Raw genomic sequence first — 115,056 nt, forward strand, 5'->3', positions numbered from 1 at the left:
ACGTGGGCTAGCTGACCCTGCGCTATCGGGAGCAAGCCCCCTCCCACAGTGGCCGTGTGTAGCGCCGCCAAATCGCGGTAGCCGGCGCCCGGGTAAATTGCCGAGCTGTTCGGCGGGCCATTCCAGAACCAGCGGGCGTTTGAGTGGGTGCACGCTCATAGCGGTGATGCTCCTGGTGAGGATGTGGGAAGGGGCTTGCTCCCGATCGCGGTTTTTCAGTTAACGCTGGGCTAGCTGACCCTGCGCTATCGGGAGCAAGCCCCCTCCCACAGTGGCCGTGTGTAGCGCCGCCAAACCGCGGTAGCCGGCGCCCGGGTAAATTGCCGAGCTGTTCGGCGGGCCATTCCAGAACCAGCGGGCGTTTGAGTTCGTGCACGCTCATAGCGGTGATGCTCCTGGTGAGGATGTGGGAGGGGGCTTGCTCCCGATCGCGGTTTTTCAGTTAACGCTGGGCTAGCTGACCCTGCGCTATCGGGAGCAAGCCCCCTCCCACAGTGGCCGTGTGTAGCGCCGCCAAATCGCGGTAGCCGGCGCCCGGGTGATTCGGTGCCAGGCGCGCGCCATCGCCAAACAGCTTCTCGCGCAAGGTGCCCTGGGCGTACTCGGTCTTGTACACACCGCGCTTTTGCAACTCCGGCACCAGCAAATCCACGGCGTCGATAAAGGTCTCGTGAGTCAACGCGTAGGCGAGGTTGAAGCCGTCCACATCGGTCTCTTCGACCCATTCCTGCAACAGGTCGGCGACGGTCTGCGGGCCACCGACGAACAGCGGGCCAAAGCCACCGATGCCGACCCAGTCGGCGAGTTCGTTCGGCGTCCAGACCTTGTTCGGGTCAGCGGTCGAGAAGGCTTCCACCGCCGATTGAATCGCGTTGGTGTGCACGTGTTTGAGCGGTTCATCCGGTTTGAATTGGCTGAAGTCGATGCCGGTCCAGCCGGAGATCAGCGCCATCGCGCCTTCGTAGCTGACATAGGCTTTGTATTCGTCGAACTTGGCCTTGGCTTTCGCGTCGGTCTCGCCAACGATCACCGTCTGCAAATTGAAGATGAGGATCTTTTTCGGATCGCGCCCGGCCTCGGCGGCGCGGCGGCGTATATCCGCAACGGTCTTCTTCAGCAGCACCTTGGACGGCGCCGCCACGAACACGCACTCGGCCTGCTCGGCGGCGAATTGCTTGCCACGGCTGGACGCGCCGGCCTGGTAGAGCACCGGTGTGCGCTGCGGCGAGGGTTCGCACAGGTGAATGCCGGGCACCTGGAAGTGTTTGCCGACGTGGCGAATCTCATGGATTTTGCTCGGGTCGCTGAAAATCCGGCGTTCGCGGTCACGCAGGACGGCGCCCTCCTCCCAACTGCCTTCCCAGAGTTTGTAGCAAACCTGCAGGTATTCCTCGGCATAGTCGTAGCGCGCGTCGTGTTCGGTCTGGGCTTTTTGGCCGAGGTTCTTGGCGCCGCTTTCCAGGTACGACGTGACGATGTTCCAGCCGACGCGGCCCTTGGTCAGGTGGTCGAGGGTCGAAAGCCTGCGCGCAAACGGGTACGGATGCTCAAACGACAGCGATGCGGTCAGGCCAAAACCCAGGTGCTGGGTGACCATCGCCATCGGCGCAATCAGCGACAGTGGGTCGTTGACCGGCACTTGCGTGGCTTGGCGAATCGCCGCGTCACCGTTGCCGTTGTACACGTCGTAAATGCCCAGCACGTCGGCGATAAACAGGCCGTCGAACTTGCCGCGCTCAAGAATTTTCGCCAGGTCGGTCCAGTATTCGAGGTCTTTGTATTGCCACGAACGATCACGCGGGTGCGCCCACAGCCCAGGGGATTGGTGACCGACGCAGTTCATGTCGAAGGCGTTCAAGCGAATTTCACGGGACATTAAACAGTGCTCCCTGGTGGGACGCCGTTGAGGTGGTAGTTACCGACAAGCTGGTATTTCAAGCGCAATGGGTCATCCAGGCTTGGCGGCAGTGCGCTGCGTTGGCCGGTGAGTTCGAACTCGGCGTTGCTGGCGAAAATCAGCGCTTCAGCGGCGGCAATTTGCGCTTCGGTCAGCGCCACAGGGCTGGGGTGGCGTTCGGCGCGTTCAAGCAACGCAGCCGCCACGTCGACGCGGATTTGCCAGTCGCCGAAGCGGCTGATCACGTAAGGGTCATCGCTGGTCTGCACCCAGCGTCGAGTGCTTTCGAGCAGTTGGCGCGCGTGGTTCAGTGCGGTCATGGTCAAGGGTCCTCAGTTCCAGGCGTGGCGCGCAGGCTTCACGCCGTTGAGCACGAAGTTGCCGATCAGGTGGTATTTCCAGCGGGCCGGGTCATGCAGGGTGTGGGTGCGCGCGTTGCGCCAGAAGCGGTCGAGGTTGTGTTTGCCGGTCACCGAGCGGGTGCCGGCCAGTTCGAAGAGTTTGCTGGCAGCGAGCAATGCGGTTTCAGCCGACAGCACTTTGGCTTGGGCGACCACCAGTGAGGCGTTGGCTACGCTGTCTTCACTGGGTTCGGCAAGCGCTTGGTCGACCGCCAAACCGGCTTTGGCGAGGATCGCTTCGGTGCCGTGCACGCGCCATTCGAGGTCGCCGATGGCGGCGATGGTGAACGGGTCTTGCCAGCCATGATCGAGCTGGCTGTCGATCCATGGCCGCGCCTGACGCGCGTAGATTTTTGCCTGCTCCAGCGCGCCCACGGCAATGCCGGTGTCGACCGCGGCCTGAATAATCTGCGAGATCGGGCCATTGGCGGTGGGTTGATCGAAGGCCAGGTGCGCGGGGATCACCGCACTGCGCGGCACCGTGACACCGTCGAGGGTTACGCCGCCGCTGGCCGTGGTGCGCTGGCCGAAGCCGTCCCAACTGTCGATGACGCTGAGGCCTTCGGCATCGCGCTCGACGAAGGCGATAAAGGCCTGTTGGTCCTGGTTATTGCCGACGGTGGGCACGATGTGCGCGAACAGTGCGCCGGTGCAGTAAAACTTTTCACCGTTGATTTGCGCAGTGTCGTCGTGGAAGCGGATCTGGGTGTCAAAGGTGCCGGCGTTTTTGCTGTTGGCTTCCGAGAACGCATTGCCGAAGCGGTAGCCGGCCAAGACCTTGCCGAAGTAGTAACGCTTTTGTTCTTCGGTCGCGGTTTGCAGCAGGATGTCGACCACGCCGAGGTGGTTCTGCGGGATTTGCCCCAGGCTGGGATCGGCGGCCGAGATTAACTTGATCACCTCGGCCACGGTCACATATGACACACCTGCGCCGCCGTAAACCTTGGGAATGGTGATACCCCACAAACCGCTGGCGGAAAACTCGTCCAGTTCGGCAACCGGCAGGCGCCGCTCGCGGTCGCGCACGCTGGCGTCGACGGCAAAGCGCTCGGCCAACCGAGCAGCCACCTCGATGGCTTCGGCGTCCGAACGGATGATATGGGCAGGGTGTTGAGGGTGGGCTGACATGGGCCGACTCCAGGCTCCGATGAGATACCTGGGTGATTGCAGGAGTCGTGCCTGAATTTAATCGTCAAAAAAATCAGCAGGTTGCCGCTAAAACATCGAAAACGGCGCGCCTGCAGGCAGGCAAAGTGTGCATCCACTGTTGCCGGGTAAACAGTTAGATCACGACGTTACGCACAAAGCGCACCGCCACCTCGCCATCATTGCGATAGGCGTGGGGCTGGCGACTGGCAAACATGAAGAACTCACCGGCCGCGAGAGGGTGTTCTTCGGTGTCGAGGATCAGCGTCAGGCGGCCCTCGAATACAAACACCTGCACGCTCCAGCCTTCCGGGTCAGGCTCGGAACTGTAGCGGTCCCCCGGTTCCAGGCGCATCTCCCACAATTCGACTTCACGCCGGGCGACTGCCTTGGCCAACAACACGGCCTTGCTGCCGGAAATATCACCGGCCCAGGCCAGCTCGTTGATGCGGCTGTGATCGCCCGCGTCCGGGGCCTGGATCAAGTCGCTGAAGGCCACGCCGAGTGCTTCGGCCACGCGGTCCAGGGTCGACAGGCTGACGTTTTTCTCGCCCGCCTCGATGGCCACCAACATACGCCGGCTGACCCCGGACTTTTCCGATAGCGCGGTCTGGCTCATGTCGGCAGCATGGCGCAAGCGCCTAACGTTCTGGCTGACGTGCTGTAGCACAGACGCCCGGTGTGGATTTTCTTTGTGCACTATATTGCTCATAGGGTAGGTGTGCGCAGTATACTGCCCAGCATGCGGCGCATTGTGCGGTCCGCGCCCTTCCCTTGCAAGACCGAGCCACCATGACCTCTGCGAACTCCTCCGCGCGTTTCAAGCGTTTCAGCAAAGCCGAATGCATCCTGGTGGTGATCACCATGATTTGGGGCGGCACCTTTTTGCTGGTGCAGCACGCCCTGACCGTCAGCGGGCCAATGTTTTTCGTAGGCCTGCGTTTTGCGGCGGCGGCGATTGTGGTCGGTTGCTTTTCGTTGCGCACGCTGCACCACCTGAGCCTGTTTGAACTGAAAGCCGGCGCCTTCATTGGCGCCTCGATCATGTTCGGCTACGGCATGCAGACCATTGGCCTGCAAACGATACCGAGCAGCCAATCGGCCTTTATCACCGCACTCTACGTGCCATGCGTACCGCTGTTGCAGTGGCTGGTACTCGGCCGTCGCCCAGCGTTAATGCCCAGTATCGGCATCATGCTGGCGTTTACCGGGTTGATGCTGCTCACCGGCCCTGCTGGCGCCTCGCTGAACTTCAGCCCCGGCGAAATCGCCACGCTGATCTGTGCGATAGCAGTGGCCGCCGAAATTATTCTGATCAGCGCGTTTGCCGGGCAGGTCGATGTACGCCGGGTGACCGTGGTGCAACTGGCCACCGCGTCGCTGTTATCGTTTCTGATGGTGGTGCCGATGGACGAAGCGCTGCCGGATTTTTCGTGGTTGCTGCTGTTCAGCGCAGTCGGGCTGGGCTTGACCAGCGCGATCATCCAAGTCGCAATGAACTGGGCACAGCGCAGTGTTTCGCCCACCCGCGCAACCTTGATTTACGCCGGTGAACCGATATGGGCCGGCGTGATTGGGCGGATTGCCGGGGAGCGTTTCGCGCCGCTGGCGATAGTCGGGGCGGCATTGATTGTGGTGGCGGTAATCGTGAGTGAGCTGAAGACACGCAGCTCAAAGGCAGAAGACGATGCTGAAAGCGCCATCGAACGCGAAAGCCGGGGTTGAGCTGCAAGCTATAAGCGGCAAGCTGCAAGCGGTAAGCGGTAAGCGGTAAGCGGCAAGCGGTAAGCTGCAAGCTGCAACGAATACTCGCCCTGCTACTCTCTTGTAGCTTATAACTTGTAGCTTACAGCTGCTCTTAAGCGCTTTTGTAGGATCCTGCCACATCTTGCCGTTTGGTGATCGAGAAAGCGGCACGTATGATGCATCCCAAACTCCCGCAGATTAGAAGCCTATGTCCCTGATAGTTCTACTGCTTCTGCCTTTTATCGGCAGCTGTCTGGCGGCCTTGCTGCCGCACAATGCACGCAACACCGAATCCCTGCTGGCCGGCCTTGTGGCCCTGGTCGGTACCATTCAAGTCGCCCTGCTCTACCCGCAAATCGCCCACGGTGGCGTGATCCGCGAAGAATTCATGTGGTTGCCCAGCCTTGGGCTGAACTTCGTGTTGCGCATGGACGGGTTCGCCTGGCTGTTCTCGATGCTGGTGCTGGGCATCGGCACGCTGGTGGCGCTGTATGCGCGTTACTACATGTCGCCCGACGACCCGGTGCCGCGTTTCTTTGCGTTTTTCCTGGCCTTCATGGGCGCAATGCTCGGCCTGGTGATCTCCGGCAACCTGATTCAGATCGTGTTCTTTTGGGAACTGACCAGCCTGTTCTCGTTCCTGTTGATCGGCTATTGGCACCACCGCGCCGATGCGCGCCGGGGTGCGTACATGGCGCTGATGGTCACCGGCGCGGGCGGTTTGTGCCTGCTGGCCGGGGTGATGTTGCTGGGGCATATCGTCGGCAGCTACGACCTCGACCAGGTGCTGGCGGCAGGCGAGCAGATTCGCGCGCACTCACTGTACCCGGTGATGCTGGCGCTGGTGCTGATCGGCGCGTTGAGCAAAAGCGCGCAATTCCCCTTCCACTTCTGGCTGCCCCACGCGATGGCGGCACCGACCCCGGTTTCAGCCTATTTGCATTCGGCCACGATGGTGAAGGCCGGCGTGTTCCTGCTCGCCCGCCTGTGGCCGTCGCTGTCCGGCAGCGAAGAATGGTTCTGGATCGTCGGCGGTGCCGGCGCCATTACCCTGCTCCTCGGCGCGTACTGCGCGATGTTCCAGAATGATCTCAAGGGCCTGCTGGCCTACTCCACCATCAGCCACCTCGGGCTGATCACCTTGTTGCTGGGCCTCAACAGCCCGTTGGCCGCGGTCGCTGCGGTGTTCCATATTCTCAACCACGCCACCTTCAAGGCCTCGCTGTTCATGGCCGCGGGGATCATCGACCACGAAAGCGGCACGCGGGACATTCGCAAGCTCAGTGGGCTGGTCAAGCTGATCCCGTTTACCGCGACGCTGGCGATGGTCGCCAGTGCGTCGATGGCTGGCGTGCCGTTGCTCAATGGCTTCCTGTCCAAAGAAATGTTCTTCGCCGAAACCGTGTTTATCTCCGCCACCGCCTGGCTCGAAATCGCCCTGCCGGTGATCGCCACGGTGGCCGGTACGTTCAGCGTCGCCTACGCGTTGCGCTTCACAGTGGATGTGTTCTTCGGCCCGCCCGCGACCAACTTGCCGCATACCCCGCACGAGCCGCCGCGCTGGATGCGTGCGCCGGTGGAGTTGCTGGTATTCACCTGCCTGCTGGTGGGGATTTTTCCGGCGCAAGTAGTCGGTTCGATCCTCGCCGCTGCGGCATTGCCGGTGGTCGGCGGCGTGCTGCCCGAATACAGCCTGGCGATCTGGCACGGCTGGAACGCGCCGATGATCATGAGCCTGGTGGCCATGTCCGGTGGCGTGGTGCTCTACCTGATGTTGCGCAAGCAGCTCAAGCGGGGCCGCTTTAAATACCCGCCCATCATCAGCTACTTAAACGGCAAGCGCATGTTCGAGCGCAGCCTGGTGGTAATGATGCGTGGCGTGCGCAAGATCGAGAAGCGCATCAGCACCAAGCGCCTGCAAACGCAGTTGTTCCTGCTGGTGCTGGCGGCGGTGATCGCCGGCTTGATCCCGATGCTCAACAGCGGCATCAGTTGGGGCGATCGGCCGAAAATACCCGGCTCGATTGTGTTCGTGACCCTGTGGCTGCTGGCAATTGCCTGCGCCCTCGGCGCCGCCTGGCAAGCCAAATATCACCGGCTGGCGGCCCTGACCATGGTCAGCGTGTGCGGGCTGATGACCTGCATCACCTTTGTATGGTTCTCGGCGCCGGACCTCGCGCTCACGCAACTGGTGGTCGAAGTGGTCACCACCGTGCTGATCCTGCTGGGCCTGCGCTGGCTGCCACGGCGCATCGAAGAAGTCTCGCCACTGCCCAGCTCGCTGCGCAAGGCGCGCACTCGGCGCCTGCGTGACTTGCTGCTGTCGACCGTGGTGGGTGGCGGCATGGCGCTGCTGTCTTACGCGATGCTGACCCGCCAGACGCCCAACCACATCTCCTCGTTCTACCTCAGCCGCGCCCTGCCCGAAGGCGGCGGCAGCAATGTGGTGAACGTGATGCTGGTGGACTTCCGTGGCTTCGACACCCTCGGCGAAATCACCGTGCTCGGCGCCGTGGCGCTGACGGTGTATGCCCTGCTGCGGCGCTTCCGCCCCTCCAGGGAAAGCATGCAACTGCCGGCACAACAGCGCCAACTGGCGCCGGACGTGTCTACCGACCTGATCAACCCGCGCCAGGCCAGCGACACGGCACTGGGCTTTATGATGGTGCCGGCAGTGCTGGTGCGCCTGCTGCTGCCGATTGCGCTGGTGGTGTCGTTCTACCTGTTCATGCGCGGCCACAACCAACCGGGCGGCGGCTTTGTGGCCGGGCTGGTGATGTCGGTGGCGTTCATTTTGCAATACATGGTGGCCGGCACGCAGTGGGTGGAAGCCCAGATGAGCCTGCGGCCAATGCGCTGGATGGGCTTCGGCCTGTTCTCGGCAACCCTCACCGGGCTCGGCGCGTTGTTTGCCGGTTACCCGTTCCTGACCACGCACACCTGGCATTTCAGCCTGCCGGTGCTCGGCGACATTCATATCGCCAGCGCGCTGTTTTTCGACGTCGGCGTTTACGCCATGGTCGTCGGCTCGACGCTGTTGATGCTCACTGCCCTCGGTCACCAATCCGTGCGGGCCCACAAACCGAGCAATCAGGCCAAAGCCGTTGCCGCATCGCAAGGAGCCGCCTGATGGAAGAAGTCATCGCAATCGCCATTGGGGTGCTGGCGGCGTCCGGCGTCTGGCTGATCCTGCGGCCACGAACGTTCCAGGTAGTAATGGGCCTGTGCCTGCTGTCGTACGGGGTCAACCTGTTCATTTTCAGCATGGGCAGCCTGTTTATCGGCAAGGAACCGATCATCAAGGACGGCGTGCCGCAAGACTTGCTCAACTACACCGATCCACTGCCGCAGGCCCTGGTGCTGACGGCCATCGTGATCAGCTTCGCCATGACCGCGTTGTTTCTGGTGGTGCTGCTCGCATCCCGCGGCTTGACCGGCACTGACCATGTAGACGGCCGGGAGCCCAAGGAATGAATTGGGTTAACCAACTGATCGTTGCACCGATCCTGCTGCCTTTGCTCACGGCTGCATTGATGCTGATGCTGGGCGAAAAACGCCGACCGCTGAAAGCCCAGATCAACCTGTGTTCCAGCATCCTCGGTTTGGGCTTCTCTATCCTGTTGCTGTATTGGACGCAAAAAGGTGGCCCCGGCTCAATCGGCGTGTACCTGCCGGGCAACTGGCAGGTGCCCTTCGGCATCGTGCTGGTGGTGGACCAACTGTCGGCGCTGATGCTGGTGCTCACCGGGGTTATCGGCGTCAGTGCGCTGCTGTTCGCCATGGCCCGCTGGGACCGCGCAGGCACCAGCTTCCACGCGCTGTTCCAGATCCAGATGATGGGCTTGTACGGCGCCTTCCTCACGGCGGACCTGTTCAACCTGTTCGTGTTTTTTGAAGTGCTGCTGGCGGCGTCCTACGGTCTGATGCTGCATGGCTCGGGCCGCGCACGCGTGTCGTCGGGGCTGCATTACATCGCGATCAACCTGCTCGCGTCGTCGCTGTTCCTGATCGGCGCGGCGATGATCTACGGCGTCACCGGCACGCTTAACTTTGCCGACCTGGCGCTGAAAATCCCACTGGTGCCGGAGGCTGATCGCGGCCTGCTGCATGCCGGTGCGGCGATTCTGGCGACGGCGTTCCTGGCCAAAGCCGGTATGTGGCCGTTGAACTTCTGGTTGGCGCCCGCCTACTCCTCGGCCAGCGCGCCGGTGGCGGCGATGTTTGCGATCATGACCAAAGTCGGCGTGTACACCGTGCTGCGCCTGTGGACCCTGCTGTTCTCCGGCCAAGCCGGTGCGTCGGCGTTGTTTGGCGGCGACTGGCTGGTGTACGGCGGCATGGCGACGATTATTTGCGCGGCACTGGCGATGGTCGCGGCGCAACGACTGGAGCGCATGGCCAGCTTGAGCATTCTGGTGTCGGCCGGGATTCTGCTGTCGGCAGTCGGTTTTGCCCAGCCAAGCCTGACCGCCGGGGCGCTGTTCTATCTGGTCAGCTCAACGCTGGCCTTGAGCGCGCTGTTCCTGTTGGCAGAACTGATCGAGCGCTCGCGCTCGGCCAATGACCTGCCGCTGGATGAAGAAATCGATGCGCTGCCCAAAGCCATGGAATCGTTGCACCCACGCCCTGGCGTCAACCTGGACGATGAGCAAAAAGCCGTGGTTGGCCAAGTCATTCCATGGACCATGGCCTTCCTCGGTTTGAGTTTTGTCGCCTGCGCGCTGCTGATTATCGGCATGCCGCCGTTGTCCGGGTTTATCGGCAAGCTCAGCCTGTTGAGCGCGCTGGTCAACCCGACGGGCCTGGGTAACGCGCTGGAAGAACCGATTCGCCCAGCCGCCTGGGGCCTGGTGGCGCTGCTGATTCTGTCTGGCCTGGCCTCGCTGATTGCCTTTGCCCGCCTGGGCATCCAGCGCTTCTGGACGCCCGAGGAGCGCCCCTCGCCGCTGCTGCGCCGCTACGAGTGCGTGCCGATCTTCTTCCTGCTGGGCCTGAGCATCGTCTTGACCTTCAAGGCCGAACCGTTGATGCGCTACACCCAAGCCACCGCCGAAAGCCTGAACAACCCGGAAGGCTATGTGATGGCGGTGATGGCGACGCGCCCAATTCCGAGCCCTGAAGCCCAGGCTGCGGCAATGGAGGTGCAGCCATGAAACGTCTGTTCCCTGCGCCGTGGTTGTCGCTGGCATTGTGGCTGCTGTGGTTGGCACTCAACCTCTCGGTGAGCCCCGGCAACCTGCTGCTGGGCGCGTTGATGGGCTTTCTGGCGCCGCTGCTGATGGCGCCGTTGCGCCCGTTGCCGATTCGCATCCGTCGCCCTGGTGTGATCATCCGCCTGTTCTTGCGGGTGGGCCGCGACGTGATTATCTCCAACCTGCAAGTGGCTTGGGGCGTGCTGACGTGCGGTTCACGCCCGCCGCACTCGCGGTTTATCAAAGTTCCCCTGGACCTGCGCGACGCCAACGGCCTGGCGGTGCTGTCGATGATCACCAGCGTAACGCCTGGCACGGTTTGGTCAGAGCTGGCGCTGGACCGCAGCGTGCTGTTGCTGCATGTGTTCGACCTGGATGACGAAGCGCTCTTTATCCAGCACTTCAAACACGCCTATGAACGGCCCCTGATGGAGATCTTCGAATGAGCGCACTGCTCTCCAATGCGATCTTGCTCAGCCTGTTTCTGTTCTCGCTGGCCATGGTGCTGACCCTGGTGCGCCTGTTCAAAGGCCCATCGGCGCAAGACCGGGTGCTCGCGCTGGACTACCTGTACATGCTGGCGATGCTAATGATGCTGGTGCTCGGCATCCGCTACGCCAGTGACACCTACTTTGAAGCGGCGTTGCTGATTGCGCTGTTTGGCTTCGTCGGGTCGTTTGCCCTGGCGAAATTCCTGCTGCGTGGGGAGGTCATTGAATGATGCCGTTATGGGTTGAAGTGATCGTGGCGGTGCTGCTGGTGCTGAGCAGCCTGTTCGCACTGATCGGCGCGATTGGATTGCTGCGCATGAAAGACTTCTTTCAGCGCATGCACCCACCGGCATTGGCCTCGACGCTGGGCGCATGGTGTGTGGCGCTGGCCTCGATTGTGTACTTTTCGGTGCTCAAATCCGCACCGGTGCTGCACGGCTGGTTGATCCCGATTTTGTTGTCGATCACTGTGCCGGTGACCACCCTGCTGTTGGCCCGCACCGCGCTGTTCCGCAAGCGCATGGCCGGTGACGAGGTGCCCGCCGAAGTCAGCAGCCGCCGCTGATTCATGGTGGCAGGGGGCGCGCACGCCGCCCCCTCCAAAACATCAAATCAAGGCCAATGCGTTAGCGTAAATATTGGTCGGAGGATACCCGCCTTGAGTCCCCCACACCTCTTCCCGCCCATTGATCACTGCAAGGGAATGCCCGACCCTCTGACCGTCGATTAGCATGTTGTGAGTCACCACACCCAACTGCCCACGCGCCAGGTGTGCAACGCTGGTGACTTGAATGTGAGCACTCAGGCCCAGGCGCTGCAAACCATCCCAGCGATTCGCGTCACCATCATTGATGCTGCTCAATGCATGGCCGAAACTCTGACTGGCGTAACCGTCGTTGTTTTCCATCTGCGCGCGTTTGGCACTCGCGGCATACAGAAAATGAGCATCAGCCAGTATCGCCTGATTATTTCCCTTGAAGTCAGATCTGCGGGCAGCCACCTCCAACTCGCCCTTGGACAGGTGGAGCGTGAAGCCATCACGCATCTCTACGTTATAGCCATCGCCCGCCAACTTTACCTGTTTGAAAATATCAGTGGGCTTCTGGCCAAACCTCATCATTGCAACCTTCGTGGCTGCAACCGTGATGCAGTTTCCGTCCTTCCCTTGACTGAAACCACTCCAGATATTGCCGGGTGCGTTGCCCACGCCGGGCTTCCTTCCCGGTGTGCGTGTATCGGTGTAGTAGTCAAATTCAACCCCGCGCTGAGCATCTGCCCTGTTACTCATGAACGCTGGATTGCGCAGTGCAGGCCTGTCGAAAGCAGGGGCACGGCCGCTATCACGCGGCGCTGCGGAGGCAGGCAAATCACCTGCGTCCGGGAACATTTGCTGCACGGACTGACGAATTGCCGCCTCGGACGCGAGGAAGATGTCCAGTGTATTAAGCAGCTTATCAATATCGTGCTTGAAAGCACCGCCGCCTACCTGTTCTCGAAGCACCTTCAAGCTGTCAGACAAACGTTGCGCCGTTTGCGACTTCGCGCTGGGCGCCGCATTAAACAATTCATTGCCCAGCCGTCTCATCGCTGCCATGTCAGGCGCAATGGACACCGACTTCGACTGCCCTACCGTCGGCGCATACCTGGCGCCCACATCTCCCGTCCCTGCTACCCCTGAATTCCACATCTGCAACGCTCCTGGCCAGTTGAAGAGCCCGCAGGGCCCTCACTTGCTCAGTGGTGTGCTGGCCGTTGAGGGTTCCATACGTGTGTCAGCGTGCAGCCTGTGCATCGTGGGTGTGTTCGCGACAAGTCGAGCACACGCCGGCTCGTTCCTACCTTATGTCCAGCGCTAAACATCAAGCGCATGGCCCAGTCCTCTCGCAGAAATTTCCGACAGCGTTTTAAGGTTGTCCCTCGGAAGATGGCAGCCTAGTCTTCAGTGGTCGCTGGAAATTCAGCGACCGGGTTTCGCAGCCCGGTTAAACTCTAGACGCACGGCGTCCACCACAAGATAACGGGCGCTTTTTTATGCCTGATGTAATGGCGGCTGTGCGCGGGATACCTTCGGGTATGCCGGGTGCCTAGAGTCCCGGTCTGCGAACCTGCGTACAGCTGCCACCCAAATATTGCTTCGCAGCGATGGGTGGTGACTCCAATACTCTAGGAGCTTCGCCATGATTAAAGACAGTCCCAATCCGCCGTCGGATTCAACCGCGTTTCACACTGCTGCTCATCGAGCAATTAACCATTACCTGAACCCTTCTCAGAAGCCAGAGCCATCTGCTGAGAGCCTTGGTGTATTTGCCGTGCGTAAAGGAGTAGACATCGAAACGCTGCTAGCAAACGCTGCGGAGGATTTAGCCTCGGTTCAAGCGCTGGCAAGCCATTTGGCTTTTGAGATCGACGGCAATCCTCGCAGCGTGGCGCTAGGAATTTGCCGGATGCTGGCGGGGACTCAGCTATTGGTGGAGCAAACTGCGTGTCAGATTGAGATAGCCGTTCCGAAATAATGCTGTTATGAGGGCGCATCTCTGACAGATCCGCCCTCGATTGCTCATCTAGCATATGCATAAAAACTTTCGGTCTGAGGGAATGGTCGAGCTATTTGCTGGCGATTCCGTGAGCTTTGATGTTACTAAAGACGGAAAAGGGCCCCAGGCAGTTAATATAATCAAAGTCTGAACTAGAAAAAAACGCCTGCAAGCGAACATTACACCCAAATTCCCAGTGCAAAAAAAGCCCCGAACCAGTCGGGGCTTTTTTCATTCAGCGTTTACCCATCAGGCTTGATCAGCCAAGCGCCACGTGGTTCCACCTTTGCCGTCTTCCAACACCACCCCCATCGCGGTCAGTTGGTCACGGATACGGTCGGATTCCGCCCAGTCCTTGTTGGCACGCGCAGCCAGACGCGCTTGAATCAGCGCATCCACCTGGGCCGCATCTACACGCCCTTCGGCGCCGGCCTGCAGGAAGTCGTCGGCTTGCATCTGCAGCACGCCGAGTACGCTGGCCAGCTCTTTCAGGCGCGCAGCAAGCCCGGCCGCTGCATCGATGTCAGTCTCACGCAGGCGGTTGATCTCACGCACCATTTCGAACAGTACGGCGCACGCTTCCGGTGTGCCGAAGTCGTCGTTCATCACTTCGGTAAACCGCGCGACAAACCCCTCGCCACCGGCAGGTGCCACGGCGGGCAAGCCTTTCAACGCATGGTAGAACCGCTCCAGGGCGCCTTTGGCGTCCTTGAGGTTGTCTTCCGAGTAGTTGATCGCGCTGCGGTAGTGGCTCGACACCAACAGGTAACGCACCACTTCCGGGTGGTACTTTTCGAGCACGTCGCGAATGGTGAAGAAGTTGTTCAAGGACTTGGACATCTTCTCGCCATTGATGCGGATCATGCCGCAGTGCATCCAGGCATTGGCGTAGGTCTTGCCGGTGGCGGCTTCGCTTTGCGCGATTTCGTTTTCGTGGTGCGGGAACTCAAGGTCGCTGCCGCCGCCATGAATGTCGAAGGTCTCGCCCAGGCAGCAGGTGGACATCACCGAGCATTCGATGTGCCAGCCCGGACGCCCGGCGCCCCATGGCGACGCCCAGCTCGGCTCGCCGGGCTTGGTGGCTTTCCACAGCACGAAGTCGAGCGGGTCTTGCTTGGCTTCGTCAACTTCGATGCGCGCGCCGATGCGCAGGTCTTCGATTTTCTTGCGCGACAGCTTGCCGTACCCCATGAACTTGGCGACGCGGTAGTACACGTCACCATTGCCCGGCGCGTAGGCGTAACCCTTGTCGATCAGGGTTTGAATCATCGCGTGCATGCCGGGAATGTGGTCCGTGGCGCGCGGTTCCATGTCCGGCTTGAGGATATTAAGGCGCGCCTCGTCCTCATGCATGGCGGCGATCATGCGCTCGGTCAGCACGTCGAACGACTCGCCGTTTTCATTGGCGCGGTTGATGATCTTGTCGTCGATGTCGGTGATGTTGCGCACGTACGTCAAGTCATAGCCGCTGAAACGCAACCAGCGGGTCACCAGATCGAAGGCAACCATGCTGCGGCCGTGGCCGATGTGGCAATAGTCGTACACGGTCATGCCGCACACGTACATGCGCACCTTGTTGCCATCCAGCGGCTTGAAGACTTCTTTGGTCTTGCTGAGTGTGTTGTAGATCGTTAGCACAACGGCTTCCTTAGAGAATCACTGGCCCCACGAATCACGCAAGGTCACGGTACGGTTGAATACCGGAGCACCAGGTTTGGAGTCCTTGATATCTGCGCAGAAGTAACCTTCGCGCTCGAACTGAAAACGGTCTTCCGGCTGTGCGTCGGCCAACGATGGCTCGGCGCGACAACCCGTGAGTACTTGCAGGGAGTCAGGGTTGATGTTGTCGAGGAAACTGGCGCTGTCTTCGGCCTTCTCCGGGTTCGGCGAACGGAACAGGCGATCGTACAAGCGCACTTCGCATTCGATGCTGGCAGCGGCCGGCACCCAGTGGACCACGCCCTTGACCTTGCGGCCTTCCGGGTTCTTGCCCAGGGTGTCCGGGTCGTACGAGCAGCGCAGCTCGACGATGTTGCCGTCGGCGTCCTTGATGGCTTCGTCGGCACGGATCACGTAACTGCCGCGCAGGCGCACTTCGCCGTTCGGCTCCAGGCGCTTGTAGCCCTTTGGCGGTTCTTCCATGAAGTCATCGCGGTCGATGTAGATTTCACGGGCGAACGGCAGCTTGCGCACGCCGAGTTCTTCTTTCTGCGGATGACGCGGCAGTTCGAGGTTCTCGACCTGGTCTTCCGGATAATTGGTGATCACCACCTTCAACGGGCGCAGCACGCACATGGCGCGCGGAGCGTTCGCGTCGAGGTCCTGGCGGATGCTGAATTCGAGCATGCCGAAGTCAACCACGCCGTCGGAACGGTTGGTGCCGACCATGTCGCAGAAGTTGCGGATCGACGCCGGGGTGTAGCCACGACGGCGGAAGCCCGACAGCGTCGACATGCGCGGGTCGTCCCAGCCATGCACGTGTTTTTCATCAACCAGTTGCTTGAGCTTGCGCTTGCTGGTGATGGTGTAGTTCAGGTTGAGGCGGCTGAACTCGTACTGGCGCGGGTGCGCCGGTACCGGCAGGCTGTCGAGGAACCATTCATACAGCGGGCGATGGCTTTCGAACTCCAGGGTGCAGATCGAGTGGGTGATGCCTTCAATGGCGTCCGACTGACCGTGGGTGAAATCGTAGTTCGGGTAAATGCACCACTTGTCACCGGTCTGGTGGTGGTGAGCATGGCGGATGCGGTACATGATCGGGTCGCGCAGGTTCATGTTCGGCGAGGCCATGTCGATCTTGGCACGCAGCACACGGGCGCCATCGGCGAACTCACCGGCGCGCATGCGGGCGAACCAGTCGAGGTTCTCTTCAACCGAACGGTCGCGGAACGGGCTGTTTTTACCTGGCTCGGTCAGCGTGCCACGGTATTCCTTGGCTTGCTCCGGGCTCAGGTCGTCGACGTAGGCCTTGCCGGCCTTGATCAGCTCGACGGCCCAGTCGAACAACTGGTCAAAATATTTGGACGCATAGCGCACTTCACCGGACCATTCAAAACCCAGCCACTTGATGTCGCTTTCGATGGCGTCGATGTATTCCTGGTCTTCCTTGGCCGGGTTGGTGTCGTCGAAACGCAGGTGCGTAACGCCACCGAACTCCTGGGCCAGGCCGAAGTTCACACAGATCGACTTGGCGTGACCGATGTGCAGGTAGCCGTTAGGCTCTGGCGGGAAACGGGTGACGATCTGCGTGTGCTTGCCCGAATCCAGGTCCGCCTGGATGATCGGGCGCAGGAAATTGACCGGGACGGCAGGTCCGGCCTTGGCATTCGAGGTAGGGTCGACAGTGGGCTTGCTCATAGGATCCTTGAACAGACGAAGTACTTGGCCAGACCAGAGGTGGGGGCCGATAAAACAAAGGGCTTATCATAGCCGAAGCGGTCAAGCCGCTGACAGAGCGAGGCCAAAAACTGCTGCATTTAATGCATCGGCGGTAAAAAACCACCTCGAAATTCCTGTCGGGCACGCTAAACTGCGCGACTTGGCCTACGTTTAGCCAAACAGGTGCGGCGCCCTGGCGTCCAAACCCACGAATTCCCTGAAAAGAGTAGTGAACATGACTCAAGTCAAACTGACCACCAACCACGGTGACATCGTCATCGAGCTGAACGCCGAGAAAGCGCCGATCACCGTCGCCAACTTCATCGAATACGTGAATGCCGGCCACTACGAAAACACTGTTTTCCACCGCGTCATTCCTAACTTCATGGTCCAGGGCGGCGGTTTTGAGCCAGGCATGAAAGAAAAGAAAGACAAGCGCCCAAGCATTCAGAACGAAGCGGACAACGGCCTTTCCAACGAGAAATACACCGTCGCCATGGCCCGTACCATGGAGCCGCATTCGGCCTCCGCACAGTTCTTCATCAACGTGGCCGACAACGCTTTCCTCAACCACAGCGGCAAGAACGTGCAGGGTTGGGGTTATGCCGTGTTCGGTAAAGTGACCGAAGGCACAGACGTTGTCGACAAAATCAAAGGCGTGTCCACCACGTCCAAGTCCGGCCACCAGGATGTCCCGGCAGAAGACGTAATCATCGAGAAAGCCGAGATCGTTGGGTGATATTGCTGATTTCAGATTTGCATCTGGAAGAGGAGCGCCCGGACATCACCCGGGCGTTTCTGGATCTACTCCACGGCCGCGCCCGAGGCGCCCAGGCGTTGTACATTCTGGGGGACTTCTTTGAAGCCTGGATCGGCGACGATGGGATGACGCCTTTCCAGCGTTCCATCAGCCAGGCGTTGCGCGAGCTGAGCGACAGCGGCACCCCGATTTTTATCATGCATGGCAACCGGGATTTCCTGATCGGCAAGGCGTTCTGCAAAGCTGCAGGTGCTACCTTGCTCAAGGACCCGAGTGTCGTGCAGTTATACGGCGAGCCTGTGCTGTTGATGCACGGCGACAGCCTCTGCACCCGCGATGTGGGTTATATGAAACTGCGGCGCATCCTGCGTAACCCGCTGCTGCTGTTTATCCTGCGTCACTTGCCGCTGCGTACCCGGCACAGACTGGCGCGCAAGCTCCGCAGTGAAAGCCGCGCGCAGGTGCGCATGAAAGCCAACGACATTGTTGATGTAACGCCCGAGGAAGTACCGCGGGTGATGCAGCAATTTGGCGTGCGCACGCTGGTGCACGGCCATACGCACCGCCCGGCCATTCATAAGTTGCAGATTGGCGAGCAGGCGGCCAAGCGCATTGTGCTGGGTGACTGGGACAAGCAGGGCTGGGCGCTGCAAGTGGATGAGCAAGGGTTTCAGCTGGCGGCGTTTGAGTTTGTGAACCCGCAGTTGGCGCTGCCTGGCGCTGTGTAGTGCCGACCCGATCTGCCAAGCCCGCGCTTATCAAACTACAAATAACCTTTTGTTTTTGCTATTAAAATTTATTTAGGTTTAATGAGGTCAAACTGTGGGAGGGGGCTTGCTCCCGATAGCGGTGTGTCAGTCAACTCATGTATCAACTGTAAAACTGCTATCGGGAGCAAGCCCCATCCCACACAAAGCAAAAAAAGCATGTCTGCTGTGCCTGCAAACCCGCCTTTGATCGGCTTCAACCACCCATCGAGTAAAGCCGTTAGTGCCCGGAAGCCTCCGGCCCTGCCTTGGCCCCAAATGGCGGCTTCGCCAGCCACACCAACAGCATCAAGCCCATAAACATCCACCCCAGCAACGTGAAGTAATCCACGGTAGACATCATGTACGCCTGGCTGCTGAGAATCTGGTCCAGTTGCGCATACGCCGTGTGCCCTGCCCCGCCCAACGCATTCAGCGCGTCGCGGGTCGCCGAGTCATAGGTGGTGATGTTCTCGCTCATGTACGCATGGTGCTGGTTTGCTCGGCGAATCCAGATCCAGGTCGTCAGCGACGCCGCGAAGCTACCGCCCAGCGTACGCAAGAAGGTCGCAAGACCTGCGCCATCGGCAATCTGGCTGGGCGGCAAGTCGGACATCAGGATGGTCAGGGTCGGCATAAAGAACAGCGCCACACCGATGCCCATGAACAGCTGCACCATGGCGATGTGCTGGAAGTCCACTTCATTGGTGAACCCAGCCCGCATAAAGCAGCTCAAGCCAATCGCCAGAAACGCCAGGCCCGCCAGCAGACGCAGGTCGAACTTGTGCGCATATTTGCCCACAAACGGCGACATCAACACCGGCAGAATCCCGATCGGTGCGACCGCCAGGCCCGCCCACGTCGCGGTGTAACCCATCTGCGTTTGCAGCCATTGCGGCAGGATCAGGTTGATACCGAAAAAGCCCGCATACCCCAGCACCAGCACCACGGTGCCGATGCGAAAGTTACGGTAAGCGAATAGCCGCAGGTTAACCACCGGGTGTTTATCGGTCATTTCCCAGATCACAAACACCGCCAGGGCAATCGCCGAGATTGCCGCGCCGATGATGATGAAGTTGGACTCGAACCAGTCCAGGTCGTTGCCCTTGTCGAGGATAATCTGCAAGGCGCCGACGCCGACGATCAGGCTGAGCAGACCGACATAGTCCATCGGCTGGTAACTGGTGACCACGGGGCGTTTCTTCAATTGCGAACGCACCACCATTACCGCGAAGACGCCGATCGGCACGTTGATAAAGAAGATCCACGGCCAGCTATAGCTGTCGGTGATCCAGCCGCCGAGGATGGGGCCGGCAATCGGCGCCACCACCGTGACCATCGCCAATAACGCCAGGGCCATGCCGCGCCTCGCTGGCGGGTACACCGCGATCAGCAAGGTCTGGCTCATCGGGTACAACGGCCCCGCGACCAAGCCTTGCAGCACCCGAAAACCGATCAGCTCCGGCATCGAGGTGGAAATACCACAGAGAAACGAGGCCACCACAAACAGCAGGGTCGCCCACAAAAACAGCTTCACTTCGCCAAAACGCCGGGCTAACCAGCCGGTCAGTGGCAAGGCAATGGCGTTGCTCACCGCAAATGAGGTGATCACCCAAGTGCCTTGCTCCGAACTCACGCCCAGGTTGCCGGAAATAGTCGGCAACGCCACGTTGGCGATGGTGGTGTCGAGCACCTGCATGAAAGTCGCCAGCGACAGGCCAATAGTGGCCATCAGCAGGCTCGGCGGCGTGAAAGAGGCCTTACTGTCCATTAGCGTTGCGCAGCCTTGGGCGCGGCGAGGCTGTTGTCATGGATCAACTGATTGATCATGGCGTCGGCTTCGCCCAATTGGCGCTCATACACATTGGTGGTGAACGTGGCTTTTTGCGGCGGCTGTTGCGCCAGTACCGGGCCGCTCTGGTCGTGCAGGTCGACGCTGACCAAGGTGCTCAAGCCCACACGCAGCGGGTGTTTGGCCAGTTCTTCTGGGTTGATATGGATGCGCACCGGTACGCGTTGCACAATCTTGATCCAGTTACCCGTGGCGTTCTGCGCCGGCAGCAGCGCAAAGGCACTGCCGGTACCGGCGCCAAGGCTGTCGACGGTGCCGCTGAACTTAACGTCGCTGCCGTAGATATCCGACTCGATGTCCACGGGCTGGCCGATCCGCATGTCGCGCAGCTGGGTTTCCTTGAAGTTGGCGTCGATCCACAGCTGGTTCAGCGGGATCACCGCCATCAGCGCCGTGCCCGGCTGCACACGCTGGCCCAGTTGCACGGTACGCTTGGCCACGTAGCCGGTGACCGGCGCGATCAAGGTGCTACGCGCATTGGCGAGGTACGCCTGGCGCAATTGCGCGGCGGCGGTTTGCACATCCGGGTGGGACGAAATCACCGTGTCGTCGACCAACGCATTGCTGGTTTTCAGCTGTTGCTCAAGGTTGGTCAATGCGTTCTTGGCCGCCGTCAGGCTGTCGCGTGCATGCGACAATTCTTCTTGGGAAATTGCGCCGCCCTGAGCCAGGGTTTTACGCCGATTGAAGTTGTCCTGGGCGGTTTGCACGTCGGCTTTCTGGGCGTTGACCTGGGCTTTCATGCCATCGACGTTGCTGTACAAGCCGCGCACCTGGCGCACGGTGCGAGCCAGGTTGGCCTGGGCACTTTGCAGGCCAACAGCGGCATCATTCGGGTCGAACTTGATCAGCACCTGGCCTTCGTGGACCAGGTCGCCATCGTCAGCGCCAATGCTGACCACGGTGCCGGTGACCAGCGGGGTGATTTCCACCACGTTGCCATTCACGTAGGCATCGTCGGTGCTTTCGTAGAAGCGCCCGTAAAGCTCATACCAGCCCCACACGGCGGCAGCGGCGAGCATCACGACCAGCGCCAGGCCAATCAGCATAATTTTGCGTTTGCGTGGGTTGCTGTCTGTTTTGGGTTGCTCTTCAGGTTGCTCTGTTGCGTTATTGCTGTCGGCAGTGGCCATTACAAATACCTCAAATTATTCCGTGCGGGTGGCGGGGCTGGTCGTGGTCGCGGCCACGTTATCGGCGTTAAATCCGCCACCCAGGGCTTGCATGAGTTGAATCGAAAGATCTATCTGCGCGGCATTCAGACTCGCGAGTTGGCGCTGGGCCTGCAGCAATTGCTGCTCAATGCTGAGCACGTCCAGGTAATTGCCGATGCCAGAGCTGTAACGCTGAACACCGGTGTCGTAGGACTGCTGGGCAATGTCTGCAGCATGTTGTTGCGCCTGGATCTGCCGACCGGTTTCGCGCAACTGCACCAGGCCGTTACCAATATCGCCCAAGGCTTGCACCAGGGTTTTGTTGTACTGCGCCACGGCCAAGTCGTAGTCCGCGTCGCGCGCATCAAGGTCGGCGCGCAGGCGGCCACCATCGAAGATCGGCAACGAGATCGTCGGCGCAATGCTGAAGAAACGGCTGGCCGAACCAAACATTGCATCCCCCAACAACGACTCGGCCCCGGCGCTCGCGCTCAGGTTGAGGTTAGGGTAGAAGCGGGTTTTGCTCGCGGCGATGTTCTTGCTCGCCGCCTCGACACGCCAGCGCGCGGCGATCAGGTCCGGGCGTCGGCCCAGCAGCTCGGCGGGCAGTACCGAAGGCACCGCAACCGCGCTGGGCTGCAGCACATTTGGACGCTTCAGTTCACCGCCGCGGTCGGGGCCTTTACCGAGCAATACCGCCAGCGCGATCTTGGCGCTTTGCAGTTGTTTTTCCGCGTCGATCAGTTGCGACTGGGAGCTGGCTTCGAGGCTTTCGGTTTGCTGGTACTGGTACTGGCTGTCGATGCCGGAGCTGAGGCGGCGCTTGCTCAGGTCAAGCATCTGACGCGTGCGTTTAAGGTCGTCATTGGCCAGGTCACGCACGATATGCGCCTCGCCCAAATCGCTGTAAGCCTTGGCCACGTTGGCGGCCAGGGTCAGCCGCGCGGTTTGCTGATCGACCTCGGCGGCGCGCGCCTGGCCCAAGGCAGCTTCCCACGCGGCCCGCTGGCCACCCCACAGGTCGAAGTTGTAATTGAAACTGGCGCCGATGTTACGCACGGTCGCGTAGGCATCGCCCTGCCCTCGCGGGTCCTGGTCCTTGGCCAAGCGCGAACGGCTGACGCCGCCGCTGGCGTCCAGGCTCGGCATGCGCTCGGCATTCGCGGCATAGGCGGCGGCTTCGGCCTGATGCGCACGGGCACTGGCCACTTGCATGTCGGGGCTGTTTTGCAATGGTTCCTGGATCAGCCCATCGAGCTGCGGGTCGCCGAGGCTTTTCCACCAGTCGGCGCTCGGCCAGGCGGCACTCGACAGGGTTACGCCGCTGAGCGATTTACCGGTTTGCAGGGTATTGGCGTCGAGGCGTTTGCCTTGAGTATCGAGGCCGCCGAAGTTGGCGCAACCGGCAACGCTCATGGCCACCAGCACCAGGCAAAGGTTACGTGTGTTCATTGTTTACCTACCCGCTGGATGACGATGGCGTCACCGGCAGCTACCAGAATTTTCGTGAGGATGGCTTCCAGCGTCTGTAATTCGCCGGGCTCCAGTGCACCGGCCAGCTCGTTCATCGACTGGGCACCGATGTTCGGCAGCATGTCGGCCAGGCGCTGGCCGTCTTCGGTGAGTACCAGCTGTACCTGACGCCGATCCTGCTCGGAACGCTTGCGCGCCAGCAGGCCCTTTTGCTCCAGGCGATCGAGCATGCGGGTCATGGAACCGCTGTCCAGCGACAAGTTGCGGCACAGCTCGGCGGGCGTGTTGATGTCAAACTGGGCAATGATGATCAACACCTTGAACTGCGCGGCAGTCACGCCGTGCGGCTCCATATGGGTGTCGATAATGCGGTCCTTGAGCAGCGCCGCACGGCCCAGCAGCAGCCCGAGATGGCAGTTGCGAAGGCTGTCAGGGGTGAAGTGTTTCATCGAAAGCCACCTTATTACTGCCTAGGCAGTGAATGTGTGACGAGATGTTACTGCTTAGGCAGCGAATGTGAAAGAAAATAATTAGCTAGCTTGCTAATTTTACGACGGGAGGGTTGGAAGGCAGTTAAATAGGGGGCGGGCTTGTGTGGCGAGCAAGCCCGCTCGCCACAACATGCCGCGTCCCTATTTAGAAATCGCGTTTGTAGAAAATATCCAGCGAACTGGCCACACCACTGGCCACTTCCAGGTACACCTTCTTGCTCAACAGATAACGCAACGCGATGGTGCTGGCCGGCTCAAACACGCCGACCCCATAACGCAGGCTGAGCTTGTCGGTAATCTTGCCGCTGGCCACCACCGCCGTGGTGGTGCCGCTGCCTTGCGTGTCGAGGTCGAAATCGCGCAGGCCCAGCTTGGCTGCAATATCCGACGTCACCCCGGAGCTGCCCATCAGGCCAAGGCCCAACGCCGCTTGGGCAAGTACGTTGTTGTCTTCACCGCTGGTGCTCAGCGGACGGCCAAGCACCAGGTAAGACAGCGCCTGCTCCTGGCTCATGGCCGGTTCCGAAAAGATCTGCGTGGTCGGCTGTTCAGCGCTGCCGCTCAGGCGGATACCGGCAGTGACGTCGTCGGTTTTGCGCACCGCTTCAATATCCAGGTAAGGCTGGTCGAGCGGGCCGGCAAACAGCAGCCGCGCACGGCGCACATCCAGGCGCTGGCCGTAGGCGCGATAACGCCCGTCGTTGAGCCACAGCTCGCCACGGGTGTCGAGGTTGTCGCCGATGTGCACATGGCCCTGCACTTTGGCGGTCAGGCCGAAGCCTGCGAAGTTGAGGGTGTCTTCGCCCACCACCACGTCGATATCCATGGCCATGGCCATCGGCGGCTTGCCCTCTTCGGTCTGGCTGCCGACGATCACCGTGTCATCCGAGACCTTGACCGTCGACGGCGGCAGTTCGCGCACGGTGATGTCACCGCGCGGGATCTGGACCTTGCCGGCAATCGCCAATTTGTCGTTCTTCAGGCTGATTTTCAGGTCGGGCGCCACTTCCAGCACGGCATACGGCTCTACCGTGACCGGCAGTTGCGAGCCTTGCAGGCTCAAATCCACGACCAGCGCCTGGCCCCAGTCGATCTGCCCCTTGAGGCTGCCCTGCCCGGCTTTGCCACTGTGCCAGACGCCGTTCAATTGCACGCTTTCACCGGCGATCAACGCCTGCACATTCAAGCCTTCCAGACTCATCGGCAATTCAGGCCCGGAGACCTCGCCGCCGACCAGGTTCACGCTGCCGTTGACCTGCGGCGCCAGCAAGCCACCGGAGATGCGACCGCTGCCGTTGAGCCTGCCGTTGAGCTTATCGACCATCGGCACAAATGGCCGCGCGACGGCGAGGTCGAGGCCGTTGAGGCTGAAATCGCCGCTGATCGGCTTGTCTTTCGGCAGCGGGTTGATCTGCGCCTGCACGCGCAATTCGCCGAGCTTGCCGCCGCGAAAATTAAGCAGGGTGTCGATGCGCTTGGGGTTCAGGGTGGCTTCCAGCTTCAACGTGTCGTAGGGGAAATCCAGCCACTGGTCCTTGTCTTTGACGCGTAAGGTACCGCCGCCGGCATCCACCGAGACCACGCCTTTAGGGCCACTGTCGGGCAGGTCGAGCTGCACGTCGGCGTTGAGTTTGCCTTGCCACGCGAAGTCTTTGGGCAACCATGCCGCCAAGCTGTCGATGGGGAATTGCTTGAGGTGGTAACGCAACTTCGGCTCGGGCATCAGCCGCTGGTCCTCACCACACAAGCTGGCGGTGCCTGAGACCCAGCAGTGCGCGGCAAAGGTCAGTTTGCCGTCAGCCAGCCGTTCAATTTTCGCCGGAGCCTGCAGCTTCCAGTCCTGGCCACCGGCTTGCACATCACCACTGGCCAGGCGCCCGCGCCAGTTGCCTTGGTCGAGGTTGCCATCGGCGCCCAGCGCCAGTTTGACCAGCGGGCCAGCCAGGTTTAGCTGCACTTGCTGACGCTTGATGTCGCCTTGAGCGTTGGCGGTCAAGGTACCCAGTTGGGTATCGCCGGCCTGGATACCGCTGCCTTTCAGGTCGATCTTCGCGCGCTGGGCATTGTCGAGCGCGGCGTCGAGGCTGAGGTTTTGCAACTGGTTGTCGGCAAACGCCAGTTGCTGACCTTTGAGGCTGAGTGTGCCTTGCGGCGCCTTCAACGTACCGGCCACATCGACCCGTCCATTGATTTGCCCGCGCAGTTGCGGCCACAGCTGAGCCAGCCGCGCCAGCTTGATGTCGATCTTCCCGGCCAGGCGTTGCTGCAAGCTGCCACTGCCGTAGATGCGGTTGTCGCCCAAGCGAATATCCAGGTTGCCCAGGGTCCATTGCTCGCCCGCGCCTTCAGCTTTGGCCGCCAGCACGGCAGTTTGCCCGCGCAAGCGGCCCTTGAGGTCGAGGTCGGCATTCAGCGTGAGCTGTTGATTTTTGAACTCGCCCTTGCTGCGCAGCGGGCCAGCGAGGGTGCCGGGCAATTCGCCAACCCAGTACGCCGGGTTCAGCGCCGAGAGGTCCAAGGCGGTGTCCCAGGCAATGCCGTCGGCAAATTGCAGGTTCAAATGGCCTTCGGCCTTACCTTGACCAGCGGTCAGTTTCAGCTCAGGCAGGAAGATTTGTTTGAGGTCGCCGCTGAACGGCGTGACCACCGTGAACGTGCCGGCCGGGCCGTCGAGGTGGGCGTTGAGGTTGCCGAGGTAGTTGCCGTCTTTGTAGGAAACCTCACCGTTAAAGGTGCGCAACGCGACTTGCGGCTCGTCAATTAATGGATAGAGGCGATGCCAGGGGAAATCCAGCCAATCGATTTTGGCGTCGGCACTGAAGCCTTGCTGCCAGTCCAGTTGCGCGCTGAGTGTGAGGCGCTGGTTGTCGCCGGCATTCAGGTCCAGGCCTGCGATCTGCGCGCCCTTGGCGTCGACCTTGCCTTGCAATAGCAACTCTACCGGGCCTTTTTCGGCGGGTAACACGGCCTTGCCCAACAGTTGATAGCCATTGCTCAGGTCGCCCTTGGCGGTGAGGTCCAATTGGTTCAGTTGCAGGGTGTCGGGTAAATCGGCGCTGGGCTTGAAGCCATCGGCGGTGATGTGCAGTTGCGCGGGCAGGTTTTCTACCAGCGGTTGCAGCTCGCCGCTGAGCTTGGCGGGCAAGTAGCCGCTGCTGTCGGCGTCGAGTTTGAGGGTGTTGAGCAGGTCGCCGTCGACCTTGAGGGCGACTTTCCAGGGCGCGCCGCCGGGAGCGTATGGCAGGCTCAGGTTGCCGGTCGCCGTCAACGGCCAATCGCCGCTCGGTTGCAGCAAGCCGCTGAGGTCCAGCACCAAATCGTCGCGTTGCAGGTGCACCGAGTCGATCTGCATACCCGCAGCCGTCCAGTGCGCCGCCAGTTGCAAGCCCTTGAGTTGTTCGCTGCCATTAAACAGCAGGCTACCGACGCGAACGTCGCCTAACTGGATCGCCACCGGCAGTTTAAGGTCCGGCAGTTTCAGCGGCCCGCTGCTTTCTTCGGTGCTCGGTGGAAATTGCAGGGTGACCTGTTCCACCTCCAACTGATTGATGCACACGGTCATGCGCAGCAGGCACGCCGGCGACCATTCAAGCGTTGGCGCATTCAGCTCGACCCGGCTGCTGCCTTGCTGCCACAGCAGATGATCGGCGCTCCACCGGCCACCCAAATGGCCCTGGAAATTCTCCACGCTTAAACCCGGCACTTGGCCCAAGGCCCAGCGGCTGCCAGCCTGCGTACCGAGCACGGCCCACAGCACCAACAGCAGCACGGCGAGCACAGCCACGATGGCCAGCCCGGCTATTTTCAAACCACGTATCACAGCTCAGGCCCCATCGAAAAGTGCAAACGAATGCCGCCCGGATCTTCCAGCGCATGCGCCAGGTCGAGGCGAATCGGCCCCACCGGGGAGACCCAGCGTACGCCGACGCCGACACCGGTTTTAAGGCTGGGCATGTCAAGGTTATTGAAGGAGTTACCCTGGTCGATAAACGTCGCGATGCGCCATTTTTCGGCGATTGAATATTGGTACTCGGCGCTCAGCGCAACCATGTAACGCCCACCGATGCGGTCACCGCGGTCGTTCTCTGGCGACAGGGTCTGATACTCATAACCGCGCACACTTTGGTCACCACCGGCAAAGAAGCGCAGTGACGGCGGCACGGACTGGTAACCATTGGTGGCGCTGCCGCCGAACTGTGCACGGCCCAGAAAACGGTGGTTATCCCACAAGGTGGTCAAGCCCTTGATGGTGGCCGTGCCGTAAATCAGGTTGGTGTCGGAGCCGAGGCCTTCCTTGGCGACCTTGGCATCGAACATCAGGCGATAGCCATTGTGCGGGTCGATGCGGTTGTCGCTGCGCAGGTAGGAATAATTGATCCCCGGCATCACCAGGTTACTCAGGCCTGAGTCATTGCCCAGCCGATACTCTTCGCGCTGGTATTTGAGCGAGATCACCCGTGTCCAACCGCTGGGCAATTTGCTGTGCCATTCCGGCCCGAGGGTGAGCAATTTACTCAGCGCGTCGGTATTGGCGATTTCTTCATTCTGGTAGCCGCCGGCGAAGCGCAGCTTATCGGTGAGCGGTGGGTCCAGCGGCACGTCGTACCACAGGCCAACGTTCTGTCGCGGCGCCGAGAGTTCGGCTTCCCAGCCATAACTGTGGCCTTGGGGGTTGACCCAGTGGCGGGTCCAGTTGGCTTTGCCGCGCGGGCCAACGTCGGTCGAATAACCGAGGCCCAGGCCCATGGTGCGTGGCTTGCGGGTTTCGAGTTGCACGGCCACCGGAATCACATCGTTGGCCGCAGCGGCGGGGGCGGCGTCTACGCGTACGCCCTCGAAAAAGCCGCTGGTTTGCAGGTTTTGATTGAGTTCGGCGATCAATTCGGAATCGTAGGGCGTGCCACTTTTGAACGGCACCATGCGTTGCAGCAGGTCTTCGTCAAACGGCGTGTCGCCGGTAAAGCTGACCTTGCCCATGGTGTAGCGTGGGCCGCTGTCGTAAACAAGTTCGATGTCGGCAACGCCGGCTTGCGGGTCAACTGAAAGCTTCTGGCGGGTAAAGCGCCCATTGAAAAAGCCGTAACGCGAGGCCTGGTTCTGAATCAGACGCTTGGCATCTTCGTAACGGCCATGGTTGAGCACGGCGCCGGAGACAAGGTCGTCGCTGTCGGGCAGGCGAAAAGCCTTGAGGCTCGCGGCCTGGCCGTCGACCCGAATGGTCACGTTGCGCAAATGCACCGGCTCGCCGGGATCGATGGTCAGGATCAGGCGCGGGTTCTTGCCGCCCTTGACCTCACTGGCGATTTGCGGCTGATAGAAACCCAAGGCCTGCGCCGCCTTGCGCGCCTGCTCTTCGGCGCCACGGCTGAAGCGCAGCAGGGCTTCTTCATCGCGATCGCCTACCCCGCCGATATAGCCTTCAATGTTGGCTTTCAACGCGTCGTTTGAAGGCTTGATGCGCACGTCCAATTCGCTTTGCGCCAATGCGCCGCAGCTTGTGAACAGCAGAATCAAGCCGCTGGTAAATCTTCCTGGAAACTTCATAGGCGCGAATGCTACACGAGCTGGAGAGAAACTTAGAACTCAGACAATTCTGAAAAATTCAGCGTTAAGCCTTTGCAGCCGGTAATACCTGAGGATTGGGATGGAAAAACACATGCTCCAGGATAGGTCCTACAGCAACTTCGCCGATTTCCTCATAGCCCTGGCGTTTGCAGAAGTCCAGGTAGCGTGAATTGCCGGTATCGAGCACTACACCGGATGAGTGCGGGTCTTCGGCGCACCAATTGTGCACGGCGGTGAGTAGCTGCTCGCCATAGTGTTCGCCCTGAAATTGCGGATGAATACCCAACAGCGGCAGCCTGTGCACCGACGCGTCAGGCACGCATGCCAGCACCGCGTGGTGGTAGTCCAGATAACGCCGCGTGCCGCGTACGCCGGTGCTCAGCCACATGCGGATTTGCCAGGCCCAACTCTCGGTAATGCCCAGGCGACGCTGCGGTGGCGCGATTAAAGCGATGCCGATCAGCCGATCATTGACGAACAAACCGATGGCGGGCAGTTTTTGAAAAAAGTGCTGCTTGACCAGTTCGCGCACGGTAGCGCGTACGCGTTGCTCATAACCCGGGTGTTCGGCTTCAAAGAGGTAGGCGAAGGTCGGATCATGCCGGTAGGCCTGGTACAGCAGTGAGCGCGCCTCGCGGGAATAGCCGCTGTTAAGCAGGCGAATTTCGGCAACGGCAGTCGAAGTCTCAGGCATACAATCAATCTCTTTGGGCGCCACTCAAAAGATGGCGTTCTTATGGGTACGAACTTGTACGGCGCAAGTCGTTCCCAGACATTAGCAGTGCATCCCGTCTGCCGCCATGCTGGCCCCCGTTTGACTTGTCGGCTAGCATCGACGTTTTGCCAGACTGGACTGCCGACCATGAAAATCGTCTCCTTCAATATCAACGGGCTGCGCGCCCGCCCCCATCAGCTGGCGGCGCTGATTGAAAAACATCAACCGGACGTGATTGGCCTGCAGGAAACCAAGGTTCACGATGACCAGTTCCCGTTGGCCGACGTGCAAGCGCTGGGTTATCACGTGTATTACCACGGGCAAAAAGGCCACTACGGCGTGGCCATGCTTTCGCGCAAAGAAGCGCTGAGCGTGCACAAAGGTTTTGCCAGCGATGCAGAAGACGCCCAGCGCCGCTTTATCTGGGGCACCTTTGCCGATGAGCACGGCAACCCGGTGACGGTGATGAACGGCTATTTCCCTCAAGGCGAAAGCCGCGACCACCCCACCAAGTTCCCGGCCAAGCAGCGCTTCTACGAAGATTTGCAACAATTGCTGGAAAGCCAGTTCAGCAATGACCAGCCGTTGGTGGTGATGGGCGACGTGAATATTTCGCCGGAAGACATCGACATCGGCATCGGCGCCGACAACGCCAAGCGCTGGCTGAAAACCGGCAAGTGCAGTTTTTTGCCGGAAGAACGCGAGTGGATGGCGCGCCTGAAAAACTGGGGCCTGGTGGACAGCTTCCGTCACCTCAACCCGCAGGTGAGCGACCGCTTCAGTTGGTTCGACTACCGCAGCCGTGGTTTTGAAGACGAGCCCAAGCGCGGGCTGCGGATTGACGTGATCCTGGCGTCCAACGGCTTGCTGCCGAGGGTCAAGGACGCGGGCGTGGATTACGATTTGCGCGGCTTGGAGAAGCCGTCTGACCATGCGCCGATCTGGCTGGAATTGAGCTGACCATCGAGTTGGGTGTGTAGCTTGGGTAACGGCGAGCCGCGCTTTTGTGGGAGCGGGCTTGCTCGCGATGCAGGCACCTCGGACCATCAGGCATACCGGGTTGAGGCCATCGCGAGCAAGCCCGCTCCCACAGAAAAGCGCTTTTGATCCAAAACAACCCGATTTGTTATGCCTCAGTCACATCACTGAAATGCAACTGACTTAATCTCCCGGCACTCCCTTTGGCTTGAGAAGGTGCCGGCATGATGCTGCGCGTTCTGTTCCTGGCAATTTGCTGCGCCTTGCCGCCCTGCGCCGCTGCTGCGCCCCTGCCCGTTCCCGATCAAGGCCCGGCGTTACGCATCCAGGGCTCCAACACCATTGGCGCAGCACTCGGCCCTGCCCTGGCCAAGGGGTTGATGGAACATCAGGGTTTACAGGGCGTGCACAGCGAACCCGCCGAGGGCGCCAATGAACAGCGCGTGATCGGCACAACTCGCCAGGGCAAAACCGTCACCATCGACGTCGCCGCCCACGGCTCCAGCACCGGGTTTACCGCGCTGAAAAATGCCACTGCCGACTTGGCCGCCGCATCCCGCCCGATCAAGGACAGCGAGCTGGTGGACCTCGAACCCCTCGGCGACCTTAAGAGCCCCGAGGCCGAACAAGTCATCGCCATCGACGGGCTGGCAATCATCCTCAACCCGCGCAACCCGTTGAACACCCTGAACACCGAGCAACTGGCGCAGATCTTCAACGGTGAGGTCAGCACGTGGGAGGCGTTGGGCGGTGTCGGCGGGCCGATTCAGCTGTATGCACGCGATGATCAATCCGGCACCTACGACACTTTCAAGGAGCTGGTACTGAGCCGACGCGGCAAGCCCCTCGCGGCCTCAGCCAAGCGTTTCGAGTCCAGCGAGGCATTGTCCGATGCTGTGAGCCATGACCCGCACGGCATCGGTTTTATCGGCCTGCCCTATGTTCGCCAGGCCAAGGCGGTGGCGATTGTCGACGGCGACTCGCAACCGATGCTGCCGCTGAATAGCCTGATCGCCACCGAGGATTACCCGCTGTCACGACGGCTGTTCTTCTACCTGCCGCCGTCAAGTCACAACCTGTGGGCCAAGGCGCTGGTGGACTTTACCCAGAGCCGCAAGGGCCAGGCGATTGTGGCCGCCAACGGGTTTATCGCGCAGCACGTGCAGGCGATTGGCGTGGAGCCGCGCCCTTCAATGCCCGAGGACTACCAAGCGATCGCACGTGACGCGCAGCGCTTGACCGTGAATTTTCGCTTTGAGGAAGGCAGTGCCAGCCTGGACAATAAGGCGCGCCAGGATTTGCAACGGGTGGTGGCTTATCTGAGAAGCCACGGCAAGCTCGACAAGCAGGTGACGCTGGTGGGGTTTGGCGATGCCAAGGACGACCCGCAGCGTGCGGCGTTGTTGTCGAAGTTGCGGGCGATGGCGGTGCGGCGCGAGTTGGTTAAAAACGCTGTGGTGCTGCGCGATATTCGGGGGTTCGGCGCGCAGATGCCGGTCGCCGCGAATACGGCGGACGAAGGCCGGATCAAGAATCGGCGGGTGGAGGTTTGGGTGTACTAAACCGTTGTGGCGAGCGCGCTCGCCACAGGTTTTTATTGCCCGCTGCGCAGCAGCTCTTTAGGCACGTACTTGCCGATCTCAAACTTGCCGATTGCCGCGCGGTGCACTTCGTCCGGGCCATCGGCCAGGCGCAGGGTGCGTTGCATGGCGTACATGTAGGCCAACGGGAAATCGTTGGAAACCCCGGCGCCGCCGTGCATCTGGATCGCGCGGTCGATCACCTTCAACGCCACGTTCGGCGCCACCACCTTTATCTGGGCAATTTCGCTTTTCGCGACTTTGTTGCCGACCGTGTCCATCATGTACGCCGCCTTCAAGGTCAACAGACGCGCCATGTCGATCTCCATCCGCGAGTCGGCAATCTTGTCGATGTTGCCGCCCAGCCGCGCCAGTGGTTTGCCGAACGCGGTACGGCTGACGGCGCGCTTGCACATCAATTCCAGTGCGCGTTCGGCCATGCCGATGGAGCGCATGCAGTGGTGAATACGACCCGGCCCAAGGCGGCCTTGGGCAATTTCAAAGCCGCGGCCGTCACCGAGCAACACGTTCTCATACGGCACGCGTACATTGTCGAACAGCACCTCGGCGTGGCCGTGGGGCGCATCGTCGTAGCCGAATACCGGTAACGGGCGCAAGATTTTCACACCGGGCGTGTCCACCGGCACCAGGATCATGGAGTGCTGTTGGTGACGCGGCGCGTCGGGGTTGCTCAGGCCCATAAAAATCAGGATTTTGCAGCGTGGGTCGCAGGCGCCGGAGGTCCACCATTTTTTGCCGTTGATCACCCATTCGTCGCCCTGGTGCTCGGCGCGGGCGGCCATGTTGGTGGCGTCCGAGGACGCCACGTCCGGCTCGGTCATGGCGAACGCCGAGCGGATCTCGCCGCGCAGCAGCGGTTCAAGCCAGCGTTGCTTCTGTTCTGCGTTGGCGTAACGCACCAGCACTTCCATGTTGCCGGTGTCGGGTGCGGAGCAGTTGAACGGCTCCGGGCCCAGCAAGGACCGGCCCATGATTTCCGCCAGCGGCGCATATTCAAGGTTGGAAAGGCCTGCGCCCAATTCGGATTCCGGCAGGAACAGGTTCCACAGGCCTTCGGCTTTGGCCCGCGCTTTGAGCTCTTCCATGATTGCGGTGGGCTGCCAGCGATCACCTTCGCTGACTTGGCGTTCAAACACCGTTTCGGCCGGGTAAACGTAAGCGTCCATGAACGCGGTGACGCGTTCACGCAGTTCCTGAACCTTGGACGAATAGGCGAAATCCATGAGCAGCTCCCTTCTTTGAGAGGTTGTTTAGGTCATGCAATCGATGCTAGAACAGCGCTGATAATTTACCTAACCTATTCTCGGCGTGTATTAACATTCATCACCGATATATGATCGGCGCATCAGCACCTTACAAATCGCCACCTGACAAATCGCCACCTAACAATAAGAGCGCAACGACATGAATCTGAGCAAGGTCGACCTCAACCTGTTTATCGTCTTCGACGCGATCTACACCGAAGCCAACCTGACCCGCGCCGGGCAGATTGTCGGCATCACCCAGCCTGCGGTGTCCAACGCGCTGGCGCGTCTTCGCGAAACCTTCAACGACCCGCTGTTCGTGCGCACCGCCCAAGGCATGGTGCCCACGCCGATGGCGCAGAACATCATCGGCCCGGTGCGTAACGCGTTGTCGTTGCTGCGCGTGTCGGTGCAGGAAAGCCGGATTTTTAACCCGCAACAAGCCGCCAAGACCTATCGCATCAGCATGACCGACCTTACCGAGGCGGTCATTTTGCCGCTGCTGTTCCAGCGCCTGCGCCGCCTGGCGCCGACCGTGGTGATCGAGAGTTTCCTCTCCAAACGCCGCGAAACCACCAAGGAACTGGCCGCCGGGCGCCTGGATTTTGCCGTGGATGCACCGCTCAACACCGACCCGCAAGTGCGCCACGTCAAGCTGATGGAAGACCGCTACGTGTGTGCCATGCGCAAGGGCCACCCAATGGCAGGCAAAGACAAATTCAGCCTGGATGATTACCTGTCGCTGACGCATATCCATATCTCCAGCCGCCGCAATGGCCTGGGCCACGTCGACCTGGCCTTGGGCAAGATGGGCATTCAGCGCAAGATCGCCCTGCGCTCGCAGCACTACCTGATGGCCTCGCAGGTGTTGCAGCAAACCGACATGGTCATGACGGTGCCCGAGCGTTTTGCCCGTCGCCATGAACTGCAGTGGTTCAACCTGCCGGTGAACGATGTGCCGCCGGTGGAAACCCATCTGTACTGGCACGAAAGCACCGACCAGGACCCGGCCAACCGCTGGATGCGTGAGCAGATGATCGAGTTGTGCCAGCAGGTGACGGCGCATGAAAAGAAGCTGGATAAACAGCAGGCTTGATGGCGCTGTGGCGTTTTTGCGGCTGCTTCGCCGCCCAACGGCAGAGTCAGTTCTTGACGTTAACGTCAACCAGCCACTAGCCTAACGCTCAAGACCTTCTTGAGCGTCAGCATGAGCACGACCTACAGCATCTCCGACCTCGCCCGCGAGCTCGACATCACTACCCGCGCCATTCGCTTTTATGAGGAACAAGGCCTGCTGGCCCCGGAGCGTCGGGGCCAGGAGCGCATTTATTCGGCGCGCGACAAGGTCAGCCTGAAGCTGATCCTGCGCGGCAAACGCATCGGGTTTTCCCTGGCCGAATGCCGCGAATTGATCGAACTCTACGACCCCTCCAGCGGCAACCACATCCAGCTCAACAGCATGCTGGTGAAGATCGCCGAGCGCCGTGAACAGCTTGAGCAACAACTGCTGGATATTGAACAGATGAAGCTGGAACTGGACACCGCCGAAGAGCGCTGCACCCAGGCCCTCGCGCACACCATGGGCCAGGTTGGCCCTTGATCAGAAGGTAAACGCCATGCCCCTCCCCACCCATGTACGCCTGGTAGAAGTCGGCCCACGCGACGGTTTGCAGAACGAAGCCCAGCCCATCAGCGTGGCCGACAAGGTCCAGTTGGTGGACGCGCTCAGCGCGGCGGGCTTGAGCTATATAGAAGTCGGCAGTTTTGTATCGCCCAAATGGGTGCCGCAGATGGCCGGCTCCGCCGAGGTATTTGCGCAGATCCAGCGCAAACCCGGTGTGACCTACGGTGCGCTGGCGCCGAACCTGCGCGGCTTTGAAGATGCGCTGGCGGCCGGCGTCAAGGAAGTCGCGGTGTTTGCGGCGGCGTCCGAGGCGTTTTCGCAGCGCAATATCAATTGTTCCATCAGCGAAAGCCTGGAGCGCTTTGCACCGATCATGGCCGCGGCCAGGCAGCACGGCATCAGCGTGCGCGGGTATGTGTCGTGCGTGCTGGGTTGCCCCTACGAAGGTGATGTTGCACCGGCACAAGTGGCCGCAGTCGCCCGCGAGCTGTTTGCCATGGGCTGCTATGAAGTGTCGTTGGGCGACACCATCGGCACCGGCACGGCGGGCGCTACGCGGCGGTTGTTCGAGGTGGTCGGCGCGCAGGTGCCACGCGACAAACTGGCGGGCCACTTCCACGACACGTATGGCCAGGCGATCGCAAATGTCTACGCCAGCCTGCTCGAAGGCATCCATGTGTTCGACAGCTCTATCGCGGGCCTTGGCGGCTGCCCCTATGCCAAGGGCGCTAGCGGTAACGTGGCCACCGAAGATGTGGTGTACCTGCTCAATGGCTTGGGTATCGATACCGGTATCGACCTGGAACTGTTGATTCGCGCGGGCCAGCAGATCAGCAATGTGCTGGGCAGGCCGACCGGATCGCGCGTGGCCAAAGCGCGTAACGCCGGTTGAGTAACGCGGCTGTGACAATGTGTTACCGCCCGCTTACCTGGCGAGTAACACGGGAACATATTTCCTGTATTTTTCCGCTGGCCATTTTTCGTGAAAAACACAACCTGTTGATTTTAAATGATTTTTTAAAGTTGGCACGGCTTCTGCTATCTCTATTGCATAACAAGAATAAAAAGCGCCAAACCTAATAAAAATAAGACGAAACGACTCTGACATAACAAAAACAACACGGCAGAGACGCAGCTAACAGATTTTTTTGGAGAAGATGTGCTTCGCAGGGTACGGCAGATGCCGAAACCCGCAACCGGATAGAGAAGAACAAAACTACCTTCAGGTAGCTACCCACTGGTTGGATCGCATGCGAAGAAGCAGATCAGCGCTCAAAAAAATACGTTTGCTCTTGACCCCGGATGGGGGTCGCTAAAAACAGCAGTAAGGGTAACGGTTGCCAAAAACAACAACAGGCCGCCCCTCAATAATAAAAAAGAGCACGCAACGACAGATTAAAGGGGACCTTCGGGTCCCCTTTGTGCTTCTTGCGTCTTAACCCGTCAAACCTCGGACCCTTGCACTGCGTCGTGGTTATTCAACACCCTACGCGTCAACGTGCGTAATACCTGCGTCTCCTGCACTTGCCGCGCAGCCATCAGCGCCTGCAATTCATTTACAAAAAAACCACTTTGCATCGAATCATTCACCAGTATTTCGTTGTGTTGCTTGCCCAGCAGAGTGACAAGCCTGTCGACGGCCGCATTTCGCTTGGCCAGCCACTGATCCTGTACCGCCTGGTCCGCCTCAATATCCTGCTCATGCTGTATATCTGCCAATGCTTCTAACGCTGCGTTTTTTTCAATGAAGTGTTCATTGACGGGTGCCATCAATGCCTTTAATGCCGCTGCGTATTGACTGCCAAGGTGCCTGTTCCAGAAGCCCTGCTTAACAAAAAAGGCTTCTTCGTTGCCGTGGATACGTTCATCCCTGAGCACACTTGCATAAGCGTTATCGATGGCCTCTTGACTCACAGCAGCCACTTGGGGAAACAACATGCCTTGGGATTTGACCGGCAACGAAAGTCTGTCCGCCAATCTTATTCGGTAGGCGAGTATGACTTCGGTTTCCTCATGAAATAAGGGCCCGCGCAAATCAGCATCTCGTTGAGCAATAGCGTCTACCAACGCAAGCCGCAACAGCTTTCTGCCGGTGCTGATCAGTTGGGTTTCAGCGCCTGCCGCATCGGCCAACTCCAGCGCTTGCAAGGCCAGCAACTCACGCTCCAGGTTCATAAATTCAAGCACGCTGCCATCACCGCAGGTAAATCTGTCATCCGCAGCCGCGAACAACTGTTCGCGGACCTGCTGTCGCTCACCGGCCGCCTCGAGCATGTCCCAGACACGCACGGTCAGCTGCGCACGTGCGGTCGCGGAGCGGTATTCGGCGCACCGGGTAGTGTCGGCCAGCACCGTAAAAAACGCAGCCGACCCGGGGCTTGCGGCCACATCGCTCCAGAGCTGGACGCGCGCTGCCCGCGCGGCTGCCGGCGTGTCATGCAGCCATAATGTTTGCCCCTCCAGAACCGTAACATGCTCACCCAACGGCGCATCCAGCCCAAGACGCACACGCGTAGCAGCGGACAGCGGGTTGTCGTGCAGGATAATTCGTTCGCGCTGCCGGTACGCGTATTCAGGCAACGTGGAGATCTGGTTGGAATGTAGATCGATTCTCGCAAGGTTGGCCAGTTGGTCAGCGTTGGTCGGGAACGTGGCGGTTTCGGTGTGGCTTAAGTACAGCTGGTTCAGGCTCCATAAGCCTTCGAGATTGGCTGTCCAGCCCAGTTGACGGTTGTTGGCCAGATTTAGAATCTTCAAGCCGCGCATGCTTTCCAGGCGCGCCGCTGTGAGGTCGGTCAAGCGAATATCATTGGCACTCAGGTCCAGCTTGGTCAGGCCGATACCGTCATTTGCAAACTCCGGTAACCGGGTAAAGTTGTTATTGCTCATGCTCAGCCAGCGCAGGCCACCGAAAGGTTTCAGAAACCCCAGGGATTCATCGGACAGCGCCATTCGATTCAGCCGCAAGCAACCCACATGGTCCATATTGGCGGTTAAGGCCGGCAGTTCGCCACAGGCTTCGTCCGACAAGTCGAGGAGGTGCCCGATAGCGGTTTGATCAGCTGCCGTTGCCTGCGGCGAATAGCGCTGCCAAGCGTCACGAATGGTATTGGAGACTCTGACCCGAGAGCGGCCGTAACCCTGCGCTTGCCCCGCTTGCTGCCAGGTGTTCAGCGTTACTTTAAGCTGCTCAAGCTCAGCTTCAAGTTCGGTTAACCTGGCCAGAACCTCGGCGTCACTGAGGCCCGCAAGGCCCAAAAAACCTTCGACCTCCCCAATTGATTTGGAGGGATAGAGCATCGAGGCTTTCATTTCACAGGCAAATGGGCGTCTGACAGCGCCAGGCAGCGGGCTCAACGGGTACCCGATACGCCCGTCAGCCAAGCGCATCGGTGGTTTGTAGCCCGGCTTGATCGGCTGCATCTGCAACAGGCTGCGCAACTCGCTGCGCGGCATCAATTGCCGGTTTTCAAGCGCACGTTTCAGGCTCGCCCCGCGATCATGCGCGGTCAGACCAAGGCTCACCCTGTCCTCGGGCAAAATGGCGGCGTGCACCGCACCATAGATGTCCGCTTGAGCGGTCAATACGCCGAACCGGTCATCCTGCACCTCATAGAGGTTTACAGGACCAAACTTGATAAGGCGCCGCTTGACCGTGGCGTTCTGCGGCCCCAGCCAATCAAGGAGGCGCTCCTTGCCGCCGGCGCCCTTCTCGAACACTTCAATGCGCAGGTCGTTCGGCCAACCTGCGAGCTTCTCCAGGCTGTGCAGGACCATTCGTTGGGTGTCGTCATTGCCCAGGGTTTTACGATAAAGCCCTTCATAGGCACGCGCCAGGCGCACGTCTTGCTGGTAATAGCGAGCCTCTTGCGCCAAACGCAAGGGCACGCGTTTGCGCTGCTCGATCATCTGCATTTCAGCTTCACTGGCATGGCTCAACAGCTCTTTCGCCACGCTGTCGGGCAGCGCCCCAAACGTACGCTTGAGTAACATGAGTGCTTCACCGCTCTCGCTCTCTGCGGCCGCATAACGTTGCGCAAAAAGATCGGCCTGATGCCCCGCCACCCGTGAAGCGCTCACACCCGGCGCTTCGCTCGCGATGCTCTCGTCAAGTTCAAAACGCTTGAGAGTGTCTGCCAATAGCCCTGGCACAGGCGCCTGGTCTACGTACATCTTGCGCAATACGCCGCTGTCCACCGCGGCTATTTGGCAAATGCGCGCAAGTTTATCCGGTGGCTCTGCCAACCTCTGTGTCTGCGCCCCCAGCCGCGCCATCAACTGCGCCGTGGTCCACTTCAACGGGTGCTCATGCTCATGTATCCAGGCACCGCCTTCTGTACGGCGAACCTGTGGCGAGTAGGTTGATGGGTTTTCCGGGTGCAGGATTTTGTAGGTGTTGCCGGTACCCAACGGTTCCAGCCGATAATACCCGGCGTTTTGCGGGAGGTATAAACCACCCTCGTGTTCGAACAAGCCCTTTGCATTGGCCCTCAAGGCTTCGGGCAAGGCGATCTTTCGCAGGTAAGGTGTGAGCCCGTGTGCATACAAACGCACCTTTGCGTCAGCGCAACGCGCGTGGGTCAGCGCTTCGACAAACGGCGTCTTGAACAACGGCAACAGCTTGGCGCCCACAACCGCCGTCGTCACATTAAAGGCCACCGCCGAAACGTGCGCCCACGCCTCTTTCATGTCGCCCTCTTCCCAGGCCTCGACGCCAGTCCCTATCTCATAGAGCATTTGCACCGCGCCGACCATCAGCATCAGGGGCGCCAGTTGCGGTACGACGAAAGACGCAACATTCAATACAGTCAACGCCCCGCCAGCCAACGACATCAACCATGCGTTATGTGCTTTGTCGTCAGCCGTGGCGGTGGAGGTCACCATTGCCTGGGCATTGCTCAGCATTAAATCGACTTTTTGCCGAGAATGATCGTTCCAGGAATGAGGCATAACCTCACCATAACCCGTTGACCAGGTACGCAGGTTTTTATGCCCCGGATCGAAGTCTGCGTCGTCGGCCTGTTCGCCGTCGGGGTCAAGGTGAAGTTTCAGCGTGTTGAAAAACCGAGTGTGGTGCTCATAGGGTACGCATTGACTAAAAAATCGTCGATAACTGGCCGAACACAGCCTGTCGGACAGATCATCCTGTAACTCGCTAAGACTTGCGTACTCTTTCAACACACACACCGGGTCTCCAGGGATATATACGATACAAGGCTCTTTGAAGAACACCTGGACACCCCGCACATACCCGAAGCGCAAAGGCCCAATGAGGATAATCTGCTTGAGTTCAACACTCAGCATTTTCAAGTTGGAAAAGTGCACAGGCGCGCCGCGCCACTGCATGCCCGCCGTCCAGTAGGCTAATTCACGTAATAGTGCATAGGAATCCTGTTGTATATGCCCAACTTCCAGCGCCACTTCAACAGTCAATAACAACTGCTGTAGGGTCGACGCGGTGATACGACTGCGCACGTTAGCGGCCGCACTGCCTTCGGCCACCCCGGCACGCTCTGGTGGGTTAACAATCGCCGTTACATGCGCAAGGTACAGCGCGCCCAGATCCAGTTCCCGACACATGCCGGCAAACGCATACGGGCTGATCAGTTCATTGCGCACCTCGACGGCCGTCTCATTAAACGTGGTCGGTGGCGACTGCTGATGAAAGTCATACCGCGTAATAATGCTGGAGGGGCTATCTTCCGGTTCAAGCGCCTCATCCGCTGAAAAGTTCTGCAGCGCCGCCTCAATCAGGCTGACGCCCTTGTAGTAACAATACCCGCTTGCTTCTAGGCCAAAGACCTTTGAGCGATCACTCGGCATGAACTCCTTACGTGCAAAAAACACGCGCTTTACATCCACCTCTCGGCCAAATTTTTTGCGCATCGCGGCCAGCAACAACGGCTCGGCAAATTCGACAGCACCTTTTAAATCCTTGAAACACTTATCCAACTGATTAAGCGCGTCCATGCCCCTTTGATGGGCCGCTTGCACACGCTGCCGCCTGTCCGGGGACAGTTTTTTGTACCAGGGTGGATAGCTCAGCGCCCACTCATGTAATTGTGTCTTTCGCTGGTCTGCGGCAGCGCTGTACCACGCTGGCAAACGTGCCTGTACGACAACGCCATGCACACTCGGCGCGGCGTTTATTGGAGTACTGTCACTTTGTTCAAGGCATGCCATGTAGCGAACTCTAATTGACCTGATGAACAGTCAATATGTGGCATTCGATCGCTTGCAATGAGGTAGATAAAAACCGTCAGCCCTGCCCCTCGCACGTGGGCCGGAACGGGCAGTCAATCCGCCGCCGGCCGATAATCGTCGATACTGATCTCGCGCATGCGAAACTTCTGGATCTTGCCGGTTACCGTCATCGGAAACGTTTCCACGAACTTGAAATGTTTGGGCGTCTTGAAGTGCGCGATGCGGCCCTTGCACCAGGCTTGCAGCTGCAGCTCATTAACCGCATGGCCTTGATGCAACTTGACCCAGGCGACGATCGCCTCGCCATAAACCGCATCCGGGATACCGATAATGTGCACGTCGGCGACCGCAGGGTGTGTGAAGAGAAACTCTTCCAGCTCGCGCGGGTACACGTTTTCACCACCACGAATAATCATGTCCTTGTTGCGCCCGACAATGCACACGTAGCCGTGCTCATCCATGGTCGCCAGGTCACCGGTGTGCATCCAGCCGGCGGCATCAATGGCCTGACGGGTGCCTTCGGGGTTATTCCAGTAGCCCAGCATCACGCTGTAGCCACGTGTGCACAGCTCGCCGATTTCACCGCGAGCGAGCGTGTTGCCGGCGGCGTCGATGATCTTGTTTTCCAGGTGTGGCTGGGTGCGGCCAACGGTCGTGACGCGGCGTTCCAGATCATCATTGGCGCCGGTCTGCAGCGACACCGGGCTGGTTTCGGTCATGCCGTAGGCTATCTGCACCTCGCCCATATGCAACTCGCTGATGACGCGGCGCATCACCTCAATGGGGCACGTCGCGCCGGCCATGATGCCGGTGCGCAAGGTCGCCAGGTCGAACTCACCCCGGCGTGGGTGATCGAGCAGCGCGATAAACATGGTCGGCACACCGTACAACCCGGTGGCGCGCTCTTCGGCGACGGCGTTTAAGGTTAACAGCGCGTCGAAGCCGTCATTGGGGTAGATCATGGCGGTGCCGTGGGTTATGCAAGCAAGGTTGCCCATGACCATGCCAAAACAGTGATACAGCGGCACCGGAATCACCAGCCGGTCCTGCGCGGTAAGGCCCAGGCTTTCGCCGACCATGTAGCCGTTATTAAGGACGTTGTGATGACTGAGGGTGGCGCCCTTGGGGAAACCGGTGGTGCCGGAGGTGTACTGAATGTTGACGGCTTGATCAAAATGCAGGCTGGCCTGGCGGCTGTGCAACTGTTGGGGCGGGACACCGGCGCCGAGCGCCGCCAACTGCGACCAGGGTATAAACCCCGGGGGCGGGCTGGGGTCGAGGCTGATCAGGGCGCGCAGGTCGGGGTTCAGTTCCTGCAGCATGGCATGGTAATCGGAGCTTTTAAACGACCCTGCGCACACCAGCCATTGGCAACCTGCCTGCTTGAGAACGTAGTCCAATTCACTGCTGCGGTAGGCCGGGTTGATAGTGACCAGAATCACGCCGAGCTTGGCGCTGGCGATCTGGCTGATGCACCACTCAGCGCAGTTGGGCGCCCAAATACCCAGGCGGTCGCCGGCCTGCATGCCCAAGGTGAGGAACGCACGGGCGTGCAAATCAACCGTTTCGGCCAACTGCCGCCAGCTGTAACGACGTTGCTGATGACGCACCACCAGCGCCTCGCCATCGGCATGTTGCACAACCGTGTGATCAAAGGCCTCGCCGATGGTCATGGCCAGTAAGGGCTTGCCCTGAACGCCACGGCTGTAGCTTGGATTGGGTTGATCCATAACGACTCCCTGTTATCTTTTTTTTAGGTTGACGTAAACGTAAACTGCGATTGACAGCACCGTAACGCAAGCTTACGTTAACGTAAAGGTGAGCGACCTCCCCCGCCGCTCAACCCACACAAAAACAAAGCTCACATTAAGGTGCCTGTCCATGAGTTACCCGTCCCTGAACTTCGCCCTGGGCGAAACCATCGACATGCTGCGCGACCAAGTGCAGTCCTTCGTGGCCAAGGAAATCGCCCCGCGCGCGGCACACATCGACAGCGACAACCTGTTCCCCGCTGACCTGTGGCGCAAGTTCGGTGACATGGGCCTGCTCGGCATCACCGTGCCGGAAGAATACGGCGGCGCCGGTCTCGGTTACCTGGCGCACGTGGTGGCCATCGAAGAAATCAGCCGTGGGTCAGCCTCGGTGGGCTTGTCCTACGGCGCGCACTCCAACCTCTGCGTCAACCAGATCAACCGCAATGGCAGCCACGCGCAAAAACTCAATTACCTGCCAAAACTGATCAGCGGCGAGCATGTCGGCGCCTTGGCCATGAGCGAGCCGAATGCTGGCTCTGACGTGGTCTCAATGAAACTGCGTGCCGAAAAACGCGGCGACCACTACGTGCTCAACGGCAGCAAAACCTGGATCACCAACGGCCCCGACGCCAACACCTACGTGATCTACGCCAAGACCGACGTGGAAAAAGGCGCGCATGGCATCACCGCCTTTATCGTCGAACGCGACTGGAAGGGCTTCAGCCGTGGCAGCAAGTTCGACAAACTGGGCATGCGCGGCTCCAACACCTGCGAGCTGTTTTTTGACGACGTGCACGTGCCGCAGGAAAACATCCTCGGCGCGCTGAATGGCGGCGTCAAAGTGCTGATGAGCGGCCTCGACTATGAACGCGTGGTGCTGGCTGGCGGCCCGATCGGCATCATGCAGTCCTGCATGGACCTGATCGTGCCGTACATCCACGACCGCAAGCAGTTCGGCCAGAGCATCGGCGAATTCCAGCTGATTCAGGGCAAGGTTGCCGACATGTACACGCACCTCAATGCGAGCCGCGCTTACCTGTACGCGGTGGCCCAGGCCTGCGAGCGTGGCGAAACCACGCGCAAGGATGCCGCCGGAGTGATCCTTTACACCTCCGAGCGCGCCACGCAAATGGCCCTCGATGCCATCCAGATTCTGGGCGGCAATGGCTACATCAACGAATTCCCTGCCGGGCGCCTGTTGCGTGACGCCAAGCTGTACGAAATCGGCGCTGGCACCAGTGAGATTCGGCGGATGTTGATCGGCCGCGAACTCTTCAACGAAACCCGCTGAAGGAGCGCGCGCCATGGCCACCTTGCACACCCAGCTCAACCCGCGCTCGGCGGAATTTGCCGCCAACAGCGCGGCGATGCGCCTTCAAGTCGACGCCCTGCATACCCTGCTCGCGCAGGTTCAGCACGGCGGCGGTGCGGACGCTCAGGCGCGGCACACCGCGCGCGGCAAACTGCTGCCGCGCGAGCGTATCAATCGCTTGCTCGACCCAGGCTCGCCGTTCCTTGAACTCAGCCAGTTGGCCGCCTATCAGGTGTATGGCGAAGACGTGCCCGCCGCTGGCGTGATCGCCGGGATCGGCCGCGTGGAAGGCATCGAATGCATGATTGTCGCCAACGACGCCACGGTGAAAGGCGGTTCCTACTACCCGCTCACGGTGAAAAAACACCTGCGCGCGCAGACCATCGCGGAGCAAAACCGCCTGCCATGCATCTACCTGGTGGACTCCGGCGGCGCCAACCTGCCGCGCCAGGATGAGGTGTTTCCCGACCGTGAACACTTCGGGCGCATCTTCTTCAACCAGGCCAACATGAGTGCCCAAGGCATTCCGCAGATTGCGGTGGTGATGGGCTCGTGCACCGCCGGTGGCGCCTACGTGCCGGCCATGGCCGACGAAGCGATCATGGTGCGCCAGCAGGCAACCATCTTTCTCGCCGGGCCGCCGCTGGTAAAAGCCGCGACGGGTGAAGTGGTCAGCGCCGAAGACCTCGGCGGTGCCGATGTGCACTGCAAAATCTCCGGCGTGGCCGACCACTATGCCGACAGCGACGAACACGCGCTGGCCCTGGCGCGGCGCAGTGTGGCCAACCTTAACTGGCGCAAACAAGGCCAACTGGTGCAACGCACGCCGGCGCCGCCGCTGTACGCCGGCGAAGAACTGTATGGGGTGATTCCGGCGGATGCCAAGCAGCCATTTGATGTGCGCGAGGTGATCGCGCGGTTGGTCGACGCCTCAGTCTTCGACGAATTCAAGGCGCTGTTCGGCACCACACTGGTGTGCGGTTTTGCGCACTTGCACGGCTACCCGATAGCGATCCTCGCGAACAACGGCATTCTGTTCGCCGAAGCCGCACAAAAAGGCGCGCACTTCATCGAGCTGGCCTGTCAGCGCGGTATTCCCTTGCTGTTCCTGCAGAACATCACCGGCTTTATGGTCGGCCAGAAGTACGAAGCTGGCGGCATTGCCAAGCATGGCGCCAAGCTGGTCACCGCAGTGGCGTGCGCCAAGGTGCCGAAGTTCACGGTGATCATTGGTGGCAGCTTTGGCGCCGGCAACTACGGCATGTGCGGTCGCGCCTACGACCCGCGCTTTTTGTGGATGTGGCCGAATGCACGCATCGGCGTGATGGGCGCAGAACAGGCGGCCGGCGTGCTGGTGCAGGTCAAGCGCGAACAAGCCGAACGCGCCGGTGCAGCGTTCAGCGCCGAGGAGGAAGCCGCGATCAAGCAGCCGATCCTCGACCAGTATGAAACCCAAGGCCACCCTTACTACTCCAGCGCGCGGCTGTGGGATGACGGCGTCATCGATCCGCTGCAGACCCGCGACATGCTGGCGCTGGCCCTGTCCGCCGCGCTGAATGCGCCCATCGAGCCGAGCCGCTTCGGCGTGTTCCGCATGTAAATGGAGCTGTACCCCATGAGCGATTTCAACACCCTCGAACTGATCACCGACAGCCGTGGTTTTGCCACGCTGTGGCTTAACCGTGAAGCCAAGAACAACGCGTTCAATGCGCAGATGATCCGTGAACTGATCATCGCCCTCGACCATGTGCAGGCGGATGCGTCCTTGCGTTTTCTGCTGCTGCGCGGGCGCGGCAAGCACTTCAGCGCAGGCGCCGATTTGGCCTGGATGCAGCAATCCGCCGAGCTTGATTACCACACCAACCTGGACGACGCCCGCGAGCTGGCGGAGTTGATGTACAACCTGGCCAAGCTGAAAATACCCAGCCTGGCGGTGGTGCAAGGCGCGGCCTATGGCGGTGCGCTGGGCTTGATCAGTTGCTGCGACATGGCGATTGGGGCGGATGACGCGCAGTTCTGCCTGTCGGAAGTACGCATCGGCTTGGCCCCCGCGGTGATCAGCCCGTTCGTGGTACAGGCTATCGGCGAACGCGCCGCGCGGCGCTATGCGCTGACCGCCGAACGCTTCGGCGGCCAGCGCGCACGCGAGCTTGGCTTACTGGCGGAAAGTTACCCGGCGAGTGAACTGGATACGCACGTCGAACAGTGGGTCAGCAACCTGCTGCAAAACAGCCCGGCGGCGATGCGCGCCAGCAAAGATTTGCTGCGTGAAGTGGGTAACGGCGCCCTCACCCCGGCGCTGCGCCGTTATTGCGAAAATGCCATCGCACGGATTCGCGTCAGCGCCGAGGGCCAGGAAGGCTTGCGCGCCTTCCTGCAAAAACGCCCGCCCAGTTGGCAAGCGCAGGAGCCGCGTTCATGAGCACACTGACCACGTTACTCGTGGCCAACCGGGGCGAGATTGCCTGCCGCGTGATGCGCACGGCCAAAGCGCTGGGGTTGACCACCGTGGCCGTGCACAGTGCCACAGACCGCGATGCGCGCCATAGCCGCGAGGCGGATATTCGGGTGGATTTGGGTGGCAGCAAAGCCACCGAAAGCTACCTGCAAATCGACAAGCTGATCGCCGCCGCTCAGGCGAGTGGCGCCCAGGCGGTTCATCCGGGTTATGGCTTTCTGTCGGAGAACGCCGGTTTTGCCCGCGCGGTAGAAGCGGCGGGGCTGATCTTCCTCGGCCCGCCGGCCTCGGCGATTGATGCGATGGGCAGTAAATCGGCCGCCAAGGCCTTGATGGAACACGCCGGTGTGCCGCTGGTGCCGGGTTATCACGGCGACGCCCAAGACCTGCAAACCTTTCGCGACGCCTGCGCGCGTATCGGCTACCCGGTGCTGCTCAAGGCCACGGCCGGCGGCGGTGGCAAGGGCATGAAGGTGGTCGAGGATGTCAGTCAACTCGCCGAAGCCCTGGCGTCGGCCCAGCGCGAGGCGCTGTCGTCCTTTGGCAATGCGCAGATGCTGGTGGAGAAATACCTGCTGAAGCCGCGCCATGTCGAAATTCAAGTGTTTGCCGACCAACACGGCCACTGCCTGTACCTCAACGAGCGCGATTGCTCGATTCAACGCCGCCATCAAAAGGTCGTCGAAGAAGCACCGGCGCCGGGCTTGAGTGTTGAACAACGCAAGGCCATGGGCGAAGCCGCGGTGCGTGCGGCGCAGGCTATCGGTTATGTGGGCGCGGGCACCGTAGAGTTTTTGCTCGACGCGCAGGGCGCGTTTTTCTTTATGGAGATGAACACGCGCTTGCAGGTGGAGCATCCGGTGACAGAGGCGATCACCGGCCTCGACCTGGTGGCCTGGCAGATTCGTGTCGCGATGGGTGAAGCGTTACCGATCACTCAGGCGCACGTGCCGCTGATCGGCCATGCGATCGAAGTGCGCTTGTACGCCGAAGACCCGGCGAATGATTTTCTGCCGGCCACCGGGCACCTCGCGCTGTACCGTGAACCTGCCGCAGGGCCGGGGCGCCGCGTCGACAGCGGCGTGCAACAAGGTGACAGCGTCTCGCCGTTCTACGACCCGATGCTCGGCAAGCTGATTGCCTGGGGCGAAGACCGTGAACAGGCGCGGCTGCGCTTACTGAGCATGCTCGATGAGTTTGCCGTGGGTGGGCTCAAGACCAACCTGAGCTTTTTGCGGCGGATCATCGGCCATCCGGCGTTTGCCGCGGCTGAGTTGGACACCGGGTTTATTGCGCGCTATCAGGATCAGTTGCTGCCGGTGGCGGGCGCGCTCAGCGATGCCTTCTGGCAGGCGGCGGGCGCGGCGTTTATTCAGAGCTTACCGGCAGGTTTTGGGCCGTGGGCGGATACGCGGGGTTTTCGCGCGGGGCTGCCTGCCGAGGTGTCGGTGCATTTGAGCTGCGCCGGGCAGCATCGGCTGGTAACGCTGATTGGCAGCACCGCACACCTGCACGGCGAGCAGTTGCTGATCGACCATAACGGCGTGCGCCGCGCTCATTTGGCGGTGCGCCGCGAAGGCTGTGTGTACCTGCGCTGGGACGGCGAGCTGCACGCGGTCAGCCTGTTTGACCCGATTGCAGCGGTCGCGGCCAACCCGTCACATCAGGGTGGCCTGACGGCGCCAATGAACGGCAGTATCGTGCGTGTGCTGGTGGAGGTGGGCCAAACGGTGCAAGCCGGCACTCAACTGGTGGTGCTGGAGGCGATGAAGATGGAGCACAGTATTCGTGCGCCGCACGCTGGAAAGGTCAAGGCGCTGTTTTGCCAGGAAGGTGAAATGGTTGCCGAAGGCAGTGCCTTGGTCGAGCTTGAAACGGCCGGCTAAAACTTCGCAGTGGCTTGCACGACAACCCCGAGCATTCGGCAATCGTCGGTGAACAGCACTTTAGGGTAGGTGGGGTTGAGTGGCACAAGGTACAACTGGCCACTCTCTTCCAGCAACTGGCGAAAGGTTGCCTGAGGGCTATCTGCCCATTGGGCAACCACCAGCCTGCCAGGTTCAGCAGCGATGGCCGGGTCTACCAGAATCATCATGCCTGCGCCGATGCTCAGGCCACTGGGGGCGGTCATCGCATCACCCGTCACGGGCAGCCAGAACGCTTCGCCCTGGGCGTGGTAATCGGTCAGCTCGAAACGCGCCACTTCATACACCGCGCGTTCTTCACGGATTTCGCACACGCCTCTCCAGTCGCTGACCGGGTAGCGAAAATACGGGTTGTAGTGTTTTACCGGGGCTGGCGCTTCGTCGTCTCTCTCACGAATTTCCAGCGCGACTTCCAGGTAACCCAAGCCCAGCTCGGCGAGTACCCGGTTCATATCCGCCAGGCTCGGCACGCGGCGCTTGTTAAGCCAATGGCCGACACCGCCCTGGGACATGCCCAAGCGTTCGGCCAGTTCGTCCTGCGTGACCTTGCGGTCTTTCATGTTGGCTTTGACCAACGCAATCCAGTTATCCATAGGACGTGACAATACGTTGGGTATTTTTCATGACAATAAACAGTTTGTAGTAATCCATCAAATGACATAAATACGATTCGTACTACTATCAGAGACAGGTTTTCGACATTCACTCAGAGTAACCACCTTCATGACGACTAGCCCGTATCACCTGCCCGGCGCAGCGCAAGCTGACGAACTGCTGGACCTGCGCAGCAGCGGCGCCGTACGACGCGCACTGGACTATTACTTGAAAGAGGATGTGTCGGTGCCGAGCGCGGACGACTGTTTTTTCGCCATCAAGCCCGGCGTCAGCCATGAAGAAGCCCTGGTTCACGCCTCCGACCTGCTACGCAGCGCGGCAGCCGCAGCCTACGAATCGGCGAACAGCCGTCAAGGCAACCAGCGGGATCTGGCCTTTTCGGTGGTGTATTTGATTGATATGGCAAAAGCGATGGTGGAGCAGACATTGCGGGCGCCGGCCGCTACTCAGCTCAGCGTGTGACGGGCGCAACGGAAGAATATTTCTATCAGGGCGACAAAAACATTTGACTTGCAAATGATAATGATTATTATTGGACCCAGCTGATCGCGAGATCAGTCGATAGACCAAGAGACCTTAGGTCGGACTCCTGGAATATCTCCTCATCAGGCTAATCACGGTTTTTGACCCGGCTCTTTGGCCGGGTCTTTTTTTTGCCAGTTTTCCTGGCATGGCTTCAGGCTAATGAAGACTGTGTGTTGCTTGATGGCGCGCATGGTAGCAAAAGACAATCGCCAAAAGAAAGCCGAACGAACGCTCTAGCCCGGTTCTTTGCGAAATAGCGCTTGAGAATCAATCTCATAGATCCTAAGCTGCTGCGGCGTCAGGGATGACGCCCCCTCCCCTCGTGCAACAATTTTGCACCAAGATTTTGCCTGACTCCTGTGTAATATAGCCGCCACAACACTCATATTCAGGCAACCAGACTATGACCGTGGCCTTGACCTCTATCAAGATCAGCACCAACTTCGACAGCGGCAACATCCAGGTGCTGGATGCCAGCGATGCCTTTCAATTGCTGCTGGCAATCAAGCCCGATACGCGGAGCGCGCATTTTCAATGGTTCCACTTTAAAGCTGAAGGCATGCACGTGGGCCACACCCACACCTTCCGCCTGAGTAACGCGAGCCATTCCTCGTATAAAAACGCGTGGAGCGGCTACAACGCCGTGGCCTCCTACGACCATATCAACTGGTTCCGGGTGCCCACCCGTTTTGACGGCGACACCTTGCACATCAGCCTGGAAACCCGCGAGAAACACGCGTGGATCGCTTACTTCGAACCGTATAGCCGTGAGCGCCACGACTGGCTGATCGACCAAGCCTTGAACCGCGCGGGCACCCGCTTGCTCGCTACCGGCAAAAGTGCAGAAGGCCGTGATATTCAACTGCTGCGCCGCGGCAAGGGTGGCGAGGGCCGGCGCAACATCTGGATCATCGCCCAGCAACACCCCGGCGAACACATGGCCGAATGGTTCATGGAAGGCATCATCGAACGCCTGCAACAAGACGGTGACGTTGAGCTGAAAAAGCTGCTGGCCGTCGCCGACCTGTACCTGATTCCGAACATGAACCCGGACGGCGCCTTCCACGGCCACTTGCGCACCAACGCGATGGGCCAGGACCTCAACCGTGCCTGGCAAAGCGCCAGCCAGGAACTCAGCCCCGAAGTACTCTTCGCCCAAGAGCAGATGCAAAAATACGGCGTCGACCTGTTCCTCGATATTCACGGCGACGAAGAAATCCCTTACGTCTTCACTGCAGGCTGCGAAGGCAACCCGGGCTACACCCCGCGTATCGAAGCGCTGGAAAAACGCTTCCGCAGCCACTTGAGCGCGCTGACCCGCGACTTCCAGACCACCCATGGTTACACCCGCGATTTGCCGGGCGAAGCCAATATGACCCTGGCCTGCAATGCCGTCGGCGAGCAGTACGACTGTTTGTCACTGACCCTGGAGATGCCCTTCAAGGACAACGACAACGCGCCCAACCCGCACACCGGCTGGTCGGGCAAACGCTCGATGCAATTGGGCAAGGACGTCTTGAGCAGCGTGGCCGATATAGTCACGGCCCTGCGCTGAACATTGTTTGGACCGGCACTGAATGACGCTGTTGTGGCAAGCGAGCTTGCCACCAAAACCGGCGTCAGTGCTTGCTGCCGGTCATGCTTTGCAGCACGCCATCACGGCGGATCAGCCCGTGGAACAACGCCGCGGCCAGGTGCAGCAGCACGGTCAGGAACAACAGGTACGCCAGATAGCCGTGGGCCTTGCGTAACAGCGCAAACAGCGGCGCGTCTGCACCCACCAGCGCCGGCAACTGCACTGAACTGCTGAGCATCACCGGGTCACCGGCCGCCGAAATCATTGCCCAGCCGAGCAACGGCAATACCAGCATCAGCGCGTATAACAGCACATGGGACGCCTTGGCTGCGAGTACTTGCCAGAGTGGCAAATCGGCAGGCAGTGGCGGTTGCCGGGTCGAAAACCGCACGATCAGCCGTAGGATAACCAACGCCAGAATCGCAATCCCCAGCGGCTTGTGCAGGTCAATCAGCCACGCATGACGCTGCGACACCGACGCCGCCATGCCGGCACCGATAAACAGCATGGCAATCACCATCAGTGCCATCAGCCAATGCAGCAGGCGAGCCAACGGCGCGAAAAACCGTGGTTGAGCATTCATGGCTTCGACTCCTGAGGGGCACTGTGCAGCGAGTTGACTTCACCGGCGCGGCGTACGTACGAGCTGGCATACGCTGCCGAACGTGCGGCCAGCAACGGGTCGTTGGAGGCTTGGATACCACTCGGCAAAACCAGCGGGTCGTAGTTGATGTCACGGCAATCGCCGTCCGCTTGCGGCTGGCTGCTTTGCAGCACCAGCGTGCCGGCATTCAGCACTTTGTGGTCGCCCGCCCAGGCCTTGCTTGCATCGTCCACAGGGTCGCCGGGGTTGGCCAGCGTCATGTTCAACTGCCAACGCAGCGGCCCTGACGCCAGGCGCTGCACCAAGTCTTTTTCGAGGAAGTCACCGCCCGACGGCGCGGTATCGCCCGGCGTATCCTGGCTTTGCGGCACCACGCCCCACCGCACAGCCTGGCGCTTGCCATCGGCGCTCACCAGGTAAAACGCATTGATGCCGTTGTACGTTTCAGTCGCGTAGCTGGCCGACGGTTTGGCAGTTTTCACCCACGCCAAAAACGCCGCTGTCTCCGGGTGCGATGCAAAAAACGCCGGCATGTTCGCCGGGTTCGGCTTGCCGGTCGCCGGGTCTGGCGCACCGGCCTTGAGCATCTGGTAGAACGCCTCAACCGTGCCCACCGGGAACACCGGCATGCTGTTCATCCCGGTGCGCCATTGCTGGCCGTTGGCCTGGCTGAATTGCACGGCGAAACTGCGGATCGGCACACTGCTGTCCGGCGCATAAGGGTTGCCGCTGGGCAAGGCAAAACGCCCGATTACCGGGGTTTTAGCCTCGCTGAACACCTGCGCCGCGGAATACGCACGCGCCTCGGCGCTGCTCTCGAAATAACCCGCCACACAGACGCCCTTGGCATGGTTGCGTCGGAACCCAGGGTGTACGCCGTTATTGGTTTCCAGCGCATTAACCAAGGTTTTCGGGCGCAGGCGCTGGGGGTCGAGGGTGCCATTGACGTAGGCAAATGCCCCGGCCACAACCGCAACCACGGCTCCGATACCGGCGAGTCGCGCGATCAGGCTCGCAGTGCTCATCGGCGCACGGGGCGGTGACGAGTGATCTACCATGAATAACTCCAGGCCGCTTGGCCACAGTGGAAAGAGCTATGAGACGAACCAGGTGTAGGTCTATTCCATTTTCACTGTAGCTTTTTTCAGGGTAGATGCACGGCCGACTCAATACACGTGTTTCAAGAATCCCAGATCGCGCCATAGGCGGGTATTCCACGGGCCTCAAGCGCTTCCACGACACGCTGTGTCAGCGCCTGGTTGGCGATACAAATCACCGCCTCCGCACCAACGGCCTGCACCGCGCCGTAAGCCAATTGCAGCAGATCTGGCTTGCCGCGTTCATCGGTGTCCCAGATCAATGCGCCGGGCTGGGCGCGTAGAATTTCGTCGACCAAGGCGTCGCCATAGGTTTTTCTCGGGCTGCGAGTCGACCAAATCAACTGGATCGGCGTTTTAGCGGCCAATAAATGCGGCATGACCGGTCCAATGCCACTGCCCGTGGCGATGTACACCACGGACTTGAACAGCGTTTCCACGTTGGCCACACCGGCAGTGGTAATGCCCTTGACCCAGACGTGTTGGGGCAGGTCCTCAATGAAGCGCCCGGTCCAATCGCCGGCTTTGGAAATGATCAGGCGAAACCCTGCTTCGCCCGGCGCAGGAATATTCGCAAATGAATGCCACTCAAGCAGTGGATGGCGACTGAGCGCAGTGGCCGAACCGACAAAGGGCGTGGTGTGGGTAAAGCGCGTAACCACCGCATGCCCTGAAGGACGCACGTGTTCGATGGCCACCTTTCGCAGACGCAACCAAGGTAAAGCGATGCTCAGTGTTAGCAGCACCAGCATCCAGAAAGACGCGCTGTGCAGCAGGTTCGACGACGACTCGTATGACGCCAGCAGCGCCAGCCCCCAAAACAGCAGCAGAGCGCTCCAACCGGCAAACCGGTGGACGCGCTCGAAACCATTATGAAAGCGGCCACGGATCTGCGGCTGCGCCATGATCACCATCAACATCAGCAGGCTCAGCAGCACACCGCTTAACCACAACCAGGCTGGCGAAACGCTGCCAGGTGCCTGCACATATCGCGCGACCTGAACACCGACCATCACCGTAAACCAGGCGGTGGCGGCCAAGGCTGCGCCACTGTGCAAACCACCGAAGTGGTACACCTTGGCTGCGCTGCGACGCACGCGCAGCGGCCATGTGAGCGGTACGCGTGTCGCCAGCCAGAACAGCGCATTGATCACGTATTGCTGACGAATCAAAATGGCAATCGACAGGTTGATCAACACCATGTCCGACAGCACTTGAACATTGATGGCCTGCAGGTTCAGGCCCATCAGCACAAACGCCGCGTTAGCCATCAGAACCATTGCCGCCAGGCGGTTGTAGTAAGAAAAAACCCGCAATGACGTCCAGCGGCGCCACAGCGCGGGCTTGGGCGGGACCACGGTGAGTGTCAGTAAATCAATCACGACCGGCGTCCTCGGATGAGAGCGCCGCCAAGGCCACGAACCGCTCCCGCGCCCGTTGCAGCAACAGAGCCTTGTCTATCTTGCCCCTGGCGGTCATCGGGAAGTCCTTGACCGCGTAAATAGCCAAGGGCACGCAGTAGTAGGCCAGCCGCTGTTCACACTGGAACCGGCACGCGTCAATATCGGCGTCGGCCGGTGAGACAAAGGCCACCAAGGTGCGGCTGTCCAGTTTAAGCGTGACGGCGCGCGTGCAACCGGCAGCGGCCTCCAGGGCCGAAGACACCGCGTCCAGTTCCACACGAAAGCCGCGAACCTTTACCTGATCGTCAACACGGCCCAGGTGCTCAAGTTGCCCATCGGGCGTCCACCGTCCCAAGTCTCGCGTGCGAAACATCATCGCCTCGCCACCCAAAAAAGGGTCCGGGCGATAACGTTCCTGGGTCAGCGGGGTATTGTTCAGGTAGCCCGCCGTGACGCCCATGCCACCGGCCCACATTTCGCCGATTTCCCCCAATTCACAGGCGCGGCCCTGTTCGTCGAGCACATACACCGTGTTATTGGGCGTCGGCTGACCGATGGTTAACAACGTACCGGGCACATGCAGGTGCAACGTATTGACGATGGTGGTTTCGGTGGGCCCGCAGCCGTTGTAAAACGCACAATGCGTGGCCCACAGGTCGGCGAGCGCTTGGGAACAGGGCTCCCCCGCCACCGCGACCACACTCATGACCGGGCACTGCTGCGGGTCGAGGCTGGCCAGTATCGAAGGCGTCGCGATTAACACATGGCACTGCGCAGCGGTCTTCGCTATGTCTTTGCCGCGAATCAACAGCGTTGCCCCATGGGCCAGGCAACCGAGGATTTCCCAGGCCGCCATGTCAAACCCGATGTTGAGGATCTGCCCCACGTTGCGGCCAGGCGCCATGCCCATCTGGCCTGGCTGGGTCAGCAGAATGTTACATACGTTGCGGTGACTGACACACACGCCATTCGGCCGGCCGGTAGTGCCCGAGGTGAACAACACGAAACACAGGTCATCGGTGTCGGTGGCGGCGAACACCTGATCATTGTTTTGCGCCACCCAAAGCTCTTCAGCCAGGAACGTATCCAGGCACAGGCAGCGATCGGCCGCTTCTGCGGGAATGCGATCAACCAGGTGCGACAGCGTCAGCACCACCGGGCTGGTCAATGAGTCGAGGACCATCGCCAACTGCAGGCTCGGCACGATTCTGGCGTCCTGCGGCACGTACGCAGCGCCCACCTTCAACACGGCTAAAAGCCCTACCACCATTGGGATTGAGCGCTCGACGAACAACGCTACCGTGTCGCCGCGTTTCACGCCCAGCTCGGTCAGGCGCACGGCCAACCGATTGGCCTGGCGGTTGAGTTGTTCATAGCTGATACGCTGGCCCGCCCACACGGCGGCGGTCGCTTGCGGCGCCAGCGCCGCTTGCATTTCAATCGCGTGGTGCACACGATCGAAGGTGGGCTGGCTTGTCGGGCCACATCCCCATTGCTCAAATAAAACACGCCGCACGGCAGGCAAATGAGCCAGCAACGGCAGGAAAAAAAACTGAGTGTTGATTGGCGAAAATGTCATGAAAAAACCCTCGTATGTTTATTGCCAACGCTGTTCCGGCAAGTACGAGGGTTGATTGGTGGGCAGTTCAGACATTACAGGCACCAGAATCCTTAAGGCATTACCCACCTGCAGGGGAAAATTTCTTATTGCTTCCTGTGGGAATAACTTACAGCGGCGAGCGTCTACACCTACACAACCGGCTAGACTCGCCCCCCATGCATGAACTCGACGAACAGTTACGTGAACTCATCCCCAGGTTGCGGCGTTTTGCCGTGTCCCTGACCCGTAACGCCAGCAGCGCCGACGACTTGGTGCAGTCGAGCCTTGAGCGCGCGATTACCCGTTGGGCCGACAAACGCACCGAAGGTGACCTGCGCGCCTGGCTGTTCTCGATCCTTTACCGACAATTTCTCGATGCCCACCGGCGCAGCCGGCGTTACGCGCGCATGCTCGAATTTCTTACCGGCCGTGACGACGCTCAGCCCTCGGTGGAGCGCACGGTGATGGCCCAATCGGCCCTGCAAGCCTTCGACCAACTCAACACCGAGCAACGCGCCTTGCTGCTCTGGGTCTGCGTCGAAGGCTTAAGCTACAAGGAAGTCGCGGCTATCCTCGAGGTGCCCATCGGCACCGTCATGTCGCGCCTGTCACGCGCGCGCCAAGCCTTGCGCCAACTCAGCGATGGCGAAATTGCCAGCCCTTCCCTGCGGATACTCAAATGATCAGCCTGCCCCCCAGCGAACGCGATTTGCATGCCTACGTCGATCACCAACTGTTGGAAAGCGACCGCCGCGTACTCGACACCTGGTTGGCCGCGCACCCCGACGTGGCAGCTCAAGTGCAGGCCTGGCAGCACGATGCGCAAGTGCTGCGCGCCGCCTTGAGCGGGGTTTTGCAACAACCGGCCAACCCCGACCTGGACCCGGCACTGATCCGCCAACGCATCCAGCATCAATCGCGCCGCCACTTCGCCACCGCCGCCGTGCTGTTGATCGCCGTCACTCTCGGCGGCCTGGGCGGCTGGCACGCCCGCGAAGCGACCCAAGCGCCGATGTTGCCGATGGCCGACGCCATGCAAGCGTTCCGCCTGTTTGCCCAGGACGGCATCATGCCAGCCGATTTCAAGGCCCAGGGCAGCGTCAACATGCAGGCGTGGCTCGACCGCTACTTCAATCAGGCACACCGCCTGCCGGACTTGAGCGCGTCAGGTTTTACACCGGTCAGCGGGCGCCTGCTCACCACTGAACAAGGCGCTGCGGCGATGGTGCTGTACGAAGACACGCAAGGTCGGCGCATCAGTTTCTACATTCGCCCGCCAGGCCCGGAAAACGGCTTTTTGCCGCGTGGCAGCCGCACTGCCGATGGGCTGCAGGCTGAGTACTGGTCCGGTGCCGGGTACAACTATGCCGTGGTCAGCCCGAACGATGAGCCCACGGCAAAGATGCTCAAGTTCTAGAACCCAACGTCCAGCACGACGTTGTCGGTATAGGTGCCGGCCGGTGGCGTGGGCTGGTCGGTGTAGACCTTGGCGTTGTAGGTGAAAATCTGGCTGCCGGTGCCCAGGCCGTTGCCGGGGTTGACCTCGGCGGTCGAGCTGTCCCGTCGCGCTGCGCCGACGCTGCCCCAGCGCGTGGTGCCGGCGCTTTTGAAGATGTCGTAGGCGAGGTAATTGGTGCCGGCAATCATGCGCCTGCGCCCACCCACGCTGACCGGGTTCTGGCCATCGCTGAGGCCTACGGTGTAGGCGCTGCCTTTGGTGCAGGTGATACTGATGGTCTGCGCGCTGACAGGGGCAAAACCGCTCACCACCGGCGCGCTGCCAAAGCTGATATTCGGCGCGGTGATCTGGCAATCGTTGGTGACGGTCATGCTGACGGTCATCGCCGACGTGCCGGTGCCGGTATCGCGCCCCGCGCAGATGCCGCCGATGCCGATGCCGGAGCAATAGTTCCAGTTCCAGGCAATGCTCAAGGTCTCGCTGTACAGCCCTGCAGCCACGTTGCTGCCGGTAATACTACTCACGTACAGCGGGAGGTTTTTTGCGCCCGGCCCCGCCACCAGCCCAAGGGTTTGAGCGATGCCGCTGGCGGCGCCAAAATCAAATTGGCTGTTGCGTGTGATCGGATAACTGGTGGTGTTATTGCCGTAGAGCGTGTAGCCAATCACATCCCCCGTCGGCCCGACCATGCCACCTTGGGTAGAGCCCGTCACCGTGGCATAAAAGTGGTCAGTAGAGACCAGCAGCGAGATCAGTGTCGAGGTGCAACGCAACCCCGCGTTAGCGCTGGAACTGGCCTGTGCAGCGGTGCGCACGGTCATCGAACTGATCGAGCCAAAACTCACCGGGGTCGGGGTGACCACCGAACACAGCGCCATTGCCTGCGCCGAAAACATCAGCCCGATCAGCCCCACAAGGTACAGCCATCCCTTGCCTCTCACCTGCACGCTCCTTGTTCAGCCCCTCATTGGCAGACCAACGGCCCGATCAGCGGCACGTCCTGTTGTTGCTCATCAATGTCGAACGTCGCCTGGCAGGTGCGCCCTTCACCCAAGGTCACCTGCAGCGTGTTGTGCGCGCTGAGGTTTTCCAGGTACACCAGGCCATCCCAGCCCACCACCGCCTGCGTGTTGCTTTGTTCGTGGACGACCAGGCTGCCCAGCGGCAAGTCCTCATGCTGGTTGTCCACCAGCGTGATGCTCGCAGCGATCACGCGACGCAACGGAAACGCCAACAGATAACCGCTGCCACGCCGCACCGAGACGCGTTGCTCCACGTTCGCACTCTGGATATTCGGCGGCAGGTTCAGCGGGTCGATTTCGTACTTGCCGCGGTAATACGCACTGCTCCACGGCACCAAAAGATGCCCATTGCGGTCGGTGTGGCCCACCAGTTGGTTCTCGTAGCGCACCGGAATACCGGCGAAACCCTCGGTGCTCACCACCACGAAAGCGTCGTTGATGCGGTTGGCGGCAAACGTATTGCCGCCCATCCACACCAATGAACCGCTGGCATCTGCCCAGCGCGTCTCGGCGTCGCTGCTGCCGTACACGCCGGCCTGCAACTGCACCGATTGCAGGCGCCAGGTCAGGTCGGCCTGGCGATAGGTCGGGCCATCGCCTTGAGCGTAGCCGAGGTTGTAGCCCACGCCCCCTTCGCTGGGCACCGCACTGCTGTAATTGACGCGCTGGCGACTGGCGCCGTCTTTGCTGCGCTCGCTGCTCACGGCCAGGCTGCCACTGAGGTCGAACGGAATGACCAATTGCGCCTGCATCGCCCAGTTGCTGTCGCCTACCTCGCGGTTGCCCGACAGGTAAAAACTGGTGTTGCGCCACAGCGGTTTACTCCAGCTCAGGTTAAACAGCCGCGTGCGCGAATCATCGGCCGCCTGCACATCGAAGTAGCCAACGCCCAAGCTGCCAAAACGCTCCAGGTTGAGGCTTAACGTCACCTGTTCGCTGCGCTTGCTGAGGCTGGCGTAGGGCGTGTCGACCAGGCTCAAGTCGGCGTATTCATCGCGCCGTTCGACGCGCTGGTACGACAGGCTGTAGCGCGTGCTGTTGTACTGGTAACCCAGGCTCAGTTGCTGGCCGGTGCGGCCTGCGAACTGGCTTTGGGCGACGGCCGTATTGAGCACGCCGAAGTTACCCAGCCGCAGGTTGCCGCCCAGCCCGCCGAGCGTCAGGTCGCTGGCGGCTTCGGCATGGCTTTCAAGCGTCAGGTTGTCGGAGTAACCATAGCGAAAGGTGCCGCTGGCGACGCCCGGTCCGTAACCGAAATCACGCAGGGTGTAATCGCGGCGCAAGGTCCCGGCGGCCACCGAAAAATCCGACAGGCCTTGTTGCAACAACGTGCTGGTGACGTAGAACGGCACGGTGGTCGAGACTTGGCGACCCAAGGCGTCGGTGGTGACGACCACCGCTTCACCGGCGCCGTTAATGAACGGAATATTGGTAAGCGTGTAAGGCCCCGGTTGCAGCAGCGCGCTTTCGGACTTGTAGCCGTTGATAAACAGGTCAACCGAGGACGGCACGGCCGCTTCACCGGCAAATTGCGGCAAGGGATACGTGACCAGGTCCGGGCGCACCGCGAAATCGCGCGACAGTTGCACCCCGCCCAATCGTACCGAACTGCTCCAGGGCAGCGAGCCGCTGATCACATCCCCCGCTTCGTAGGTCAGCAGCCGCTCGTCATCCGAGAACCGCCACGTGGTGTCGTAACGCCGATAGCCATTGTTGAGCGTGCTGTCGCTGACGCCGCCGATCAGGGTTTGGCGGTACTGCCCGGTGGTCGACAAGGTGCCCCAATTATCGAACAGTCGCAGTTCGCTCCACCCGGCGAGGTAACTGCCACCTTCGTCGGTGTCGTTGAAATACACGTCATAGTTAAGCAATGCGCCAAAGCTGCTCATGGCCTGAGTGCGCGGGTAGGTATTGCGATTGCCGATGAACTGTTCCTGCAGCCACGAGGGCGGTACATCCAGCAACAGGCGCTGGCCGTTGCTGTCGTAGTCGCTGTGCAAACCCGGCAGCGCGTCCAGGGCGATGCTGCCGGTGAGGTCGCCCGGCAATTTCATGCCCACGTCCTGTAACGCACTGGCTGGCACATAGAGCTGCCCGGCCCGTTGATCAACCGCGATAACGCGGCCAGTGTCCATCTGGTTAACCACCAGCTCCAGAAACAGTTGTGCATCGGCAACAGCCTCCAGACTGCTTGGGGGCGGCGGCAGGTCGCCAGCCACGCCCGGCAGCGCAATCATCGCACCGCACAGCCCGCTCACCACTGCCACCGACGGCCACCTACAACGAGCCCAACCACGGCTCCATGGCGTTGTGTCCTTCAATGGACATCTCCATCCTGTTGAACCCGGGACTAACGCCGTCGCGCGGTGCAGCGGTTACCGCTTTGGCGCCAGACTCTCCAATTGCGGCGCACCGTTGATGCGTACCTGCAACGGCTGATCGGCGGACACCGCGTCCGGCACCGGCCAGCGCATGGTCGCGCCGGGCAGCACATAACCGAGCAGGCCATCTACCAGAGGCCGGGGCTGCCCGCCCTGCTTGAACGAGGCGTCTGTGAGGCGCGCATGCACCGCGCCCTGGTTGCGCACCTCAATGTAGGTGCGCCCGGCCACGTTGACTTTTTGCCAGCTCAGGTCCGGCTTGCCAGCGCCTTTGGGGTCGCGCTGGCGGGTAGCATCGTCCTTGCTCCACAGGCCAGCGCCGTAGGCGAACAACGGCACCGAGTAACGCATCTGGAAGCGGATGGCCGCTGCGGTATTCTTGCCCTCCGGCGGCGTTGGCACCTGCAGCGCCGAGGGGATTTCATCAATGATGATGCGATAGGCGAGCTCCTGCCCCGGCGGCACTTCACGGGTTCGCGTCAGGCGTACCAGTTGCTTTTGCCCTGGCTCGATTCTCGCCACCGGCGGGCTGCCAACCACATCGCGCTGGTTTTGGTACTGCTCGTCAAAACCACTCTGGCTCCAGGCAAACACCCGAATCTGCAGGCTGGCCGTCTCGCTGCCACGGTTTTCCAGCCACAGCGCGCTGGCCTGTTGATCGGCTTCCAGCACCGGGTCGATGGGCCAGATCAGCACCGAACTCGCTGCCTGCACAAGCCCCGCCGAGCACACGGCAGCCAAGGCAACACCCGCGGCCCAAAGCCGCCGGGAAGGTGAACGCATAAACCCACTCCTTATACTCATAGCCCTACCACGACAACTGCACCTGCAGCGTATCGCTGTACGTCCCCCCAGGCTGATTGCCGGGTAACTGCACCCGCCCGTAAATCGGCAAGCTGATGGTGGTTGCATCGCTGTAACTGACGGTGACGCTCTGACTAATGCCCAGGCTCTGACTGAACGCCGCATCCCTGAACAACTGATAACCCACGCGCGCGCTACTGCTGTTGTGCTGCATATTGCGCCCGGTGCTGCTGTGCAACCCGCCATCGACGCTCATGCTCAGCGTCACCCCGGGCGTGCATTGCAAGATCACCCCGCTGGTCAGCGCCGCACTCACCGTGCCGGTGGCGAGGGCCGAATAACTGCCGTAGGCCAGCGCGCCATAGTTAGGCCCCGCGCCCACAATCAGGCAGCCCGGCGTGACCGTCGCGCTGACTTGAAAGCTCTGGCTGGTCACCGCCGACAGCGGCAGCGGCACTGCAAACGCGCAGGCCAGCAATGCCTTGAGCCACACCGAACGTGTCATGGCGTCAGAACGTCAGTTCTACGGCCACCGTGTCGGTATACGTGCCCGCTGGCAGCCCTGCCTTGCCCACCGCGCGGCCGTAGAGGTTGACGGTTTGCGCCACGCCGGTACTCGCGGCCAGGGTGATCACGCCGTCGATAGCCAGGAGCGCGGAGTGCCCGCTGTCGGTGTAGAAGTCATACGGCACGAAGTTACCCGCACCGTCGGCCAGGGCACGCGTGCCGCCTGGCGAGGCGTTGTCATGCGCGCCGGCACGCACCTTGACCGTCGGCGTGGTGCCGGCAGAACACAGCACCGACAGCGCGCCGCCCGTACCGGTGCCGCCCAACAGTTGCGCGTCGGCGTTGGTGAACAAGCTGTTGGTGGTGCCGAAGTTCAAGCTACCGAAGTTCAAGCCGGTGGCCGCCCCGGAACCGTTGACCTGGCAACTCGCGATCAGCGTCATGCTGGAGGTGATCTGCCCGGTTACGGTGGTCGCCGCGCTGAGGCTGGAGGCCATCGCAAGGCCCAGCGCGCAGACGCCTATTCGAGATACTAATGTGTGCATGATGGTCATCCCTTTGAGTTACCAGTCCAGTGTCACGGTCAACGTGTCGGTGTAGGTGCCGGCAGGCAGGGCAGTTGTATTGGCCACCACGGCGCCCCACACCGGGATGGTCATTTGTGTGCCATCGCTGGCGACAAAACTGTGTTGCTGGCCGATCCGATAGGGAATGCGCCCCAACGGGTCGGCCATCAGTTGATAATCGATGGTCTGGCGGCCGTTGCTCAGGCGCCGCGTGGTGCCAACGGCATTGGTGCCGCCGTCAATGGTCACGGTGAAACTTGCGACTGTCGGGTTGCATGACACCGACAGCGGCGCTGTACCGCTGGCCGACAGGCCCGCGCCCAAGGGGTTGCTCCAGGTCGGCCCCTGGCTGCCGAAATCGAGCATGGCCGTGCCGCCCGTCGGGCTGACCGGCGCCGTGTCAGTGCCGCGGCTCACTTCGCAACTGGCGGTCACCACCATGCGCGCCTGGATAAACCCGCTGGCCACCGCCGCCCGGGCGTGCTCCGTTGCCAGCAATAAGCTGCCCATGGCCGCCAAGGCCAGCAACCGGCTTACCATGTGACCGTGACCTTGAGCAGGTCGGAATAACGACCGACGGCCGGGATGCCTTTCAGCGGTTCGATTCGGCCATACAGGGGCAAGTCGACGGAGCCTGAGTCCGGCACCCGCCCGCTGAGGGGCACATCCACCGGCAACGGGATCAACCGCGCAGCGTCTGCGTAGATACGATAGGGAATGGGTTGACTCGAAGGGGTTGCGGCGCTCAGGTAGCGCACTTCGCCGACGCCACCATGCAGGCCGCCGTCGACGCGCACTTGGTAAGGCGTGTCGGGGTTACATTCCAGGCGTGGCTGACGCTGGCTGATCAGCGCCGCACTCAAAGGCCCGGCCGGGTCATCCAGACGCGCGCCGCTGCCGAAATCCAATACGCCCAGTTGCTCGATGCCTGCGCTGCGGGTAGTGCCCACCAGTTGGCAGCCACGCTGCACGTCAATGCGCACCACCACCTGCAACTGCGCGGCGTACACCGTACTGCAGAGCATCGTGCCCATCACCGCCAATACTGCTCGTCCCTTCACAGCCCCAATTCCTTATACAGGGGTAACGCCTGACTATGAGGTTAGCCACTGGCAGAAAAACCGCCAGTCCGGAAAGGTTTTTGCGCGTGCCCGACTGTTGCGCAATAGCGGGCGCTATTGGTCAAATCGCCGCGGGCGCCCTAAAGTAAGCCACCACCGAAACACAGAGTGACTCGCATTGGCCGTGTTTTCCCTGATCCAGCGCCTGTTTGGTAACAACGCCGAACCCGCCGGCGCATCGCCCATCCCCGCTTACTTTCAGGCCCAGGCCGAGCAACTGGGCTATACCCTCAGTGCGGGGCAAACCCAGGCGATTGCCGCCCTCGCCCGCGAAGCCGGGCACCTGCTCGCCGGCCAGCCCACTCGCAGCCTTTACCTTCACGGCCCGGTGGGGCGTGGCAAAAGCTGGCTGCTCGACGGTTTTTTCCAGGCGCTGCCGATTGCCGAGAAACAGCGGGTGCACTTCCATGCATTTTTCGCCCGGCTGCACCGGGGCATGTTCCTGCACCGCGAGCATGACGATGCCTTGGCCGTAACCCTTAACGAGCTGTTGGCGGGTTGCCGCGTGCTGTGTTTCGACGAATTCCACGTCCACGACATTGGCGATGCGATGCTCATCAGCCGGTTATTCAAGGCGCTGTTCCGGCGCGGCGTGCTGGTGCTGGTGACCTCCAACTACGCGCCGCAAGGGCTGTTGCCCAACCCGCTGTACCACGAACGCTTCAAACCGGTGATCGACCTTATCGCCGCGCGTATGGAGGTGCTGGAAGTCAGTTCAGACCAGGATTTTCGCAGCTTGCCGCAGGCCCATGCGCAACAGCGCTTCAGCACCGGTCAATACGTGTGGCCAGGCACCACGCAGCAGCGCGAGGCCTTGGGGTTACCCGCTGCCGATTGCCCGGCGCAATGCTTGACCGTCGGCACCCGGCAATTGAGCTGCCGCCGCCATCAGGCCGCCACGCTCGCCTTCACCTTCAACGACCTCTGCGAACAGCTCACGGCCGTGATGGATTACCTGCTGCTGTGCGAGGACTTCGACCACTGGATCATCGACGGCCTGCCGCCACTCGCAGACTGCCCGATCGCCGTGCAACAGCGTTTTATCAACGTGGTGGACGTGCTCTACGATCAGGATAAACGCCTGACACTGATCGGCCAGTTGCCCTTGGCTGAAGCGCTGGAAGGCCAGGCCATTGACCTTGCGCGCACCGCCAGCCGCCTCGGACAATTGCAAACGGCGCGCGCGCAACCCGCGCCCGACCCGGTATCATGAGCGCCTTTTTACGCCCTCTTGCCGAGTGACCGCGCCGCCGATGAATACCCTCGCCCAACTCAAGGCCGGCCAACTGGCCGGAATCACGCGCCTGGACCTGTCCTGCGGGTTGACCGAATTCCCGCAGGAAATCTTCGAGCTGGCCGACTCCCTGGAAATCCTCAACCTCACCGGCAATGCCCTGAGCAGCTTGCCGGATGACTTGCATCGCCTGACGCATCTGCGCGTGCTGTTTTGCTCGGACAACGCCTTTACCGCGCTGCCGGAATGCCTGGGCCAGTGCACAAAACTGAGCATGATTGGCTTCAAGGCCAACCAGATCAGGCATGTACCCGAAGCCTCTCTGCCGCCGCAGTTGCGCTGGCTGATCCTCACCGATAACTGCATCAGCCAATTGCCCAGTGCATTGGGCGAACGGCCATTGCTGCAAAAACTGATGCTGGCCGGCAACCAACTCGCACACCTGCCGCAGAGCCTGGCCAACTGCGCCAACCTGGAGCTGATTCGCATCGCCTCCAACCGCCTGACCCAACTGCCGCCCTGGCTGCTGACCATGCCCAGCCTGACCTGGCTGGCCTACGCCGGTAACCCGGTGGAGATGGCCGTGGAGGTCGCGGCAGATGAGGCGACGGCGAACATTCCCTGGTCGCAGTTGGTTTTGGGCGAAGTGCTGGGCGAAGGCGCCTCCGGGATCATTCGCAAGGCGCAGTGGGCGCCAGCCGCCAAGCCGGTTGCGGTCAAACTGTATAAAGGCACGATCACCAGCGACGGCTCGCCGCTGCATGAAATGCAGGCCTGTATCGCCGCAGGTTTGCACCCCAACCTGATCAAAGTGCAAGGCCGCGTAGTTGACCACCCGCAAGACCAGGCCGCCTTGGTGATGGACCTGATCGACCCGAGCTACCGCAACCTCGCCGCCCTGCCGAGCCTGGCATCGTGCACCCGCGATATTTACCAACCCGACACGCGTTTCAGCTTCGACGTGGCCTTGCGCATGGCCCGAGGCATCGCCTCGGTGGCCGCGCATTTGCACCGTCACGGCATCACCCACGGCGATTTGTACGGCCACAATATCTTGTGGAACGAAGCGGGTGATTGCTTGCTGGGCGACTTTGGCGCGGCGTCGTTCCATGCCACGGCCGACACCCTCGAAACCAGAGCACTGCAACGCATTGAAGTGCGCGCGTTCGGCGTGTTGCTGGGGGAGTTGCTGGAGCGGGTTGAGGCGGGGTCAAGTGATCAGCGGCTGCTGGAGCTGCACAGAAACTGCTGCCAGCCCGACGTGCTGGCGCGCCCAAGCTTCGAAGAGATCGAAGCGCTGCTGCAGTCTACCTAACAGCGCCGAACCCATGTGGGAGCGGGCTTGCTCGCGATGGCGGTGGGTCAGTCGACTCATGTATCAACTGTAAAACTGCTATCGGGAGCAAGCCCCCTCCCACAAAAAGCGCCCTTGATCTGCTTCAACCACTCAGGTCGGCTTTCAGGCCGCCGTGCTCTTGCTTTTGATCTGCTTTTGATCTGAGAAGCGCCCCGTTAAACCACGATGGCCGCACGCGGGCTTCCGGATGTTCAAAAGTGACCCGCCGTAAGGGCGGAACCCATACAAGCCCTAACCCAAATACCGGATATGTAAGCTTAGCCAGCCAGGCCGACAAACATATCCTGCACGTCATCGTGGTTGTCCAAGCCTTCCAAAAAGGCTTCGACTTCGGCCATCTGCTCATCGGTCAAACCGCTCACCGGGTTCTTCGCGATGTAGCCGAGCTTGGCCGACAACACGGTAAACCCCTGCTCCGGCAGTGATTTTTGCACAGCGTCCAAGTCGGTAGTCTCGGTGATGAACAGGCTGGTACCCTCCTCTTCACCCTCTTCGAAATCCTGGGCGCCGGCTTCGATGGCGGCCATCTCAGGGTCGGCGTCCGGGGTGTCCGGCGACGCTTCGATCAGGCCGACATGGTTAAAGTCCCAGGCCACCGAGCCGGAAGCACCCAACTGGCCCTTGCGGAACGCCACGCGAATTTCCGCCACAGTACGGTTGATGTTGTCGGTCACGCACTCAACGATCAACGGCACCTGGTGCGGGGCAAACCCTTCGTAGGTCACGCGGTGGTACTGCACGGTTTCACCCAGCAGACCGGCGCCCTTCTTGATCGCGCGCTCCAGGGTTTCCTTGGGCATCGAGGCCTTTTTGGCCTGCTCCACGACCAGACGCAGGTGGGCGTTGGTTGCGGTGTCGGCACCATTGCGGGCGGCGATGGTGATTTCTTTCACCAGCTTGCCAAAGATTTTGCCCTTGGCATTCGATGCCGCTTCTTTATGTTTGACTTTCCACTGTGCGCCCATGACTCACTCTCTTCATATGCATGGCGCCGAGACGTCTACTGGCCGGCGCTTTGGCGGCAGAGTTTATAGGGCAAAAAAAAATCGTTCCAGCAAAAAACCGTCACGACGCCAACTCGAAAAACGCCTGGATCAAGCGCAATGAGCGGCGTCGCTGCAGGCAACCGAGCATGTGCCGGTTGACCAGCCCATCGCCGTGCAAAGGAATCGCGTGCACCCGCGGGTCGCGGCTGACCTCGATTGACGACACCACGCCCACACCCAACTCGGCGGCGACGGCTTCGGTCACCGCCTCGCGGCTGTCGAGTTCCAGCAATACCTTGGGCTGCACGTGCGCCATCGCGCAGGCGTTATCGAAGGTGCGCCGGGTGATGGAGCCGGGTTCGCGCAGCACCATGATCACCTCGTGCAATTGCGCCAGGCGAATGCCCGCCGGGTCGGCCAGCCACGGGTGCCCGGCCGGCACCAATGCGCACAGCCGCGATTGTTCAAGCGGCTGCAGGTGCAAGCCAGTGCGCGGCTCCACCTCGGTCAGCACCGCCACGTCCGCGTGCTCGGACAACAACGCAGCGAGGGTTTCCTGAGCGTTACCCAACCGCAGGTTCACGGTAATGCCGGGGTAGCGCGCGCGCAGGCTGGCGATCATCGGCATCACCAGGTGCGGGCCGTCTGCGGCGACTTCAATGCGCCCGGTGAGCAATTGGCGATTGGCTTCCAGCAAGGTCTGCGCTTCGTCCACCAAGCCAAAAATCGCCCGGGTGATGGCGGCCAGGCGGGTGCCTTCCTCGGTCAACTCCACCCGCCGCGCCGTGCGACGCAACAGCGCAATCTGGTAGTGCTCTTCCAGGGCCTTGATATGCCCGGTCACGGCCGGCTGGCTGATGAACAGCCGCGCCGCCGCGCGGGTAAAGCTGCCCTCGCGGGCCACCGCATCAAATGCACGCAGTTGGAATAAATTCATAGCTATCGGCCTCACTGATAGCTCGCATAACAACAAACAATTTGATTGATGACAAGCCAAACTGCAATTTAGGCGCCGTAGCTTCACCCCCATCCCATGCGAGGACCTGAGATGAACACCGTCGCGCCCATCCTGCTCACACCCGGCCCCTTGACCACGTCTGCGCGCACGCGCCGGGCGATGATGGTGGACTGGGGTTCATGGGATGACCGTTTTAACCAGCTCACCGCGAGTGTCTGCGCGCAACTGCTGGCGATCATCAACGGCGCCGACAGCCACCATTGCATCCCCTTGCAAGGCAGCGGCACGTTTGCGGTCGAAGCGGCCATCGGCACGTTGGTCCCGCGTGACGGCAAGGTGCTGGTGCTGATCAACGGCGCGTACGGCAAACGGCTGGCGAAGATTTGCGAAGTGCTCGGCCGCCCTTTCAGCCCGTTCGAGACCGCCGAAGACCAGCCTGCCAGCGCGGCCGACGTCGACCGCCTGCTGCACGCCGACCCGACGATCACCCATGTCGCGCTGATTCATTGCGAAACCAGCACCGGCATTCTCAACCCGCTGGCGCACATCGCCGACGTGGTTAAACAGCACGGCAAGCGTTTGATCATCGACGCCATGAGCTCCTTCGGCGCGCTGCCCATAGATGCCCGCCAAGTGCCGTTCGACGCGCTGATTGCCGCCTCGGGCAAGTGCCTGGAAGGTGTGCCGGGCGCAGGCTTTGTGTTTGCCGAAAAACACGCGCTGGCGGCCGCCCAAGGCAATTGCCACTCGCTGGCGCTGGACCTGTTCGACCAGCACAGCTACATGGCCAGAACCGGCCAGTGGCGTTTCACCCCGCCGACCCACGTGGTCGCGGCCCTCCACGAAGCGCTGCTGCAATACCACGAAGAAGGCGGCCTGCCCGAGCGCCATCAACGCTACGCGCTCAACTGCCAGGCGCTGCTCGACGGCATGGCCGAACTGGGCCTGCGCAGCTTTTTGCCGGCGGCGATTCAGGCACCGATCATCGTGACCTTCCACGCCCCGCAAGACCCGCGCTACCAGTTCAAGGCGTTTTATGAGGGCGTCAAGGCTGAGGGTTTCATCCTTTACCCCGGCAAATTGACCACAGTGGAAACCTTCCGCGTGGGCTGCATCGGCCATGTCGACGCAGCCGATATGCACGCCGCCGTCACCGCCATCGCGCACGTGCTGCGCGCGATGGGCGTCAACCTTTCACCTTCAGGAGCCCAAGCATGAACTATCACACCCCCAACACCCTGCAGGCCGTGATCCTCGATTGGGCCGGCACCGTGGTCGACTTCGGCTCTTTCGCGCCGACCCAAATCTTTGTCGAAGCCTTCGCCGAGTTCGGCGTGCAAGTCTCCATCGAAGAAGCCCGTGGGCCAATGGGCATGGGCAAGTGGGAGCATATCCGCACCCTCTGCAATCAGCCGCAAGTGGCCGAGCGTTACCGCGCAGCGTTTGGCCGCACGCCAACAGATGATGACGTCACCGCCATCTACCAGCGCTTCATGCCGCTGCAAATCGAAAAAATCGCCGAGCACTCCGCCTTGATCCCCGGCGCGCTCGACACTATTGCGCGCCTGCGGGTGCAAGGCATCAAGGTCGGCTCCTGCTCCGGCTACCCCAAGCAAGTGATGGACAAAGTCGTCGCGCTGGCCGCCAGCAACGGCTACGTCGCCGACCACGTGGTCGCCACTGACGAGGTGCCCAATGGCCGCCCATGGCCTGCGCAAGCACTGGCCAACGTGATCGCGCTGGGCATTGATGACGTGGCGGCCTGCGTGAAAGTCGACGACACTGTACCGGGCATTCTCGAAGGCCGCCGCGCCGGCATGTGGACCGTCGCGCTGACCTGCTCAGGCAACGCGCTGGGCCTGACCTACGAGCAATTTCGCGCGCTGGACAGCAGCACGCTGGCCAGCGAGCGCGAACGCATCCACGCGCTGTTCGAAGGCTCGCGCCCGCACTACCTGATCGACACCCTTACCGACCTGCCTGCGGTTATCACCAACATCAACCAGCGCCTGGCGCGCGGTGAAATGCCGCAAAGCCACTGATAGAGGTCAAAACAGCGGCATTTACACCAAGCAAACCGCTCAAAACCGGCATACAGTAAAAGCACTCCGTCGCCAAAGAACGGAGGTTTGCCCTGATGAGTGAGGAACCAGCAATGCCGTGGAAAAACTCCGATACCCGCTACAGCACCATGTCGATTGCGCTGCACTGGTTGATGGTGGTGCTGCTGGCGGTGGTTTACGCCTGCATAGAGTTACGCGGCCAATTCCCCAAAGGCAGTGGCGCGCGAACGTTGATCGTCGAAATGCACTTCATGTTCGGCCTCAGCGTATTTGTGCTGGTATGGCTGCGCCTGTTTGCCCGCAGCATGGGCGTTGCGCCGAAGATCGTGCCCGCACCGCCGCGCTGGCAGAGCCTGTTGGCGACGCTGATGCACGTTACGCTGTATGCGTTGATGATCGGCATGCCGATTGCGGGATGGCTGATCGTCAGCGCAGAGGGCCATTCGGTGATGTTCTACGGCATTGAGTTGCCGCCGTTAATCGCTGAAAACAAAGACCTGGCCAAGGAGATCGAAGGCTGGCACGTACTGTTTGGCAAGACCGGTTATTGGCTGATCGGGCTGCATGCAGTGGCGGGGCTTGCGCACCATTACATCCTGCGCGATAACACCGCGCTGCGGATGATGCCCGGCAGGCGCTGACTTCAAACCGAACACGGTCAACTGTGGGAGGCCCGACTGCATCTTTGATGTGGCGCTATTGCGCATCGGGCTGGTTCGGGGGTGTTCTTCAGGTTGGGTATATATCCATTATTTGGGTGATGGCTTGTATCGGTTTCGCTCTTACAGCGAGTCACTTTTGATAGATCCGGAAGCCGGCCCAGTCAAAAGTAACCATGGTTACTTTTGCGCTGTTCAAAAGTGACCCGCTGTAAGAGCGGAACCGATATAAGCCATAAACTCAGTAACGGATATGCACCCAAGACCAAAGTCACAAGCCCAAATAAATTTTAATAGCAAAAACAATAGGTTATTTGTAGTTTGATAGGAGCGGGCTTGCTCGCGATAGCATCCACTCGGCATGCCTGAGGGTCCGCGGTGCCTGCATCGCGAGCAAGCCCCCTCCCACACACTAGGCGCTGAAGCCTCGGCGGCCTTGCAGGCCGCCGGTGTGCACAAAGATCAACCGCGTGCCAGGGCCGAAGCGTCCAGCCTCAATCTGTTGCTTCAAGGCCAACAAGGCTTTGCCGGTGTAAAGGGGCTCCAGCGGCACGCCACAGGCTTGTTCGGTGGCGTGGATAAAGTCGAGCAACGGCGGATCAACCTTGGCAAAACCGCCTCGGCTGGCATCCACCAGTTCATAACCACCCCGCACAATAGCCCGCACGTTCTGCGCCACGCCATGATCATCCGGCACCGCCAAGGCGCCAAACACTGCATGCGCGCCTGCCTCGGCCAGTGCCAACCCAGCCAGCGTGGTACCCGTGCCCGCCGCCAACCACCAGGCGTCATAATCGTCCCAGCCAAGGCTGCCGAGTTGCGTGCGCACCTGCTCCAGCAGCACTGCGCAACCGAATGCCCCTTCGATGCCGCCACCGCCTTCGGGCACGGGGTGCAGTGCGGGATACTGCTCACGCCAAGGCAGCCAAAAATCCGCCTCATGCCGCGCACGATAGCCGCCATAACCCAGCCAATGCAGTTGCATGCCAAACGCTTTCAAGTCGAGCACCGTCGGCGTGTCTTGAGGATGCCCACGCAGCAGGCCGACCGTGGTGAACCCAAAGCGTTTACCGGCGGCCGCCAACGCGTGCAGGTGGTTGGAGTGCGCGCCGCCGAGGCTGATGACACCGCTGGCACCGGCGATCTGCGCCTGTGCCAGATGCTCGGTGAGCTTGAACCATTTGTTGCCGCTGATCAGCGGGTCGATGCGGTCCAGGCGCAGCACGGCCACCTCGACGCCGTTCAGCCAATCCAGCTGCAACGGTTCAAGGGGGGCGCGGGGCAGCCAGTCGAAAGGACCCATAACGCGAGCGCATCCGTGTGCAAAAAGGGGCGCTAGTCTACCACCGCCCCATGCGGGTTTTTACAGCTCGGCGGCGAGGCGCGAGCCCTGGTTGATGGCGCGCTTGGCGTCCAGCTCAGCCGCCACATCGGCGCCGCCGATCAGGTGCACGTGCTGGCCCGCGGCGAGCAGGCCGTCGTGCAGTTCACGCAGTGGGTCCTGGCCTGCGCAGATAACAATGTTGTCGACTGCCAGCACCCGCGGCTCACCCTCGGCGCCGATGCGGATGTGCAGGCCTGCCTCGTCAATCTTCAGGTATTCCACGCCGTTGAGCATCTGCACCTGCTTGTTCTTAAGGCCGGTGCGATGAATCCAGCCGGTGGTCTTGCCCAGGCCGTCGCCGACCTTGGAGGCCTTGCGCTGCAGCAGGAATACCTCACGCGCCGGCGCATGCGGTTGAGCGGTGATACCGGCAACGCCGCCACGCGCTTGCAACTGGGTGTCGATGCCCCACTCTTTCCAGAACGCATCACGGTCCAGGCTGGTGGACACGCCCTGATGCACCAGAAACTCGGAAACGTCGAAGCCGATACCGCCCGCGCCGATCACCGCCACACGCTTGCCCACCGGCTTGCGCTCAAGGATCACGTCCAGGTAGCTCAGCACCTTGGCGTTGTCGATACCCGGTATCGCCGGGGTACGCGGCGCGATGCCAGTGGCCAAAATGATCTCGTCGTAACCGCCCGCTGCCAGTTGCGCCACGTCCACACGGGTGTTGAGGCACAACTCGACATGCGTGGTCTGCAGCTTGCGATTGAAGTAACGCAGGGTTTCGAAAAACTCTTCTTTGCCCGGTACGCGCTTGGCGATGTTGAACTGGCCGCCGATCTCGCTGGCGGAGTCGAACAGCGTCACCTGATGGCCGCGCTCGGCCGCCACGGTGGCCGCCGCCAGCCCCGCTGGACCGGCACCGACCACGGCGATTTTTTTGATCTGTTTGACCGGCAGGTAATTAAGCTCGGTTTCGTAACACGCGCGCGGGTTGACCAGGCAGGTGGTCAGTTTGCCGCCAAACGTATGGTCCAGGCAGGCTTGGTTGCAACCGATGCAGGTGTTGATTTCATCCGCACGACCGGCTGCCGCCTTGTTGACGAACTCCGGGTCGGCGAGGAACGGCCGCGCCATCGAGACCATGTCGGCATCGCCTTCGGCGAGGATCTGCTCGGCGATTTCCGGGGTGTTGATGCGGTTGGTGGTGATCAGCGGAATCTGCACCGCACCGCGCAGTTTGGCGGTGACTTTGCTGAACGCGCCACGCGGCACTTTGGTCGCAATGGTCGGGATACGCGCTTCGTGCCAGCCAATGCCGGTATTGATAAGGGTGGCACCGGCCTGCTCGATCGCTTTGGCCAACTGCACGATTTCTTCCCAACTGCTGCCGCCTTCCACCAGGTCGAGCATCGACAGGCGGAAAATAATGATGAAATTCGGGCCGACCGCTTCACGCACACGGCGCACGATGTCGACTGCCAGGCGCATGCGATTTTCGTAGCTGCCACCCCAACGGTCGGTGCGGTGGTTGGTATGCGCGGCGAGGAACTGGTTAATGAAGTAGCCTTCAGAGCCCATGATCTCGACGCCGTCATACTCGGCGACCTGTGCCAACAGCGAGCAGGTGACGAAATCCTCGATCTGCTTCTGAATGCCCTCCTCGTCCAGCGCCTTGGGCTTGAACGGGTTGATCGGCGCCTGAATCGCGCTCGGTGCGACCTGCTTGGGGCTATAGGCATAACGCCCGGCGTGGAGGATTTGCATGCAGATTTTGCCGCCCGCCGCATGCACCGCCTGGGTCACGATCTTGTGCTGCTGCGCTTCTTCGTCGGTGGTCAGCTTGGCTGCACCGGCGTACACCCCGCCCTCGTCATTCGGGCCAATGCCACCCGTTACCATCAGGCCGACGCCACCGCGTGCGCGCTCGGCAAAATACGCCGCCATGCGCTCGAAACCGCCGGGTTTTTCTTCAAGGCCGGTGTGCATCGACCCCATCAGGGTGCGGTTGCGCAAGGTGGTGAAACCCAAGTCCAACGGGGCCAGCAGGTGCGGGTAAGCAGCAGCGGTCATGGTACAGCTCCACAACGGATCATCACGGGGCGTGGCACGCTCAAACGGCATGCCATCGGTTTATGCCCACAGACTAAGAGCCGGCGGACTACTGCTCAATGACTGAAACTGACAACTTATTGATCAGAATGCACAGCGGCGCTTGGCAAGCGAGTGCAGGCGCCCTACCCTAGGCGGCGAACCCTACACACGGTCTGTTGTCTGTTGCCCCATGCGTAAACTTCTAGCGTTCACCGTCTCCATGGCCCTGGTTGCCGCCGTCGCCGCGTATCTGGTCTGGACCCAGGAGCGCCCCGTGGCGCATTACCTGTCAGACCTGCGCATCACCCTGGCCGTCAACGAAGGCGAGCCTGCCGATCGCGGCAACTTGCTCGGCATCCAGCCGGAGCTGTTCCCCGCCGACTACCAGAGCCTCGAACGCCTGCACTTGAAGCTCGCGGCGTACCTGCAAAAAGCCCGCGAGCAAGGGCTGATCAATCAAAAGACTGTGGTCGTGCTGCCGGAACACATCGGCACATGGCTGATGCTCAGCGGTGAAAAAAACGAGCTGTATCAGGCCGTGCACCTCAAGGATGCAATGAACTGGCTGTCGGCCAGCAACCCGCTGCAGTTCGCACGCGCCTGGCTCAGCGCCACGGGCGGTAACCGCATGGACGACGCGTACCTGCGCATGAAAGCCCGCGCCATGGCCCGCGACTATCAGGTGCTGTTCGGTGGCCTGGCCAAAGAGTTTGGCGTAACCGTGGTGGCCGGCTCCATCACCCTGCCCAACCCGAGCGTCAGCCAGGGCCAACTGCAGATTGGCGACGGCGCGTTGTACAACGCCAGCGTGGTGTTTGGTGCGGACGGCTTGGCCGTCGGCCAGCCGCAGCGTCAGTTCTACCCGATCTACGATGAGCGCGAGTTTATCGAGCCGGGTGATGAAAACCTCGTCAGCGTGGTCGATACGCCGGCTGGGCGCCTGGGCATTCTGATCGGCAGCGACAGCTGGTACCCGGACAACTACCGCAAACTCAACGAGCAAGGCGCGCAATTGGTCGCCGTGCCCGCTTTCGTGACTGGCCGCGACACGTGGGACCGCCCATGGCGCGGTTTCAAAAGCGTCTCGACGCCGACGGAAATCAGCCTCAAGCCCGAAGAACTCAGCGAAGGCGACGCCTGGCACCGCCTCACGCTGATCAGCCAACAGCCGATCAGCCAGGCCGCCGCCGGCATGAGCGTGTTCCTGCGTGGGCAGTTCTGGGACTTGGGCACCGCCGGGCAGAGTTTTCTCAGCAGCAACGGGCAAATTGCTGCCGACCGCGATGCCCATGGCGCGCGCTTGCTGAATATCTGGCTGTAACGCCTTGAAGCCGGTGCGACTTGGCGACCTGTCAGTGGCCTTCGTGCACACCCTGGCCGACGCGATTCACAGCCACGGCCTGGACCCGCAACCGCTGCTGCTGCAATACGGCCTTGACCCGGCACGCCTCGCCGAAGCCGGCGCACGCTTGTCGATCCCGCGCTACATGCGCCTGGGCCATGCCGCCATCCAACTGACCGGCGACCCGGGCCTGGGCCTGCGCATGGGCCAGCTCAGCCGGTTGAGCCAGGCCGGTTTGGCCGGCGTGACCGCGGCACAAGCGCCTAACGTGCGTGAAGCCGCGCGCACGCTGACCCGTTTTGAAGCGCTGTACGGCTCTAACTATCGCGGGCAGTCGAGTTTTCATGAAGATGCCGACGGCGCCTGGCTGCGTTTTTACTCGATTAGCCCGTACAACGCTTACAACCGCTTTGTAGTGGATTCGATCATCGCCGGTTGGCTGCAGCAATTGTCCAGCCTGGCTCAGCAAACCGTGCAGGCACAACGCATCGACATCGAGTTCGACGCGCCGGGTTACAGCGCGCAGTACAGCGTGCTGGGTGACAACCCGATCCACTTTGGCGCCGAGGCCAACCAATTGCGCCTCAGCCAGCAAACCCTGGCCATGCGTAACCCGCAGCATTGCCCGAGCACCTGGCAGCTGTTGCTGAAGTTGTGTGAACGTGAATTGGAACAACTGACCCGCACCCGCAGCCTGCGCGAGCGCATTACCCGCTTGCTGGGGCCGATGCTCAATGGCGGCCGGGAACCCGACCTGGAAGAAGTGGCGGCACGCTTGAAGCTGCCCACCTGGACGCTGCGCCGCAAGCTGGCCGAAGAAGGCACTCAGTTCCGCGCGATTCTCAACGATACCCGCCGCGATTTGGCCATGACCTACATCCGCGACACGGAATTGGCCTTCGGCGAGATCGCTTACTTGCTCGGGTTTGCCTCAGCCCAGGCGTTTCAACGGGCCTTCAGGCGATGGAACAACCAGACCCCAGGGGAATTTCGCCGCAGTCAGCGGCATTCCGCCTGAAGTAGGTGTTACAGCTCGGTTGCGTCGTCGGCCGGGTCCAGTGGGTCCAGTTCAAAGGCCTGGTACTCCAGCAGTTCTTCTTGGTATTCGTCCATGGTGTACTCCTTGTTGGGTTAAAGCGGCTGTCAATTAATGACCTGCACAGCCAGCCTAAAGTGCCGTGATGACGAAAAAAAGTCCGCGTCATGACGTTTCTGCACTCCAACATTAAACGTAGCAGCGTTGTAACGATTTAGCACCAGGATTTATGCACGGGGCAAGCAGCCGCTACGGGATCAACGCTGCTAAAGCGAACCCCCGTAGCGGTGTGGATTACTGCGCAGCGTTTGGCAGCGGAGGAATCGCCTCGGTCGGCGCCGGCAGTGCCGGGTTGGTCACCGCCGGCGCAGGCTCGGAGGTTGGCTGCGGGGTTGGCGGGAGTGATGAGTCAGGCGCTGATTCAGGCGCCGTTTCGGTAGCGGGTTGCGCCTGTGGAGCAATCGGCGCCGCCTCGGGTGGCGGTACAATCGGCTCCGAAGCCGCCGGTGCTGCCGGTTCTTCCTTCGGCGCCTCGACCTTCTCGACGGCCGCAGCAGCCTTGGGTTCCGGCACGCCCAGTTCAGCTTTCGGCTTTTCCGGGATATGCGCAGCCTTCTTCACTTCCTGCGGCAGGAACACATCCACCAGCGCAAAGTAACGGTCATAGAACTTCGGCGCCGAAACCGTCTCACTCGCCACCTTGACCATTGAGTCATCGGTGGAGCCAATCGGCATCGACAACGAACCCAGCACACCTACCCCGACACTCGCCGAGTTGTTGACCTTCTTCAGCGCGTAACGGTCCTGCAAGGCGTTGGCAAAAATCGTCGAGTGATTGTTGCCCTTGCCGTCATCGGCACACACCACGTTGAAACTGATTTGCAGATGCGTCTCGCCGGTTTGCTGGAAGCTCTTGTTACCCACTACCAGCTTCGGATCGCTGCTGGTAATGATGTAACCCTGGCTCAACAGCGCACGCCGTGCTGCTTCGCACGCGGCCACATCGGTGACCGGGTAATCACGCGAGAACGTACCGGAGTCGTCGAAAGCCTCATGTTCATAAATAGCGGTCTTGGGTGACGAGCAGCCCGCAGCGCCCGCCAGCACCAGCGCCAACCCGAGGCTACGCAAGTGAAATGATGTCGACATCGAAAATCCTGAGGAAAACAGTCCGGACGGTATTGTGCAACATAACGGGCGGTTGGCGCGCGCATTCCTGTCGGTAAAACGTCACAGGCTTACACCACGGCGCCTGCAGGAAACAGCTCAGTACACATATGGTCGATAAACACGCGCAGTTTGGCCGAGGCATGCCGACTTGACGGCCATAACAGCCAGAAGCTGCCACGGTGTTCAAGGCAGTCGTCCAACACCCGTTGCAAGCGCCCTTGATGCACCGCCGCATTCACCATGAAGTCCGGCAGGCAGGCGATGCCCAAGCCTTCGTACACCGCCTGGTTGAGGGATTCGAGGGTGCTGCTGACCAGCGGCGTGCGCAACACCGGCTCGGCCACGCCCGGTACGTGGCGCAACGGCCAGGGTTCAAGCTTACCGGTGGCGCAGAATTTATGCCGCAGGCAGGCGTGGCCGCTCAAGTCTTGGGGCTGTTGCGGGGTGCCGTGGCGGGCGAAGTATTCCGGGGTGCCGACCAACACCAAGCGAAAATGCCCCAAGTGACGCGCCATCAAGCGCGAGTCTTCCGGCTTGCCGGTGCGAATCACCGCGTCGAAGCCTTCCTCGATCACATCGACCATGCGGTCTGAAAAATCCACATCCAGCTCGATCTCCGGGTAGGCGCGCATAAAGTCGCTGAGCACCGGCATCAGTAGCCCACGCACGTGCGGCACGCTGATGCGCAACTTGCCACGCGGGGTAGCGCCCGCCTCGGTCAGCGCCTGCTCGGCCGCCTCGACCTCAGCCAGAATCCGCCGCACGCGCTCAAGAAACAGAGCGCCCTCGCTGGTCAACGTAACGCTGCGCGTGTTGCGGTGAAACAAGCGCACGCCCAAGCGCTCCTCGGTGCGCGCAATGCTTTTGCCCACGGCCGACGAAGAAACCCCCAGTACCCGGCCAGCGGCGGTAAAGCTGCGCGCCTCTGCGGCCTGCACGAATACCTCAAGACTGCCCAAACTGTCCATGACCTGACCCTTGAAGATTGCGGACACTGATGTCCGATAAGTTCGGAACCTTAGCCTGTTTTTCCGCAGCGCACAGCGCCCTACTCTGCCAGCTGGCCTTTTTGCATGGACACAGCGCGATGAGCAACAGCTGCGCAATAAACGATTGCCCCTCGGTAACCCGGCGTAACGCGCTGCCTTTAGGCGGCCTGTTGGCATTAGCCTCAGCCGGTTTTATCACCATCCTCACCGAAACCATGCCGGCCGGGCTGTTGCCGCAGATGAGCGCCGGGCTAGGCGTTTCAACGGCACTGGCAGGCCAACTCGTCACCCTTTACGCACTGGGTTCATTGCTCGCGGCAATCCCGCTCACCGTATTGACGCGAGGCTGGCGGCGGCGCCCGCTGTTGCTGATTGCCATCGGCGGCTTTGCCTTGGTCAACAGCGTCACGGCGTTTTCCAGCCATTACGGGCTGACGTTGGTGGCACGCTTTCTCGCCGGGGTATTCGCCGGGCTGCTCTGGGCGTTGCTGGCGGGGTATGCCAGCCGCATGGTTGCGCCGCACTTGCAAGGTCGGGCGATTGCCGTGGCGATGCTCGGCGCGCCGCTGGCATTGTCACTCGGCGTACCGGCAGGCACCTTCCTCGGCAGCGTGGTTGGCTGGCGCCTGAGCTTTGCGAGCATGACCGGCCTGACACTGTTGCTATTGATATGGGCGCGCTGGCAGCTCCCGGATTTTGCCGGCGAACACAGCAAAACACGCTTGGGCCTGCGCCAGGTGCTGAGCTTGCCAGGCATTTGCCCGGTGCTGTGGGTGACCTTCACCTACGTGTTGGCCCACAACATTCTCTACACCTACATCACGCCCTTGTTAGTGCCCGCCGGGCTTGCCGCCGACATCGACCGCGTACTGTTGGTGTTTGGCCTGGCGGCGCTGCTAAGCATCTGGCTGGTGGGGGCGTTGATTGATCGGTGGTTGCACGCGTTGCTGGTGATCAGCTGCGCACTGTTTGGCCTGATCGCCTTGGCGCTGGGGTTCTGGGCAGACTCGCCAGCCGTCATCTACAGCGCTGTCGCCGTCTGGGGTTTGGCATTCGGCGGCCTCGCGGCCCTGCTTCAAACGGCACTGGCCAAGGCGGCGGGCGCGTCGGCGGATACTGCGCAGTCGATGCTGGTGACGGTGTGGAACCTGGGCATAGCCGGCGGCGGGTTGGCGGGTGGTGTGTTGCTTCAAGGCTGGGGCGTCGGAGCATTTGCGTGGGCGGTTGCCCTACTGATGCTGCTCGCCTTGGCTGGCAGCCTGAATCGCCGATAAAAAAAGCCCCCGGTCCTTTCAGACCGGGGGCTTTTTATTCAAAGCCGCATCAGAACTTCTTGATGTCAGCCTTGGCTTCCAACTGCTTGCGGTAGGCAGCAAAGTCTTGCTGGCCAATACGCGAAGCGAGGAAGCGGCGGTATTGCGCCTTTTCTTCGTCCGTCGGCGCAGCCGCTTCGTTGACACCGTTCAAGCGCACGATCACCAGGCTACCGTCAGCCAGGGTTACCGTGGTGAAGGTCGGCTTGTCCTTGGCCGCAGGCTTGGGCATGCGGAACAGGGCTTGCAGCACAGCTGGTTCAATCGCTTCCTGGCTACGGGTAGCCGCTTCGGTGACCTTCCACGCCTGGCCATCTATTGGCTGGTTCAGCGCGGTTTTGCCATCACGCAGGCTGGCGATCAACTCGTCAGCATGCGCCTTGGCCGCCACGCTCGCGCGCTCTTTGGCCATCTGTGCACGAATCGCCGCCGAGACACTGTCGAGTGGCAGTTGCGCAGGTTTCAGATGCTCTTTGGCACGCAGCACGATGATGGTTTCCGGGTCCAGCTCAAGGGCGCTGCTGTTGGCACCTTCATCCAGCACTTCCGGGCTGAACGCAGCAGTGACCACGGCACGGTTGGCCGCAACACCTTCGCCACCTTCACGGCCAAACGGCGCGGAGGTGTGCACGGTCAGCTTGAGGTCAGACGCCGGCTGGGCCAGGTCGGACGCTTCGAATGCCGCATCTTCCAATTGCTTGGTAGCTTCGACAAAGCGCTGCTCAACCTGCTGAGCCTTGAGCTCACGGGTAAGCTTGTCTTTCAGGCTGGCGAACGACGGCACTTGCGGTGCTTCAACGCCCAACAGCTTGATCAGGTGCCAACCGAAGGTCGTGCGCACCGGCGCCGAAACCTGGTCCTTGTTCAACGCGTACAAGGCCGTTTCAAAGTCCGGGTCGTAGACACCAGGCCCCGCGAAACCAAGGTCACCACCATTGTTGGCGGAGCCTGGGTCCTGCGAAAACTCTTTCGCCAGCGCTTCGAACTTCTCACCTTTGGCCAGGCGGGCCTGGATGTCTTCGATCTTGGCCTTGGCTTGCGCCTCGGTCACCTTGTCGTTGACTTCAATCAGAATGTGCGCGGCACGACGCTGTTCAGCGAGGTTGGCGGTTTCCTTTTGATAGGCGGCCTGCAGTTCATCGTCCTTGACGGTAACCTGGTCGAAGAACGAAGACTTCTTCAGTTCCAGATAATCGATGACCACTTGGTCCGGCGTCATGAACTCTTTGGCGTGCTGATCGTAGTAAGCCTTGACCTCGTCGTCGGTGAGCTTCACCGCCGCAGGGTCGGCCTTGATGTTGACGGTGGCAAAATCGCGCGTCTGTTTTTCCAGACGGGCGAATGCCAGTACCTCGGCGTCGGTCACAAAACCGCTGCCGGCGATACCTGCGCGAACCTGGCCGATGAGCATTTCCTGAGTCAGCATCTGACGAAATTGCAGACGGCTGTAGCCCAGCTGACGAATCACCTGATCAAAGCGTTCGGCGTTGAATTTGCCGTCCACCTGGAATTCCGGCGTTTGCAGGATGACTTGGTCCAGCGCCGCTTCAGAGAAGCCGAACTTCGAATCAGCCGCACCTTGCAGCAACAGCTTGCGATCGATCAGACCCTTGAGGGCCGCATCGTGCAGCAGTTTTTCGTCCAGCAAAGAAGCATCGAAATCCTTGCCAAGCTGTTGCATCAGCTGGCGACGTTGCATGTCGACGGCCTGGCTCAACTCGGGTTGGGTGATCTCTTCACCGTTAACCTTGGCCACGTCCTGCTTGTTGTTGGTCGAAGCCTGGAAAATGGCCTCGATACCGGTGAACGCCATCAATGCGACGATGATCCCGATAATGGTTTTGGCAATCCAGCCTTGTGAATTGTCCCTGATATTCTGCAGCATGCGTCCCCCAGAAACGGTTGATCTTCAAAAATTAGGCAACCGTGGAGCGTGGGTAGAGTCCGGATAGAAGAAAGGCGCATCCGAGGATGCGCCTTCTCGTAACTGGCGGAGCGGACGGGGGTTTGAACCAACACCCCAGGCCATGGCGACCCAATGGATACGTGGGTCAGCTGCCGCTCCGCTGCCAGGCCAGACCTGCGTCTGACCCGGGTAGGCAAGGCTTGAGCGAAGCTTAGTTAACGGCTTCTTTCAGCGCTTTACCGGCTTTGAAACCTGGTTTTTTGGCAGCAGCGATTTGCAGTGCTTTGCCAGTCTGTGGGTTACGGCCAGTACGCGCTGGGCGGTCGGTCACAGAGAAAGTACCGAAGCCAACCAGCACTACGGAGTCGCCGGCCTTCAGAGCGCCAGTGACGGATTCGATTACTGCGTCCAGCGCACGGCCAGCAGCAGCTTTCGGGATATCAGCGGATGCGGCGATAGCATCAATCAGTTCCGACTTGTTCACTCTAAGTCCCCTTATATATCTATTGAGTATGATTCTAAGTTTTTTGGTGAAAGCAAAAACCAGTGCTGAATGGCCTACAGACACTTAAGAGCCGCTTTATAACAAGGGCTCTAAAAAGCTGTCAAGGAAGCTCCCAGGCTTATTCGCATTAATGCGTGCTAATTCTTTCCTTCGAATCAGACTCGCGTTTTTCGTCCTTGGCGACTATCTCCGGAGCCACATCCGGCAAGGGCTCCGGCGCGTATTGCAGCGCAATTTGCAGGACCTCGTCAATCCATTTAACCGGGTTAATCTGAAGATCCTGCTTGATGTTGTCAGGAATTTCCTTCAAGTCGCGAACATTCTCTTCAGGAATGATCACCGTCTTGATTCCACCCCGGTGCGCAGCAAGCAGTTTCTCTTTCAGGCCACCGATGGCCAGTACCTGGCCACGCAGGGTAATTTCCCCGGTCATCGCCACATCGGCGCGCACCGGAATGCCGGTCAACGCCGACACCAGCGCCGTGCACATGCCTACACCAGCGCTAGGGCCGTCTTTGGGCGTCGCGCCTTCCGGCATATGGATGTGGGTGTCGTGCTTCTCGTGGAAGTCCAGGGGGATGCCCAGGCTTCTGGCGCGGCTGCGCACCACGGTCTGCGCGGCAGTGATCGATTCGACCATCACATCACCGAGTGAACCGGTCTTGATCAACTGACCTTTGCCCGGAATCACAGCGGCTTCAATGGTCAGCAATTCGCCACCCACCTGAGTCCACGCCAAGCCAGTCACCTGGCCAACCTGATCCTGTTGTTCAGCCAGGCCGTAACGGAATTTTTTCACCCCGAGGAAGTGTTCCAGAGAGTCGGCAACCACCTTCACCGAGAAGCGTTTTTCCAGCGCGTGCTCTTTGACCGCCTTGCGGCAAATTTTTGCGATCTGGCGCTCAAGGCCCCGTACACCGGCCTCGCGGGTGTAGTAACGCACGATGTCACGGATCGATTCGACATCAAATTCGATCTCGCCCTTTTTCAGGCCGTTGGCCGAAATCTGCTTGGGCGCGAGGTATTTGACGGCAATGTTGATCTTCTCGTCTTCGGTGTAACCCGGCAGACGAATCACCTCCATCCGGTCCAGCAAGGCTGGCGGAATGTTCATCGAGTTGGAGGTGCACAGGAACATTACGTCGGACAGGTCGTAGTCGACTTCCAGGTAATGGTCGTTGAAATTGTGGTTCTGCTCGGGGTCGAGCACTTCGAGCAACGCCGACGCCGGGTCGCCACGCATGTCGCTGCCCATTTTGTCGATTTCATCGAGCAGGAACAGCGGGTTGCGCACACCCACCTTTGTCATCTTTTGAATCAATCTACCCGGCATCGAACCGATATAAGTACGGCGATGGCCGCGAATTTCAGCTTCATCACGCACACCGCCGAGGGCCATGCGCACAAATTTGCGATTGGTCGCGTTGGCGATGGACTCAGCCAGGGACGTTTTACCGACACCCGGAGGACCGACCAGGCACAACACCGGGCCACGAATTTTCTTCACGCGCTTTTGCACTGCGAGGTATTCGAGGATGCGTTCTTTGACTTCTTCGAGGCCGTAGTGATCGGCGTCCAGAATGTCTTCGGCGCGCGCCAGGTCCAGGCGCACTTTGGTCTGCGCCTTCCACGGCACCTGCACCAACCAGTCGATGTAGGAGCGAACCACGGTGGCTTCGGCCGACATTGGCGACATTTGCTTGAGCTTGTTCAGCTCGGCAGTGGCCTTGGCCAATGCATCTTTGGGCAGGCCGGCGGCATCGATGCGCTTTTTCAGCTCTTCGATTTCGTTGTGGCCTTCTTCGCTGTCGCCAAGCTCCTTCTGAATGGCCTTCATCTGCTCATTCAGGTAGTACTCGCGCTGGCTGCGTTCCATTTGTTTCTTGACGCGACCACGAATGCGCTTCTCAACCTGCAGCAGGTCAATCTCGCCATCGAGCAAGGCCAGCACGTGTTCAACACGCGCCGACAGGTCAATAATTTCGAGAATGTCTTGCTTCTGCTCGATCTTCAGCGCCATGTGCGCAGCCATGGTGTCGACCAGGCGGCTTGGCTCATCAATGCTGTTGAGCGAAGACAGGACTTCAGCCGGGACTTTTTTACCCAACTGCACATACTGCTCGAACTGCGAGAGCAGGCTGCGTACAAAGACTTCGGACTCGCGCTCAGGCGCTTCGACTTCGTCGATCAGCACCACTTCGGCGCGCAGGTGGCCGTCCACCTCCATGAACCGCTCCACAGCACCGCGCTGCTCGCCTTCCACCAGCACCTTGACGGTGCCATCAGGCAGTTTGAGCAATTGCAGCACAGTGGCAATGGTGCCAACGCGATACAGGGCGTCTTCGCCTGGATCATCATCAGCCGGATTTTTTTGGGCCAACAGCAGGATCTGCTTGTCGCCCGTCATCGCTGCCTCAAGGGCTTCGATAGACTTCTCGCGCCCCACGAACAGCGGGATAACCATGTGCGGATAGACGACGACATCACGCAACGGCAGGAGAGGCAATTCGATGGTTGTCTTCATGATTTCGCCTCTATGACAGTTGAAAAAATAACTTGAAACCAAGATGGGGGCTGCATGCAAAAAAAACAAGCTCAATGCCAGCAGTTAAACGCATGAATAAACGCGAATTTTAACCCTAGCCTGAAAAACAGCCCCAAAAAACAAGGGGCCTCAAAAGGCCCCTTGCTATTACTGCAACTGCAAAACGCTTACGCGTCTGGCGCAGCCTTGGCAGCCGGCTCACTGTTTTCGTAGATATACAGTGGCTTGGACTTACCTTCGATAACGCTTTCGTCGATCACCACTTTACTCACCTCGGACTGCGAGGGGATTTCGTACATGGTGTCGAGCAATACGCCTTCGAGGATCGAACGCAAACCACGTGCACCGGTCTTGCGCTCCAGCGCCCGCTTGGCCACTGATTTGAGTGCGTCGGTACGGAACTCGAGGTCTACACCTTCCATCTCGAACAACTTGGCATATTGCTTGGTCAGGGCGTTTTTCGGCTCGGTGAGGATCTGAATCAAAGCAGCCTCATCCAGCTCGTCCAACGTGGCCAGGACCGGCAGACGACCCACAAACTCCGGGATCAGACCGAACTTGACCAAATCGTCAGGCTCGACTTCACGCAGGGACTCGCCGACCTTCTTGCCTTCTTCCTTGCTGCGCACTTCTGCACTGAAACCGATGCCGCCACGGGTAGAACGCTGCTGAATAACCTTTTCCAGCCCCGAAAACGCACCGCCACAGATGAACAGGATGTTACGCGTGTCAACCTGAAGGAATTCCTGCTGCGGGTGCTTGCGGCCGCCTTGTGGCGGTACGGAAGCAACCGTGCCTTCAATCAGTTTCAACAGGGCTTGCTGCACGCCTTCACCGGAAACGTCCCGGGTGATCGACGGGTTGTCGGACTTGCGCGAAATCTTGTCGATTTCGTCGATGTAGACAATACCCATCTGGGCCTTCTCTACGTCGTAGTCGCACTTCTGCAGCAGCTTCTGAATGATGTTCTCGACGTCTTCACCTACATAACCAGCTTCGGTCAGGGTGGTGGCGTCGGCGATGGTGAAAGGAACGTTCAACAGGCGGGCGAGCGTTTCTGCAAGCAGGGTTTTACCCGAGCCTGTAGGGCCGATCAGCAAAATGTTGCTCTTGCCGAGTTCGACTTCGTCGCCTTTCTTGTCACGCTGGTTCAAGCGCTTGTAGTGGTTGTATACCGCTACGGCCAGAACCTTCTTTGCACGCTCTTGACCAATCACGTACTGATCAAGGATGCCGCTGATTTCTTTAGGCGAAGGCAATTTATGCGCGCTGCTCTCGGCCTGTGCTTCCTGCACCTCCTCGCGGATGATGTCATTGCACAGGTCGACGCACTCGTCGCAGATAAACACCGAGGGGCCGGCAATCAATTTGCGCACTTCATGCTGGCTTTTGCCACAGAAGGAGCAATAGAGCAGCTTGCCGTTGTCCTCGCCGTTGCGGGTGTCAGTCATTCGTTCGATCCAAATCCGATAGGCTTGCAACACAAGATGAAGGCTTATGCGGGCTTTTTCAAGCCCGCCGGTGGTCGGACATGCCGACCAGCCCTATTTTGAGCTGCTTATATTAAGCGGGGCGCTTTTCGATCACTGCGTCGATCAACCCATATTCACGGGCGGCTTCAGCGCTCATGAAATTGTCGCGGTTGGTGTCGCGCTCGATTTCTTCCAGGGTGTGCCCGCTGTGCTTGGCCATCAATGTATTGAGGCGTTCACGAATAAACAGGATTTCCTTGGCGTGAATTTCGATGTCAGACGCCTGGCCCTGGAAGCCACCCAGTGGCTGGTGAATCATCACACGCGAGTTAGGCAGGCAGTAACGCTTGCCCTCGGCACCTGCTGTGAGCAGGAATGCGCCCATGCTGCAGGCTTGGCCGATGCACGTGGTCGAAACGTTTGGCTTGATGAACTGCATGGTGTCGTAGATCGACATGCCCGCCGTTACCGAACCGCCCGGAGAGTTAATGTAAAGATGGATGTCCTTGTCCGGATTTTCCGCTTCAAGGAACAGCAGTTGCGCGCAAATCAGGTTGGCCATGTAGTCCTCTACAGGGCCGACCAGAAAGATCACTCGCTCCTTGAGCAGGCGCGAGTAGATGTCATAGGCGCGTTCGCCACGAGCAGATTGCTCGACAACCATCGGGACCAGGCCGCCAGCGGCCTGGGTATCAGAGTTCTGCTGAATATAGGAATTACGGAACATGCTCTGCAGTTACTCCCAAATAGTCATGTCTTGAAAACGCATAAGCCAGCGCGAGGCTGGCTTATGGTTGTATTTCGAACGAGTTGGACAATCAGTCGGCTTGTGCTGCTTCCGCCGGTTTGACTGCTTCTTCGTAAGAGACCGCTTTGTCGGTCACCTTAGCCTTCTGCAGAACAGTATCCACAACTTGTTCTTCCAGCACAACCGAACGTACTTCGTTCAGTTGCTGGTCGTTCTTGTAGTACCAGGACACAACCTGCTCAGGCTCCTGGTAGGCCGAGGCCATTTCCTGGATCATTTCACGAACGCGGTCTTCGTCAGGCTTGAGGTCGAACTGCTTGACCACTTCGGCCACGACCAGACCCAGCACAACGCGGCGCTTGGCTTGCTCTTCGAACAGCTCGGCCGGCAGTTGGTCAGGCTTGATGTTGCCACCGAACTGCTGAACCGCTTGAACGCGCAGGCGATCAACTTCGTTGGACAGCAGCGCCTTTGGCACTTCGATCGGGTTGGCAGCCAGCAGACCGTCCATCACCTGGTTTTTGACCTTGGACTTGATGGCCTGACGCAGCTCGCGCTCCATGTTCTTGCGAACTTCGGTGCGGAAGCCTTCGATACCGGTTTCCTTGATACCGAACTGGTTGAAGAACGCTTCGTTCAGTTCTGGCAGCTTAGGCTCGGAAACACTGTTGACCGTCACGGTGAACTCGGCGGCTTTGCCGGCCAGGTCCAGGTTCTGGTAATCAGCCGGGAAGGTCAGGTTCAGCACGCGCTCTTCGCCGGCTTTGGCGCCAACCAGGCCGTCTTCGAAACCCGGGATCATGCGGTTGGAACCCAGCACCAACTGAGTACCCTTGGAGGAGCCGCCAGCGAACTCTTCGCCGTCAGCCTTGCCAACGAAATCGATGTTCAGCTGGTCTTCGTTCTGGGCAGCACGTTCGACCACTTCAAAACGGGTGTTCTGCTTGCGCAGGATTTCCAGCATGTTGTCCAGGTCAGCATCAGCCACGTCAGCGCTCAGGCGCTCAACGGCGATCGAATCGAAACCGGCGACTTCGAACTCTGGAAACACTTCGAATACGGCAACGTATTCCAGGTCTTTGCCGGCTTCCAGCGACTTCGGTTCGATAGACGGCGAGCCAGCCGGGTTCAGCTTGTGCTCAACAACCGCTTCGTAGAAGGACGCCTGAATCACGTCACCTACCGCTTCCTGACGCGCATCAGCACCAAAACGACGCTTGATTTCGCTCATTGGCACTTTGCCTGGACGGAAACCAGCGATTTTGGCCTTTTGGGCAGTCTGCTGCAGACGCTTGTTGACCGCAGTCTCAATACGCTCTGCCGGCACGGTGATGCTCAGGCGGCGCTCGATAGCAGTAGTATTTTCAACAGAAACTTGCATGGATATTCCTCGTTGCACAGACGTTAGCCGGCCGTTTCCGACCCCAGAATCAAGGGCATGCATTCTAGTGGGTCAAACTCAAGAAGTCACCCTACTGAAAACGGGTAGAAAAACAGCAGGCCATTTATAGGTTCAAGTGCACGCATGCACCTCATCCCGTTAGCAAATACAGCGCATCACGCCAAGGCTCTGCATCAACCCTTCTATATATAGAAGCGTCTGGACGCACGCCCTTGGCTACCGACCTTGCAAACAAGGCCGGAGGGCACGGCAGCAGCATCGAGAAACACAAATACGACGAAACGCCCTGCCCTGAAACCTCAAAACACGTAAACAAAAACGGCACAGCCCTTTTTCAGGTACTGCGCCGTTATTCGCTATTAAATAGCTGTACTGATCCTGATACTGCCTCAGACCAGTTATACACGCTCAAAACCGGCAACGATTCTAACGCCAAGGCATTGAGAATGCTTGCTTTTTCTTGGCAACAAGTTTTCGGAACGCAAAAAAAAGCGCCAGATCATTGATCTGGCGCTTTTTCTGAATATGGGGTGGACGAAGGGGATCGAACCCTCGACAACGGGAGTCACAATCCCGTGCTCTACCAACTGAGCTACGCCCACCATATTGCATGAACAAAGAACCCATACAGCTTCTTTGTCGACCCTCACCTGACCCGAGGGCAAGGCGAAGCTTTAAATGGTGCGGATGAAGAGACTCGAACTCTTACGCCTCGCGGCGCTGGAACCTAAATCCAGTGTGTCTACCAATTCCACCACATCCGCGCTTGAAGCTATTAAAGCAAAGGCGCCAGACGATTAATCTGGCGCCTTTTAAAATATGGGGTGGACGAAGGGGATCGAACCCTCGACAACGGGAGTCACAATCCCGTGCTCTACCAACTGAGCTACGCCCACCATAAAACCTTACTTGTGCCAAAGCTGCCTAATGGCGCACCCGGCAGGACTCGAACCTGCGACCATCCGCTTAGAAGGCGGATGCTCTATCCAACTGAGCTACGGGCGCCTGATTAATCTGTACTCTTGGAGGATTACAAACTAAGTGCTGCAAGCCTTGCATAACAACACAAATGCTCGACTTTCGTAACCAGTGCTAGGCTGTGCCCGACAAGTGCGACGAATAGTATAGACGCCCCGGAAACCCGTCAAATCTTTTTTGAAAAAAACTGATTTTATTTAAGGGGTTAGGGCAATTTGCAGACCAAGCGCCTTTGCCCTCACGCCTTGGCGTGCGAGAATGCGCGCACTTTTCTTCCCCCTCTCGATGGTTAATCACGCGTAATGACTGCACAACTTATCGACGGCAAATCAATCGCCGCCAGCCTGCGCCAGCAGATCGCCAAACGAGTCACCGAGCGCCGCCTGCAAGGCCTGCGCACGCCCGGCCTCGCGGTGATCCTGGTCGGCAGCGATCCTGCCTCTCAGGTTTATGTCTCGCACAAGCGTAAAGACTGTGAAGAGGTCGGCTTTGTTTCCAAAGCTTACGACTTGCCGCAAAGCACCCCTCAGCAAGCCCTGACCGACCTGATCGACAGCCTTAATGATGACGCAAACATCGACGGCATCCTGCTGCAACTGCCGCTGCCCGAGCATCTGGACGCCTCCAAACTGCTGGAGCGTATTCGCCCGGACAAAGACGTCGACGGTTTCCACCCTTATAACGTTGGGCGCCTCGCGCAGCGCATTCCATTGCTGCGCCCGTGCACCCCGAAAGGCATCATGACCCTGCTGGAAAGCACCGGTGTCGACCTGTACGGCCTCGACGCGGTGGTGGTCGGCGCCTCCAACATCGTCGGGCGCCCAATGGCCATGGAACTGCTGCTGGCTGGCTGCACTGTGACCGTGACCCACCGCTTCACCAAGGACCTCGCCGGCCACGTCGGCCGCGCTGATTTGGTGGTGGTGGCTGCCGGCAAGCCGGGCCTGGTCAAAGGTGAATGGATCAAGGAAGGCGCCATCGTGATCGACGTGGGCATCAACCGCCAGGACGACGGCAAGCTGGTCGGCGACGTGGTGTACGACACCGCCCTGCCCCGCGCTGGCTGGATAACCCCGGTGCCAGGCGGAGTTGGCCCGATGACCCGCGCCTGCCTGCTGGAAAATACGCTGTACGCGGCAGAAACCCTGCACGACTAATAACCAGCAGTAATGAAAAAGCCCTGCCTTATCGCAGGGCTTTTTATTGCCCGTAAAAAACCTGTTTTTTGTTAGTTTTTAAGCACTTTCGTCCGGTTCTAGAAGAACATTCGACAGTTCTTCATCCATACTCCTAAAATGTAACGTCATTTATCATAAAACCTGTTCCATGGACGGTATTTCCTTACTCTTTAGCGAGTTCATCCGCGTGAAAATTCGTCTCTCTATCGTTAGCCTTTTTTTTGCATTTACAGGCACTTTTGCGCACGCCAGCGAAACCATCATCGCCCCGCGTGACACCTCCAAACTGCAAATCGCCTCCGGCAGCGCCATGCTGGTCGACTTGCAGACCAACAAAGTGATTTATTCGAGCAACCCCGACGTGGTGGTGCCGATTGCTTCGGTCAGCAAATTGATGACCGGCCTGATCGTGCTGGAAGCCAAGCAAAACATGGATGAATACATCGACATCGATATCCAGGACACACCGGAGATGAAAGGCGTGTTCTCCCGGGTAAAAATCGGCAGCCAAATGCCGCGCAAAGAAATGCTGCTGATCGCGCTGATGTCATCGGAAAACCGTGCCGCCGCAAGCCTGGCGCACCATTACCCGGGCGGCTACCCGGCCTTTATTGCAGCGATGAACGCCAAGGCCAAAGCGCTGGGCATGACCAGCACGCATTATGTAGAGCCCACCGGCCTGTCGATTCACAACGTGTCGACCGCCCGAGACCTGAGCAAACTGCTGGCCGCCGCGCGCAAATACCCGATGCTGAGCCAGTTGAGCACCACCAAGGAGAAGACCGTGGCGTTCCGCAAGCCCAACTACACGTTGGGCTTTTCCAACACCGACCACCTGATCAACCGCGCCAACTGGGACATCAAGCTGACCAAGACCGGCTTCACCAACCAGGCGGGCCATTGCCTGGTGCTGGTTACGACCATGGGGAACCGCCCAGTGTCACTGGTGATTCTGGATGCCTTCGGCAAATTCACGCACTTCGCCGATGCCACGCGTATTCGTAACTGGGTCGAGACCGGCAAGAGCGGCTCGGTGCCAGACGTGGCGTTGCGCTACAAGGCTGACAAAAACCTGAAGAACCGCCCTAACGCTGCAGAAGTGCGTCGTTAAGCAATAAACCAGCCTTGGCGCAATCAGGGCTGGCTTAATGTGGGAGAGGGCTTGCTCCCTCCCACATGTATTATTTGCGTTCCGCCAACACCTTGAGTGCTTGCGCCGCCGCCTGCTCTTGCCCGGCTTGGGCCGTAGCCTTTGCAGCGTCGCGCCAACGCTGCGCGTCGACCTTCGCTGGCAACTGGCTCGGGCGCTGCGTGAGAATCGCCCAGTGCCCGGCGCTTTTCCATGCCGATTCAAAATCACTGAAGCTCATCAGCCGCCGCCGGTCCATGCCCGAGCGCAGCAACACGGTGCTTTTCTGTTGATTGAAGCCCACCACCACCACATACCGCGGGCCGGACCAGAAGCTTGAGTTGATGCGTGCCATCACCGGGTAACCCGCCGCCACCTGCGCCAGCACGGCCGTCAATTGGGCGTCCAGCGGGTACACCATCAACCCGTACTCACGCGCCAACACCTGCATGTTGCGCTCAAGGTCGGCCTCGCCACCCGGCAAGTGCAGGGGTTTGTCGAGCAAACCGGGTGTCATGACAATGCCTTCTTGCGACAGCATGCTAGCCAAAGCCGAGGGGCCACTCAGGTACGCTTCGCTGCGAAACGCAGGCACGCCGTTAAGCTCGACGCGCTCCGGCAGGCCGGCAAGTTTCGACGGCTGCCCGGCGCAGGCCGCAAGGCCCAAGGCGCAGGCCAACAACAGGGAGGTTTTAACGTTCGACCGTAACCGCAATTTTCTACTCTCTTGATCAACTGCCGCTGAAGGCCCTGATCATAGGGCGCACGGCAACGCCGGTATAGCCTTGAACGCTAGTAAACACCCTGGATAGTGCAAACACGTTGGACAGCCATGACCATTGGTCAATAGCAAGCAACCGTGAGGCAGCTAGACTGTCCATTGAAAAGACTGTGTGTGCCCCCTGCGGGGCGAAAGGAGGCCAGAATGAGCCTTGCAACGACGATTTTCCTGTTGGTCTGTGGTTGGCTGGCGGTCGCCAGCGCCATGTTGTGGGGGGTCATGCGCGTGACTCGTCGGCATCACCACCCCCACGTTAAACCCGCTGCGCCCGCCAAACCGCACAAGGCAGCGGTGCACCACGCCTAGCCAGGCATGCAATTGAAGTCTTGAGTGGCCGCGAGTTCCTTGCCGTGGCCGTCTTCAAGGACGGCGCGCACAGTGCTGCCCAGGCTCGACTCTACCAACGTGTAATGCTTACCCGCCTGGAAATGTTTGTACTCGACCCGCCCCTGGCACTCCTGCTGATTGTCGTCGCCGGGCTCTTCTTCAAATAACGTCACGTCGAGGCGATGGTCCCCCGGGCTCACTTCAAAATAGCGCCCGTCATCCACGCGTTGGCCGTCGACTCGCTCGGCCATCAGGTCGTTCGGCGCTTCCTCTTTCAAGCCAATCCACGCCTCGCTCGGGTCCGCCTTGGGAATCGGGCCGGCGCACGCCGACAACAATAATACGGCGGCAAGGGCAGGCATCAACAACAGGGGTTTCAGTGACATGGCAGGGCTCCAAAAGACCTCAATAAAAAACACTGGACGGGTGTCGAATGTGTCCGCGTCCGATGGGCTACAAGCTTGGAGAGCTGCGCTTTTTAGAACAAATGAATCCATATGAAACGATCTTCAGCCGCTAACTAAATGTTCCTTCACCTGGCTGAAAGGTGCGTGTTAGGTGGGTCGGGCAAGACTGCCGGGGTTTGCAATTCTGCTCCCTCGGAGGTTCACGCATGCTCGGGCTGGTAAAGACCGCACTGCACAAGCCGTACACGTTTATCGTGTTGGCCATATTCATCTGCATCATCGGGCCGATGGCGGCCCTGCGAACCCCTACGGATGTGTTTCCCGATATCGGCATCCCCGTGGTCGCCGTGGTCTGGCAGTACAACGGCTTGTCACCGGACGCCATGGCCGGCCGGGTGATTTACACCTACGAGCGCTCCCTGAGCACCACCGTTAACGACATCGAGCACATCGAATCGCAGTCGTTGCCCGGCATGGGCATCGTGAAAATCTTCTTCCAGCCCGGCGTGGATATACGCACCGCTAACGCCCAGGTGACGGCAGTCTCACAAACCGTGCTGAAGCAAATGCCACCGGGCATCACGCCGCCGCTGATCCTCAACTACAGCGCCTCCACGGTGCCGATCCTGCAAATGGCATTTTCCAGCCCGAGCCTCTCGGAAGCGAAGATTCGCGACCTGGTGCAGAACAACATTCGCCTGCCGTTGAGCGCCCTGCCCGGCCTGGCGATGCCGACCCCGATGGGCGGCAAGCAGCGCCAGATCACCCTCGACCTCGACCCGCAAGCGTTGGCCGCCAAAGGCCTGTCGGCACAGGACGTGGGCAATGCGCTGGCGTTGCAGAACCAGATCATCCCGGTGGGCACCGCCAAGCTTGGCCGCAACGAATACACGATATTGCTCAACAACAGCCCCAAGGCGATTGACGAGCTGAACGACCTGCCGATCAAAACCGTGGACGGCGCGATTATCACCATCGGCCAGGTGGCTCACGTGCGTGACGGCTCACCGCCGCAAACCAACATCGTGCGTGTCGACGGCCACCGCGCGGTGCTGATGCCTGCATTGAAAAACGGCAGTATTTCCACCCTGTCGATCATCGACGGCATCCGCCAGATGCTGCCGCGCATCAACGAAACCCTGCCGCCGTCGCTGAAGACCTCACTGCTGGGTGACGCCTCGGTGTTCGTCAAGCAATCAGTGGGCAGCGTGGCCCAGGAAGGCATCATCGCCGCCCTGTTGACCAGCGCGATGATCCTGCTGTTCCTCGGCAGTTGGCGCTCGACGCTGATCATCGCCGCCTCGATTCCCTTGGCGGTGCTGTCGGCCATTGCGCTGCTGGCCGTCAGCGGGCAAACCCTCAACGTGATGACCCTCGGCGGGCTGGCATTGGCGGTGGGCATTCTGGTCGACGACGCCACGGTGACCATCGAAAACATCAACTGGCACCTTGAGCAAGGCAAGGCAGTCAAGACTGCGATTCTGGATGGCGCCGCGCAAATCGTCGGCCCGGCGTTCGTCTCGCTGCTGTGTATCTGCATCGTGTTTGTGCCGATGTTTTTGCTGCAAGGCATCGCCGGTTACCTGTTCCGGCCGATGGCGCTGGCGGTGATTTTTGCCATGGCCAGCTCGTTCATTCTTTCGCGCACGCTGGTGCCGACACTGGCGATGTTCCTGCTCAAGCCGCACACGCCGGAACAAGGCGCAGGCCATCACCCCGAAGATCAATTCATCAACCACCATGAAGGTGAGCAGCACGCGAAACCACGCAACGCCGTGCTGCAGTCGGTGCTGAATTTTCAGCAAGGTTTCGAACGGCACTTTTCGAACATCCGCGACACGTACCACGGCCTGCTGACGTTGGCATTGGGCACTCGCAAGCGTTTTATCGCAGGCTTCCTGGCCTGCGTACTCGCCTCGTTCCTGCTGTTGCCAAGCTTGGGCCAGGACTTTTTCCCGGCCACCGACGCGGGCGCCCTCGCCCTCCACGTGCGCTTGCCGCTGGGCACGCGCATCGAAGAAAGCGCGGCGGCGTTCGACCGTATTGAAGCGCGGATTCGCGAGGTTATTCCGGCCGATGAACTCGACACCATCGTCGACAACATCGGCATTCCGCTCAGCGGCATCGACATGGCCTATAGCAGCAGCGGCACCATCGGCCCGCAGGACGGTGATATTCAAGTCAGCTTGAAGAAGGACCACGCGCCCACCGCCAACTACGTGAAAAAACTGCGCGAAGCCTTGCCGCAAAGTTTCCCCGGCAGCCACTTTGCGTTCCTGCCGGCCGACATCAGCAGCCAGATCCTCAACTTCGGTGCGCCGGCCCCGCTGGACGTGAAAATCTCCGGGCGCAGCGATGCAGAAAACCGCGCCTACGCCGTCGAACTGGAACGTCGCCTGCAACATGTACCGGGCATTGCCGACCTACGTATCCAGCAGTCCACCGGCTACCCATCGCTGCAAGTGAATGTCGACCGCCTGCGCGCCAATGGCTTGGGCATTACCGAACGCGACGTGACCAACAGCATGGTTGCCTCGCTTGCCGGCAGCTCCCAAGTGGCGCCGACGTTCTGGCTTAACCCGGCCAACGGCGTGTCGTACTCCATCGTCGCCGCCACCCCGCAATACCGCCTCGACAGCCTGCCGTCGCTTGCGGCCTTGCCGGTCACCGGCGCGAATGGCCAGTCGCAAATACTCGGCGGCCTGGCGAGCATTTCCCGCGTGCAGAGCCCGGCGGTGGTCACCCATTACAACATCCAGCCGACGCTGGACCTGTACGCCAACGTGCAAGGTCGCGACCTCGGTGGCGTGGCGCGCGACGTGCAAAAAGTGCTCGACGACACCGCATCCATGCGCCCCAAAGGCGCGGTTATCAGCCTGCACGGGCAGATCGATGCGCTGCATGAAGCCTTCAGTGGCTTGAGCTTCGGCTTGCTCGGCGCGGTTCTGCTGATTTACCTGCTGATCGTGGTCAACTTCCAATCCTGGGCCGACCCGTTTGTGATCATCACCGCCTTGCCGGCCGCACTCGCGGGCATCGTGTGGATGCTGTTCCTCAGCGGCACCTCATTGTCGGTGCCCGCACTCACCGGCGCCATCTTGTGCATGGGCGTGGCCACCGCCAACTCGATTCTGGTGGTGAGCTTCTGCCGTGAACGCCTGGCCGAACATGGTGATGCGCTGAAGGCGGCCATGGAGGCCGGTTACACACGTTTTCGCCCGGTGTGCATGACCGCCTTGGCGATGATCATCGGCATGCTGCCGCTGGCACTGTCCGAGGAGCAAAACGCTCCGCTCGGGCGCGCGGTGATCGGCGGTTTGATCTTCGCCACCGTCGCCACATTGTTGTTTGTTCCCGTGGTCTTCAGCCTGGTCCACGGTCGTCACCCTACTCGCGCTGCAGTTGGAGAAACCCCACATGTCGTCTGATCACAAACCCTCGCGCAAGCGTCTGATGCTCATGGGTGCCGGCGGCCTGACGCTGGCAGCGCTGTTGGTCGCCAACGGCCTGCACGCCCGCACGCTGCATGAACAATCGGTTACCGCCTGGACCGAAACCGCCGCCATCCCGCAGGTGATGGTGTTTCAACCTCAGCAGAACGTGGCGGGTGACACCCTGCGCCTGCCTGCGCACTTGGAGGCCTGGAGCAAGGCGCCGATTCACGCGCGGGTCAGCGGCTATTTAAAAGATTGGAAGGCCGACATCGGCACGCAGGTCAAAGCCGGGCAAATACTGGCGGAAATCGACAGCCCCGACCTCGACCAGCAACTGGCGCAAACCCACGCGCGCCTGGTGCAAGAGCAGGCCAACGCCCGCCTGGCTGAAACCACCGCCACGCGCTGGCAAAACCTGCTGGCCAGCCACTCAGTGTCGCGCCAGGAGGCCGATGAAAAAACCTCGAACGCCGCCGCCGCCAAAGCCAACGCCCAAGCTGCTGCCGCCGACTATGCGCGGCTGTCGGCACTGGAAAGCTACAAGACTATTCGCGCGCCGTTCGCCGGCACCATCACCGCGCGCAACACCGACATTGGCCAGTTGATCAAGGCCGACACCGACAGCGACCCCGAGCTGTTCAACCTCGCCGACACGCACCAATTGCGCCTCTATGTGCCGGTGCCGCAGAACTACGCGGCGGTCATCCACACAGGCCTTGAGGCCGAACTGACGGTGCCCGAACATCCCGGCGAGCACTTCAAGGCGCGCCTGATCGGCGACTCCACCGCCATCGACCGGCGCTCCGGCACGCTGCTCGCGCAGTTCGTTGCCAACAACCCCAATGGCGAGTTGCTGCCCGGCGATTACGCCGAAGCCAGCCTGCCGATTCCGGCCGACACGCATGGCGTGAGCATCCCGGCCAGCGCGCTGATCTTCCGCGCCCAAGGCACCCAAGTTGCGCTGCTGGACGCGCACAACCAGGTACACCTGCAAGACATTCACATCGGCCTCGACCTCGGCGAGCGCCTGGTGATCGACCAGGGCCTGAAACCCGCCGACCGTGTGGTCGACAACCCGCCCGATGCGCTGCGCGAAGGCGACCGCGTGCAACTGGCCGACGCCGGAGGTGCGCATGCGCCCAAGGCTTAAGCCGTTCGCCGCATTGATGCTGCTGGCCTTGCACGGCTGCTCGATGGCGCCCACCTATAAGGTGCCGTCGATTGACCTGCCGGCGGGCTACCGCGAACAGACCAGCGATGGCCCGTGGCACAGCGCGCAACCGTCCGACCAACTGGCCCCGCAGTGGTGGACGCTGTATAACGATTCGCGCCTGAATGACCTGCAACAACACCTGCTCACGGCCAACCCGGACCTGGCGGCGGCACTCGCGCACTTCGATGCCGCGCAAGCCTATGCCAGCCAATTGCATGCCGGGTTGTTCCCGCAGATCAGCGCCAGCGCGCAACCGTTGCGCCAACGCCAATCGGACTCGCGGCCCTTGCGCGGGAGCACCCAGCCGTCGATCTACAACAGCAACAGCGCAGGGTTTTCGCTGAGCTACGACGTGGACCTGTGGGGCAAAATTCGCAACCAGGTGGCGGCCGGTGATGCCCAGGTGCAAGCGTCGGCGGATGACCTGGCGGTGGCGCGCCTGAGCCTGCAACAGCAACTGGCGACGCTGTATGTGCAGCTCAATGGGCTGGATGCGCAAACGCGAATTCTCAACAGCTCGCTGGATGACTTCAGCCAGGCGTTGCAACTGACGCGCAGTCGCTACGAAGGCCAGATAGCGTCGGAGCTGGACCTGACGCGTGCGCAAAACCAACTGGCCGAGGCCAAGGCCCAGTTGGATGACGTGCGCGGGCAACGCAACCTGACCGAGCATGCGATTGCCGAGTTGACCGGCGTGGCGGCCAGCGACTTCAGCTTGCCAGCCAGCCCGCACTTGATTGCGTTACCGGCGATTCCGTCGCAGTTGCCGAGCCATCTGCTACAACGCCGTCCGGACATCGCAGCGGCGGAACGCAGAGTGTTTGCGGCCAACGCCAATATCGGCGTGGCCAAAGCTGCGTGGTACCCGGATTTCAGTTTGACCGGGTTGATTGGCGGGCAGACGCAGGGCGTCGGCAATCTGCTTTCGGCGGGCAATCGCTACTGGGCACTCGGGCCTTTGGTTAACCTGCCGATCTTTGACGGCGGGCGTTTGAGTGCCAACGAACGCCAAGCCAAGGCCGAGTTTGAACAAGCCTCGGCGCAGTACCGCAGCCAGGTGCTCAAAGCCGTGCGCGAGGTGGAAGATAACCTGGCGCAGCTACGGGATTTGCAGCAGCAGGCGCAGGATGAGCAAGCGGCGGCGGACGCGGCGCAACACACGCAAGCCTTAGCGATGAACAGCTATCAAGCGGGGGCCGTGAGTTATCTGGACGTGGTGACCGCGCAGACGGCGGCGTTGCAAGCGCAAAGGGCATTGCAAGCGGTGCAGACGCGCCAGTTACAGGCGAGCGTGGGGTTGGTCACGGCGCTGGGGGGCGGTTGGCAAGCGGGCGGTTGATTAGGGAACCGAGTTGGCCCTATCGCGCGCAAGCCCGCTCCCACAGGTGAGGGTATTACATCGGTTTTAAGCAGTGGCGAGGTGGGCACGCGGCGTCGAAACTTCGTACACTGCGCGCTCCTTCCGATTGATTGGTATTGCACAATGTTGATCAAAAAAACCCTGACCACCGTCGCGCTGCTTGCCTCTTTGCTTGGTGCCTCGGCGGCGTTTGCGCATGCCCACCTGAAAAATACCACGCCTGCCCCCCACAGCACGGTTGCCGCGCCAGCCGACCTGCGCTTGAGCTTCAGCGAAGGTATCGAGGCCACCTTCACCAAGGTGTCGTTGAGCAAAGACGGCACCGAAGTCGCGATCAAAGGTCTCGACACCCCGGACGCCGACAAGAAAACCCTGGTGGTGACGCCCGCCGCCCCGCTCGCGCCAGGTCAGTACAAAGTGGTGTGGAACGCAGTCTCGGTCGACACCCACAAGAGCAACGGCGAGTACAGCTTCAACGTCGGCCAATAACCCATGGCGACGCTGCTGGTGCTGTGCCGCTTCATGCATTTCATCGTCGTGTTGTTGATGTTCGGGGCCTGTGTGTTCAGGCCCTGGCTGCTCGGCGCTGAACCGCAGCCGGCACTGGACCGGCAACTGCTGCGCATTACTCGCGCGCTCGCGTGGCTGGGATTGGGTTCCGGCGTGGCGTGGCTTTTGTTGATCACGGCGAGCATGGCCGGCAGTTGGGACGCGGCGCTGCAACTGACCACGGTGCAGTTGGTGCTGGGCAAAACCTTTTTTGGCCAGGTGTGGGTCTGGCATCTGCTGCTTAACCTGCTGCTGGTTATTGCGCTGATCAAACCCTGGCCGGCGTTGCGCCTGCCATTGCTTGCGCTGCTGTTGGCGACGCTGGCACCGGTAGGCCATGGCGCCATGCTCAGTGGGCTTGGCGGGCAATTGCTGATGCTTAATCAAGTGGTGCATTTGGTCTGCGTCGGTGCCTGGCTCGGCGGTTTGTTGCTGCTGGTATTGATCCTCAGACGGTCGCATGAGCACGCGCTGCAACCCGTTCTCACGCGCTTCAGCGGCGCAGGTTACGCCCTGGTCGCGGGCTTGGTGCTGACGGGTTTGATCAATGTTCGTGTGTTGACCGGGCAACTGTGGCCCACGCCTTTGTTCAGTGGTTTTGCGTTGATTTTGTTGATCAAGGTGCTGCTGGTGCTGGGAATGTTGGGGCTGGCATTGCTCAACCGGTTGCGCGTTCGGGAGTGCGAGCGACGCGTGGGCGCGTTGCAGGCCAGTGTGATGCTCGAATGGTTACTGGGGATTGGCGCAGTCGGCGCTGTCTCGCTGCTCGGCACGCTGCCGCCGATGGTCACGGCGGGCCAGGCTTTTTAAGCTTTCTGTGGGAGCGGGCTTGCTCGCGATTGCATCAACTCGGTGTACCTGATGCACCGAGGTGCCCGCATCGCGAGCAAGCCCGCTCCCACAAAATCGGGGAGGTCATCGTATAACTTCTGATTGACACACCGCAAAAACACAGCAAATATCCGCTCCCATGTTGTACGACGACGTATAACAAATAATAAAAACAAAAAAAATAGGGAGCTTCACTGTGAGTCAATTCGCCCGCAATTCCTCTGCGCGTCTCGGCCTCATCGGCCTCGCCAGCCTGGCGTTTACCCTGCCCCACGCCGCCTGCGCCGAAGGCTTCATCGACGATGCCAAAGCCTCGCTCAACCTGCGTAACGCCTACTTCAACCGTAACTTCACCAACCCTGGCAACGCGCAGGGCAAGGCCGAAGAGTGGACGCAGAACTTCATTCTCGACGCCAAGTCCGGCTACACCCAAGGCGCCGTGGGTTTCGGGATTGACGTGCTGGGCCTGTATTCGCAAAAACTCGATGGCGGCAAAGGCACCGGCGGCACGCAATTACTGCCCATCCACAGCGACGGTCGCCCGGCCGACAACTTCGGGCGCCTGGGTGTAGCGCTGAAAACCAAACTGTCGAAGACCGAACTGAAGGTCGGCGAATGGATGCCGGTGCTGCCGATCCTGCGCTCCGACGACGGCCGTTCGCTGCCGCAAACCTTCCGTGGCGGCCAGGTCACGTCGAATGAAATCGCCGGGCTGACCCTCTACGGCGGGCAGTTTCGCGGTAACAGCCCGCGCAACGACGCGAGCATGGAAGACATGTTCATGAACGGCAAAGCGGGGTTCACCTCCGACCGCTTCAACTTCGGCGGCGGCGAATACAGCTTCAACGACAAGCGCACCCAAGTCGGCGTGTGGTACGCCGAGCTGAGCGATATTTACCAACAACAGTATTTCAACCTGACTCACAGCCAACCGGTCGGCGACTGGACCCTGGGCGCCAACCTGGGCTTCTTCAACGGCAAGGAAAACGGTAGCGCCTTGGCCGGCGAACTCGACAACAAAACCGCGTTCGCCCTGCTGTCGGCCAAGTACCAGGGCCACACCTTCTACGTGGGCCTGCAAAAACTGACCGGCGACAGCGCGTGGATGCGCATCAACGGCACCAGCGGCGGCACCCTGGCCAACGACAGCTACAACGCCAGCTACGACAACGCCAAGGAAAAATCCTGGCAAGTGCGCCATGACTTCAACTTCGTGGTGCTGGGTGTGCCGGGGCTGACCATGATGAACCGTTACATCAGCGGCGATAACGTGCACACCGGGGCGATCACCGATGGCAAGGAATGGGGCCGCGAATCCGAGCTGGCCTACACCGTGCAAAGTGGCGCGCTGAAAAACCTGAACGTGCGGTGGCGCAACTCGACCATGCGTCGGGATTTCAGCACCAATGAATTTGACGAAAACCGGATTTTCGTCAGCTACCCGATCTCGCTGCTGTAAACAGTCGGCCTCCTCGCCAAGGGAAATTCCCTGTGGGAAGGGGCTTGCTCCCGATGGCGGTATGTCGGTCACAAAATGTATTAATAATACACCGCCATCGACAGCAAGCCGCCTCCCGCATTTGGCGTTCCACCGCCTGCAAGAGCGTTGACAACGTCGCGAATTCCTACCAATACTTCGGCATAGTCATACGACAACTTACAACAACAATGGAACCCTCATGACCACGACCACCACCACGCCCGTTCCATTCAACCGCCTGCTGCTCACCGGTGCCGCAGGCGGTTTGGGCAAAGTCTTGCGCGAACGCCTGCGCCCTTACGCACAGGTGCTGCGCCTGTCGGACATCGCCAGCATGGCCCCCGCCGCCAGCGAGTCCGAAGAAGTACAGACCTGCGATCTTGCCGATAAACACGCCGTGCACCATTTGGTGGAAGGCGTCGATGCCATCCTGCACTTTGGTGGCGTCTCGGTAGAGCGCTCTTTCGAAGAAGTCCTCGGCGCGAACATCTGCGGGGTTTTCCATCTTTACGAAGCCGCGCGCCGGCATGGCGTGAAACGTGTGATCTTCGCCAGCTCCAACCACGTGATCGGCTTCTACAAACAGGGCGAAACCATCGACGCCCACTCGCCGCGCCGCCCGGACAGCTACTACGGCCTGTCCAAGTCGTACGGCGAAGACATGGCGAGTTTTTACTTCGACCGCTACGGCATCGAAACCGTGAGCATCCGTATTGGTTCCTCGTTCCCTGAACCGCAAAACCGCCGGATGATGCACACCTGGCTGAGTTTTGATGACTTGACCCAGTTGCTCGAGCGCGCGCTGTACACGCCGAATGTCGGCCACACCGTGGTCTACGGCGTGTCGGATAACCTCGACACCTGGTGGGACAACCGCTACGCCGCGCACTTGGGTTTTGCCCCCAAAGACAGCTCCGAAGTGTTCCGCGCCAACGTCGAAAGCCAGCCACCGGTTGCCGCCGATGACCCGGCCAAGGTCTATCAAGGCGGCGCGTTCTGCGCCGCTGGGCCGTTTGGTGACTGAACGCCCATCAACCCAACGGAATGAGTTGCCATGAATGCTGAATTGATCGTCGACGCCCGGAATGCCGTAGGCGAATGCCCGGTGTGGGTGCCAGAGGAAAACGCGCTGTACTGGGTGGATATTCCCAACGGCGGCTTGCAACGCTGGAGCGCCGCCAGCGGCCACGTCGCCGCCTGGACCGCGCCGCAGATGCTCGCATGCATTGCCCGCACCACCGCGGGCAACTGGGTTGCGGGGATGGAAAGCGGGTTCTTCCAACTCACCCCGCACAACGACGGCAGCCTCGACACCACGCCCCTGGCAAGTGTGGCGCACCCGCGCGCAGACATGCGCTTGAACGACGGCCGGTGTGATCGCCAGGGCCGGTTTTGGGCCGGCAGCATGGTGCTGAACATGGCGGCGAATGCGGCCGAGGGCATCCTCTACCGCTACGCGACAGGTGCTGCGCCGCACGCTCAATTAGACGGGTTTATCACGCTCAACGGCCTCGCGTTCAGCCCGGATGGCCGCACCATGTATGCCTCGGATTCGCACCCGTTGGTGCAGCAGATCTGGGCCTTTGACTACGACATCGACACCGGCACGCCGTCCAATCGCCGCGTGTTTGTGGACATGCATCAGTTCCTCGGTCGCCCCGACGGTGCCGCGGTGGACGCCGAAGGCTGCTACTGGATCTGCGCCAACGACGCCGGGCTGGTGCACCGTTTTACCCCCGACGGTCGCTTGGACCGTTCCCTCACCGTACCGGTAAAAAAACCCACCATGTGCGCGTTTGGCGGCAGCCGGCTGGACACCTTGTTCGTCACCTCGATTCGTGATGACCAGAGCGCCCAGTCGCTGGCCGGCGGCGTGTTCGCCCTCAACCCTGGCGTAACCGGGCTGCCCGAACCAAGTTTTATCCTCTAGCTGCACCGCTGCGCCTTGAAAAAAACAATAACAAGACTGGAGAGCTACCCCATGGATTTCAAACGCACCTTGCTGGCCGCTGTACTCCCTCTCACCCTCCTGTGTGCCAGCGCCGCCCACGCGCTGGAGATCAAGTTTGCCGACATCCACCCCGACGGTTACCCAACGGTGGTCGCCGAGAAGAACATGGGCGCCGCGCTGACCAAAGAGAGCAATGGCGAACTGACCTTCAAGTTCTTCCCCGGCGGCGTGTTGGGCTCCGAGAAAGAAGTGGTCGAACAAGCCCAGGTCGGCGCGATCCAGATGGCGCGGGTCAGCCTCGGCATCGTCGGGCCGGTGGTGCCGGACGTGAACGTGTTCAACCTGCCGTTCGTGTTCCGCGACCAGGCGCACATGCGCAAGGTGATCGACGGCGAAATCGGCGATGAAATGCTCGCCAAGATCACCGACTCCGAGTTCGGCCTGGTGGCCCTGGCCTGGATGGACGGCGGCACACGCAACCTCTACACGAAAAAACCGGTGCGCAAGATCGAAGACCTCAAAGGCATGAAGATCCGCGTGCAAGGCAACCCGCTGTTCATCGACGCGTTTAATGCGATGGGCGCCAACGGCATCGCCATGGACACCGGCGAGATTTTCAGCGCCTTGCAGACCGGCGTGATCGACGGCGCCGAAAACAACCCGCCAACCCTGCTTGAACACAACCACTACCAGAACGCCAAGTTCTACACGCTCACCGAACACTTGATATTGCCTGAGCCCATCGTGATGTCGAAAATCACCTGGAACAAGCTCACGCCTGCGCAACAGGGCATGGTCAAAAAGGCCGCCAAGGTCGCCCAAGCCGATGAGCGCGTGCTGTGGGACGCCAAGTCCGCCAGCAGCGAAACCAAGCTCAAGGCCGCCGGTGTCGAGTTCATTACGGTCGACAAAAAACCCTTCTATGACGCCACCGCAGCGGTTCGCGCCAAATACGGTGCGGCGTACGCCGACACCATCAAGCGCATCGACGCCGTTCAATAACCTCCCCTGCCCTTGCACAGGCCCGGCGCGCTCGGCTGCTGTGTAGCCAGCCGCGCCCGGTTACGGTGAACGCCATGAAGAATTTAGTGTTGCGCATCAACGACCGCATTTACATGACCTGCATCTGGGTCGCCGGCCTCTCGGTTCTGGGGGTCGCGTTGATCATTCCCTGGGGCATTTTCGCCCGTTACATCCTTGGCACCGGCTCCAGTTGGCCCGAGCCTACCGCCATCCTGCTGATGCTGGTGTTCACCTTTATCGGCGCCGCCGCCAGCTACCGCGCCGGGGCGCATATGTCGGTGGCGATGATCACCGACCGCCTGCCCCCGCAACAACGCCGCCTCGTCGGCATTTTTTCGCAACTGTTGATGGCGACCGTCTGCCTGTTTATGACGATTTGGGGCAGCAAGCTGTGCATGTCCACCTGGAACCAGTTCATGAGCGCCATCCCCACCCTGCGCGTGGGCATCACGTACATGCCGATCCCGATTGGCGGGCTGCTGACGCTGGTGTTCGTGCTGGAAAAACTCCTGCTCGGTGACCAGAGCCAACGGCGCGTGGTGCGCTTGGACCTGGTTGAAGAAAGCGAAGGGGCTGCCTGACATGGACGCATTGATTCTGTTGGGCAGCTTTAGCGCGTTGATCCTGATCGGCATGCCGGTGGCTTACGCCTTGGGGCTTTCCGCACTGATTGGCGCGTGGTGGATCGACATTCCGTTCCAGGCCTTGATGATTCAAGTGGCTGGCGGCGTGAACAAATTTTCGCTGATGGCGATTCCGTTCTTCGTGCTCGCCGGGGCGATCATGGCCGAGGGCGGCATGTCGCGCCGTTTGGTGGCCTTTGCCGGCGTGCTGGTGGGCTTCGTGCGCGGCGGTTTGTCGTTGGTCAACATCATGGCCTCGACGTTTTTCGGTGCGATTTCCGGTTCGTCGGTGGCCGACACCGCCTCGGTCGGCTCGGTGTTGATCCCGGAGATGGAGCGGCGCGGCTACCCGCGCGAGTTCGCCACGGCGGTGACCATCAGCGGTTCGGTGCAGGCGCTGCTGACGCCGCCCAGCCATAACTCGGTGCTCTACTCGCTGGCGGCCGGCGGCACGGTCTCCATCGCCTCGCTGTTCATGGCCGGTATCGTGCCGGGCCTGTTGATGAGCGCGTGCCTGATGGTGCTGTGCCTGATCTTCGCGAAAAAACGCGACTACCCCAAGGGCGAAGTGATCCCGCTGAAGCAGGCGCTGAAAATTTGCGCTGACGCGTTATGGGGCTTGATGGCGATGGTGATCATCCTCGGCGGCATCCTGTCGGGTATTTTCACCGCCACCGAGTCCGCCGCGATTGCCGTGTTGTGGGCGTTCTTCGTGACCATGTTCATCTACCGCGACTACAAATGGAGCGAGCTGCCCAAGCTGATGCACCGCACCGTGCGGACCATTTCGATCGTGATGATATTGATCGCGTTCGCCGCAAGCTTCGGCTACATCATGACGCTGATGCAGATTCCGTCGAAGATCACCACGATGTTCCTGACCCTGTCAGACAACCGTTACGTGATCCTGATGTGCATCAACGCCATGCTGCTGCTACTCGGCACGGTGATGGACATGGCCCCGCTGATATTGATTCTGACGCCGATTCTGCTGCCGGTGATTCTCGGCATCGGCGTCGACCCTGTGCACTTCGGCATGATCATGCTGGTGAACCTCGGTATCGGCCTGATCACCCCGCCGGTGGGCGCGGTGTTGTTTGTCGGGGCGGCGGTGGGCAAGGTCAGTATCGAGAAAACCGTGAAAGCGCTGCTGCCATTTTATGGCGTGCTGTTCCTGGTATTGATGGCCGTGACCTACATCCCGGCGCTGTCGCTGTGGTTGCCAGGCCTGGTGCTGTAAACCATTTGATCAACTGTGGGAGGCGGCTTGCTGCCTCCCACCTTATTTATCTGCCGTGTTGGTTCTAATTCATACGCCGGGACACCCCCATGCCTGCACACTTCGTCGAACTCAACGATCAACTCACTCACCTCACCCTGGCCCCCGCCGTGGGTGGCAGCATCGTCAACTGGACCGTGCGCGCCAGCGGGCAACCCCTGCTGCGCCATAGCGATGAGCAGGCTGTGAACACCGGGCTGCCAGGCAAGCTGGGCTGTTATCCCTTGGCGCCGTGGTCCAACCGCATCGCCCACGGCGGTTTCGACAACCCCGAGGGCTGGCTGGCGTTGGCGCCGAACAGCCTCACCGATCCGCTGCCGATTCACGGTTCGGCCTGGCAACAGCCGTGGCAGGTGGTCAGCCAAACAGCGGATGAGGTGGTGCTACAGGTGCTGTGCGACGCGCCGTTCGCCTACCGCGCCGAACAGCGTTTTCGGTTGCGCAACGGTGAATTGAGCATCAGCGTGCAGGTGACTCACCTGGCCGAAAAAGCCGCGTGGCATGGCGTGGGGCTGCACCCGTATTTGCCGCGCAGGCCAGGCACGCGTTTACACGCCAAGGCCGCGCAGGTGTGGCTGAGCGATGCGTCGAAGCTGCCTACCGGGCTGGCGCCAGTGCCTGATGAGTGGGACTTTGCGCAGCTCAAAACCCTGCCGGAGGGCCTGGTCGACAATGCCTTTTGCGAGTGGGATGGCCGCTGCGTGATCGAGCAGCCAGAGCTTGGGTATACGCTGGAATGCCAGGCCAGCGGCGCCGATTACTTTCTGCTGTACTGCCCGCCGGGGCTGGCGTTTTTTTGTGTCGAGCCGGTGAGTCATCCGGTGAACGCCCATCACCTGCCCGGCAAGCCGGGGCTAAAACTGCTGGAACACGGCCAATCAACCCACCTGAATTTCAACCTCAAATACATGCCAACGGTGTAAGTGTCACGGCGGGCTGTTTTTCAAGCGCCCCGCCGTGTCGATACTCACCACCACCGATAACCCCGGGCGCAGGCGCTCACTCTCGGCCTGATTCGGGTCGACGCTGATCCGTACCGGCACGCGCTGGGCGATTTTCACAAAGTTACCGGTGGCGTTGTCGGCCTGCAACAGGCTGAACTCGGAACCGGTCGCCGGGGAAATATGCTGCACTGTGCCGTGAAACTTGCGATGGTTCAGCGCATCCACCGTGAAGGTGACCGGCTGGCCGACCTGCACGTTGTCCATCTGGGTTTCTTTCATGTTGGCGATCACCCACAACTGCGGCGGCACCAGCGCCATCAGTTGCGCGCCGGAATTAACGTAGGCGCCGAGGCGCACGCCAATCTGCCCCAACTGGCCGTCACGCGGCGCGGTGATGCGGGTGTTCGACAAATCGATGCGCGCCAGCTCCACGGCCGCATCGGCACTGGCGACGGCGGCTTCCAGTGAACCGCGATTGACGATCACGCTTTGCAGGTCCTGGCGGGCGATTTCGAGGTTGGCCTGGGCCTGTGCGACCGCTGCGACGGTCTGCGCATTCGCGGCGCGCGTCACGTCGAGCTCGCGCTTGGACACCGAGCCGTCACTGATCAGTTCTTCGTTGCGGCGCAAGTCGGCGGTACTTTTGCGCGCCTGGGCCTGGCTGTCGACCAGCGCGGCCTGGCGTAATTTGATCGTCGCTTCGGCGCTGTTGCGTTGCTGCACCGCATTCGCCAATGCGGCCTTCTGCACCGCGCGCTGCGCCAGCGCTTGATCAAGGCGCTGTTTGTAGATGCGGTCATCCAGGCGCACCAGCAGGTCGCCGGCCTTGACGAACTGAAAGTCCTGCACCGGCACTTCAAACACGTAGCCGCTCAGTTGTGGGCCGATAATCGTCACCTGGCCGCGCACCAGCGCGTTTTCGGTGGTTTCCACGGCGCTGCTGAACGGCGGCAATTGCCAGGCATACAGCACGATCAGCACCCCCACGATGGCGATCGCGGCAAAGCCTAACGACGAGATAACACGCACCCGCAGCGAGCGCGGTTCGGTCACGGTAGCGCCCGGCGGCGCGGTGCCTTCCGGGGTCGAAGCGATGGCGTTGGTGGTCGTGGTGGTGGAGGTTGTTTCGGTCATGTAGAAACGCCGCTGGGTTGAACGGGAGGGGCTGCTGCTTTGGTGGTGCTCATCAGCCACAGGCTGCGGATAAAGATCCAGGTCGTGGTGAGTACCGCGATGATCGCGATCAGCATGAACACATCGTTGTAGGCCATCACATTCGCCTCACGCGTGGCCGCCGTGGCCAGGCTGCGAATGCCCATCAGGTTGCGCAATTCGGGGTCGGCGATCACCCCGCCATAGGCCGCGCCGCCACTTTGCACACGCGCCGCCACACGCGGGTCAAGCAGCGTCAGGTGCTCAACGATCATGCTCGAATGGTACTTCTCGCGCACGATCTGAAAGGTGCCCAACAACGCCGCGCCAATCAGGCCGCCGAGGTTCTGGCAAATACCGAACATCACCGAAAAACTCACCAGGTTGCGCGGGTTGGTCAGCACGTTGCGGGTGCCCAGCACCATGGTCGGCCCTAGAAAAAAGGTGCCGCCAAAGCCTAGCAGGAATTGGCTGATGTAGAGGTTCTGCGGGCGGGTCAGGTTGCTCGAAAAACTGTCCATCACCGAGCCGGTGGCCATCAGCGCCAGCGAGATAATCAGTGGCATAAGCAGGTGCGCCGGGTTGATCGTCAGCGCACTGACCACCAGCCCGGCAATCGCCCCGGCCAACATCACCACGTACAGCGTGTGCATCTGCTCGTAGCTCATGTTCAACATCTGCATGAAACCCACGGCGCCGGTGGATTGCTCGGACAGCACCATGCGAATCAGCACCACCGCCAACGCCAGGCGAATCATCACCCCGCTGCCCAGCCAGCGCGTCATCAGCAACGGGTTCGTGCGGTTATGCTCGATGGCCAGGCCGGCCATGATCAGCACCAGCGAACAGGCCGAGGCGACGCCGATCCACGGGGCTTCCAGCCACCAGTCGATACGCCCCAGCGACAGCACCGCGCAGAGCAAGGCCACGCCCGTGGCGAGAATACCGAAGGTGAGGAAGTCGAGTTTTTCAAAGGTTTTGAAGCGATCACCCGGCGGCAACTTCAGCAGGAACACGCAGCCCAGGCAAATCAGCGCGAGGCCCAGCTCAAACAGGTACAGCCCGCGCCACTCGGCGATTTGCAGCAAGTCTTCAGAAAACAATCGCGCCAGCGGCAGCGCCAACTGCGCGGTGCCCAGCCCGAGTACAAGGGCTTTCATGCGCCACTTGGCCGGGAACGCCTGGATCATGTAGTACAACCCCAGCGAACTCAGCGCCGCGCCCACCATGCCGTGGGCCGCGCGCACCGCGATGGCCGAACTCAGGTCGTTGACGAACAAGTGGCCGAAGGTCACCAGCGCGTACAGCACCAGGAACACCTCGGTAAATGCACGCAATCCGAATTGCTGGCGAAACTTGACCAGCAGCAGGTTCATGCACACGTTGGTCATCACATAGGCGGCGGGCAGCCAGGCCATTTCGGCGGTGGTCGCGCCGAGTGCGCCTTGCAGGTATTGCAGGTTGGCGATCACCAGCGCGTTGCCGAGCCCACCGGTTATTGCCACCAGCATGCCCACCAACGCGAACGCCCAGCGCTTTGGGTTGCTGTGCAACGGCGTCGACGGCGAACCCGGCAAGCTCGGTCGCTCGTGGGGCTGCCAGGTGTGTGGGGTGTATTTATCCATTGCATGACCTTGGTGAGCCGACGTGCAAGGTCGGTGGCGCATTGACTCCAGGCGTAGTAAACCTGAGAGGCGTTCATTTTGTCATGCCAGGGACACAATTGATCTATTCAGGCGGCACACTCGAAGGTGGGAGCGCTGGGTGTGTCAGTTGAGAACTATTTATCAGATACACCGCCATCGCGAGCAAGCCCGCTCCCACAGTTTGACCGAGTTCGGCTTGTGAGGTTGGGGCGGCTTTCAGGCCGTCCGCTCCGTCATATGCGTTCTACCATCGCGGTTTAACGGGGCGCTTGCAGATCACAAGCCGAACTCGGTCAAAACTGTGGGAGCGGGCTTGCTCGCGATGGCGCTGTGTCAGGCGACAAATACGTAGCTGATATACGCCCACTCCCACAAAAGCGCTTTTCAGAGCAACGCTCTGGATAACATTCCAATCGCTACCAGCACACACAGGCTGGCAAAACCCACTTGCAATGCGCGCGCGGGGATCACCGAACACAGGCGCCGCCCCAGCAACATGCCGACAACGCTGGCCGCGATAAACACCCAGCCCAGCGGCTCGATACGCACACCTGCATGCATCGCGCCAGCCACGCCGACGAGCGAAAGCAGGCTGATCACCATCAACGAGGTGGCGACGATGCCGCGCATCTGCACGTCGGTCAGTTGCTTGAACGCCGGCACAATCAGAAAACCGCCGCCGACACCGAGCAAGCCCGAGACCGCGCCGGTTACCGCGCCCAACGCGGCCAGGGTCGCGCTGCATTTGGCGGTCCAGGCGAAGCGCCCGGTCTGCTGGTCAAGCATGCAGTTCTTCTGCCCCCACGACGCGGCGCCATGGTCACTCGGCCCTGCTTCGGCCTTTTCGCGCCGCAACATGCGCCAGGCCACCAGCACCATCAAGGCGCTGAACAGGCCCATCAGCACCGGCTCCGTCAGTTGATGCGCGAAGAACACCCCCAATGGCGAAAACAGCGCGCCGAGCAAGGCGATCAACAGCGCCGCGCGGTAACGCACCAGGCCGTGGCGCAGCCCATCAACTGCGCCCACCGCCGCCGCCGCGCCCACCGCGAGTAACGACACCGGCGCGGCCTGGGTCATGCTCAAACCCAACCCCAACACCAACGCCGGCACCCCAAGAATGCCGCCGCCAGCACCGGTAAGCCCCATCACCAGGCCCATCAGTACACCCAACACACTGGCCAGCAGCATTTAGTCCACCTTGCTCAGGCGGGTCAGCCACTCGCGGCCCTTGAGCATGCCGTTCCAGTAGAACCACGGCAGCAACGTGGCCTTGAGAAACCACATCGAGCGGCGTGCCCGCGTCGGGTCCAGTGGGAAGGTCGGCAGCAGCTTGCCGCCGTAACCGAACTCGGCGAGCACCACCTTGCCCTTCTCTACCGTCAGCGGGCAGGAACCGTAGCCGTCGTACTTGAGCGGCAACGGCGCTTGGTTGCGCAAGGCCAGCAGGTTCTCGGCGACCACCACGATCTGCTTGCGCGCGGCAGCAGCGGTTTTCGCGTTGGTGGTGGAGCACACGTCACCCAGCGCGAATATCTGCGGGTAGCGCAGGTGTTGCAGGCTGTGGGGGTTTACCTCGCACCAGCCGGCGGCGTCGGCCAGCGGGCTTTGGCGGATGAAGTCCGGGGCAACTTGCGGCGGTACCACGTGCAGCATGTCGAAAGATTTCTGTTCGACGCTGACGTTGCCCTCGGCGTCTTTTACTTCAAACCAGGCGGTGCGCGACGGGCCATCGACCTTGATCAGGTTGGAATTGAACGCCAGGCGCGCGTTGTATTTCTTGATGTACTGCATCAGCGGCGGCACAAAGGTCGCCACGCCAAACAGCGCGGCGCCCGCGAGGTTGAATTCAACCTCGATGTTTTTCAGATTGCCTTGTTTGAGCCAGTGATCGCAGGACAGGTACAGGGCTTTTTGCGGCGCACCCGCGCATTTGATCGGCATGCCCGGCTGGGTAAAGATCGCCTTGCCGCCCTTGAGTTGCTGCACCAGTTGCCAGGTGTAGGCGGCATGCTCGTAGCTGTAGTTGGACGTCACGCCGTGCTGGCCCAACGTGTCTTCAAGGCCTTCGACTTTTTCCCAGGCCAGGCGCAGGCCGGGGCACACGATCAGGTTGACCCAGGTAACGCGCTGGCCGCTGTCGAGCACCAGAGTTTGCTCATCCGGCAGCACTTCAGTGACGGCGGCCTGCACCCAGGTAACGCCATTGGGCAGCACGTCGGCCAAGGGGCGCCGGGTTTTTTTCAGGTCGTAGGCGCCGCCACCGACCAGCGTCCAGGCGGGCTGGTAGCAGTGATATTCGCTCGGCTCGATCAGGGTGATGTTCAGGTGCGGGTCGCGCTTGAGCAAGCTGGCCAGCAGGCCAATACCTGCCGAGCCGCCGCCGATGACTACGATGTCGCCACTGATGGTAGGGCCACAGTGTTGGTCGGTCATGGTCTATCGCCTTCTGTATTCAATGCACACAAGGGGCGTTGCCGTATGGCGTCACGCCCAGCTTTTGATCACCGCGCCGCAGTACAGGCCGGACAGCGTCTTCATCACTTGAATCACTTCGTGGCTGGCCAGGCCGTAAAAAATGTATTTGCCTTCGCGACGGGTGGCCACCAACCCTTCGTCGCGCAGGATGCCCAACTGTTGCGACAGCGTAGGCTGACGCACGCCGGTCATGGTTTCCAATGCGCCGACATTGCGCTCACCCTGAGTCAACTGGCACAGGATCAACAAACGGTCCTCATTGGCCAGGGCCTTGAGCAAGACACAGGCCTTGGACGCGGAGGCACGCAATTGGGCGACCTCGCCCTCACTCAGAGTAGATTCCATTTGCCTCGGGTCCTTTATCTCACTTAAGCTCAAAACATTATGTGTAAACGTAAACTGATTGTAACCAATTTTTTCGTCACCAGGGACTGCCGCCATGCCAGCGTTGATTCAAGCCTTTTTGGACGAGGCATCGTCGACTTACACCTACGTCGTCTATGAAAACGCCGGTGGCCCCTGCGCCATCGTCGACTCGGTGCTCAACTACGACCCGGCTTCCGGGCGCACCGACACCGCACAGGCCGACAGAGTAATCGGGTTTGTGCGTGAACACGGGCTGCAGGTGCAATGGCTGCTGGAAACCCACGCGCACGCCGACCACCTCTCCGCCGCGCCTTACCTGCGGCGTAAGGTGGGTGGCAAAATCGCCATCGGCGAGAGCATCAGCAAGGTGCAGGATGTGTTCAAACGCCTGTTCAATCTGGAGCCGGAGTTTCGCGTCGATGGCTCGCAGTTCGACCACCTGTTTGCCGCGGATGAAATCTTTTATATCGGCAACCTGAAAGCCCAAGCCTTGCATGTGCCCGGCCACACACCGGCAGACATGGCCTACCTGATCAACGATGAATTGATTCTGGTCGGCGACACGCTGTTCATGCCCGACGTGGGCACCGCGCGCTGCGACTTCCCGGGCGGCGACGCGCGTCAACTGTACGCCTCAATGCGCAAGCTGCTGGACTTCGCGCCGCCCACCCGCCTGTACGTGTGCCACGACTACCCACCCGAAAGCCGCGCAGCCAAGTGCCTGACCACGGTTGCCGAGCAACGCGCGCATAATATTCATGTGCATGACGGGGTCGATGAAGCGGCGTTTGTCGCCATGCGCACCCAACGTGACGCGGGGTTGGGCATGCCGACACTCCTGTTGCCGGCAATTCAGGTCAATGTGCGCGCCGGGCACCTGCCGCCGGCGGAAGACAA

General features: G+C 60.6%; 97 protein-coding genes and 4 tRNA genes (1 of these 101 cut by a window edge). 49 read left to right on the top strand and 52 right to left on the bottom strand.

Features of this window, described 5'->3' with window-relative positions; genetic code table 11:
- Positions 1 to 442 precede the first annotated feature (442 nt).
- From ACOZK9_RS02315 to ACOZK9_RS02330, 4 genes are all read right to left on the bottom strand, one after another.
- A complete protein-coding gene (locus ACOZK9_RS02315; protein WP_122249846.1) occupies positions 443 to 1,876 on the bottom strand; it encodes an LLM class flavin-dependent oxidoreductase in 1,434 nt (477 codons plus the stop codon).
- Entirely contained in the window at positions 1,876 to 2,217 is a 342-nt protein-coding gene (locus ACOZK9_RS02320) for a hypothetical protein (protein WP_058415545.1), read from the bottom strand. The genes ACOZK9_RS02315 and ACOZK9_RS02320 overlap by 1 nt, the downstream gene beginning before the upstream one ends.
- A 12-nt stretch (positions 2,218 to 2,229) precedes the next feature.
- Complete coding sequence (locus ACOZK9_RS02325) at positions 2,230 to 3,426, bottom strand: SfnB family sulfur acquisition oxidoreductase (RefSeq protein WP_152750854.1); 1,197 nt, start codon at positions 3,424 to 3,426, stop codon at positions 2,230 to 2,232.
- A 154-nt stretch (positions 3,427 to 3,580) separates the two neighbouring features.
- Complete coding sequence (locus ACOZK9_RS02330; protein WP_058415547.1) at positions 3,581 to 4,144, bottom strand: helix-turn-helix domain-containing protein; 564 nt, start codon at positions 4,142 to 4,144, stop codon at positions 3,581 to 3,583.
- Between the two features lie 92 nt (positions 4,145 to 4,236).
- Between ACOZK9_RS02330 and ACOZK9_RS02335 the strand changes: the two genes are divergently transcribed.
- From ACOZK9_RS02335 to ACOZK9_RS02365, 7 genes are all read left to right on the top strand, one after another.
- A complete protein-coding gene (locus ACOZK9_RS02335; protein WP_122249849.1) occupies positions 4,237 to 5,169 on the top strand; it encodes a DMT family transporter in 933 nt (310 codons plus the stop codon).
- Positions 5,170 to 5,398: 229 nt separating this feature from the next.
- Positions 5,399 to 8,320: a monovalent cation/H+ antiporter subunit A gene (locus ACOZK9_RS02340; RefSeq protein WP_152750850.1), complete on the top strand. Its 2,922-nt coding sequence runs from the start codon at positions 5,399 to 5,401 to the stop codon at positions 8,318 to 8,320.
- A complete protein-coding gene (locus ACOZK9_RS02345; protein ID WP_003192163.1) occupies positions 8,320 to 8,664 on the top strand; it encodes a Na+/H+ antiporter subunit C in 345 nt (114 codons plus the stop codon). Before ACOZK9_RS02340 ends, ACOZK9_RS02345 begins: the two co-directional genes overlap by 1 nt.
- On the top strand, positions 8,661 to 10,343 hold the full coding sequence (locus ACOZK9_RS02350; protein ID WP_122249851.1) for a monovalent cation/H+ antiporter subunit D: 1,683 nt from the start codon (positions 8,661 to 8,663) through the stop codon (positions 10,341 to 10,343). The genes ACOZK9_RS02345 and ACOZK9_RS02350 overlap by 4 nt, the downstream gene beginning before the upstream one ends.
- Entirely contained in the window at positions 10,340 to 10,828 is a 489-nt protein-coding gene (locus ACOZK9_RS02355; protein ID WP_421555195.1) for a Na+/H+ antiporter subunit E, read from the top strand. The genes ACOZK9_RS02350 and ACOZK9_RS02355 overlap by 4 nt, the downstream gene beginning before the upstream one ends.
- Complete coding sequence (locus ACOZK9_RS02360) at positions 10,825 to 11,103, top strand: K+/H+ antiporter subunit F (protein ID WP_058415552.1); 279 nt, start codon at positions 10,825 to 10,827, stop codon at positions 11,101 to 11,103. Before ACOZK9_RS02355 ends, ACOZK9_RS02360 begins: the two co-directional genes overlap by 4 nt.
- Complete coding sequence (locus ACOZK9_RS02365; RefSeq protein WP_058415553.1) at positions 11,100 to 11,438, top strand: Na+/H+ antiporter subunit G; 339 nt, start codon at positions 11,100 to 11,102, stop codon at positions 11,436 to 11,438. Before ACOZK9_RS02360 ends, ACOZK9_RS02365 begins: the two co-directional genes overlap by 4 nt.
- A gap of 42 nt (positions 11,439 to 11,480) precedes the next feature.
- Here ACOZK9_RS02365 and ACOZK9_RS02370 read toward each other — a convergent pair whose 3' ends face one another.
- A complete protein-coding gene (locus ACOZK9_RS02370) occupies positions 11,481 to 12,560 on the bottom strand; it encodes a hypothetical protein (protein WP_421555196.1) in 1,080 nt (359 codons plus the stop codon).
- Between the two features lie 490 nt (positions 12,561 to 13,050).
- Between ACOZK9_RS02370 and ACOZK9_RS02375 the strand changes: the two genes are divergently transcribed.
- On the top strand, positions 13,051 to 13,386 hold the full coding sequence (locus tag ACOZK9_RS02375) for a DUF6124 family protein (protein WP_421555197.1): 336 nt from the start codon (positions 13,051 to 13,053) through the stop codon (positions 13,384 to 13,386).
- 55 nt (positions 13,387 to 13,441) lie between these two features.
- Positions 13,442 to 13,558: a cold shock domain-containing protein gene (locus ACOZK9_RS02380; RefSeq protein ID WP_082649106.1), complete on the top strand. Its 117-nt coding sequence runs from the start codon at positions 13,442 to 13,444 to the stop codon at positions 13,556 to 13,558.
- A 98-nt stretch (positions 13,559 to 13,656) separates the two neighbouring features.
- Here ACOZK9_RS02380 and cysS read toward each other — a convergent pair whose 3' ends face one another.
- Together cysS and ACOZK9_RS02390 are read right to left on the bottom strand one after the other, a co-directional pair.
- Positions 13,657 to 15,045 (bottom strand): cysteine--tRNA ligase, encoded by a 1,389-nt coding sequence (cysS, locus tag ACOZK9_RS02385; RefSeq protein ID WP_172979913.1) that lies wholly within the window; start codon positions 15,043 to 15,045, stop codon positions 13,657 to 13,659.
- A gap of 18 nt (positions 15,046 to 15,063) precedes the next feature.
- Positions 15,064 to 16,764 carry a glutamine--tRNA ligase/YqeY domain fusion protein gene (locus tag ACOZK9_RS02390; protein ID WP_058415557.1) on the bottom strand — a complete coding sequence of 567 codons (1,701 nt, stop codon included), beginning with the start codon at positions 16,762 to 16,764 and terminating at the stop codon, positions 15,064 to 15,066.
- A gap of 256 nt (positions 16,765 to 17,020) precedes the next feature.
- Here ACOZK9_RS02390 and ACOZK9_RS02395 point away from each other — a divergent pair, with 256 nt between their 5' ends.
- Positions 17,021 to 17,524 carry a peptidylprolyl isomerase gene (locus tag ACOZK9_RS02395; RefSeq protein WP_058415558.1) on the top strand — a complete coding sequence of 168 codons (504 nt, stop codon included), beginning with the start codon at positions 17,021 to 17,023 and terminating at the stop codon, positions 17,522 to 17,524.
- Complete coding sequence (gene lpxH / locus ACOZK9_RS02400; protein WP_421555198.1) at positions 17,521 to 18,273, top strand: UDP-2,3-diacylglucosamine diphosphatase; 753 nt, start codon at positions 17,521 to 17,523, stop codon at positions 18,271 to 18,273. Before ACOZK9_RS02395 ends, lpxH begins: the two co-directional genes overlap by 4 nt.
- 259 nt (positions 18,274 to 18,532) lie before the next feature.
- Here lpxH and ACOZK9_RS02405 read toward each other — a convergent pair whose 3' ends face one another.
- The 7 genes from ACOZK9_RS02405 to ACOZK9_RS02435 form a co-directional block, all read right to left on the bottom strand.
- Positions 18,533 to 20,062, bottom strand: a complete 1,530-nt coding sequence (locus ACOZK9_RS02405; protein ID WP_058415560.1) for a DHA2 family efflux MFS transporter permease subunit — start codon at positions 20,060 to 20,062, stop codon at positions 18,533 to 18,535.
- Positions 20,062 to 21,276: an HlyD family secretion protein gene (locus tag ACOZK9_RS02410; protein WP_421555199.1), complete on the bottom strand. Its 1,215-nt coding sequence runs from the start codon at positions 21,274 to 21,276 to the stop codon at positions 20,062 to 20,064. Before ACOZK9_RS02410 ends, ACOZK9_RS02405 begins: the two co-directional genes overlap by 1 nt.
- 15 nt (positions 21,277 to 21,291) lie before the next feature.
- On the bottom strand, positions 21,292 to 22,749 hold the full coding sequence (locus ACOZK9_RS02415; protein WP_421555200.1) for an efflux transporter outer membrane subunit: 1,458 nt from the start codon (positions 22,747 to 22,749) through the stop codon (positions 21,292 to 21,294).
- Positions 22,746 to 23,219, bottom strand: a complete 474-nt coding sequence (locus ACOZK9_RS02420) for a MarR family winged helix-turn-helix transcriptional regulator (RefSeq protein ID WP_152748114.1) — start codon at positions 23,217 to 23,219, stop codon at positions 22,746 to 22,748. Before ACOZK9_RS02420 ends, ACOZK9_RS02415 begins: the two co-directional genes overlap by 4 nt.
- Before the next feature lie 187 nt (positions 23,220 to 23,406).
- Complete coding sequence (locus tag ACOZK9_RS02425) at positions 23,407 to 27,081, bottom strand: translocation/assembly module TamB domain-containing protein (RefSeq protein ID WP_421555201.1); 3,675 nt, start codon at positions 27,079 to 27,081, stop codon at positions 23,407 to 23,409.
- The gene (locus ACOZK9_RS02430) at positions 27,078 to 28,805 is read right to left on the bottom strand and encodes an autotransporter assembly complex protein TamA (protein ID WP_058415565.1); all 1,728 of its coding nucleotides are present in this window, start codon (positions 28,803 to 28,805) and stop codon (positions 27,078 to 27,080) included. The genes ACOZK9_RS02425 and ACOZK9_RS02430 overlap by 4 nt, the downstream gene beginning before the upstream one ends.
- Positions 28,806 to 28,869: 64 nt before the next feature.
- A complete protein-coding gene (locus ACOZK9_RS02435; protein WP_058415566.1) occupies positions 28,870 to 29,520 on the bottom strand; it encodes an N-acetyltransferase in 651 nt (216 codons plus the stop codon).
- Between the two features lie 168 nt (positions 29,521 to 29,688).
- Here ACOZK9_RS02435 and xthA point away from each other — a divergent pair, with 168 nt between their 5' ends.
- Positions 29,689 to 30,501, top strand: a complete 813-nt coding sequence (xthA, locus tag ACOZK9_RS02440; protein ID WP_122249932.1) for an exodeoxyribonuclease III — start codon at positions 29,689 to 29,691, stop codon at positions 30,499 to 30,501.
- A 242-nt stretch (positions 30,502 to 30,743) separates the two neighbouring features.
- Positions 30,744 to 32,081, top strand: a complete 1,338-nt coding sequence (locus ACOZK9_RS02445; RefSeq protein ID WP_421555202.1) for a substrate-binding domain-containing protein — start codon at positions 30,744 to 30,746, stop codon at positions 32,079 to 32,081.
- Between the two features lie 32 nt (positions 32,082 to 32,113).
- On the opposite strand, the gene ACOZK9_RS02450 is transcribed toward ACOZK9_RS02445, so the two are convergent.
- Positions 32,114 to 33,343 carry an acyl-CoA dehydrogenase gene (locus tag ACOZK9_RS02450; protein ID WP_421555203.1) on the bottom strand — a complete coding sequence of 410 codons (1,230 nt, stop codon included), beginning with the start codon at positions 33,341 to 33,343 and terminating at the stop codon, positions 32,114 to 32,116.
- Between the two features lie 181 nt (positions 33,344 to 33,524).
- Between ACOZK9_RS02450 and ACOZK9_RS02455 the strand changes: the two genes are divergently transcribed.
- From ACOZK9_RS02455 to ACOZK9_RS02465, 3 genes are all read left to right on the top strand, one after another.
- Positions 33,525 to 34,460 carry a LysR family transcriptional regulator gene (locus tag ACOZK9_RS02455; RefSeq protein ID WP_058415570.1) on the top strand — a complete coding sequence of 312 codons (936 nt, stop codon included), beginning with the start codon at positions 33,525 to 33,527 and terminating at the stop codon, positions 34,458 to 34,460.
- 111 nt (positions 34,461 to 34,571) lie between these two features.
- Positions 34,572 to 34,964 (top strand): MerR family transcriptional regulator, encoded by a 393-nt coding sequence (locus ACOZK9_RS02460; RefSeq protein ID WP_058415571.1) that lies wholly within the window; start codon positions 34,572 to 34,574, stop codon positions 34,962 to 34,964.
- A gap of 16 nt (positions 34,965 to 34,980) precedes the next feature.
- The gene (locus ACOZK9_RS02465; RefSeq protein ID WP_421555204.1) at positions 34,981 to 35,880 is read left to right on the top strand and encodes a hydroxymethylglutaryl-CoA lyase; all 900 of its coding nucleotides are present in this window, start codon (positions 34,981 to 34,983) and stop codon (positions 35,878 to 35,880) included.
- A 551-nt stretch (positions 35,881 to 36,431) separates the two neighbouring features.
- Here the strand turns inward: ACOZK9_RS02465 and ACOZK9_RS02470 are convergent.
- Together ACOZK9_RS02470 and ACOZK9_RS02475 are read right to left on the bottom strand one after the other, a co-directional pair.
- A complete protein-coding gene (locus ACOZK9_RS02470; RefSeq protein ID WP_421555205.1) occupies positions 36,432 to 40,958 on the bottom strand; it encodes an NEL-type E3 ubiquitin ligase domain-containing protein in 4,527 nt (1,508 codons plus the stop codon).
- A gap of 326 nt (positions 40,959 to 41,284) precedes the next feature.
- Complete coding sequence (locus tag ACOZK9_RS02475) at positions 41,285 to 42,922, bottom strand: AMP-binding protein (protein WP_421555206.1); 1,638 nt, start codon at positions 42,920 to 42,922, stop codon at positions 41,285 to 41,287.
- Positions 42,923 to 43,073: 151 nt separating this feature from the next.
- On the opposite strand from ACOZK9_RS02475, the gene ACOZK9_RS02480 reads away from it, so the two are divergent.
- The 4 genes from ACOZK9_RS02480 to ACOZK9_RS02495 are packed head-to-tail and all read left to right on the top strand — an operon-like array spanning position 43,074 to position 48,602.
- A complete protein-coding gene (locus ACOZK9_RS02480) occupies positions 43,074 to 44,237 on the top strand; it encodes an isovaleryl-CoA dehydrogenase (protein WP_058415575.1) in 1,164 nt (387 codons plus the stop codon).
- A gap of 13 nt (positions 44,238 to 44,250) precedes the next feature.
- The gene (locus ACOZK9_RS02485; protein WP_421555207.1) at positions 44,251 to 45,858 is read left to right on the top strand and encodes a carboxyl transferase domain-containing protein; all 1,608 of its coding nucleotides are present in this window, start codon (positions 44,251 to 44,253) and stop codon (positions 45,856 to 45,858) included.
- A gap of 15 nt (positions 45,859 to 45,873) precedes the next feature.
- Entirely contained in the window at positions 45,874 to 46,680 is an 807-nt protein-coding gene (locus ACOZK9_RS02490) for a gamma-carboxygeranoyl-CoA hydratase (protein WP_099239684.1), read from the top strand.
- Complete coding sequence (locus ACOZK9_RS02495; protein ID WP_421555208.1) at positions 46,677 to 48,602, top strand: acetyl/propionyl/methylcrotonyl-CoA carboxylase subunit alpha; 1,926 nt, start codon at positions 46,677 to 46,679, stop codon at positions 48,600 to 48,602. The genes ACOZK9_RS02490 and ACOZK9_RS02495 overlap by 4 nt, the downstream gene beginning before the upstream one ends.
- On the opposite strand, the gene ACOZK9_RS02500 is transcribed toward ACOZK9_RS02495, so the two are convergent.
- Complete coding sequence (locus ACOZK9_RS02500; RefSeq protein WP_058415579.1) at positions 48,599 to 49,234, bottom strand: LexA family protein; 636 nt, start codon at positions 49,232 to 49,234, stop codon at positions 48,599 to 48,601. The two genes, ACOZK9_RS02495 and ACOZK9_RS02500, sit on opposite strands and share 4 nt — an antisense overlap.
- Before the next feature lie 130 nt (positions 49,235 to 49,364).
- On the opposite strand from ACOZK9_RS02500, the gene ACOZK9_RS02505 reads away from it, so the two are divergent.
- On the top strand, positions 49,365 to 49,718 hold the full coding sequence (locus tag ACOZK9_RS02505; RefSeq protein WP_122249923.1) for a DUF6124 family protein: 354 nt from the start codon (positions 49,365 to 49,367) through the stop codon (positions 49,716 to 49,718).
- Between the two features lie 466 nt (positions 49,719 to 50,184).
- Positions 50,185 to 51,336, top strand: coding sequence for a M14 family metallopeptidase (locus tag ACOZK9_RS02510; protein ID WP_152748806.1), 1,152 nt, complete (start codon positions 50,185 to 50,187; stop codon positions 51,334 to 51,336).
- 64 nt (positions 51,337 to 51,400) lie between these two features.
- Here ACOZK9_RS02510 and ACOZK9_RS02515 read toward each other — a convergent pair whose 3' ends face one another.
- From ACOZK9_RS02515 to ACOZK9_RS02530, 4 genes are all read right to left on the bottom strand, one after another.
- Positions 51,401 to 51,940: a cytochrome b gene (locus tag ACOZK9_RS02515; RefSeq protein WP_421555209.1), complete on the bottom strand. Its 540-nt coding sequence runs from the start codon at positions 51,938 to 51,940 to the stop codon at positions 51,401 to 51,403.
- Positions 51,937 to 53,019 (bottom strand): catalase family peroxidase, encoded by a 1,083-nt coding sequence (locus ACOZK9_RS02520; RefSeq protein ID WP_122249921.1) that lies wholly within the window; start codon positions 53,017 to 53,019, stop codon positions 51,937 to 51,939. The genes ACOZK9_RS02515 and ACOZK9_RS02520 overlap by 4 nt, the downstream gene beginning before the upstream one ends.
- A 122-nt stretch (positions 53,020 to 53,141) precedes the next feature.
- Entirely contained in the window at positions 53,142 to 54,440 is a 1,299-nt protein-coding gene (locus tag ACOZK9_RS02525; protein ID WP_058415584.1) for a ferredoxin reductase domain-containing protein, read from the bottom strand.
- Positions 54,433 to 56,040, bottom strand: coding sequence for an amino acid adenylation domain-containing protein (locus ACOZK9_RS02530; RefSeq protein ID WP_421555210.1), 1,608 nt, complete (start codon positions 56,038 to 56,040; stop codon positions 54,433 to 54,435). Before ACOZK9_RS02530 ends, ACOZK9_RS02525 begins: the two co-directional genes overlap by 8 nt.
- 197 nt (positions 56,041 to 56,237) lie before the next feature.
- Here ACOZK9_RS02530 and ACOZK9_RS02535 point away from each other — a divergent pair, with 197 nt between their 5' ends.
- Together ACOZK9_RS02535 and ACOZK9_RS02540 are read left to right on the top strand one after the other, a co-directional pair.
- Positions 56,238 to 56,744, top strand: coding sequence for a sigma-70 family RNA polymerase sigma factor (locus ACOZK9_RS02535; RefSeq protein ID WP_152748809.1), 507 nt, complete (start codon positions 56,238 to 56,240; stop codon positions 56,742 to 56,744).
- A complete protein-coding gene (locus ACOZK9_RS02540; RefSeq protein WP_058415587.1) occupies positions 56,741 to 57,478 on the top strand; it encodes an anti-sigma factor family protein in 738 nt (245 codons plus the stop codon). The genes ACOZK9_RS02535 and ACOZK9_RS02540 overlap by 4 nt, the downstream gene beginning before the upstream one ends.
- On the opposite strand, the gene ACOZK9_RS02545 is transcribed toward ACOZK9_RS02540, so the two are convergent.
- The 7 genes from ACOZK9_RS02545 to ACOZK9_RS02575 form a co-directional block, all read right to left on the bottom strand.
- Positions 57,475 to 58,467, bottom strand: coding sequence for a Csu type fimbrial protein (locus ACOZK9_RS02545; RefSeq protein WP_421555211.1), 993 nt, complete (start codon positions 58,465 to 58,467; stop codon positions 57,475 to 57,477). The two genes, ACOZK9_RS02540 and ACOZK9_RS02545, sit on opposite strands and share 4 nt — an antisense overlap.
- 17 nt (positions 58,468 to 58,484) lie before the next feature.
- The gene (locus ACOZK9_RS02550; RefSeq protein ID WP_122249937.1) at positions 58,485 to 60,779 is read right to left on the bottom strand and encodes a fimbria/pilus outer membrane usher protein; all 2,295 of its coding nucleotides are present in this window, start codon (positions 60,777 to 60,779) and stop codon (positions 58,485 to 58,487) included.
- A 138-nt stretch (positions 60,780 to 60,917) separates the two neighbouring features.
- Positions 60,918 to 61,706 (bottom strand): fimbrial biogenesis chaperone, encoded by a 789-nt coding sequence (locus ACOZK9_RS02555; RefSeq protein ID WP_058415589.1) that lies wholly within the window; start codon positions 61,704 to 61,706, stop codon positions 60,918 to 60,920.
- 25 nt (positions 61,707 to 61,731) lie between these two features.
- A complete protein-coding gene (locus ACOZK9_RS02560; RefSeq protein WP_058415590.1) occupies positions 61,732 to 62,232 on the bottom strand; it encodes a Csu type fimbrial protein in 501 nt (166 codons plus the stop codon).
- 4 nt (positions 62,233 to 62,236) lie between these two features.
- The gene (locus ACOZK9_RS02565) at positions 62,237 to 62,779 is read right to left on the bottom strand and encodes a Csu type fimbrial protein (RefSeq protein WP_421555212.1); all 543 of its coding nucleotides are present in this window, start codon (positions 62,777 to 62,779) and stop codon (positions 62,237 to 62,239) included.
- Positions 62,780 to 62,797: 18 nt separating this feature from the next.
- Positions 62,798 to 63,340 (bottom strand): Csu type fimbrial protein, encoded by a 543-nt coding sequence (locus ACOZK9_RS02570; RefSeq protein ID WP_421555213.1) that lies wholly within the window; start codon positions 63,338 to 63,340, stop codon positions 62,798 to 62,800.
- Positions 63,334 to 63,834, bottom strand: a complete 501-nt coding sequence (locus ACOZK9_RS02575; protein WP_058415598.1) for a Csu type fimbrial protein — start codon at positions 63,832 to 63,834, stop codon at positions 63,334 to 63,336. Before ACOZK9_RS02575 ends, ACOZK9_RS02570 begins: the two co-directional genes overlap by 7 nt.
- 205 nt (positions 63,835 to 64,039) lie before the next feature.
- Here ACOZK9_RS02575 and zapE point away from each other — a divergent pair, with 205 nt between their 5' ends.
- Positions 64,040 to 65,134 (top strand): cell division protein ZapE, encoded by a 1,095-nt coding sequence (zapE, locus tag ACOZK9_RS02580; RefSeq protein WP_058415592.1) that lies wholly within the window; start codon positions 64,040 to 64,042, stop codon positions 65,132 to 65,134.
- Between the two features lie 40 nt (positions 65,135 to 65,174).
- Positions 65,175 to 66,470: a protein kinase gene (locus ACOZK9_RS02585; protein WP_421555214.1), complete on the top strand. Its 1,296-nt coding sequence runs from the start codon at positions 65,175 to 65,177 to the stop codon at positions 66,468 to 66,470.
- 299 nt (positions 66,471 to 66,769) lie between these two features.
- Here ACOZK9_RS02585 and ACOZK9_RS02590 read toward each other — a convergent pair whose 3' ends face one another.
- Positions 66,770 to 67,477 (bottom strand): YebC/PmpR family DNA-binding transcriptional regulator, encoded by a 708-nt coding sequence (locus tag ACOZK9_RS02590; RefSeq protein ID WP_058413377.1) that lies wholly within the window; start codon positions 67,475 to 67,477, stop codon positions 66,770 to 66,772.
- Between the two features lie 100 nt (positions 67,478 to 67,577).
- Positions 67,578 to 68,435: a LysR substrate-binding domain-containing protein gene (locus tag ACOZK9_RS02595; protein ID WP_421555215.1), complete on the bottom strand. Its 858-nt coding sequence runs from the start codon at positions 68,433 to 68,435 to the stop codon at positions 67,578 to 67,580.
- A 111-nt stretch (positions 68,436 to 68,546) separates the two neighbouring features.
- Between ACOZK9_RS02595 and ACOZK9_RS02600 the strand changes: the two genes are divergently transcribed.
- The 3 genes from ACOZK9_RS02600 to ACOZK9_RS02610 all read left to right on the top strand — a co-directional run bounded on the left by ACOZK9_RS02600 (position 68,547) and on the right by ACOZK9_RS02610 (position 71,160).
- Positions 68,547 to 69,674 carry a 2-aminoethylphosphonate--pyruvate transaminase gene (locus ACOZK9_RS02600; protein ID WP_421555216.1) on the top strand — a complete coding sequence of 376 codons (1,128 nt, stop codon included), beginning with the start codon at positions 68,547 to 68,549 and terminating at the stop codon, positions 69,672 to 69,674.
- On the top strand, positions 69,671 to 70,498 hold the full coding sequence (gene phnX, locus ACOZK9_RS02605; RefSeq protein ID WP_122250865.1) for a phosphonoacetaldehyde hydrolase: 828 nt from the start codon (positions 69,671 to 69,673) through the stop codon (positions 70,496 to 70,498). Before ACOZK9_RS02600 ends, phnX begins: the two co-directional genes overlap by 4 nt.
- Before the next feature lie 113 nt (positions 70,499 to 70,611).
- The gene (locus tag ACOZK9_RS02610; protein ID WP_421555320.1) at positions 70,612 to 71,160 is read left to right on the top strand and encodes a cytochrome b; all 549 of its coding nucleotides are present in this window, start codon (positions 70,612 to 70,614) and stop codon (positions 71,158 to 71,160) included.
- Between the two features lie 430 nt (positions 71,161 to 71,590).
- Here the strand turns inward: ACOZK9_RS02610 and ACOZK9_RS02615 are convergent, their stop codons facing one another.
- A complete protein-coding gene (locus tag ACOZK9_RS02615; RefSeq protein WP_421555217.1) occupies positions 71,591 to 72,481 on the bottom strand; it encodes a 1-aminocyclopropane-1-carboxylate deaminase/D-cysteine desulfhydrase in 891 nt (296 codons plus the stop codon).
- A gap of 60 nt (positions 72,482 to 72,541) precedes the next feature.
- A complete protein-coding gene (locus ACOZK9_RS02620; RefSeq protein WP_058413383.1) occupies positions 72,542 to 74,581 on the bottom strand; it encodes an NADPH-dependent 2,4-dienoyl-CoA reductase in 2,040 nt (679 codons plus the stop codon).
- A 211-nt stretch (positions 74,582 to 74,792) separates the two neighbouring features.
- Between ACOZK9_RS02620 and ACOZK9_RS02625 the strand changes: the two genes are divergently transcribed.
- Together ACOZK9_RS02625 and ACOZK9_RS02630 are read left to right on the top strand one after the other, a co-directional pair.
- Positions 74,793 to 75,923 carry a carbon-nitrogen hydrolase family protein gene (locus tag ACOZK9_RS02625; RefSeq protein ID WP_058413384.1) on the top strand — a complete coding sequence of 377 codons (1,131 nt, stop codon included), beginning with the start codon at positions 74,793 to 74,795 and terminating at the stop codon, positions 75,921 to 75,923.
- A gap of 4 nt (positions 75,924 to 75,927) precedes the next feature.
- The gene (locus ACOZK9_RS02630; protein WP_421555218.1) at positions 75,928 to 76,962 is read left to right on the top strand and encodes an AraC family transcriptional regulator; all 1,035 of its coding nucleotides are present in this window, start codon (positions 75,928 to 75,930) and stop codon (positions 76,960 to 76,962) included.
- Between the two features lie 312 nt (positions 76,963 to 77,274).
- On the opposite strand, the gene ACOZK9_RS02635 is transcribed toward ACOZK9_RS02630, so the two are convergent.
- Together ACOZK9_RS02635 and ACOZK9_RS02640 are read right to left on the bottom strand one after the other, a co-directional pair.
- A complete protein-coding gene (locus tag ACOZK9_RS02635; RefSeq protein WP_421555219.1) occupies positions 77,275 to 78,129 on the bottom strand; it encodes a DUF2242 domain-containing protein in 855 nt (284 codons plus the stop codon).
- A gap of 89 nt (positions 78,130 to 78,218) precedes the next feature.
- Positions 78,219 to 79,118, bottom strand: coding sequence for a LysR family transcriptional regulator (locus ACOZK9_RS02640; protein ID WP_058413387.1), 900 nt, complete (start codon positions 79,116 to 79,118; stop codon positions 78,219 to 78,221).
- A 119-nt stretch (positions 79,119 to 79,237) separates the two neighbouring features.
- Here ACOZK9_RS02640 and ACOZK9_RS02645 point away from each other — a divergent pair, with 119 nt between their 5' ends.
- Complete coding sequence (locus tag ACOZK9_RS02645; protein WP_421555220.1) at positions 79,238 to 80,413, top strand: MFS transporter; 1,176 nt, start codon at positions 79,238 to 79,240, stop codon at positions 80,411 to 80,413.
- A gap of 49 nt (positions 80,414 to 80,462) precedes the next feature.
- On the opposite strand, the gene ACOZK9_RS02650 is transcribed toward ACOZK9_RS02645, so the two are convergent.
- From ACOZK9_RS02650 to tig, 6 genes are all read right to left on the bottom strand, one after another.
- Positions 80,463 to 82,337: a SurA N-terminal domain-containing protein gene (locus ACOZK9_RS02650; protein ID WP_058413389.1), complete on the bottom strand. Its 1,875-nt coding sequence runs from the start codon at positions 82,335 to 82,337 to the stop codon at positions 80,463 to 80,465.
- 232 nt (positions 82,338 to 82,569) lie between these two features.
- On the bottom strand, positions 82,570 to 82,857 hold the full coding sequence (locus tag ACOZK9_RS02655) for an HU family DNA-binding protein (protein ID WP_221034285.1): 288 nt from the start codon (positions 82,855 to 82,857) through the stop codon (positions 82,570 to 82,572).
- 133 nt (positions 82,858 to 82,990) lie between these two features.
- The gene (gene lon, locus ACOZK9_RS02660; protein WP_421555221.1) at positions 82,991 to 85,387 is read right to left on the bottom strand and encodes an endopeptidase La; all 2,397 of its coding nucleotides are present in this window, start codon (positions 85,385 to 85,387) and stop codon (positions 82,991 to 82,993) included.
- A gap of 188 nt (positions 85,388 to 85,575) precedes the next feature.
- Complete coding sequence (gene clpX / locus ACOZK9_RS02665) at positions 85,576 to 86,859, bottom strand: ATP-dependent Clp protease ATP-binding subunit ClpX (RefSeq protein WP_010209414.1); 1,284 nt, start codon at positions 86,857 to 86,859, stop codon at positions 85,576 to 85,578.
- A 112-nt stretch (positions 86,860 to 86,971) separates the two neighbouring features.
- A complete protein-coding gene (gene clpP, locus ACOZK9_RS02670) occupies positions 86,972 to 87,607 on the bottom strand; it encodes an ATP-dependent Clp endopeptidase proteolytic subunit ClpP (protein WP_058413391.1) in 636 nt (211 codons plus the stop codon).
- 91 nt (positions 87,608 to 87,698) lie between these two features.
- Positions 87,699 to 89,009: a trigger factor gene (tig, locus tag ACOZK9_RS02675; RefSeq protein ID WP_058413392.1), complete on the bottom strand. Its 1,311-nt coding sequence runs from the start codon at positions 89,007 to 89,009 to the stop codon at positions 87,699 to 87,701.
- Positions 89,010 to 89,242: 233 nt separating this feature from the next.
- Here tig and ACOZK9_RS02680 point away from each other — a divergent pair, with 233 nt between their 5' ends.
- Positions 89,243 to 89,536 carry a hypothetical protein gene (locus ACOZK9_RS02680; RefSeq protein WP_143505363.1) on the top strand — a complete coding sequence of 98 codons (294 nt, stop codon included), beginning with the start codon at positions 89,243 to 89,245 and terminating at the stop codon, positions 89,534 to 89,536.
- A 20-nt stretch (positions 89,537 to 89,556) separates the two neighbouring features.
- On the opposite strand, the gene ACOZK9_RS02685 is transcribed toward ACOZK9_RS02680, so the two are convergent.
- The 4 genes from ACOZK9_RS02685 to ACOZK9_RS02700 form a co-directional block, all read right to left on the bottom strand.
- Positions 89,557 to 89,632 (bottom strand) — tRNA-His (locus ACOZK9_RS02685).
- Positions 89,633 to 89,709: 77 nt separating this feature from the next.
- Positions 89,710 to 89,794: transfer RNA gene (locus ACOZK9_RS02690), tRNA-Leu, on the bottom strand.
- A gap of 56 nt (positions 89,795 to 89,850) precedes the next feature.
- Positions 89,851 to 89,926: transfer RNA gene (locus ACOZK9_RS02695), tRNA-His, on the bottom strand.
- Between the two features lie 32 nt (positions 89,927 to 89,958).
- Positions 89,959 to 90,035: transfer RNA gene (locus ACOZK9_RS02700), tRNA-Arg, on the bottom strand.
- Positions 90,036 to 90,310: 275 nt separating this feature from the next.
- Here ACOZK9_RS02700 and folD point away from each other — a divergent pair.
- Positions 90,311 to 91,165: a bifunctional methylenetetrahydrofolate dehydrogenase/methenyltetrahydrofolate cyclohydrolase FolD gene (gene folD / locus ACOZK9_RS02705; RefSeq protein WP_122250857.1), complete on the top strand. Its 855-nt coding sequence runs from the start codon at positions 90,311 to 90,313 to the stop codon at positions 91,163 to 91,165.
- Between the two features lie 208 nt (positions 91,166 to 91,373).
- Positions 91,374 to 92,297, top strand: coding sequence for a D-alanyl-D-alanine endopeptidase (pbpG, locus tag ACOZK9_RS02710; protein ID WP_421555222.1), 924 nt, complete (start codon positions 91,374 to 91,376; stop codon positions 92,295 to 92,297).
- Positions 92,298 to 92,367: 70 nt separating this feature from the next.
- Here pbpG and ACOZK9_RS02715 read toward each other — a convergent pair whose 3' ends face one another.
- The gene (locus tag ACOZK9_RS02715; RefSeq protein WP_421555223.1) at positions 92,368 to 93,030 is read right to left on the bottom strand and encodes a peptidase C39 family protein; all 663 of its coding nucleotides are present in this window, start codon (positions 93,028 to 93,030) and stop codon (positions 92,368 to 92,370) included.
- A 210-nt stretch (positions 93,031 to 93,240) separates the two neighbouring features.
- On the opposite strand from ACOZK9_RS02715, the gene ACOZK9_RS02720 reads away from it, so the two are divergent.
- The gene (locus ACOZK9_RS02720) at positions 93,241 to 93,402 is read left to right on the top strand and encodes a hypothetical protein (protein ID WP_162839874.1); all 162 of its coding nucleotides are present in this window, start codon (positions 93,241 to 93,243) and stop codon (positions 93,400 to 93,402) included.
- Here ACOZK9_RS02720 and ACOZK9_RS02725 read toward each other — a convergent pair.
- Positions 93,399 to 93,809 carry a PA0061/PA0062 family lipoprotein gene (locus ACOZK9_RS02725; protein WP_122250855.1) on the bottom strand — a complete coding sequence of 137 codons (411 nt, stop codon included), beginning with the start codon at positions 93,807 to 93,809 and terminating at the stop codon, positions 93,399 to 93,401. The two genes, ACOZK9_RS02720 and ACOZK9_RS02725, sit on opposite strands and share 4 nt — an antisense overlap.
- 227 nt (positions 93,810 to 94,036) lie before the next feature.
- On the opposite strand from ACOZK9_RS02725, the gene ACOZK9_RS02730 reads away from it, so the two are divergent.
- The 12 genes from ACOZK9_RS02730 to ACOZK9_RS02785 all read left to right on the top strand — a co-directional run bounded on the left by ACOZK9_RS02730 (position 94,037) and on the right by ACOZK9_RS02785 (position 108,496).
- A complete protein-coding gene (locus ACOZK9_RS02730) occupies positions 94,037 to 97,258 on the top strand; it encodes an efflux RND transporter permease subunit (RefSeq protein WP_421555224.1) in 3,222 nt (1,073 codons plus the stop codon).
- Positions 97,248 to 98,414, top strand: coding sequence for an efflux RND transporter periplasmic adaptor subunit (locus tag ACOZK9_RS02735; RefSeq protein ID WP_421555225.1), 1,167 nt, complete (start codon positions 97,248 to 97,250; stop codon positions 98,412 to 98,414). The genes ACOZK9_RS02730 and ACOZK9_RS02735 overlap by 11 nt, the downstream gene beginning before the upstream one ends.
- Positions 98,398 to 99,816 (top strand): efflux transporter outer membrane subunit, encoded by a 1,419-nt coding sequence (locus ACOZK9_RS02740; protein ID WP_421555226.1) that lies wholly within the window; start codon positions 98,398 to 98,400, stop codon positions 99,814 to 99,816. The genes ACOZK9_RS02735 and ACOZK9_RS02740 overlap by 17 nt, the downstream gene beginning before the upstream one ends.
- Positions 99,817 to 99,960: 144 nt before the next feature.
- Positions 99,961 to 100,326, top strand: coding sequence for a copper homeostasis periplasmic binding protein CopC (copC, locus tag ACOZK9_RS02745; protein WP_421555227.1), 366 nt, complete (start codon positions 99,961 to 99,963; stop codon positions 100,324 to 100,326).
- 3 nt (positions 100,327 to 100,329) lie between these two features.
- Positions 100,330 to 101,196: a copper homeostasis membrane protein CopD gene (gene copD, locus ACOZK9_RS02750; protein ID WP_152748391.1), complete on the top strand. Its 867-nt coding sequence runs from the start codon at positions 100,330 to 100,332 to the stop codon at positions 101,194 to 101,196.
- Positions 101,197 to 101,413: 217 nt separating this feature from the next.
- The gene (locus tag ACOZK9_RS02755; protein ID WP_172979387.1) at positions 101,414 to 102,676 is read left to right on the top strand and encodes an OprD family outer membrane porin; all 1,263 of its coding nucleotides are present in this window, start codon (positions 101,414 to 101,416) and stop codon (positions 102,674 to 102,676) included.
- Between the two features lie 220 nt (positions 102,677 to 102,896).
- Positions 102,897 to 103,721 (top strand): NAD-dependent epimerase/dehydratase family protein, encoded by an 825-nt coding sequence (locus tag ACOZK9_RS02760; protein WP_058413402.1) that lies wholly within the window; start codon positions 102,897 to 102,899, stop codon positions 103,719 to 103,721.
- Between the two features lie 30 nt (positions 103,722 to 103,751).
- Entirely contained in the window at positions 103,752 to 104,627 is an 876-nt protein-coding gene (locus ACOZK9_RS02765; RefSeq protein ID WP_058413403.1) for an SMP-30/gluconolactonase/LRE family protein, read from the top strand.
- A 51-nt stretch (positions 104,628 to 104,678) separates the two neighbouring features.
- Entirely contained in the window at positions 104,679 to 105,650 is a 972-nt protein-coding gene (locus ACOZK9_RS02770; protein ID WP_058413404.1) for a TRAP transporter substrate-binding protein, read from the top strand.
- 74 nt (positions 105,651 to 105,724) lie between these two features.
- Positions 105,725 to 106,252 (top strand): TRAP transporter small permease, encoded by a 528-nt coding sequence (locus tag ACOZK9_RS02775; RefSeq protein ID WP_421555228.1) that lies wholly within the window; start codon positions 105,725 to 105,727, stop codon positions 106,250 to 106,252.
- Between the two features lies 1 nt (position 106,253).
- Positions 106,254 to 107,534 carry a TRAP transporter large permease gene (locus tag ACOZK9_RS02780; protein ID WP_421555229.1) on the top strand — a complete coding sequence of 427 codons (1,281 nt, stop codon included), beginning with the start codon at positions 106,254 to 106,256 and terminating at the stop codon, positions 107,532 to 107,534.
- A gap of 89 nt (positions 107,535 to 107,623) precedes the next feature.
- Positions 107,624 to 108,496 (top strand): aldose 1-epimerase, encoded by an 873-nt coding sequence (locus ACOZK9_RS02785; RefSeq protein ID WP_421555230.1) that lies wholly within the window; start codon positions 107,624 to 107,626, stop codon positions 108,494 to 108,496.
- Between the two features lie 3 nt (positions 108,497 to 108,499).
- Here ACOZK9_RS02785 and ACOZK9_RS02790 read toward each other — a convergent pair whose 3' ends face one another.
- The 5 genes from ACOZK9_RS02790 to ACOZK9_RS02810 all read right to left on the bottom strand — a co-directional run bounded on the left by ACOZK9_RS02790 (position 108,500) and on the right by ACOZK9_RS02810 (position 114,138).
- A complete protein-coding gene (locus ACOZK9_RS02790; protein WP_058413408.1) occupies positions 108,500 to 109,651 on the bottom strand; it encodes an HlyD family secretion protein in 1,152 nt (383 codons plus the stop codon).
- The gene (locus tag ACOZK9_RS02795; RefSeq protein WP_421555231.1) at positions 109,648 to 111,294 is read right to left on the bottom strand and encodes an MFS transporter; all 1,647 of its coding nucleotides are present in this window, start codon (positions 111,292 to 111,294) and stop codon (positions 109,648 to 109,650) included. Before ACOZK9_RS02795 ends, ACOZK9_RS02790 begins: the two co-directional genes overlap by 4 nt.
- 405 nt (positions 111,295 to 111,699) lie before the next feature.
- Positions 111,700 to 112,506, bottom strand: a complete 807-nt coding sequence (locus ACOZK9_RS02800) for a sulfite exporter TauE/SafE family protein (RefSeq protein ID WP_058413410.1) — start codon at positions 112,504 to 112,506, stop codon at positions 111,700 to 111,702.
- A complete protein-coding gene (locus ACOZK9_RS02805; RefSeq protein ID WP_058413411.1) occupies positions 112,507 to 113,751 on the bottom strand; it encodes an NAD(P)/FAD-dependent oxidoreductase in 1,245 nt (414 codons plus the stop codon).
- Positions 113,752 to 113,802: 51 nt separating this feature from the next.
- Positions 113,803 to 114,138, bottom strand: coding sequence for an ArsR/SmtB family transcription factor (locus ACOZK9_RS02810; protein WP_058413412.1), 336 nt, complete (start codon positions 114,136 to 114,138; stop codon positions 113,803 to 113,805).
- Positions 114,139 to 114,232: 94 nt separating this feature from the next.
- On the opposite strand from ACOZK9_RS02810, the gene ACOZK9_RS02815 reads away from it, so the two are divergent.
- Positions 114,233 to 115,056: the 5' portion of an MBL fold metallo-hydrolase gene (locus tag ACOZK9_RS02815; protein WP_421555232.1), read on the top strand. 40 nt of this gene lie beyond the right edge of the window; only the first 824 of its 864 coding nucleotides appear in the window; it begins with the start codon at positions 114,233 to 114,235; its stop codon lies beyond the right edge, outside the window.

It is taken from the genome of Pseudomonas kitaguniensis, from assembly GCF_049199985.1.
GTDB lineage: Bacteria > Pseudomonadota > Gammaproteobacteria > Pseudomonadales > Pseudomonadaceae > Aquipseudomonas > Aquipseudomonas kitaguniensis.

Bases quoted from the DNA above. Each gene is read 5' to 3' on its own strand.
- ACOZK9_RS02315 (WP_122249846.1), bottom strand. From the start codon at position 1,876: ATGTCCCGTGAAATTCGCTTGAACGCCTTCGACATGAACTGCGTCGGT.
- ACOZK9_RS02320 (WP_058415545.1), bottom strand. From the start codon at position 2,217: ATGACCGCACTGAACCACGCGCGCCAACTGCTCGAAAGCACTCGACGC.
- ACOZK9_RS02325 (WP_152750854.1), bottom strand. From the start codon at position 3,426: ATGTCAGCCCACCCTCAACACCCTGCCCATATCATCCGTTCGGACGCC.
- ACOZK9_RS02335 (WP_122249849.1), top strand. From the start codon at position 4,237: ATGACCTCTGCGAACTCCTCCGCGCGTTTCAAGCGTTTCAGCAAAGCC.
- ACOZK9_RS02340 (WP_152750850.1), top strand. From the start codon at position 5,399: ATGTCCCTGATAGTTCTACTGCTTCTGCCTTTTATCGGCAGCTGTCTG.
- ACOZK9_RS02345 (WP_003192163.1), top strand. From the start codon at position 8,320: ATGGAAGAAGTCATCGCAATCGCCATTGGGGTGCTGGCGGCGTCCGGC.
- ACOZK9_RS02350 (WP_122249851.1), top strand. From the start codon at position 8,661: ATGAATTGGGTTAACCAACTGATCGTTGCACCGATCCTGCTGCCTTTG.
- ACOZK9_RS02355 (WP_421555195.1), top strand. From the start codon at position 10,340: ATGAAACGTCTGTTCCCTGCGCCGTGGTTGTCGCTGGCATTGTGGCTG.
- ACOZK9_RS02360 (WP_058415552.1), top strand. From the start codon at position 10,825: ATGAGCGCACTGCTCTCCAATGCGATCTTGCTCAGCCTGTTTCTGTTC.
- ACOZK9_RS02365 (WP_058415553.1), top strand. From the start codon at position 11,100: ATGATGCCGTTATGGGTTGAAGTGATCGTGGCGGTGCTGCTGGTGCTG.
- ACOZK9_RS02370 (WP_421555196.1), bottom strand. From the start codon at position 12,560: ATGTGGAATTCAGGGGTAGCAGGGACGGGAGATGTGGGCGCCAGGTAT.
- ACOZK9_RS02375 (WP_421555197.1), top strand. From the start codon at position 13,051: ATGATTAAAGACAGTCCCAATCCGCCGTCGGATTCAACCGCGTTTCAC.
- ACOZK9_RS02380 (WP_082649106.1), top strand. From the start codon at position 13,442: ATGCATAAAAACTTTCGGTCTGAGGGAATGGTCGAGCTATTTGCTGGC.
- ACOZK9_RS02390 (WP_058415557.1), bottom strand. From the start codon at position 16,764: ATGAGCAAGCCCACTGTCGACCCTACCTCGAATGCCAAGGCCGGACCT.
- ACOZK9_RS02395 (WP_058415558.1), top strand. From the start codon at position 17,021: ATGACTCAAGTCAAACTGACCACCAACCACGGTGACATCGTCATCGAG.
- ACOZK9_RS02405 (WP_058415560.1), bottom strand. From the start codon at position 20,062: ATGGACAGTAAGGCCTCTTTCACGCCGCCGAGCCTGCTGATGGCCACT.
- ACOZK9_RS02410 (WP_421555199.1), bottom strand. From the start codon at position 21,276: ATGGCCACTGCCGACAGCAATAACGCAACAGAGCAACCTGAAGAGCAA.
- ACOZK9_RS02415 (WP_421555200.1), bottom strand. From the start codon at position 22,749: ATGAACACACGTAACCTTTGCCTGGTGCTGGTGGCCATGAGCGTTGCC.
- ACOZK9_RS02420 (WP_152748114.1), bottom strand. From the start codon at position 23,219: ATGAAACACTTCACCCCTGACAGCCTTCGCAACTGCCATCTCGGGCTG.
- ACOZK9_RS02430 (WP_058415565.1), bottom strand. From the start codon at position 28,805: ATGAAGTTTCCAGGAAGATTTACCAGCGGCTTGATTCTGCTGTTCACA.
- ACOZK9_RS02435 (WP_058415566.1), bottom strand. From the start codon at position 29,520: ATGCCTGAGACTTCGACTGCCGTTGCCGAAATTCGCCTGCTTAACAGC.
- xthA (WP_122249932.1), top strand. From the start codon at position 29,689: ATGAAAATCGTCTCCTTCAATATCAACGGGCTGCGCGCCCGCCCCCAT.
- ACOZK9_RS02445 (WP_421555202.1), top strand. From the start codon at position 30,744: ATGATGCTGCGCGTTCTGTTCCTGGCAATTTGCTGCGCCTTGCCGCCC.
- ACOZK9_RS02450 (WP_421555203.1), bottom strand. From the start codon at position 33,343: ATGGATTTCGCCTATTCGTCCAAGGTTCAGGAACTGCGTGAACGCGTC.
- ACOZK9_RS02455 (WP_058415570.1), top strand. From the start codon at position 33,525: ATGAATCTGAGCAAGGTCGACCTCAACCTGTTTATCGTCTTCGACGCG.
- ACOZK9_RS02460 (WP_058415571.1), top strand. From the start codon at position 34,572: ATGAGCACGACCTACAGCATCTCCGACCTCGCCCGCGAGCTCGACATC.
- ACOZK9_RS02465 (WP_421555204.1), top strand. From the start codon at position 34,981: ATGCCCCTCCCCACCCATGTACGCCTGGTAGAAGTCGGCCCACGCGAC.
- ACOZK9_RS02470 (WP_421555205.1), bottom strand. From the start codon at position 40,958: ATGGACGCGCTTAATCAGTTGGATAAGTGTTTCAAGGATTTAAAAGGT.
- ACOZK9_RS02475 (WP_421555206.1), bottom strand. From the start codon at position 42,922: ATGGATCAACCCAATCCAAGCTACAGCCGTGGCGTTCAGGGCAAGCCC.
- ACOZK9_RS02480 (WP_058415575.1), top strand. From the start codon at position 43,074: ATGAGTTACCCGTCCCTGAACTTCGCCCTGGGCGAAACCATCGACATG.
- ACOZK9_RS02485 (WP_421555207.1), top strand. From the start codon at position 44,251: ATGGCCACCTTGCACACCCAGCTCAACCCGCGCTCGGCGGAATTTGCC.
- ACOZK9_RS02490 (WP_099239684.1), top strand. From the start codon at position 45,874: ATGAGCGATTTCAACACCCTCGAACTGATCACCGACAGCCGTGGTTTT.
- ACOZK9_RS02495 (WP_421555208.1), top strand. From the start codon at position 46,677: ATGAGCACACTGACCACGTTACTCGTGGCCAACCGGGGCGAGATTGCC.
- ACOZK9_RS02500 (WP_058415579.1), bottom strand. From the start codon at position 49,234: ATGGATAACTGGATTGCGTTGGTCAAAGCCAACATGAAAGACCGCAAG.
- ACOZK9_RS02505 (WP_122249923.1), top strand. From the start codon at position 49,365: ATGACGACTAGCCCGTATCACCTGCCCGGCGCAGCGCAAGCTGACGAA.
- ACOZK9_RS02510 (WP_152748806.1), top strand. From the start codon at position 50,185: ATGACCGTGGCCTTGACCTCTATCAAGATCAGCACCAACTTCGACAGC.
- ACOZK9_RS02515 (WP_421555209.1), bottom strand. From the start codon at position 51,940: ATGAATGCTCAACCACGGTTTTTCGCGCCGTTGGCTCGCCTGCTGCAT.
- ACOZK9_RS02520 (WP_122249921.1), bottom strand. From the start codon at position 53,019: ATGGTAGATCACTCGTCACCGCCCCGTGCGCCGATGAGCACTGCGAGC.
- ACOZK9_RS02530 (WP_421555210.1), bottom strand. From the start codon at position 56,040: ATGACATTTTCGCCAATCAACACTCAGTTTTTTTTCCTGCCGTTGCTG.
- ACOZK9_RS02535 (WP_152748809.1), top strand. From the start codon at position 56,238: ATGCATGAACTCGACGAACAGTTACGTGAACTCATCCCCAGGTTGCGG.
- ACOZK9_RS02540 (WP_058415587.1), top strand. From the start codon at position 56,741: ATGATCAGCCTGCCCCCCAGCGAACGCGATTTGCATGCCTACGTCGAT.
- ACOZK9_RS02550 (WP_122249937.1), bottom strand. From the start codon at position 60,779: ATGATTGCGCTGCCGGGCGTGGCTGGCGACCTGCCGCCGCCCCCAAGC.
- ACOZK9_RS02555 (WP_058415589.1), bottom strand. From the start codon at position 61,706: ATGCGTTCACCTTCCCGGCGGCTTTGGGCCGCGGGTGTTGCCTTGGCT.
- ACOZK9_RS02560 (WP_058415590.1), bottom strand. From the start codon at position 62,232: ATGACACGTTCGGTGTGGCTCAAGGCATTGCTGGCCTGCGCGTTTGCA.
- ACOZK9_RS02565 (WP_421555212.1), bottom strand. From the start codon at position 62,779: ATGCACACATTAGTATCTCGAATAGGCGTCTGCGCGCTGGGCCTTGCG.
- ACOZK9_RS02570 (WP_421555213.1), bottom strand. From the start codon at position 63,340: ATGGTAAGCCGGTTGCTGGCCTTGGCGGCCATGGGCAGCTTATTGCTG.
- ACOZK9_RS02575 (WP_058415598.1), bottom strand. From the start codon at position 63,834: ATGGGCACGATGCTCTGCAGTACGGTGTACGCCGCGCAGTTGCAGGTG.
- ACOZK9_RS02585 (WP_421555214.1), top strand. From the start codon at position 65,175: ATGAATACCCTCGCCCAACTCAAGGCCGGCCAACTGGCCGGAATCACG.
- ACOZK9_RS02590 (WP_058413377.1), bottom strand. From the start codon at position 67,477: ATGGGCGCACAGTGGAAAGTCAAACATAAAGAAGCGGCATCGAATGCC.
- ACOZK9_RS02595 (WP_421555215.1), bottom strand. From the start codon at position 68,435: ATGAATTTATTCCAACTGCGTGCATTTGATGCGGTGGCCCGCGAGGGC.
- ACOZK9_RS02600 (WP_421555216.1), top strand. From the start codon at position 68,547: ATGAACACCGTCGCGCCCATCCTGCTCACACCCGGCCCCTTGACCACG.
- phnX (WP_122250865.1), top strand. From the start codon at position 69,671: ATGAACTATCACACCCCCAACACCCTGCAGGCCGTGATCCTCGATTGG.
- ACOZK9_RS02610 (WP_421555320.1), top strand. From the start codon at position 70,612: ATGCCGTGGAAAAACTCCGATACCCGCTACAGCACCATGTCGATTGCG.
- ACOZK9_RS02615 (WP_421555217.1), bottom strand. From the start codon at position 72,481: ATGGGTCCTTTCGACTGGCTGCCCCGCGCCCCCCTTGAACCGTTGCAG.
- ACOZK9_RS02620 (WP_058413383.1), bottom strand. From the start codon at position 74,581: ATGACCGCTGCTGCTTACCCGCACCTGCTGGCCCCGTTGGACTTGGGT.
- ACOZK9_RS02625 (WP_058413384.1), top strand. From the start codon at position 74,793: ATGCGTAAACTTCTAGCGTTCACCGTCTCCATGGCCCTGGTTGCCGCC.
- ACOZK9_RS02635 (WP_421555219.1), bottom strand. From the start codon at position 78,129: ATGTCGACATCATTTCACTTGCGTAGCCTCGGGTTGGCGCTGGTGCTG.
- ACOZK9_RS02640 (WP_058413387.1), bottom strand. From the start codon at position 79,118: ATGGACAGTTTGGGCAGTCTTGAGGTATTCGTGCAGGCCGCAGAGGCG.
- ACOZK9_RS02645 (WP_421555220.1), top strand. From the start codon at position 79,238: ATGAGCAACAGCTGCGCAATAAACGATTGCCCCTCGGTAACCCGGCGT.
- ACOZK9_RS02650 (WP_058413389.1), bottom strand. From the start codon at position 82,337: ATGCTGCAGAATATCAGGGACAATTCACAAGGCTGGATTGCCAAAACC.
- lon (WP_421555221.1), bottom strand. From the start codon at position 85,387: ATGAAGACAACCATCGAATTGCCTCTCCTGCCGTTGCGTGATGTCGTC.
- clpX (WP_010209414.1), bottom strand. From the start codon at position 86,859: ATGACTGACACCCGCAACGGCGAGGACAACGGCAAGCTGCTCTATTGC.
- clpP (WP_058413391.1), bottom strand. From the start codon at position 87,607: ATGTTCCGTAATTCCTATATTCAGCAGAACTCTGATACCCAGGCCGCT.
- tig (WP_058413392.1), bottom strand. From the start codon at position 89,009: ATGCAAGTTTCTGTTGAAAATACTACTGCTATCGAGCGCCGCCTGAGC.
- folD (WP_122250857.1), top strand. From the start codon at position 90,311: ATGACTGCACAACTTATCGACGGCAAATCAATCGCCGCCAGCCTGCGC.
- ACOZK9_RS02720 (WP_162839874.1), top strand. From the start codon at position 93,241: ATGAGCCTTGCAACGACGATTTTCCTGTTGGTCTGTGGTTGGCTGGCG.
- ACOZK9_RS02725 (WP_122250855.1), bottom strand. From the start codon at position 93,809: ATGTCACTGAAACCCCTGTTGTTGATGCCTGCCCTTGCCGCCGTATTA.
- ACOZK9_RS02730 (WP_421555224.1), top strand. From the start codon at position 94,037: ATGCTCGGGCTGGTAAAGACCGCACTGCACAAGCCGTACACGTTTATC.
- ACOZK9_RS02735 (WP_421555225.1), top strand. From the start codon at position 97,248: ATGTCGTCTGATCACAAACCCTCGCGCAAGCGTCTGATGCTCATGGGT.
- ACOZK9_RS02740 (WP_421555226.1), top strand. From the start codon at position 98,398: ATGCGCCCAAGGCTTAAGCCGTTCGCCGCATTGATGCTGCTGGCCTTG.
- copC (WP_421555227.1), top strand. From the start codon at position 99,961: ATGTTGATCAAAAAAACCCTGACCACCGTCGCGCTGCTTGCCTCTTTG.
- copD (WP_152748391.1), top strand. From the start codon at position 100,330: ATGGCGACGCTGCTGGTGCTGTGCCGCTTCATGCATTTCATCGTCGTG.
- ACOZK9_RS02760 (WP_058413402.1), top strand. From the start codon at position 102,897: ATGACCACGACCACCACCACGCCCGTTCCATTCAACCGCCTGCTGCTC.
- ACOZK9_RS02765 (WP_058413403.1), top strand. From the start codon at position 103,752: ATGAATGCTGAATTGATCGTCGACGCCCGGAATGCCGTAGGCGAATGC.
- ACOZK9_RS02770 (WP_058413404.1), top strand. From the start codon at position 104,679: ATGGATTTCAAACGCACCTTGCTGGCCGCTGTACTCCCTCTCACCCTC.
- ACOZK9_RS02775 (WP_421555228.1), top strand. From the start codon at position 105,725: ATGAAGAATTTAGTGTTGCGCATCAACGACCGCATTTACATGACCTGC.
- ACOZK9_RS02780 (WP_421555229.1), top strand. From the start codon at position 106,254: ATGGACGCATTGATTCTGTTGGGCAGCTTTAGCGCGTTGATCCTGATC.
- ACOZK9_RS02785 (WP_421555230.1), top strand. From the start codon at position 107,624: ATGCCTGCACACTTCGTCGAACTCAACGATCAACTCACTCACCTCACC.
- ACOZK9_RS02790 (WP_058413408.1), bottom strand. From the start codon at position 109,651: ATGACCGAAACAACCTCCACCACCACGACCACCAACGCCATCGCTTCG.
- ACOZK9_RS02795 (WP_421555231.1), bottom strand. From the start codon at position 111,294: ATGGATAAATACACCCCACACACCTGGCAGCCCCACGAGCGACCGAGC.
- ACOZK9_RS02800 (WP_058413410.1), bottom strand. From the start codon at position 112,506: ATGCTGCTGGCCAGTGTGTTGGGTGTACTGATGGGCCTGGTGATGGGG.
- ACOZK9_RS02805 (WP_058413411.1), bottom strand. From the start codon at position 113,751: ATGACCGACCAACACTGTGGCCCTACCATCAGTGGCGACATCGTAGTC.
- ACOZK9_RS02810 (WP_058413412.1), bottom strand. From the start codon at position 114,138: ATGGAATCTACTCTGAGTGAGGGCGAGGTCGCCCAATTGCGTGCCTCC.